The sequence below is a fragment of the Sulfitobacter sp. TBRI5 genome, assembly GCF_051013555.1.
GTDB lineage: Bacteria > Pseudomonadota > Alphaproteobacteria > Rhodobacterales > Rhodobacteraceae > JL08.
This window is the reverse complement of the sequence record NZ_CP112884.1, coordinates 3,131,582-3,244,809: the sequence shown is the minus strand read 5'-3', so window position 1 is coordinate 3,244,809 and position 113,228 is coordinate 3,131,582. Positions and strand designations below refer to the sequence as shown.

The following is a 113,228-nucleotide window of genomic DNA, read 5'->3' as shown; positions in this document are numbered from 1 at the left end:
CGGACACCTTGCGCAAAGAGTGACAACTTCGTCCCGCAGTGCCGTCGGTCGCCCAGCCTATCATGCTGCACATTGCGCGAACGGCCGGTTCGGTGAAGCTGCGATGCGGCAGAGCGACTCCCGGAGAACGGTCGAAGTCGTCCGGCGCCGTCATAGGCTATGTCCGCATAGCGCGTATTGCGCCAGTTCGAACCGGCCGCAGCAATCGTCGCGATGGGCTCACTGTGGTCATTCGCCGCAGTCAGCACCAATGACTGCGATGCGGTGTGGTTTCAACGGGTGGTCGCATGGTGAAAACTCTATTGGTGGCTACTTCATTGCCTTTGCTTCAAGTGCCCGCTCGGTGGTCCACATAGTTTCCGAACCTCCCCAATGCCCGCTTTTGACCTCATGGATGCGGACCGAAGTAAGTTGCTGCAAAGCTTTCCCAGCAACTTTTCCAAAGGCAGTCGCCGTTCCTGAAATAATTTGCGCTTTCTCTTCATCAGAAAAGACCCCTTCAAGTACGTGAATGTCGATCAATGGCATGGCCGATACCCCCTTTTTGCTATTGGTGAATTCACTACATGCTGAGAACTTTACCAAGCCCTCGACAAAATGTCAGCGTCGGCTCGGAACAGTTGCTCGCTGCGGAGCGCGCTGAGGTCTGCTTTGTCACAAATGATTGCTGGAGATGCTACAAGCGCAGAGGATCGATAATTTCATCCTCGCAAGCTGCGCCTGAAATTCTTCACATGTCGTCAGTTTACTGAGGTATTCAATTACCACCCACCTTACCCTAAGCACGGCTGGAGAGCGTTGTTTGGCGGAAGACCAAGACCCTTGGAAATGGTGCAAGAGCCAGCATGATGCTAGTCCGTCAAAGCTTTAGATCACTCGGGTTACAAAACAAGACATCACGGACGAGACGGCCGCACCGATGAGCTTTGCGCGTCTGTCTTCGATAGGGTGATCGGTGGATTTGATGAGCAAGAAATTGCAGCCCAGTTACATTGCTTGGTTGGAGACTATCGCTTGCCACTTTGGAGGTTTCGATCTTTCTCTCAATCCAATTGGGTGGGTCCATGCGTATGATTTTCAGGTAACCCAGATTCTCTGAACAATCTGAACTTGCCCATGCAGACCCCCTTTGAACGGCTTCGCCTTTGAAGACCAAGTAAACTGCTCCACCTTAAGGTCCTTGCTAAGTTGCCAGCCCCTCTTTGGTCTTTCCAAGATCGACCGATCTCCATAGTGCACCTTCTGGCCTATCTTGAGTAAATCCTGATGTTTCAGGGAACCTCAAGAAGACCAGAACATTCTTGTTGGAGGACAGTGCTAGTTTACAAAGCAAGAGGAGCAGCGAAGAAGGAGGCCGACTTAAGGTGTTCTGATCGCATTACCTGATAACGGTTTTACTTCTGGTTGACCCTTAGTATAGGAACGGATTATGGGCCGCTTCATGATGATAGTGCGCTGGTATCGTTAAAGATTTCCTTGAGCAGATTCGCTTCGCGAGTCCCCTTGTATTACGGTCGCGGCAGGTAACACCCTGTTTTGAATCGGGTAATCCGGTCGGTGGCCCACTGACTTCGGGCCAACCTACACACCCACTTTCTGGAACCCTTCTGGCATGTCCGAAATAACGATTATTGACCGACCTTGTGGTACCGGCAAAACCACCGATCTCATTCAGAGCCTTGCCGACAAAAACAAGTTTCTGATTGTCACGCCATACCTTGACGAAGTTCAGCGCATTGTCAGGGATGCCCCGCAGGGTGTTTGCATAGAAACCCCAAGCGATGACAAAATGTCCAAGCTGGAAAGCATACGCGAACTGTTGAGTAAGGGTGCGAATATCGCGACAACTCACGCGCTTTACGTCAATCTTGCGGAGGTCGCGAGGAACGGGCTTTTGGCAGGATACGAAATCATAATTGATGAAGTGCCCAACCCCATCGAAGTCACTGAAGGCGTTTCTGCGGCGGACTTTAAGGACGTCCTATTACGCGATGAATACGTCACAGTTGATGAAACAACAGGGCAAGTTCGCTTAACGATGAAATGGCAACTGTTGGTCAAAGGGGGAGCTACCGGGTTTTTTCGAAACGTCTATCAAGACGCATTGGCAAATCGACTCTTCACGGACGAAGAAGGCAACCTCTTTGTACTGGCCGTTCCAACCGATTTGCTGACTGCAGGAACCTCGCTCACCATCCTGACGTATCTGGCTGAGGGAAGCCTGATCAAAGCATATCTGGAAAGGTGCAAACTGACCTACACCTTGAACACTTGGGAGGGGGAAGCGGAGTGGAGAAAGAAGGCGCGCAGCCTGATTACCATTGAAGTCTTCAATGTGCCGTCTGACATCAAGCTAAGTCATGCGAAGCAAACAGCCCGAAAGCAATCGAATGATGGTCAGCGTATTTCTGATGCGATCAAGAAACTGTTCCAAAGGAAATGGAGTGGCGTCGCCAAGGAGAACACAGTTTTGACCTGTGCTGCGGTGAACTGGTTTGCAGATGGTTCCTTATCACGTCAAAAAGCGGGTCCTTGGGCATCCAGATCATTTGGAAAGTGGGCCCAAGAAGATGGTGTTTGGCAGGTCATGAACGGCATCAATTGGTTGGCCAATACAACACGCGGCAGCAATCGATACATACACTGCAGCCACGCTATTTATCTGTACGATCAGCATCCCAAACCTCAGATCAAAGCCTATCTTGGGCGATCTGATCAGGCGTTCTCGGACGCCTTCGCTCTGACAGAACTGGTGCAATGGCTATGGCGTACTCGGGTGCGTGCAGGTCTGCCAATCACTGTCGCTATTCCCTCGGAGCGCATGCGCTACCTGCTGACAAATTGGCTGCAAACTGGTGAAGTCAGTCGGAAAAGAGATTTCGTGCGCAAATGGCAAGCTGAACAAAGCAAATCGAGGCCGAAGAGGCTGTGAAGTAAGCCCTCAGGGGAACCCTTCACGGGCACCTCTGGGGGAACCTCAGAACGCTTTCAGATACCCGTCTGTCTTCAATCGCTCTGCAACCAGTTCCTGTTTCTTGGCAAGGTCTTGCATCATAAGGCCGTGGTCATACGAGGAGGAACTGGTCCTCTCCCCAGCCCAGCCCCCAAGGTCATTGGCATCCGGTACGGATACACCCGCCTGTCTGGCCTTCGTGAACCATGTATGCCGCAACGAATGGAACGTCAGCCGCCCGTCCGTATCAGCCCCCAGCACAGCCCGCCTTTGCCGCGTGTATTCTTGTGAAAGGGAAGACACTTTGTCTGTCGAAGGCCTGATAGGGTAGTCGTGGAACAGCCTGTCCTCTCCCACAGCCTTGGCATCCGCAAGACGCCTCAGCACGATATCTCGGGCAATCTCAGGAACGGGAATGGTTCGCGTGGCATTGTCGGTCTTGCCCCCTGCGATGTAATAGAACGCCCCGTCCTCCGAGACATTGTCGATGGTGACCTTCGCCAACTCCGTGGCACGGCATCCACTGACCAAGGCCAACCGGAAGATATCACCGAGGCGATTGCCCAAGGGGAAGGCCTTCATGATTGCTTCGGCTTCCTCGGCATTGTAGATATCGCGACTCGATACTTTCCTCCGCTTCTGCTTTCGCACACCCGTAGGGAGGTCAAAGGGGTTGCCCATACTTGCGTTTACGTGCCGATGTTCAACCGCCCATTTCCAGAGGGTGCGCAGGAACCCACACAGCTTCTCAATGGTCCCATAGGACAAACCAACAGGTGCCCTTGGGGAAGTCTTCTGGGGCAGGAAGTCATTGCGAAAGCGTGTGATCGCGTCAAGGTCCACATCTTCCAGAAACAGCGTTTCCTCTGTCTCCTGCATGAACTCGCAAAGATATTTCACAGCCACCCGCATGTCTTTCTGTGTGGTGGGCGCAAGGGTGGCATATCCAAAGCCGTTGTTCGGTCTTCTGTCGTGGAGATATCGGGTGACCGCATCAGCCATGCTCAAGGTGCCTGATAGGGCAACCTTCTGGAATGCCTTACGTCTGGCCTTAGGTGCCCGCCGTACTTCATCTTCGATCAGGTCATATACGTCAGGTTGGTAATCATCTGGGCCACCTTTGGCCTTCTGAACGCGCAAAGCTTCAGCCCAGCCTTCAGCCCGCTCCAAGTTGAACCTTCCAGACAACCCCGCACCCGACGCCGCATCCGCTGTCATGGTCCTGACCTCTGCGACACAGATATCACGCAGCTTCTTGGCCGTGGGTAAATGACGTTCACCGCCAAAGGGTCTGATGATCCAATTCCCGAACTTTTTCTTGGTCAGGGGGTCGATCATGCCCGCCAACGCCTTCGGAGTTTTCATCTTGAAACGATAAGCAGTGCCCGCGCCTCTGGGCTGGTCAATGTATCTCATGGTCTTCCGGTCCCTCATGCAAACGCCCTCACGGCGTCCCGCGTGGTGTAAAGTACACTACGCAGTAGGTTGACCACATCGGAAATTCCATTTAACTTCAACCACTTAGGGCAGCTGGCGGAGAGACAGGGATTCGAACCCTGGGAACCCTTACGAGCTCAACGGTTTTCGAAACCGTCCCGTTCGACCACTCCGGCACCTCTCCGCGGGGGTCTTGCAGGGGCGTGTAACTTGGACCGCGCAGCGTGGCAAGATCAGAATTCGCCTCATCCGCTGTCACGGGGATTTTCATTGCCTGCGGGATGAAATGGCTTAGGCTTGGCACCGACGCACAGCTCAACAGGACGTTTTCATGCCCCGCCCTCTTCTTATCCTTTCCAAAGCCCTGGTTCTGGGGCTGGTTCTGTCTCTGGGGTCGTTCTGGCCGGCGCAGGCCGCCGATCGTGCCCGGCTTGAGGCGTTTTTGACCGTGACAGGATTTGATGTCGCGCTGGAAAGCATCAAGCTTTCGGCGGCATCGGCGCCTGAAATGCTGGGGCTGGATACGGACGCGTTCGGTGATGTCTGGACCCGCCTTGCCGACGATATCTTTGAAACGGAAACCCTGCATGACATGGCGCTGGACATTCTGGAACAGACGCTCAGCGACGATTTACTGGCCCATGCGGCCGAATTTTATGCCTCGGATCTGGGGCAGCGGCTGGTGGTGGCGGAAAACGCATCGCACATGATGGAGGACGATACCGCCAAATCCGCGCAGGGCGAGGCGATCGTGGCGCAGCTGGTTGCGGACGGGTCTGACCGGCTTAACAGCCTGAACCGGATGAATGCGGCCATTGATACGGCGGGCCACGGGGTGCGGGCGTTGCAGGAAATCCAGTTGCGGTTTCTGATGGCGGCAGCGGCGGCGGGCGTGATCGAACTGCGCATCGACATAGAAGACCTGCGCGGCATGATGCGCGAGCAGGAGGGTGAACTGCGCCGTGCCATGCAAAAATCCGGCCTGTCGGGGGCGGCCTATACCTACCGCGATTTTTCCGATGCCGAAGTTCTTGCCTATGCCAAGGCGTTGGAACATCCCGATATGAAACTGGTCTATGAATTGATGAACGCCGTGCAGTACGAGATTATGGCGAACCGGTTCGAAAAACTGGCCGCACGTATGGCCGATCTGCATCCGGGAACCGAATTGTGAACGTGATCTGGTCCCGTATTTGTGCCGCGAGCGCGGTCCTGTTGATCTCTGCCTCTTGCCTGATGGCACAGGGCACCGCGCGCGTCACGTTGTTGATGGACGCATTGAAGATGGCAGAGATGATGCAGATCGTGCGCACCGAGGGGCTTGATTACGCGCGCGATCTGAATGCCGACATGCTGGACGGGCAGGGCAGCGGGTTCTGGGCCAGCCAGGTCGACAGGATTTACGATATCCACCGCATGAGCGAAACCACCCGCGCCGGGCTGGCGAACGCGCTGCAGGGCAGCGATCTGGATGCAACGCTGGCATTTTTCCAGACACCTGCCGGTGAACGCATCGTGGCCCTTGAAAACGCCGCGCGCGGCGCGATGGGGGATGATGACATCGAAGAAATCGCGCGCCAGAATTATCGCGACCTGGCGCAAGACGGCGGCAACCGACTGGATCTGATCCGCGCCTTTGTCACTGCAAACGATCTGCTGGAGCGGAATGTCAGCGGCGCCCTGACTTCAAACTACCAGTTTTTCCGCGGTTTGAGCGACGGCAACGCCTTTGACATGAGCGAAGACGAAATGATTGCCGAAGTCTGGGCGCAAGAGGAAGAGATACGTGCCGACACGGAAGAGTGGCTGATGGGATATCTTTTGATGGCCTATCAACCGCTGAGCGATGAGGAATTGGAAGCCTATATCGCGTTTTCGCGCACCGATGCAGGACAAGCGCTGAACCGCGGGCTGTTTGACGGTTTCAACGCCATGTACACCGATATTTCCTATGCGCTCGGACGGGCTGTCGCGCTGGAACTGGCCGCCAGCGAATTATAATTACAACATCTGTGCCAGAAGGCTCGCCTCGTGGGCGCGGGCTTCGGGGCGGGCCAGCTTGCGGGGCAGGCGCGGTGCCAGATCGGGAAACAGCGCAAGCACTTCGGCGGCCTGTTCCAAGGCGGCATCGCTGCGCGCCGTGTCGCCGACATAATAGCTTTCACTGTCGCAACCCTGGGTGCGCACAATCTCATGATCGTCAAACATGATGTGCACGTAAGTGACAAACCCCATTGGGCTGCGTTTGACACTGCACCCGTTCACAAGGTGTTTGGCCGCGACAAGTACGGTATCGCATCCCATGTAAAGTTGCGCATGCGCGCCTGTGATCAGCATGCGATGGTTGGGCGAAATCAGCAGATCGCGCGATGCCCCCAACGTGCCCTTGCAGATCCGAACAGGTGCCATGGCCCCCATGCCCGGAACGCTGCGGCGCCCGACCCAGCGCACCGGTTGCGCCCCGTGATGCAGGGTATCGACAAGATCGCCCGCGACCAGAACGCCAACCCTGCGCACCCCTGTTGGCGTATCAATCAGGGTTGCGCTGGTGAAGCAGGCAAATTCACTGTAGCTGCGCGCCCCGTTGCCACCGATATTGTCCTCTTGCGTAAAGACATATTGCTGCCCGGGCACCATGGGCTGTGTGGTGATAAAGGCTGTGGTTGTGTTGTTGCCGGAATTCTGGTCGCCAATGGTTATGGAAAACCCTTCGAACCCGTTGTTGTCGGTCAGCACATAATTAACCACGACATGGCTGCCTGCGGGATACAGAACACCGTCAATCGTAATGTCGCTGGCCAGCGGTTGCGACGGGTCCGAACCGGTTGTTTCGTGAAGCAGCGCATCGTCATCGTCGATCACGGTTTGCAACGGCGTGGCTGACGGATCAAGTGTCATCGTGAAGGGCGGCGATCCCTGAGCGCGCGCGCCTTGTTCATCCGGCGGCGTGATATTGGCACCTGTGGTCAGGAAATCGGACAGTTGATAGACATATTGCAGCGTAAAAAGAGCCATTGGTACCTCGCACTCACGAAACAGTTTGCCTATCTGCGATTTGCGGCGGTTTGATGGCATTTCAAATGGAAAGACCGAAACCGGCGCGATATTGCCAAAGTCCCGCGAAATCCGGGATCAGGGCAGGCGACGTGGCAGGATCAGCGCGGTGGCATTCTTCCTCTTGACTTGGTCCCGTCTTCCCCTCATAAGCCCGCATCTCGGCGGGAAAGGTCCCGATCCGGGTTTATTTTTCAATGACGCCCCAAGGGCGCGCTGTTCGAGGTGGCCAAACGGCCGAAAACACCCGCAAGGGGACCACAGAACGCGGCAAAAGCGAAGGAAAGACGCATGTTTGCGGTCCTCAAGACCGGCGGCAAGCAGTACAAGGTTCAATCGGGCGATACGCTTCGTGTTGAAAAACTGGCTGCAAACGCTGGCGAAACAGTACAATTCAACGAAATTCTGATTCTGGGCGGTGACAAGCCGGTCGTTGGCGCGCCATTGGTGGCAGATGCCGGCGTACAGGCCGAAGTGGTCGACCAGATCAAGGGCGACAAGCTGATCCATTTCGTCAAGCGCCGCCGCAAGCACGGTTCGCAGCGCACCAAGGGCCATCGCCAAAAGCTGACCCTGATCCGCGTGACCGAAATTCTGGCCAAAGGTGCAGACAAATCCGGCGTGAAAGCCGCGATCGGCGCAGGTTCGGTATCCGCTGTTGCGGTTGCTGCCGCTGCCCCGAAGAAATCTGCGAAAAAGGCCGACACAAAGGCGAAAGCCGAGACAAAGGCCGAGGCACCCAAAAAGGCTGCGGCCCCGAAAGCCGCTGCAAAATCCGCCGCTGCTGACGATCTCAAGCAACTGTCCGGTGTTGGCCCCGCGCTCGAGAAAAAGCTGCATTCCGCAGGCGTGACCACATTTGCCCAGGTGGCAGCGTGGACAGAGGCGGATGTCGCTGCTATGGACGAGCAACTGTCGTTCAAAGGCCGGATCGAGCGTGAAGGCTGGATCGAACAGGCCAAAGAACTGGCTAAAGGCTAAGGAGAAACCAAATGGCACATAAAAAAGCAGGCGGTTCATCCCGTAACGGTCGCGACTCTGCGGGTCGTCGTCTTGGTGTAAAGCTTTACGGTGGCCAGTCGGCTATTTCCGGCAACATCATCGTGCGTCAGCGCGGCACCAAATTCTGGCCGGGCGAGGGCGTTGGCATGGGCAAGGATCATACGATCTTTGCAACTGTTGACGGCGCAGTGACCTTTCACAAGGGCCTGAAAAACCGCACATTCATTTCGGTCATGCCGGTGGCAGAGGCCGCTGAATAAGCCGTACCGAAGTGGTTTGACATTTCAGGGGATCGGCGAAACCGCCGGTCCCCTTTCTTATTTGACGGAATTGATTTCATGGGCGTTGCCGCCGCCAGTTTCCTTGTTTTTGCCGCCAGTCAGGTCGGCACGCCGGGTCCGGCCAATATGGCCCTGCTGGCAACAGGCGCGCGCTATGGGTTTCGCGCCGCACTGCCTTTCGTGGCCGGTGTCGCGCTCGGCAAACAACTGGTAATCTGGCCCGTCGGTTTTGGGCTGATGGAACTGTCTGCCCGCGCACCATGGGTGTTTGAAACGCTGAAATGGGTTTCCGCCGCCTATATCCTTTGGCTAGCATGGAAAGTGGCCAACCTGCGCCTTGGGCCGCAGGGCACGCGCAGCACCGCACCGGGATTTCTGGCAGGGCTGATCGTTCATCCATTGAACCCCAAGGCATGGGGCATGATCATCGCGGGCTTTACCGGATTTGTCGCCATCGGCACACCGCCCTTGCAGGCCACGGCCACCATCGCGGCCATTTTGCTGGCCTGCCAGATGGTGCTGCACCCGATCTGGGCCTTTGCCGGTGATCGCATCGCCGCCACCGTTGCGGGGACGGCGGCGGAAACCTACCTGATGTGGACACTGGCGGCGCTAACCGCCGCCTCTGTCCTCTTTGTGTTGTTCGCAGGAGGAGCAAACGCATGAAACTGGATCCGATCCTGAACCAGCCTTTGGTCGAAACCGACCGGTTTGATCTGCGCCCGCTGCGCAAATCCGATATGGGCCTGATCGAGCTTTACGCCAGCGATGACCGCGTGGCGCGCATGACCACGTCGATCCCGCATCCGCTGCCACCGGGCGCGACCGAAGCGTTTGTGGCGCGGGCCCTGTCCACAACCCGGACAGAAGATGTGTGGGCCATGGACGGCACAAAATCGGACGGCCCCGATCTAATGGGTGTGATCGGTCTGGAACGTCTTGATCGCGACCAGTCCGAGGTCGGATACTGGGTGGCACCGGCATTCTGGAACACCGGTCTGGCCTCGGATGCCGTACAGGCGCTGGTCGATGCCAATCCGATGGACAACAAAACCATGTTCGCATCCGTGTTTCAGGACAATCCTGCCTCGGCGCGCGTGCTGATCCACTGCGGGTTCGAATATCTGGGCGACGCGGAAACCTTTTGCGTAGCCCGTGATACAACCATGCCCACATGGACCTATAGTCGAAAACTGTGATTGGCTGCGTCTGCCCTTTGCACTAGGAGAACATTATGAAGTTTCTTGATCTCGCAAAGGTCTATATCCGCTCTGGCGGCGGGGGCGGCGGCTGTGTCAGCTTTCGCAGCGAAAAATTCATCGAATATGGCGGCCCCGATGGCGGCGACGGCGGCAATGGCGGTTCGGTCTGGGCCGAAGCGGTCGACGGGCTGAACACCCTGATCGATTTCCGCTATCAGCAGCATTTCTTTGCCAAATCAGGCCAGCCCGGCATGGGCCGCCAGCGCACCGGCAAAAGCGGCGATGACATTGTTCTGCGCGTGCCGGTCGGCACCGAAATTCTGGACGAAGATCAGGAAACCGTGGTTGCCGACCTGACCGAAGTGGGCCAGCGCGTCCAACTGGCGCGCGGCGGCAATGGCGGCTTTGGCAACCTGCATTTCAAATCCTCGACCAATCAGGCTCCACGCCGTGCAAATCCGGGGCAGGAGGGCGTGGAACGCACCTTGTGGCTGCGCCTCAAACTGATTGCCGATGTCGGATTGCTGGGGCTGCCAAATGCCGGAAAATCAACCTTTCTGGCCGCCACATCCAACGCGCGCCCCAAGATTGCCGATTATCCGTTTACCACGCTGCACCCCAATCTGGGCGTGGTCGGCGTGGACAATGTGGAATTTGTGGTGGCCGACATCCCCGGACTGATCGCAGGCGCGCACGAAGGGCGCGGCATCGGCGACCGGTTTCTGGGCCATGTCGAACGCTGTGCCGTGCTGCTGCATCTGGTTGACGGCACATCAGACAGCATCGCGCAGGATTACCAGATCATCATCGACGAACTGGAAGCCTATGGCGGGCATCTGGCCGACAAACCGCGGATCACCGTCCTGAACAAGATCGACGCGCTGGATGAAGAAGAACGCGCAACTGCCTGTCAGGAATTGGAAAAGGCAAGCGGCGGCCCTGTCATGCTGATGTCGGGCGTTGCGCGCGAAGGCCTTACCGAGGTGCTGCGCGCCCTGCGCACCAAGATCGACGAAGACAGGTTGCGCCACCGCGCGCCCGCACAGCAGGAAGAGACATGGCAACCCTGACGCAGGCCAGACGGGTTGTTGTCAAAATCGGGTCCGCGCTTTTGGTGGACCGGACCAGCGGCAATTTGCGCCACGACTGGTTGCAGGCACTGGCACAGGATGTTGTCTGGCTGAAATCTCTCGGGATCGATGTGATCCTTGTCTCGTCCGGCTCGATCGCTTTGGGGCGGGGGGTGCTGGGTCTTCCGGGCACTGATCTGACGCTGGAACAATCTCAGGCCGCTGCCGCTGTCGGGCAAATCCGGCTGGCCCGCGCCTACGAAGAGGCACTGGCCCCCCATGATATCACCACCGGTCAGGTGCTGGTCACGCTGGAAGACAGCACAAACCGGCGCCGCTACCTCAACAGCCGCGCCACGCTGGAACAGCTGATCGCGCTTGGCGTGGTCGCCATCGTCAACGAAAACGATACTATCGCAACCGACGAAATCCGCTATGGCGACAATGACCGGCTGGCGGCACAGGTGGCCGTGACCGTGGGCGCGGATCAGTTGATCCTGCTTTCGGATGTCGACGGATTCTACAGCGCGAACCCCGCGCAAGACAGCAGCGCGCACCGCTATGACACCATAGACGACATAACCCACGACATCGAAGCGATGGCGGGCGATGCGGGGTCGGGCCTTTCAAAGGGCGGAATGAAAACCAAACTGATGGCCGCCAAGATGGCCACGGCAGGGGGCTGCACCATGGCGATCACCCATGGCGGCCCGCTCAATCCGCTGCGCGCCCTTGAAAACGGTGCCCCCGCGACCTGGTTTACCGCCAAACTGAACCCGCAGGATGCGCGCAAACGCTGGATCGGTGCCATGAAACCCAAAGGCGAGATCATCGTCGATGCGGGCGCGGCCCGGGCACTGAAAAGCGGCAAAAGCCTGTTGCCCGCCGGGGTTGCACAGGTCAACGGCACATTCGGGCGCGGCGATCCGGTTGCCATTCTGGATGCGGACAATCACAGACTTTCTCAGGGGCTTAGTCGATATACCTCAACCGAAGCCAAAGCCATAAAAGGCTGCCAGACCAGCGGGATCGAGGCGATTTTAGGCTATCCGGGCCGCGCCGCTTTGATCCATCGCGACGATATGGCAATCTGACCGCTTCATTTGTCCGGAAATACTCGTTCCCCCGCCAGCCAACAGGACACGACATGAAAGATATTGAAAACATTCCCGCCCTGATGGCCGAAATTGGCCAGCGCGCCAAGGCCGCCGCGGCCGAACTTGCCTTTGCCAGTGCCGAACGCAAACACGCCGCGCTGATTTCCGCGGCCGAACATGTCTGGGCAAGCCGCGCCGACATTCTGGTGGCCAACGAAAAAGATATGGCGTTCGGGCGCGACAAGGGCCTGTCGCCCGCGATGCTGGATCGTTTGCAACTGAACAAGGATCGTATTCGGGCCATCGTCGATGGGTTGCGCGCCGTGGCCGAACAGGCGGATCCGGTGGGGGCGGTGATCGACGAATGGGATCGCCCCAACGGGCTGCATATCCAGCGTGTGCGCACGCCATTGGGGGTGATCGGCGTGATCTATGAAAGCCGCCCGAACGTGACGGCGGATGCCGGTGCGCTGTGTCTTAAATCGGGCAATGCGGTGATCCTGCGCGGCGGGTCGGAAAGTTTTCACTCTTCGGGCGCGATCCATGCCTGTCTGGTGCAGGGGCTGCGCGATGCAAACCTGCCCGAAGCGGCTATTCAGCTGGTGCCCACCCGCGACCGTGCGGCGGTGTCCGAGTTGCTGACCATGACCGACACGGTTGATGTGATCGTGCCCCGCGGCGGCAAGGGGCTGGTCGGTCTGGTCCAGCGCGAGGCGCGCGTGCCGGTCTTTGCCCATCTTGAAGGCATCGTTCATATTTACATCGATGAACATGCCGATCCGCAAAAGGCGCTGGATGTCGTGCTGAACGCGAAAACACGCCGGACGGGCATTTGCGGCGCGGCCGAATGTCTTTTGATCCATCAGGCCGTGATCGACACCATCGGGCAGGGGGTGATCCGCGCCCTGATCGACAACGGGGTCGAGGTGCGCGCCGCCGGTGATCTGGCCCGGATCAAAGGCACCGTGCCCGCGACAGAGGCCGATTGGGGCCACGAATATCTGGACATGATCATCGCGGCGAAACCCGTTCAGGATGTCGATGATGCGATTGCGCATATTCGCCGGTTCGGGTCCGATCACACCGATTGCATCCTGACCGAGGATACAAGAACCCGCGACCGTTTTTTCGAGCGTCTGGACAGTGCGATCCTGATCCACAATGCCTCGACCCAGTTCGCAGACGGTGGCGAATTCGGCATGGGGGCCGAAATCGGGATCGCAACCGGCAAGATGCATGCGCGCGGGCCGGTGGGCGCCGAACAGTTGACCAGTTTCAAATATCTTGTGACCGGTGACGGAACAGTGCGCCCCTGATCACGTCAAAAGGCGATGTGCAGATCCGTATCATCGCGCGCCGAAGACAGAACGCGCCCCGCCTCTTGCGCCAGAACCGGCAGCAGCCCGAATTGCACCTGCGCAGGCGACAGGGCCGGGCGAATATCATAATCGGTCAGGCTGGCCCATAGGGTCGCATCATATTTGAGGCTTTGCGTGCACCCCGTAACACGCCATGTTGTATCGAGGCTTTTGAACGAAATAGTCCCGCCATGGGGCATTGCGGTCTCAAGACACTGAAAGGCCAGAAACGCCAGGCGCACCAGAACGCGCGGTTGCGGGGTTTCTAGACGCCATTCACAGTCAAACCGGCTTGCCGCCGACAGATCGGACAGGATCGACATGACTTCGGCGCGGCCCATCATCTGATCACCGGCGGCCCCGAATGCCACGCAAAAAAAACGGATGCGGGCGGCGGCGTTGCCGACGCTGTCCGTGATCAGGTTCAGTTCTGCGGCGCTGTCGCGCGGGGCCATCTGCAACAGTTCGATGCCGTTGCCGATCGCGCCGATCGGGCTGATCAGATCGTGGCAGATGCGTGACCCTACCAAAGACGACAGATCGCGATTAGGATGTACTGATAACATGAAATGCCCTGTGGATTGCTGAATGTCTGATTTGAATGCCGCACTGGCTCCCGGAATGCTGGTTCAACATCCCGACCGGCCGGATTGGGGCACAGGACAGGTCCAGTCCAATATCGGCGGCAAGATCACCGTCAACTTTCGTGAACAGGGAAAGGTTGTTATCGATAGTGCCCGCATTGGCCTGATGCCCGTGTTTGATCCCGGTTAATATCCCAATCAATCCTTAACACAACCTTAAGTTGAAATCTACTTACAAACGGCATTGCGGGTTCCGGTTGCCTCATGCCGATGGCTTTTGTATGCACGGCCACGCACTGCGACAGACCGGAAGGAATATGTGTCCGTTATGATCCGTCCCGCCGCCCCCCGGTTTACGGTCAAACTTGCCACGGATCAGGCCGAGGTCGAAGCAGCGCAACGCCTGCGATACGAGGTTTTCGTGCAGGAACTGGGTGCTGGCGGTGCGCTGGTGGATCATCAGGCGCGGCTGGAACGCGACAGGTTCGATCCCTACTTTGATCACCTGATCCTGCGCGATGACAGTGCCGGACGCATCGTCGGGGTCTATCGCCTGTTGCGCGACGATCAGGCCGCACGGGCAGGGCAGTTCTATTCCGAGGACGAATACGACCTGCAGGTTCTGAAAGACAGCAAGCGCAAACTGCTGGAACTGGGGCGGTCCTGCGTTCACAAGGACTATCGCGGCGGCATGGCGCTGATGCATCTTTGGAACGGTCTGGCCGATTATGTTGCCGATCACGGCATCGAAATCCTGTTCGGGGTAGCCAGCTTTCACGGCACCGATGTCAGCGCGCTGGCCCTGCCATTGTCCGCGCTCTACCAGACACACCTTGCGCCGCCCGATCTGCGGGTCAGGGCGCGCGCACCGCATTTTCAGACGATGGACCTGATCCCGAAACATCTGATCGACCGGCGGCGCGCGATGATCGAAACCCCCGCCCTGATCAAGGCCTATCTGCGTCTGGGCGGCTATGTGGGCGAGGGCGCGTTTGTCGATCATTCCTTTAATACAACCGATGTGTGTCTGGTCATGGATACCGCGCGGATGAATTCCAAACACGGGGCGCGCTATAAACGCGGGCTGCAGGGTTAGCGGATGGCAGGCCCGACCTGGCACAGCGACACGCCGGCAGATGCGTACAGGATCACCGTTGCGGGCTGGGTGCGGGTGTGCCTGCGCGGCCTGTGTCTGGGGTGTGTGGTGTTCGGTGGCCTGCTGATCCTGCTGCTGGTGCGGATGATCGAACGTCCGATCTGTGGCCTTGGGCGGCCGGTGACGCCCCACATCACCCAAACCGTGTGCCGCATGACTTTTGTGATCCTTGGCATGAAGCGGCACGTTTTTGGCACGCCGATGCGCGAACGCGGCGCCGTCGTGGCCAATCATGTCTCATGGCTGGATATCTTTGCCCTGAATTCGGTCAAACGGTTCTATTTCGTGTCCAAATCAGAAGTCGCACGCTGGCCTGGCATCGGCTGGCTGGCCCGCGCGACAGGCACCGTGTTCATCGACCGCGACCCAAAACGCGCCAAGGGACAGACACAGCAATTTCAGGACCGCTTGCTTGCCGGACACAAGCTGCTGTTTTTCCCCGAAGGCACCTCGACCGACGGGCAGCAGGTGCTGGCGTTCAAGACAACGCTGTTTGAGGCGTTCATGACGCCCGAATTGCGCGACAAACTGCATATCCAGCCCGTTACGCTGCACTATACCGCACCGCAGGGGCAGGCGGCCAATTTTTATGGCTGGTGGGGCGATATGGACTTTGGCAGCCATATGCTGAAAACGCTTGCCGCATACCCGCAAGGCAGTGTCGAACTGATCTATCATGATCCGGTGCGGGTGAACGCCCATGCCAACCGCAAGGCGTTGGCCGCGGAGCTGGAACGGCGGGTGCGGGCAGGGCACAGGCGCCTTTGACATGCGCGCAGCCAACTGGGTCCCGTGTACGCCTTTTGCCCTTGCGCACAGGGTAAACCTGTCTTATACGCGCGCCATTCAAACCCGCAGGCGGGGTTTGGGCCTTCGGGGGAGACATCCCCGAACGTCCGCCGGTTGAAGCAAACGCTTTGAACCCCCGCTGAGGATAAAACCGGAAAGGTAAACGAACATGGCTCTTCCTGAGTTCACCATGCGCCAATTGCTTGAAGCAGGCGTACATTTTGGCCACCAAACGCAGCGCTGGAACCCCCGTATGGGTCCGTTCATCTATGGCGACCGCAACGGCATCCACATCATGGACCTGACGCAAACTGTTCCGATGCTGGATCAGGCACTGACCGCAATCCGTGACACGGTTGCCAAGGGCGGACGCATCCTGTTTGTCGGCACCAAACGTCAGGCGGCCACGCCGATCGCCGAAGCTGCTGAAAAATGCGCGCAATACTACATGAACCACCGCTGGCTGGGCGGCACGCTGACCAACTGGCAGACTGTTTCCAAATCGATCCAGCGCCTGAAGCACATCGACGAGGCAATGGAAGGCGGCGTTGAGGGCCTGACCAAGAAAGAGCGTCTGGGCATGGAGCGCGATCAGGGCAAATTGCAGGCGTCACTGGGCGGCATCCGCGAAATGGGCGGCACCCCGGACCTGTTGTTCGTCATCGACGTGAAAAAAGAAGCGCTGGCCATCGCCGAAGCCAACAAACTGGGCATTCCCGTTGTGGCCGTGGTGGATACCAACTGTTCGCCCGATGGTGTCGATTACATCATTCCGGGCAATGACGATGCGGCCCGCGCCATCGCGCTTTATTGCGACCTGGCATCGCGCGCTGCCCTTGACGGCATGTCGGCCCAACTGGGCGCGGCAGGCGTTGATCTGGGCGCCATGGAAGAAACCGTGGAAGAAGCAATTGCCGGCGATGCAGCACCTGCCGAGCAAGAGGCAGCTGCCGAAGCCGAAGACACACCCGCCGCAAGCTAAGCGCGCCGGAACCGTCACCGAAATGACATGTGGGGCAGGGATACCTGCCCCCGAACCGATTTTGATTTGAGGAGAGCCGGAATGGCAATCACAGCATCTATGGTCAAGGAACTGCGCGACAGCACTGGCGCAGGCATGATGGACGCAAAAAAGGCACTGACAGAAACCGATGGCGACATGGAAGCCGCCGTTGACTGGCTGCGCACCAAAGGTCTGGCGAAAGCCGCCAAGAAATCCGGCCGTACCGCCGCCGAAGGTCTTGTGGCCGTCATGGTGAAAGACGGGCGCGGCGTTGCCGTCGAAATAAACTCGGAAACCGATTTTGTTGCGAAGAACGCCGATTTCCAGAAAATGGTCGGATCCATCGCTACTGCGGCGCTGGACGCGGAAGATCTGGACGCGTTGAAGGCGGCCGATCTGGGTGGCAAATCGGTCGAGGCAACGATCACAGACAAGATCGCAACGATCGGTGAAAACATGGCCCTGCGCCGCATGGCGTCCGTAAAGGGCGACACGGTTGTGTCTTATGTTCACAACGCCGCGACCGCAGGCATGGGCAAAATCGGTGTTCTGGTCGCAATGACCGGCGGCGACGAAGCCTTTGGCAAACAGGTTGCGATGCACATCGCCGCCGCCAACCCCGCGTCCCTGTCCCAAGCGGATCTGGACCCGGCTGTCGTTGAAAAAGAAAAATCCGTGCAGATGGATATTGCCCGCGAAAGCGGCAAGCCCGAAGCCGTGATTGAAAAAATGATCGTTGGCCGGATGGCCAAGTTTCTGGCCGAAGTCACCCTGCTGGGTCAGGCCTTTGTGATCAATCCCGACCTGACAGTCGAAGCGGCCGCCAAAGAAGCCGGCGCAACCATCACGGGCTTTGTCCGTCTGGAAGTGGGCGAAGGTATCGAAGTCGAAAAAGAAGACTTTGCCGCCGAAGTTGCAAAAGTCGGCCAAAGCTGAGACATCAGACCTAGATCATCGACAAAAAAGCGGAGCCCTCGCAAGAGAGGCTCCGCTTTTCATTTTGATCGCCCGCCTTTGGGGATGGACGGAATAGGCGTATCAAAATCCGGCCTGAGAATGGAAAAATACAAACCCAGGCCGGGGTTCCGGTAAACCGGCCGGTCAGAAGAGCCTTGGTATCGCAAGGGTCCTGGCCGATGTCCCAGAGGCATAAAAAGCCACCACTCACGGAACATGTTCAGAATGTGCCTTTACGCTACGTCAGGAAAGTAAGGGTTTCCTTACCTTTTTGTAAAAGTTATGTAAATCAACCCTCTAGGACGAACATTTGATTATGGAATGCCGCCTTGAGAACAGCCTGAGCCGTGGTTTCGACCGAAAGTGACTCGCGGGCGAGTCGCAGATGCTTTTCCACCGTGGCGGTTGTCAGCCCCATCAGCATCGCAATATCCTGAGTCGTTTTTCCGTCACCCACCCATTCCAGCGCCTCGCGTTGCCGTTTGGTCAGCGCGCGGTTGGGCGCGGTATAGGGCAGGGTCAGGATTTTCAGATGCGCGATATTGTTCATCAGGTGAATATCACGGCCATGTTCGGCCCACACGTCGTCCACATCCTGCTGGCTTAGGCCCTTGCGCGCCGTTAACGCGATTGCCCCTTTGGATCGGGCAGAAACCGCCTTGAAACTGATGGTATATCCCGCCGTCACATCCATCGAATGGTTGAACTGAAACACCTTGCGTTCCGCATCGGTCATTGTTTTTGTATCGATCATATCGGCCAGCATTTTCCAGCTGCCAACCCCTTCATGATCCAGCGCCCACCGCACCATCGGTGCATGGAAATACAGCCCCTGACCCAGAAACACATCCGTATAGGCCGCAGAATGGTTCGTGAGGATCACGAAATCTTCGGGGTCGCCCAAAGACGTGTTGGTGCGATAACGCGTAAATCCGTAAATCAGCCGGTCAAACCCGTATTCCGCCATTTTTTCGGTATGGGCTGTCCACAACTCTTCCAGGCTTTTTGTATTGCTCAGATAATACAGGTATTCCCGCATCATGAGGCGGCCCCCAGATGGTTCAGCATCGCATCAATGGCCATGATATAGCCGAACGCACCAAACCCGCAGATCTGGCCCACGGCGACAGGCGCAATATAGGATGTGTGGCGGAAGGGTTCGCGGGCATGAATGTTGGACAGATGGATTTCGACGACGGGCAGGGCGGCGGAACTGATCGCATCCATCAACGCCACCGATGTATGCGTGAACGCGCCCGCATTCAGAATGATCCCGTCATGTGTGCCACGCGCATTCTGGATCGTGTCGACCAGAATGCCTTCGTGATTGGATTGGGTAAAATCCAGCTGCGTCTTGGTTCCGTTCACATGCGCTTCGCACATCGCTTCGATATCGGCCAGCGTTGTGGCACCGTAGACTTCGGGCTGGCGCAGACCCAGCATGTTCAAATTCGGTCCGTTCAAAACAAGAAGCGATGGCATAACAAGAATTCCTTTTGTGTGATACTTAGCCGTGCGGGGGCAATCCTGTCCAGCACTGCGCGTTTCAACCTGCCGTTGGACACTAGGGTGAGTGTATTGCACAACATCCGGTAAGCCATTGTAATAGATGCAGGAACGTCAGAGTGCCAAATCTGATACAACCTTTATTTACATAATACTGATTATAGGTCTTTTGAATACTGAGATACGGCCACACCAAACCGGCATTCCTTGGGCAGATCAACAGCAGCCACATGCACCGCCCCATTGACCAGCGGCGCGTTTTTTCCGACCCTGACCCGAAATCGGTATCACGGTACACAGTCTCATGACAAACAGCCCTGTCTCAACATTCGACGCACGCACAAGGATCACCGGATGAAAACCCAGGTTGTGATCATCGGTGGCGGCCCTTCCGGTCTTCTGCTGTCACAATTGCTGCATGTAAACGGCATTCACAGCGTCATTCTGGAACGCAAGACCAAAGACTATGTTCTGGGCCGGATCCGCGCCGGGGTGCTGGAACAAGGCTTGGTGGATCTGATGCAGCGCGCCGGCGTCTCAGACCGCCTGATGGCCGAAGGTGATTTTCATGACGGTACGGTAATTGCTTTTGAGGATCAGACCTTTCGCGTCGATTTCACCAGACACACCGGCAAACCGGTCGTTGTTTATGGCCAGACCGAACTGACACGCGATCTGTACGACGCCCGAGAAAAAGCCGGCGCTGATATCATCTATAATGTTGAAAACGTTGAAATTCATGATGCGGACGGCGATACGCCTTCAGTTACATATCAGACCAAAGGCAATTCGCACCGTATCGCCTGTGATTTCATTGCCGGTTGTGACGGTTTTCACGGCGTCAGCCGTCGCACGATCCCCCAGAACGTCCGGAACGAGTTCGAGAAAGTCTATCCGTTCGGATGGCTGGGTGTCCTCTCGCAAACGCCACCGGTACACCCCGAACTGATCTATTCCAATTCCCGGCGCGGGTTCGCGCTGTGTTCGATGCGCAATGCAAACCTGAGCCGATATTACATCCAGTGTCCGATCACTGACGCGGTCGGGGACTGGTCAGACACGGCGTTCTGGACCGAACTGAAACGCCGCCTGCCCGCTCCCTTTGCCGACACGCTTGTGACCGGCCCATCGATCGAGAAATCAATCGCGTCATTGCGGTCTTTTGTAACAGAACCAATGTCTTGGGGGCGATTGTTCTTGTGCGGTGATGCGGCCCACATTGTACCTCCAACGGGCGCCAAGGGATTGAACACGGCCGCGTCCGATGTGCATTACCTTTATTCTGCATTGTGCGATCATTACCTGAACAACAGCAGCCATGGCATTGATACCTATTCGGAAAAGGCGCTTTCCCGTGTGTGGAAGGCTGAAAGGTTCAGCTGGTGGTTCAGCACTCTGATGCACCGCGACCCCAATCAGACGCCCTTTGATCTCAAGATGCAGCAGGCCGAACTGGCATTTCTGCGCGACGATGACATGGTGCAGGCTGTCATGGCGCAAAACTATGTCGGGCTGCCCTATTGAAAGAGGATAAGATGACATACCTTCCCACTGGATATCTGCCGCGCGACCCTGCCGCGCATCCCCCCGCGCTTTATCCCCCCTACAAAAGCAGCGTTGCGCGCGCACCGTCCCTAGCGCCGCTGTCTTTTCCGGCCTCGCCGTCGGAAATCAGCGGTCCGGTGTTCGGCCACAACCTGCTGGGGCCGCAGGACAACGATCTGATTCACAATTATGCGGCTGCGGGGGCCTCTGCAATCGGCCCGCGTATCATCGTTCATGGCCGCCTGAGCGACGAATACGACCGCCCGGTGCGCGGCGCACTGATCGAGGTGTGGCAAGCCAATGCCGGCGGGCGATATCGCCACAAGAACGAGGGATATCAGGCCCCGCTTGATCCCAATTTCGGCGGCTGCGGGCGCATGATCACCGACGATCAGGGGCATTACGCGTTCCGTACGGTGCAACCCGCCCCTTACCCCTGGCCCAACGGCCCCAACAGTTGGCGCCCCGCCCATATCCATTTTTCCGTGTTCGGCCACGGATTTGCCCAGCGACTGATCACCCAGATGTATTTTCAGGGCGATCCACTTATTCCGCTGTGCCCGATCGTGAACAGCCTGCCATCGCCCGACGCGGTTGATCGCCTGATTGCGCCGCTGGACATGGCGGCCACCGCCCCGATGGATGCGTTGTCTTACCGGTTCGACATCGTGTTGCGCGGCGCGCGCCAAACCCTGTTCGAAAACCAGCCCGAGGGGATGTAGAATGACAAAACCGCAAACACCATCGCAAACCGCAGGCCCCTATGTGCATATCGGGTGTATGCCGAATTTTGCAGGCATCACAGGCGTTTACGGCGTGGACCTCGGGCAGGATATGATCACGGGCAAGGCGCAGGGCCAGCGTATCAGCGTGACCGGCACGGTATTCGACGGCATGGGCGCGCCCTTGCGGGATGCGTTGGTCGAAATCTGGCAGGCGGATGCCAATGGCAGGTTTGCCCCCGCCCCCGACGCCGATCCGCATTTTACGGGCTTCGGGCGCACGGCATGTGATCAGGATACGGGCCTGTTCCGGTTCGACACAGTGAAACCCGGTTCCGTGCCTTTCGGCGACGGGCGCGTGCAAGCGCCGCACATCACCTTCTGGATTGTCGCCCGCGGCATCAATATGGGGCTGCACACCCGCATGTATTTCGCGGACGAGGACAACACGAACGATCCTGTGCTTGGCCGGATTGATCCCTCGTCACGCGTCAAAACGCTGATCGCCACACAGGAAAACCCCGGTGAATATAAATTCAATATCCACCTGCAAGTTCCTGATGAAACAGTATTTTTCGACGTTTAGGCGATCAGGTTGCGCACCGCCTGCACAATGCCGTCGCGCGACGGCAGCGTGGCACCATAGGCCGGGCCGGTTGCGATAAAGCTGTCTTCGGCCGTCAGACGCGCGAATGACGGCACGCCTGCCTCGGCCAGAAAGGCACAGATGCCTTCGCTTTGCGATCCTGTACGTCGGCATTCATCCACCACCAGCACATGCTTGCAGCCTTTTACCGCGTTCAAAATCGCCTCTTGCGGCATCGGGGCCAGCCAGCGCAGATCAACGATACGCGTCTTTATTTTCTGTTTTTCCAGAACGGCTTGCGCCTGATGGCTCAGGTAACATCCGTTACCGTAGGTCACGATGGCAACATCCGTGCCCTGCCCGCTCACCGCCACCTCGCCCAGGGGCGCGCCCTCGCCCCGTTCCGGATAATCAAACATCCACTTGCCATCGCCGTCCGCATGCAGATCGCGCATCGGGTAAAGCGCGATCGGATCAATCATGACAACCACGCGCCGTTCCTCGCGCGCAAGCCGCACCGCTTCGCGGTACATCCGCACCGCATCGGCCCCGTTGCTGGGCACGCCGATCACGATACCGGGAATGTCGCGCAAAACGGCCAGCGAATTGTCATTGTGGAAATGCCCGCCGAACCCCTTTTGATAGCCCAGCCCCGCAATCCGCAGCACCATCGGGTTGGTGAACTGCCCGTTGGAGAAAAACGGCAAGGTTGCCGCTTCGCCGCGCAGCTGGTCTTCGGCGTTGTGCAGATAGGCCAGAAACTGGATTTCCGGCATCGGGGTGTACCCGTTCTGCGCCATGCCGATGCTCAGGCCCAATATGCTTTGTTCATCCAGAAGGCTGTCGATCATGCGCGCGGGGCCGAATTTGCCTTGCAGGCCCTTGGTTACGCCATAAACGCCGCCCTTTTTGCCAATATCTTCGCCGACCATGACGATATCGGGGTGCTCCAGCATCAAATCGGCCAGCGCCAGGTTGATCAGCTTGTTCATCGGGTGCTTGGCATCCAACGCGCGCATGTCCGCCGCGCCAAAGGTCTTGGCGCGCTGTTCTGCGGACGGGCCGTTGTGTTTTGGCAGCTTGCGCTTGGGTGGCAGGATCGATGCCATCACATCCCCCGCTGTTTTCAGCTTGGGGCGCGTTACGGCCTGTTCCGCTTCACGTTCAACACGATCCACAAGAGATTGATACAGATTGATTATATCATCTTTTGAGTGCCCCGCGTCCTGCATCAGGCGCGCTGCGGTATGGATTAAGGGATCGTTGCGTTCAGCCTGTTCGATTTCGGCCATCGGGCGGTATGCTGATTCCACGTCCGGCCCCGCATGGCCGTAAAGCCGCACACAGGACATATGCAGCATAACAGGTTTGCGGTTGCGCCGCGCCCAATCTGCCGCAGCGCGCGTTGTGGCATAGGTTTCGACCACATCCAGCCCGTTACACGCCATGTAACGCAGTCCGGGGCGGTGTTTCAGGCTTGCCTCGACCCATCCTCCCGGCGTTTTCGTCGAAATGCCGATGCCGTTATCTTCGCACAGAAACAGCAGCGGCAACGGGACGTTCTGATAAGCCGTCCAGCCGGCAGTGTTCAGCGCCCCCTGTGCCGTGGAATGATTAAGGGAAGCATCACCAAAGCTGCACAACACTATGGCATCATTGGGATATTCCGCATCTATCGGGGCACAGCGCCGCATCAGGCCGATGCTATAGGCCGCACCCACGGCCTTGGGCAGGTGGCTGGCGATGGTCGAGGTTTGCGGCGGGATCGACAGCGCCTTGGATCCCAGCACCTTGTGCCGCCCGCCGCTGATCGGATCATCCGAGGACGCGGTAAAGCTTAGCAGCATGTCCATGATCGGCGTCTGCCCCGGCACCTGCCCCGCCCGCGCGATCTGGAACGCACCATCACGATAGTGCAGAAACGCCGGATCGGTCGGGCGCAAGGCATGGGCCACCGCCGCGTTGCCTTCGTGGCCGGACGATCCGATGGTGTAAAACCCTTGCCCCCTGGCCTGTAATTTGCGCGACACCCGATCCAGATGGCGCGATGTCACCTGAGCGGTGAAAATCGCCAGCAGATCATCCGCACCAAGATCGCCGATGCCTCCGGCGGGCGTTGGCACATCCCCCGACGCCAGACGCGCCAGAAACGCCTCATGCACGATCTCGGCACGATCCATGGTGATATTCCCGCTTTTCGGCCTAGAAAAACGCCTGAAGGCCGGTTTGTGCCCGCCCAAGGATCAGCGCATGCACGTCATGCGCGCCCTCATAGGTGTTCACGGTTTCCAGGTTCATCATGTGACGGATCACATGGAAGTCCAGACTGATCCCGTTGCCACCATGCATATCGCGGGAATGTCGCGCGATTTCAAGCGCTTTGCCGCAATTGTTACGCTTGATGATCGAAATCATCTCGGGCGCGGCGCGGGCCTCGTCCATCAGGCGGCCAACGCGCAGCGCGGCCTGCAAGCCCAATGCGATTTCCGTCTGCATATCGGCCAGTTTCTTTTGAAACAGCTGTGTCTGCGCCAGCGGGCGTCCAAACTGGTGCCGGTCCAGCCCGTATTGACGCGCCCCGTGCCAGCAGGTTTCTGCAGCGCCCATGACACCCCAGGCAATACCATAGCGCGCCCGGTTCAAACATCCAAAAGGCCCCTTAAGCCCCTGAACATGCGGCAATAACGCGTCCTCGCCAACTTCGACATTGTCCAGAACAATCTCGCCGGTGATCGAGGCGCGCAAGCTCATCTTGCCCTGGATTTTCGGCGCGCTCAGCCCTTTCATACCTTTTTCCAGCACAAAGCCGCGGATCTTTCCGTCATGCGCTTCGGATTTGGCCCAGATCACGAACACATCGGCAATCGGACTGTTGGAAATCCACATTTTCGATCCGGTCAGGCGATACCCGCCATCAGTCTTGATCGCGCGGGTTTTCATTCCCGCCGGATCGCTGCCCGCATCCGGTTCTGTCAGACCGAAACAGCCGATCCATTCGCCGCTGGCCAGTTTGGGCAGGTATTTCAGACGCTGTTCTTCGGATCCGTAGGCGTAAATCGGGTACATCACCAGACTGGATTGCACCGACATCATCGACCGGTACCCGCTGTCCACACGCTCGACCTCGCGCGCGACAAGCCCATAGCTGACATATCCGGCACCCAACCCGCCATAGGCTTCGGGAATGGTGGTGCCCAGCAGGCCCATTTCACCCATTTCAGCGAAAATCGCCGGGTCTGTGCTTTCCTCCGCATAGGCCTTCGTCACGCGCGGTTGCAGTTTTTCCTGCGCATAGGCGTGCGCGCTGTCCGCGATCATCCGTTCTTCTTCTGACAATTGATCGTTCAGGTAAAACGGATCGGCCCAGTCAAACGATCCAAGATCGGGGGCATCGGTTGCTTTGAGCTTTGGCGCGATGTTCATGATGTGTCCTTTGCAAGCGGAACGTTATGAGTTTTATGCGTAAAGATTTGCCATTTGCGCCGTCATACGGCAAAGAGCAGGCAAAATACAGTTACAATTCCGCCTGATAACATGAGGAAATGGAATACATGATAGGCCCGCGCCGTTTTTTGCCCTCGATCGCGTCCCTGCGCGCGCTGGAAGCGCTGGACAGGCTGGGCAGCGCATCGGCTGTGGCCGACGAACTGGCGCTGACCCAAAGCGCGGTCAGCCGGCAATTGCAGACCCTGGAAAAGCAGCTGGGCACGACGCTGATCATTCGCGAAAAGAAACGGATGATGCTGACCGGCGAAGCGCAGAAATACGCCGCCGATCTGCGTCAGGCACTGGGACAGATCGCACAGGCGTCGCTACAGGTGCAGACGCGCGCCACCGGCGGGCAATTGACGCTTGGCATTCTGCCGACGTTCGGAATGCGCTGGCTGGTGCCCCGCCTGCCCGATTTTGCCCAGCGTCACCCCGACATTACCCTGAACATGTCGACGCGGCTGGTTCCGTTCAACTTTGCCGAACAATCCCTTGATGCAGCGATACATTTCGGCGATTCCGGCTGGCCCGGAACGCACGGTCTGCGGCTTAAGACCGAACAGGTGATACCGGTCTGTGCGCCATCCGTTCTGAAAACCGGGCCGCTGCATCATGCCCGCGATATCGCATCGCTGCCCCTGCTGCACATCGAAACGCGCCCGCGGGCCTGGGCGCAATGGCTGGAAAGCCACGGAGTGACGGATGCGCACAGTCTGGGCGGTACGATGTATGACCAGTTTTCGACCATCACACAGGCCGCCCTGCACGGGCTGGGCGTGGCGCTGCTGCCGGATTACCTTGTGGAGCAGGACATTGCGGCGGGCCGTCTGGTTGTGGCCCATGGCGGGCCCCTGCGATCGCTGGGGGCATATTATCTGGTCTGGCCAATCAACAAGGATCGCGATCCCGCGTTGCGGGCGTTTCGTGATTGGCTGGAAGGCCAGGCCGAGGATGAAGACACCCTGCCGCGCTGATTCCTACCCCAGCGCGTACCCTGCACCGCGCACCGTACGCACCGGATCCTGCCCGCCATGCTGGGTCAGCACCTTGCGCAAGCGCCCGATGTGAACATCGACGGTGCGGGTATCAACATAGATGTCACGTCCCCAGACCCGGTCCAGCAGTTGTTCACGGCTCCAGACGCGGCCGGGCTTTTCCATGAACGTGCTGAGCAGGCGAAATTCGGTCGGGCCCAGCTTGATCTGGTCGCCGCCACGGCTGACCTTGTGGCTTTCCGCATCAAGTACGATATCTTCGAATTCCAGTCGCTGGCCAACGGTCGACGGGCGCACGCGTCGCAATTGCGTGCGCACGCGGGCCATCAATTCAACCACCGAGTAGGGTTTGACCACGTAATCATCCGCGCCGGTTTCAAGCCCGCGCACCTTGTCCACCTCTTCGGAACGGGCCGACAGCATGATGATCGGGATGCTGCGGGTTTCGGGGCGCATTTTCAGCCGGCGGCACACCTCGATCCCCGAAAGGCTGGGCATCATCCAATCCAGCACGATGATATCGGGAAGGTTTTCGTCCACTAGAAGCAGTGCTTCTTCGCCGTTTTCGGCGCTGACCACCCGAAAACCTTCAGCCTCAAGGTTGTAGGCCAGCACTTCACGCTGCGCGTGTTCGTCTTCAACAAGTAGAATACAGGGCTGATCAACGGCCATGGTCCCGATCCTTATCCTTCCAGTTCAATCGATGTTCTGTCTGCCTTCTGGCGGTCGTCTTCGGGTTTTTCACCGGTGACCAGATAGACAACCTGTTCCGCAATTGAAGTTACATGATCGCCCATCCGTTCGATGTTCTTGGCGATGAAATGCAGATGCATGCAGGCGGTGATGTTGCGCGGATCTTCCATCATGAACGTCAGGAATTCGCGAAACAGGGCATTGTACATCTGGTCCACGTCACGATCACGCCCGATAACATCAAGCGCCAGTTCCGCATCCCGGTGAATATACGCATCGAGCGCGTCCTTTAGCATCACACCGACCTCTTTGGCCATGCGACGCAACGCACCGGCACTGTCGTCAACCGGTGCCATCTGGGCCAGAACACCAGTGCGCTTGGCCATGTTTTTTGCATAATCGCCAATGCGTTCCAGGTTGGCGCTGATCTTGATCACGGACAGGATCAGGCGCAAATCCACCGCCGTGGGGGCGCGCAGCGCGATGACGCGGGCCGCTTCCTCGTTGATCAGTTCCTCCAGTGCGTCAATCGCCTTGTCCGCGGCGCGGACCTGTTCGGCCAGTTCCTCGTCGCGGTTTTCAAGCGAATTCGCGCCGTCCAGAATGGCGGATTCGACCAGACCGCCCATTTTCATGATCTGCGCCTGAATGGCCTCAAGATCGCGGTCAAAGGCCGATGCGATATGTTGTTCCTGCATGGTCATGCTCCCTTAGCCGATCCGGCCGGTGATGTAGGATTCTGTGCGCGGATCTTCGGGATTGGTGAAAATCTGCCCTGTTTCGCCGTATTCCACCAGATTGCCCAGATGGAAAAAGGCCGTTTTCTGACTGACCCGCGCGGCTTGCTGCATCGAATGGGTCACGATGACGACCGAGAAATTCTGGCGCAATTCGTCGATCAGTTCCTCGACCTGCGCCGTGGCAATCGGATCCAGCGCCGAACACGGTTCGTCCATCAGCAAAACCTGCGGTTCGGTGGCCACCGCACGCGCGATGCACAACCGCTGCTGCTGCCCGCCCGAAAGGCCGGTGCCGGGCGCATGCAGGCGGTCTTTGACCTCGTCCCAGATCGCGCCGCGGCGCAGGGATTTTTCCACAATCTCGTCGAGATCGGATTTCGACCGCGCCAACCCGTGAATGCGCGGGCCATATGCGACATTGTCATAAATCGATTTCGGAAACGGGTTGGGTTTCTGAAACACCATGCCGACCATCGCACGCAACTGCACCGGATCGACTTTCCTGTCGTAAATATCCTCGCCTTCGATCAGAATATCGCCGGTCACGCGGCAGATATCAATTGTGTCGTTCATCCGATTGATACAACGCAGAAAAGTTGATTTCCCACACCCTGACGGCCCGATGAACGCTGTGACGGTTTTATCTTCAATATCAACGCTCACATCCTTGATGGCGTGGGTATCACCGTAATAGACATTCACGTCCTTGGCCTGAATTTTGACGTTATGTGTGTCCAAGGTTCTCTCCGCAATTCTCATATCATTCATTGTATCAGATCCTCTCTACCAGCGTCGCTCAAAACGACGGCGCAGAATAACCGCGACTGTGTTCATGGTGACAAGGAACAGCAGCAGAATGATGATACCCCCCCACGCCCGTTCGTAAAACGCGGGGTCCGCACGTTTGGCCCATTCGTAAATCTGCGCCGGCATCGCCGAATTCGGCGACATCAACCCTTCCGCAATCGTATCCGGTGCGTTGGATGCGATAAACCCGATCATCCCGATCAACAGCAAAGGTGCCGTTTCGCCCAGTGCCTGCGCCAACCCGATGATGGTGCCGGTCAGAATGCCCGGTGCGGCCAGTGGCAACACATGGTGGAACACCGATTGCATTTTTGACGCCCCGACGCCAAGTGCGGCATCCCGTATGGACGGGGGCACGGATTTCAGCGACGCGCGCGTGGAAATGATGATCGTCGGCAATGTCATCAATGTCAGGACAAGCCCGCCCACCAGCGGGGCCGATTGCGGCAGGTGCATATAGTTGATGAACACCGCCAGACCCAGAATCCCGAACACGATCGACGGCACCGCCGCCAGGTTCGAAATGTTGACTTCGATTATGTCGGTCAGCAGGTTCTTGGGCGCAAATTCCTCGAGATAGATCGACGCGGCCACCCCGATGGGCAGAGCCAGCGCAAGAACCACCAGCATCATGAAGAACGACCCGATCATCGAAACCCCCATGCCTGCGGCCTCGGGGCGCTGGTCGGACGCATCCGCTCCGGTGATGAAGGCCAGATTGAACCGTTTGTTCAACGAACCGGCGGCAACCAATTGATCCACAAAATCAAGCTGTTCCGCCGATATGTTCTTGTCATTGGCGATGCTGTCGCGGCTGACGCGGTCTTTCATGTATCCGTCAACGCGGCTTGAGGCCAGAAATTCGAACGAAATGGTCTGGCCGATGTTGTCGGGGTTCGCCAGAACGTAATCCCGCAACTGCGCGGCAGCCCCTTTTGACAAAAGTCCGGCCATTTCCTTTTTCTTCAGGGGCGTTTCAATGCCAAGGTTGTCAATTTTTGCCTCAAACGCCGCCTGAATCAGCGGGGCATAGCCAAATGTCGACACTTTGGCGATCTCTTCCAGATCGCGGTTACCGTTCTTGTCCAGTTTGTCTTCCAGCAGTTCGACATCCAGTTCAACAAAGGTTTGCTGGAACGCGCCGGTGCCGCGCGACACGATGGTCGCAACCAGAATGATCAGCATCAGCAACCCGAACCCGATCGCCGCCAGACCGTAAGCGCGAAACCGCGCCTCGGCCGCATTGCGCTTGCGGGTGCGTTCATCCAGTTGCAGCAGTGATCCGTGTTTGTACGGCGCGGCGGCGCCCATGGGCGTGATATCGGTCATTCGTACTGCTCCCGGTATTTGCGCACGATATAAAGCGCCAGAACATTCAACCCCAGCGTCAGAACGAACAGGGTCAGACCCAGGGCAAAGGCCACCAGGGTTTCAGGGCTGGCAAAATCGCCATCGCCCGTCAGCTGGCTGACGATGCGTGTTGTAATGGTGGTCATGGATTCCAGCGGGTTGATCGAAAATTTGGCAATCGCCCCCGCCCCCAGAACCACGATCATGGTTTCCCCGATGGCACGGCTGGCCGCCAGAAGTATCGCACCCACAATCCCCGGCAAAGCAGCAGGCAGAACCACCTGCCGGATCGTTTCCGACCGCGTTGCGCCCAGCCCCAGCGACCCGTCGCGCATGGATTGGGGCACCGCGTTGATAATGTCATCAGACAGCGATGATACAAACGGGATCAGCATGATGCCCATCACCAGCCCCGCCGTCAGCACCGATGTTGCGCCGGTCATCCATTCGACGCCCAGAACACCATCTTCGCCGCGGCCAAAAAACCGCACCAGCATCGGGCCAACGGTCAGCAAGGCGAACAGGCCGTAAACGATTGTCGGGATGCCGGCCAGAATTTCCAGCAGCGGCTTGGCAAAGGCGCGCGTCTTGGGCCCGGCATATTCAGACAGGTACACCGCCGAAAACAGCCCGATCGGCACCGCAACCGCCAGCGCGATGATCGAAATATACAGCGTTCCCCACAACAGCGGCAGGATCGACAGATCGCTGTCGCCCCTGAAATTGGGTGCCCAAGTGCCGCCAAAAAAGAAATCACGCCACGAATGCAGCCCGAAAAAGTTCATCGTTTCAAACAGCATCGACAAAACGATGCCAACGGTTGTCAGGATCGCCAGCGAAGCCGCCAGCATCAGCAGCCACAAAACAGCGCGTTCCACCACGTTGCGCGCGCGAAAATCCTTGTTTGTCGGCCGAAGTGACAGAACCAGCCCGCCAATCGCCAGGCCCAGAACCACAATCATCCGCCACGTCTGTCCGGTCGTGGACATTTTGCGATAGGCTTGCGCCGCTTTCAGAACCGGCGCTTCCACATCCGATCCCAGCGCCACGCCCACTTCGGCCAGTCGTGCGCGGATGTCTGTTGCATCTACATTCAGATCGCTTGCGGCGTCTTCGGTCATTGCGCCCTGCGCAACGGCAAAATCAATGCCGTCCGCCACGCGTTGCACATCCGACATCACCAGACCAAGAGAGGACCCTTCGGATATCGCGCTGTCGGGGATCATCTGGGAAACGCGACTGTCAATCAGCATGGGCTGTGCCAGCATCCACACCGCTAGGATCAGCAACGCGGGAATGGCGGTGAACAGTGCAACGTTTGAACCGTAATAGGATGGAAGGGAGTGCAGCCTGCGTGCATCGCCACCCGCGGATGACAGTGCGCGACTGCGCCCCAGAACATACCCGATTGCCGTCAACGCAAGCACAACAAGAACAAGAAAACCGGTGTCGTTCATGACGCGCTCCGTTTTGGTCGGGAAAAGTATTCAACACTTGCGGGGCCACCCGGTAGGTGGCCCCCAGTTGTTTCAGGCGATCAGCTGTTGGTGCCGATAACCGCTTCGTCAGCCACGTTGGTCTGTGTCTTGCCCAATTCGGGGTCGGCAACCAGACCGTATTCAGCCAGCGGGCCGTCAGGGCCGGCGATCTCATCCGCGACGAAGAATTCCGCGAATTCTTTCAGGCCGGGAATGACACCGATATGCGCTTTCTTGACGTAGAAGAACAGCGGGCGGGACACTGGATATTCACCTGTCGCGATCGAGTCGACCGAAGGTACGATGCCCGACATGGTTGCCACTTGCAGCTTGTCTGTGTTGTTTTCATAAAACGCCAGACCGAACACGCCGATACCGTCTTTGTTGCTTTCGATGCGGGCCAGAGTTTCGGTGTAATCACCATCGATATCGACCGAACGGCCATCGGTGCGCAGACCGATACAGGCTTTCTCGGCAGCCTTTTTCTTGGCTTTGTCGCTGTCGCCTTCGGCAACGGCAAGGAACGCCTCGAAATCGCCGGTCTCTTCACAGCCGGCCAAAATCACTTTTTCCTCGAACACTTCGCGCGTGCCGTGCTTGGTGCCCGGAACATAAGCCTGAATGGGCTGCGCGGGGAAATCGGGGTTAACCTCGTTCCACATTGTGTACGGGTTGGCAACGATCTGTCCGTCAACGACAACATTTTCCGAGATTGCGCGATACCAGTCGACCGGCGTGAATTCAAAGGAGTTGCCGTCGATATCCGAGGCGAACACGATGCCGTCATAGCCAATGCGCACTTCGATAATGTCGGTCACACCATTTGCGGCGCACACTTCCAGTTCGGACGATTTGATCTGGCGCGATGCGTTTGCAATGTCGATGGTGTTTTCGCCAACACCTTCGCAAAACCGTTTCAGGCCTGCCGATGATCCACCCGATTCAACGACCGGTGTCGGAAAATCAAAGTTTTCACCGAATGCTTCGGCCACGATCGACGCGTAAGGCAGAACAGTCGAAGAACCGGCAACCTGTACCTGATCGCGTGCAGCAGCAGTGGTTGCGGATACGGCGGCGATGGTCAACGCGGACGCCGTCAGTTTGAAGTAAGACATTTCAGTCTCCTGTATTGGAATGATCACCCCCATGATGATCTTGCGGCCCGTCTATCGGGCTTGCACGGAGGTTTTGTGATAGTTTTGTAACGTCTGTGTGACACTTGCCGGATTCGGCAGGAATTATTGCGCTGACGTCGGGGTAATTTCCTGCGAAATCGGCAATATCACCGTGAAAACAGACCCTTGCCCCAGATCGCTTTCAACGCGCAAACGCCCGCGATGACGGTTTATGATGTGTTTTACGATGGCCAGACCCAACCCCGTGCCACCTAGCTGGCGGCTTCTGTGACTGTCTGCGCGATAGAATCGCTCTGTCAGGCGCGGCAGATGCACCGGATCGATGCCCGGCCCCTTGTCGATCACCTGAATACGCACTCCGGGCGCGCGTAATGTCGGGTCACGTTCCGACTGGACCATTCGAACCGTCACAACGCCACCGCTGCCACCGTATTTCAATGCGTTTTCGATCAGATTGGTGAACACCTGGTTCAACTGGTCCGAATCGCCGGTGATGACGACCGGATCGTCCGGCGCCTCAAGCGTGATCTCAACCTTGCCCTCGTCCGCAAGCGGCTTCAGCGACCGGATCACAGACCCGATCAGATCACCGATATTCACCTGCCCCTTGGGACGCACACGTTCGTCGCCCTCGACCCGGCTAAGCGACAGCAAATCCCCGACCAGACGGTTCATCCGCCCTGCTTCTCCGGCCATGATCTTCAGGAACCGTTCGCGCGCGGCAGGATCATCGCGCGCCGATCCCAGCAGGGTTTCGATGAACCCCATTAACGCGGTCAGCGGTGTGCGCAGTTCATGGCTGACATTGGCAACAAAATCGCGCCGCATCTGGCTGGCGCTTTCCAGATGGCTGATATCTTCGAAACTGACCAACACGCCTGCGGTGTCCGGATCAATCTGCGCATCCACGAAACGGCATGTGACCCTGTAAGTAATATCCTGCGCGCCATCGTTGGTCAGATATCGCGCGCTACGGGGCTGGCGATCACGCAAAGTGCTTTCAATCGCATCCAGCGTGGCGGGCTGGCGCAGCATGGTCACATAGTTGCGCCCGTCAATCTGCTGACCCAACAGCGTGCGCGCCAGCGCGTTTGACGCCGCGATCCGTTCGTCCCGATCCACCATCAGGGCCGGCAGCGGCATGGAATCGAGCAAGGCGCGCAGATCACCAAGGTACATCCTGCCCGCCCCCCTGACCGGTCAGGCCAGATCGCGCGTGGCGGCCACGGCGTCGGTGAACACAGCCATCAGCGCGTCGGGGTCTTCCAATCCGACAGACACACGAAAGAACCCTTCGGACAGGCCAAGCGCCGCACGCTCGTCAACGCTTAGGGCGCGGTGCGAAGACGATGCCGGATGCGACAGCGTTGTTCCCACATCGCCCAGAGTCGGCGCGAAGCTCAAACCGTCGGCGGCGCGGGTAAACGCATTGGCCGCGGCCCGCCCGCCGTCCAGTTCAAAGCTGACCATGTTGCAGGTTTGCGCGCCCAGCAATTCACGCGCCCGCGCGGCATCGGGATGATCCGCACGCCCCGGATAGATCACCCGTTTCACCCCCTTCAGGGTGGCCAGATGATCCGCCAGCCGGATCGCCGTATCCTGCGCGCGGTCATAGCGCAGATCAAAGCTCAGCATGCCGCGTTCGCACAGCCAGCAATCAAACGGGCTGGCCGACAGGCCGGTTGTCACGGCAAAGACCCGCATTTTCTGCGAAAGGTCCGGATCACGGGCCGACACATAACCCAGCATCACATCGGAATGGCCCGCCAGCAGCTTGGTCAGCGAATGAATGACGATATCGGCCCCGTAGTCATAGGGTCGGAAACTGCGCGGGGTGGTGAACGTATTGTCGACCGCCAGCAGAATGCCGTGCGCCTTGGCCAGATCCGCGATGCCTTTCACGTCTGCCACCCGCAAGGTCGGGTTGGAGACGACTTCGATCAGGATCATTTTCGTTTGCGGTGTGATTGCCGCCTTGATCGCGGCCACGTCACCGGGATCAGCCAGCGATGTGGTTATTCCCAGACGCGGCAGATCTTCTTTCATCAGGCGCAAGGAGCGCCCGTAAAGCTGGTTGCCGCCAATCACATGATCCCCCGCGCTCAGCAGCCCCATCAGCGCGGCTGTCACCGCCGCCATACCGGACCCTGTGACGGTACCGCCGCTTTGCCCTTCCATCGCATCCAGCCGCGCCGCGACGACATCGGCGTTCGGGTGGCCTTCGCGCGAATATGTATAGCCGTGCAGGTGCCCTTCATATTGGGCATCCAGCTGATCCGGCGTTTCGCTGGCGTAAACCACCGAAGGCGAAAGCGGCGTGACCACAGGGCGGCTGGCGCTGGCGGGCAACGGGACGGGGCGGATCAGCGATCCTTTTTCGTTTCTCATGTTGTTCAGTCTGCCTGCGTCAGGCCGGCGCGATACCGGCGCATGTTGTCCTGATAATGCACGGCACTGTCCGTCAGGCCGGCAATCGCGGTCTGATCCAGCTGGCGCATCACCTTGCCGGGCGATCCCATTACCAGCGATCCGTCGGGAATGTCCTTGCCTTCGGTGATCAGCGCGCCCGCCCCGATCAGGCAATTGTTCCCGATCGTGGCACCGTTCAGGATGATCGCACCCATTCCGATCAATGTGTTGTCGCCAATGGTACACCCGTGCAGCATCACCTTGTGGCCAATCGTGCAATTGGTACCGATCATCAACGGAAAGCCCATATCGGTATGAAACACACAGTTTTCCTGCACATTGCTGCCCTGCCCCACGGTGATCTGTTCATTGTCGCCGCGCAGCGTGCTGCCAAACCAGACAGAGGCACCGGCGTGCAATACAACCCGTCCGATCAGGTTGGCATCCGGCGCCACCCATGTATCTTCGTGCAGGTTCGGCACGTGACCGTCCAGTTGATATAGTGTCATGATAGGTCCTCGAATTGGGCTTGAAGGGCGCGGACGTGATCCGTCAGCCCGGGTTGTTGACTGCGGCGCAGCCGCGTGGCGGTCACGATGGATTTCAAACGTTCTTCCGTTGCATCCAGATCATCGTTGATCAGTACAAAATCATAGCCATCCCAATGGCTGATCTCATCCCAGCTTTTCTGCATACGCCGCGCGATGGTGTCGGCATCATCCTGCCCGCGCGCTTCCAGCCGGCGGCGCAGTTCGGTGATCGAAGGGGGCAGCAGAAAGATCGAAAGGGTGTTCTGACCCAGCGCGGAATTGCGGATTTGCTGCGCACCCTGCCAGTCAATATCGAACAGAACATCCTGACCAGCCCCGATGGCCTTTTCCACCGGCGCAAGCAGAGAGCCATAAAAGTTGCCGAACACATGCGCATGTTCCAGCATCTTGCCGTCGGCCACTGCGCTTTTGAACATGTTTTCCGACACGAAATGATAATCTGTCCCGTCCTCTTCCCCCGGACGCGCCTGACGGGTAGTGGCGGACACCGAAAAACAGATACTGGGATCCCAGTCGCGTAACCGGCGCGCTAACGTTGATTTGCCCGCGCCCGACGGCGACGACAAAATGATCAGCAGCCCGCGGCGGGGCATTTTCGGTTCAACATTCATATCTATTCCACGTTCTGTACTTGCTCTCGCATCTGGTCAATCACCGCCTTCAGGTCCAGTCCGATCTTTGTCAGATCGCTTGATTGCGCCTTGGAACACAATGTATTGGCCTCGCGGTTGAATTCCTGCATCAGGAAATCCAGCTTGCGCCCGACCGACCCGCCGGCCCCAAGCAGATCACGCGCCGCGCCGACATGGGCAAACAGCCGGTCGATTTCCTCGGTCACGTCGCTTTTGACGGCAAGGATCGCCAGTTCCTGTGCCACGCGGTCCGCATCGGCGCCTTCGGAATTGTCCAGAACCCGCGCCAGATTGGCACGCAGGGTTTGCGCCACGTCGCCCTTGCGCACTTCCGCGCGCTCTGCCGCCGCAGCGGTCAGGGTTTCGATCTGGCTCAGCTGCTCTTGCAAGACCTGTTCCAGCGCCTGGCCCTCCGCGCGGCGCATATCCACAAAGGCGGACACCAGTGCCGCAAAATCTTTCTGCAACTGCGTGGACAGGGCAGAGGTATCATCCGGCGTTGCGGCCGCGTCCATCACGCCGCGCAGCGCCACGATATCGGATGCCTTGGACGGCGCAAGGGACAGACCCCGCTCCATCGCCTGTGCTTCGACTTCGGCCATGGCGATAAGAACCGCGTTCAGCTGGTCCGTATTCAGCGATGCTGCCGCATTCGCGTCGTCCCGCTGCACCCGCAAGGACAGGCTGACATTGCCACGGATAACCGATTTGGCAAGCTGTGCGCGCAATGCTGTCTCCAGCCCTTCGATCCAGTCCGGCACCCGCAGGCGCAGATCCAGCCCCTTGGCATTGACGCTGCGCAAATCCCAAACCCATCTGTAAGGGGCCAGTTCCCCCTGCGCCGATGCAAAGCCCGTCATCGAAGTAATCACGTTGCGGTTCCCCGTCTGAAATCTCTGCCTTGCACCTACGGCAATCTGCATGGTCTGGGCAAGGGTTGTTGCCCACCAATTGTCTTTCACTCGCCGTGGATAATTAACCAGTAAGTGATTTTTTGCCCCACCACGGGAAGCTTTGCCGATATTAAGACTTCAGTAATCTTTGTGTAGATAGGGTTAATGGAACCAGCGCCTGTCCCCCGGCACAGGCGACACCAAAGCCCGAAAAATATGTCGCAGACAAAGCGGCAGAAAGGGCAAACCCATGGACCAGCAAAACCATGTCACTTTCACCCGACCACAAGGCCCGCAAAAGCTGCGCAAGGGCAATCTTGTCGTGATGGACCGGTTTCAATCCGACAACCGCTTTTCCGCCATCCAGCAGGCCATCGCCTATTGGGAGGCGCTGCGCAGCGACAACGGGTTGCCGAAACGTTCGGATATCGATCCGCGCGGCATCGAAAATATTCTGGAATATGCCTTTGTTCTGGAAAGGATCGCACCCGGCCTTGCACGGATGCGGGTGGCCGGATCACACCTGTCCGACCTGATGGGAATGGAGGTGCGCGGCATGCCGATCACGGCGTTTTTCACCCCTGCCGGGCGCACGGCGCTGGAACGGACAATAGAATCCGTTTTTGACGATCCCGCCATTGTCGATCTGGCGCTGACGGGCGAACGCGGCATCGGGCGTCCACCGCTCGACGCCCGTATGGTGCTACTGCCGATGGAAAGCGATCTGGGCGAAGTCAGCCGTATTTTCGGCTGTCTTGTCGCCAAGGGCGACATTGGCCGCAAAACCCGCCGCTTTGACGTGCGCGCGACACAGAAACGGAGTCTGGGGCAGCCCACTTTTGCCACGCCCGCGTTCAATTACGGCCAGACCCGAAAAGACCCGGCGCATTCCATCCCCGGTTTTGCCGAAGCCAGCGCGCCCCTTGCCGGCGCGAAACCGACAAAGGTGCCCTATCTGCGCGTTGTCTCGCGCGACGACTAAAGGCCGCGCGGACGGTTCAGATGGCTTCGCGCGACTGACGTTTCGTCCGGAACGCCGAAAGCGCCTCGGCGACCAGAAACGCAAGTTCCAGAGACTGGCTGGCATTCAGGCGGGGATCACAGGCGGTGTGATAGCGATCTGACAGGTCTTCTTCGCTGACAGCACGCACGCCACCGGTGCATTCGGTCACATCCTGCCCTGTCATTTCAAAATGCACCCCACCGGGGATCGTGCCTTCGGCACCGTGCACATCAAAGAACTCGCGCACTTCGCGCAGCACGGATTCAAACGGACGTGTCTTGTACCCGGTCGACGATTTGATCGTGTTGCCATGCATCGGATCGCAGGTCCAAAGCACGTTGGCGCCTTCTTCCTGAACTGTCTTGATCAGACGTGGCAGATGATCCCCGACATTGCCCGCCCCAAAGCGCGCGATCAGGGTCAACCGGCCTGCTTCGTTGGCGGGGTTCAGCTTGGCCATCAGCGCCTTGAGATCTTCGGATGTCATCGAAGGCCCACATTTCAGCCCGATCGGGTTCATCACACCGCGACAGAACTCCACATGTGCGCCATCGGGTTGGCGGGTACGATCACCGATCCAGATCAGGTGGCCCGACCCGGCCAGCCATTTGCCGGATGTCGAATCAAGCCGCGTCAGCGCCTCCTCGTATTCCAGCAGCAAGCCTTCGTGGCTGGTGTAGAATTCAACCGACTGCAACGTGTGGGCCGATTCCTGCGTTACCCCCGCAGCCGCCATGAAATCCAGCGTATCGCTGATCCGGTTGGCCAGTTCACGGTAGCGCGCCGCCTTTTCGCCTTCGGTAAAGCCCAGCGTCCACGCATGTACCTGATGCACATCCGCATAACCCCCCGTTGAAAAGGCGCGCAACAGGTTCAGCGTTGCCGCAGCCTGTGTGTAGGCCTGCAACATTTTGGACGGATCAGGGACACGCGCGGTTTCGGTAAAGGCCAGTTCGTTGATGATATCGCCACGGTAACTGGGCAGTTCCACGCCTTCCATCACTTCTGTCGGGGCGCTGCGCGGTTTGGCGAACTGGCCCGCGATGCGGCCCACCTTGATCACCGGCACCTTGGCGCCATAGGTCAGAACCATCGCCATTTGCAGCATTACCTTGAACGTATCGCGGATGCCGTTCGCGCTGAACTGGTCAAAGCTTTCGGCGCAATCCCCGCCCTGAAGCAGAAATGCATCGCCCCGCGATGCAGCCGCCAGATGCGATTTCAGGCGCCGCGCCTCTCCGGCAAACACAAGGGGCGGATATTTCGACAATTGCGCCTCGACTGCATTCAGCGCCGCGCTGTCCAGATAGTCCGGCATCTGGATCCGTGGCTTGTTGCGCCAGTCCGATTTCTGCCATTCACCCATTGCATTTCTCCGGTCTTTCGTGTGTTGAAGGGTTTCTATACAAAACCCCAAGCCAACTGACCATATCACAAATGCGGCCTCTTGACGTCGGCTTTGCACTCTGGGCAAGGTCTTCGGCAGCGGCAATATGTGTCGTAAACCGCCAATTCAGACCGTGACAAAGGACCTGCGGAATGAAAGACCCTCGTCAGGTTTCTTCAAAAGAGCCGACCCAGATCAAACCGCGGCGCTTTGTATTCGTCCTGCTCGAGAATTTTTCGCTCTTGTCGTTCAGCTGTGCCGTAGACAGCCTGCGGATCGCAAATCGCATGGCCGGGCGTACGCTTTATGAATGGAAACTGGTCGCCGAAGGCGGCAACACCGTGCGGTGTTCGGCCGGAACCGAATTCAAGGTCGATGACGATCTGGCGGACATGGCCCGCGAAGATACGGTTATTCTGTGCGGCGGCGTGGATGTTCAGCATGCCACCACAAAAAAGCTGCTGAACTGGGTGCGGCGCGAAGCCCGCAAGGGCATCGTTATCGGCGGCGTCTGTACGGCGGCCTATTCGCTGGCCCGCGCCGGTCTGCTGGACGGAAAACGCGCCACGATCCACTGGGAAAACCAGGACAGTTTTTCCGAAGAATTCGAAGACGTGAACCTGACGAAATCGGTCTTTGTGGTCGATGGCAACCGCCTGACAACGGCTGGCGGCACATCGTCGATCGATCTGATGCTGAAACTGATCGCGGATGATCATGGCGAAGAACTGGCCAATGCGGCCGCAGACCAGATGATCTATTCCTCGATCCGCACCGATCAGGACACCCAGCGCCTGTCCGTGCCCACACGCATCGGCGTGCGCCACCCCAAACTCAGCCAGGTCATCCAGATGATGGAGTCCAATATCGAAGAACCGATCAGCCCCTCTATCCTGGCGAAAGAGGTCGGCATGTCGACGCGGCAGCTTGAGCGGCTGTTCCGGCGCTATCTGAACCGATCACCCAAACGATATTATATGGAACTGCGCCTGCAAAAGGCGCGCAACCTGCTGATGCAGACCGATATGAGCGTGATCAACGTGGCACTGGCATGCGGCTTTGCCTCGCCCTCGCATTTTTCGAAATGCTACCGCGCCCACTATGATACAACGCCTTACCGCGAACGTGGCAGCCACGCCGCGCGCCTGTCGATCTGACGCGCAACTTCCGTTCTTATTGCCAGAAATACGGGACTCCTGCGGTCGGATCAGCCACGCGGCTTCGGTTTGCGCCCTATTGCGGCGTCATCCGGTACACCGCCCCCTGCCCGACCGAAATAAACCAGATCGATCCGTCCGGAGCTTCCACCACATCGCGCACACGTTCGGTCTCGGGGCCACTGATCTGTTCGACCTCTTGCACATTTTCCCCGTCCAGTCGCGCGATGTAATCGAATTTCAGGCTGCCGATCAGCATGTCGCCACGCCATTGCGGCCACAAGGCACCGGAATAGATCGCCATGCCCGAAGGCGCCATGGACGGATCCCAGTAAAAGGCCGGTTGTTCCATCCCCTCGCGGGCCGTGCCCTCGCCGATCTTGGCACCTGAATAATGCCGGCCATAGGAAATGACAGGCCAGCCGAAATTGGCGCCCTTCCGGATCCTGTTCACCTCATCCCCACCTTGCGCACCATGTTCGGCGACCCACAATGTTCCGCCCAGATCCAGTGCGGCCCCTTGCGGATTGCGGTGGCCAAAGGAATAGATCTCGGGTCTGACATCCGCCTGTCCGACAAACGGATTGTCCGCCGGCACCGACCCGTCGCGATTGATCCGGATCACGCTGCCATTGTGCACCGAAAGGTCCTGCGCGCTCGGGCGGTCGCCCCGGTCTCCGATGGTCAGAAACAGGGTGCCATCCAAGGCTTCCGTGATCCGGCTGCCGAAATGGCGCCCGCCGCCTGATCCTTCTGACATCACAAACAGATCGCGCACATCGCTCAGGGCGGTTCCATCCGCGCTTAACGTACCAACCGCCAGCGCCGTGCCGGCCCCGCCTTTCAGACTTTTCGAATAGCTGAGGAACACCGCGCGGGTCTGCGCGAAATCACGCGGTATCATGACATCCAGCAATCCGCCTTGTCCCGATGCAGCCACATCCGGCACCCCCGACACCTTTGTGGCAGTTCCGTTGTCTACATACAAAAGCGCGCCGTCGCGCTCTGTCACCAGAAATGCAGTGCTGCCCTGTTGCGGCAGATGCGCAATTGCCCACGGTTCGTCCAATCCGGTCAGCATCGGCGTCACCCTGACCGCACCGGCACTGGTTTCAAACGTTTGCGCTGATGCAAACGCGGTGCCAAACAGCAGGATCGCACAAGTCAGAACGAAACGCATTCCAAAGCCTCCGGGTTTTCAGATGTTGCGAACAATAACCTAATTCAACCTGACGCCCAATCACGTCGGCGTCAGCAACAATCATATCGTCGGCCACGCTTTGTACTTTTCTTTTTCAAAGGCTGCGCATAACTTGCCCGATGAACGTAAAGTTCCAACATGGGAGAAATCATATGAAAAAACTGCTTATGGCCTCTGCGGCTACTGCATTGATGGCTGGCACCGCCTTTGCGGGCGGCCACGGCAAAGAAGTGAAACTGGGCATTCTGATCGGCTTTACCGGCCCGATTGAATCGCTGACCGGCCCGATGGCCGCTGGCGCTGAAATGGCCATGAAGGAAGTGACAGACAGCGGCAAGCTGCTGGATTCGGCTGTTGTTACGCCGATGCGCGCAGATACCGGCTGTATCGATAACGGCCTGTCCACATCGAACGCCGAACGTCTGATCGCCGATGGTATCCACGGTCTGATCGGCGGCGATTGTTCCGGTGTCACCGGCGCGATCCTGCAAAACGTTGCGATTCCGAATGGCATGGTGATGATTTCACCGTCCGCCACATCGCCGGGTCTGTCCACAGTTGAAGACAACGATCTGTTCTTTCGCACCGCCCCGTCGGATGCGCGTGAAGGTCAGGTGATGGCCGACGTGCTGACCGACCGTGGTATCAAATCCATCGCGCTGACCTATACCAACAACGACTATGGCAAGGGTCTGGCCGATGCGATCGTCACCTCGTTCGAAGCGGTCGGTGGTGAAGTGACCATTTCCGCCGCACACGAAGACGGCAAGGCGGACTATTCTGCCGAAGTCGGCGCGCTGGCCTCGGCCGGTGGCGACATTCTGGTGGTTGCTGGATATCTGGATCAGGGTGGTCTGGGCATCATCAACGCAGCGCTTGATTCCGGTGCCTATGATACATTTGGTTTGCCCGGCGGCATGATCGGTGAATCGCTGCCCAACAATGTCGGCCCTGCCCTGAACGGATCGTTCGGCCAGATTGCCGGATCGGGCGGCGACGGTATCGAAAAGCTGACGGCGATGGCCGGTGACGCATTCGACGCCACATCACCCTACACGCCGGAATCCTATGACGCAGCCGCGTTGTTCATGCTGGCCATGCAAGCCGCAGATTCGACAGACCCTGCGGTTTACGGCGCCAAAATTCTGGACGTCGCCAACGCACCGGGTGAAAAAATCTATCCCGGTGAACTGGGCAAGGCGCTGGATATCCTGCGCGAAGGCGGCGAAGTCGATTATGTCGGCGCCTCGGCGGTTGAGCTGATTGGCCCGGGCGAAAGCGCCGGTTCCTATCGCGAAATCGAAGTCAAGGATGGCAAAAACGAAACCGTCGCGTTCCGTTAATCTGTCAGAGATTGCAAAAACAGACAGCCCGGAGCATCGTCTTCCGGGCTGTTTCAATAGAAGACAGCCGCATGAAAGCGGCGTGGGGGTGACATGATTGTCGTAGAAGACGTGCACAAGCACTTTGGCGGCTTTCACGCGGTGGATGGCGCAACGCTGTCCATTGCTGAGGGATCGATTACCGGATTGATCGGGCCGAACGGTGCAGGGAAAACAACCCTTTTCAATGTGATCGCGGGCGTTCTTAAACCGACGTCTGGGCGCGTGTTCATGGCTGGCGAAGATATCACCGGCCTGCCACCGCATGATCTGTTTCACAAGGGATTGCTGCGCACCTTCCAGATCGCCCATGAATTCAGTTCAATGACCGTGCGCGAGAACCTGATGATGGTGCCGGGCGGGCAATCGGGTGAAACGCTGTGGAACACATGGTTCGGCGCGGCGCGGATCGCGCAGGAGGAAAGCACCCTGCTGGCCAAGGCCGACGAAGTGCTGGAATTCCTGACCATCGACCATCTGAAAGACGAACGCGCCGGCAACCTGTCGGGCGGGCAGAAAAAGCTGCTGGAACTGGGCCGCACCATGATGGTGGATGCCCGCATCGTGTTTCTGGACGAAGTCGGAGCAGGCGTGAACCGCACCCTGTTGAACACCATCGGCGATGCCATTCTGCGCCTGAACAAGGAACGCGGTTATACTTTTGTGGTGATCGAACATGACATGGATTTCATCGGCCGTCTGTGTGATCCGGTGATCTGCATGGCCGAAGGCAAGGTGCTGGCCGAAGGCACACTGGACCAGATCAAGGCCAATGAACAGGTGATCGAGGCCTATCTGGGCACGGGCCTGAAAAACAAGGACAAGGTGGGCGCATGAGCGGGAACCCCTATCAGGAAGATCGCGGCAACAAGGATGCCTCGATCACCAACCCGAAAGGTCAGGGCACAGCCGAAAACACGCGCAAAAAGGGCAAGGCCACGCCTGCCCCCGGCGGCCCGTTCCTGATCGGTGAAAACATGACAGGCGGTTACGGCAAGGGCCCCGATATCCTGCATGATTGCACTATAGCGGTGAATCCCGGTGAAATCGCGGTGATCGTCGGCCCCAACGGTGCGGGCAAGTCCACCGCGATGAAGGCCGTGTTCGGCATGCTGAATGTACGCAGCGGTCATGTCCGGCTGGACGGCGAAGACATCACCGCCCTTTCCCCGCAGGACCGGGTGATCAAGGGCATGGGCTTTGTGCCGCAAACCTCGAACATCTTCACCTCTCTCACGGTCGAGGAAAATCTGGAAATGGGCGCGTTCATCCGCAAGGACGATTTCCGCGAAACCCTGCACCAGATTTACGATCTGTTCCCGATCCTGAAGGACAAACGCAATCAGGCCGCGGGCGAATTGTCGGGCGGGCAACGCCAGCAGGTCGCGGTGGGCCGCGCGCTGATGACCAAACCCAAGGTGCTGATGCTGGATGAACCGACAGCGGGCGTGTCGCCCATCGTGATGGACGAATTGTTTGACCGTATCATTGATGTGGCCCGCACCGGCATTCCGATCCTGATGGTCGAACAGAACGCGCGGCAAGCACTTGAAATCGCTGATCGCGGCTATGTTCTGGTGCAGGGGCGCAACGGCTATTCCGGTACCGGCAAGGAACTTCTGGCTGATCCCGAAGTCCGCAAATCGTTTCTGGGGGGCTGAGCCATGGATTTTCTCAACGCGTTCATCGCTCTCTCGAATTTCGTCCTCGTCCCCGCAATTGCCTATGGCAGCCAGCTTGCACTGGGCGCGCTGGGCGTCACGCTGATCTATTCGATCCTGCGGTTTTCCAATTTTGCGCATGGCGACACGATGGCGTTCGGCGCGATGATCACCATCCTGTTCACCTGGTGGTTCCAGTCGATGGGGATCAGCCTGGGGCCGTTGCCAACCGCCCTTCTTGCCCTGCCCTTTGGCATTCTGGGCTGTATGGCGCTGCTGCTGATCACCGATCGCGCCGTCTACCGGTTTTATCGCGATCAAAAGGCAAAACCCGTGATCCTTGTGATCGTGTCGATGGGTGTGATGTTCATCATGAACGGCATCGTGCGCTTTGTCATCGGGCCGGATGATCAGCGCTTTGCCGATGGCGAACGTTTCATTGTTTCGGCACGGACATTCAAGGAATGGTCCGGTCTGGAAGAGGGTCTGGCCATCCGCACCTCGCAAGGCATCACCGTCATCACGGCTGTGATCGTGGTGGCGCTGCTGTTCTGGTTCCTCAACCGCACCCGCACCGGCAAGTCGATGCGCGCCTATTCCGACAACGAAGATCTTGCCCTGTTGTCGGGCATCAACCCCGAACGGGTGGTGATGTACACATGGCTGATCGTCGCCGCGCTGGCCACGGTTGCGGGTGTGCTGTACGGGCTGGATAAATCGTTCAAGCCCTTCACCTATTTCCAGTTGCTGCTGCCGATCTTTGCCAGCGCCATTGTCGGCGGTCTGGGCAATCCGATAGGGGCCATCGCCGGCGGTTTCGTGATCGCGTTTTCCGAAATCACCATCACCTATGCGTGGAAAAAGGTGCTGGGCTACATGATGCCCGAAGGCCTTGAACCCAGCGGCCTCGTGCAGCTTCTGTCGACCGATTACAAATTTGCGGTGTCCTTCGTGATCTTGCTGATCGTGCTGCTGTTCCGCCCCACCGGCCTGTTCAAAGGAAAAGCGCTATGAACGAGACCGTCAAAAACACCGGCCTGTTTGTCATTGTCGCGGGTCTGATCGCCATCACCGGCTTCACCCAAAGCTGGAATGCGGCGCTGCTGATCCTGAACATGGGTCTGATTTCGGCCATCATGGCGCTGGGCGTGAACCTGCAATGGGGCTTTGCCGGCCTCTTCAACATCGGGATCATGGGCTTTGTCGCGCTGGGCGGTCTGGCGGCGGTGCTGGTGGCGATGCCGCCCACCACCGATGCCTGGGCTGCGGGCGGGCTCGGCATTCTGGTCGCCCTTGCAATGGGGGCCGGTACCGTTGTCGCCGCCGCCATTGCAATGAACCGCATGGCCCCCGGGCGCAACCGCACCCTTGCCGTGCTGGCAATCATCATCATCGGGTTTTTCATCTACCGCGCTCTGCTTGATCCTTCTGTAGAAGCGGTCGAGGCCGTGACCCCCGCCGCCACCGGCTATCTGGGTGGTCTTGGCCTGCCAGTCATTCTGGCCTGGCCCGTCGGCGGGGTACTGGCAGCCGGTGTCGCCTGGGTGATCGGAAAGACGGCACTGGGCTTGCGCTCGGATTATCTGGCCATCGCAACCCTCGGCATTGCCGAGATCATTCTGGCAGTCCTGAAAAACGAAGACTGGCTGTCGCGCGGCGTCAAAAACGTGGTGGGCCTGCCCCGCCCCGTGCCCTTCGAAATCGATCTGCAGAACAACGCGGGCTTTGTTGAACGGGCCGCGGGCATGGGCCTTGATCCTGTCACCGCCTCGACACTTTATGTCAAACTGGCCTATGCGGGCCTCTTCGCGCTGGTTCTGATCATTCTGTTGTGGATGGCCCAGCGGGCACTGCATTCGCCCTGGGGCCGCATGATGCGCGCCATCCGCGACAACGAGGTCGCCGCCGAAGCCATGGGCAAGGACGTCACCGCCCGCCATCTGCAGATCTTCATTCTGGGCAGCGCCATCTGCGGCATCGCCGGAGCAATGATGACCACACTTGATGGCCAACTGACACCGGGCACCTATCAGCCCCTGCGCTTTACCTTTCTGATCTGGGTGATGGTCATCGTTGGTGGCTCGGGCAACAATTTCGGGGCTGTGCTGGGCGGCTTCCTGATCTGGTTCCTGTGGGTTCAGGTTGAACCGATGGGCATCTGGTTCATCGAAACCGTCACGTCCGGCCTTAGCGATACCAGCCCGATCAAGGCCCACCTGATGGAAAGTGCCGCCCATATGCGCCTGCTGACCATGGGTGTCATCCTGTTGCTGGTCCTGCGGTTCAGCCCGCGCGGCCTGATCCCGGAAAAATAGGGCAAACGGCGGGGAAAAATGGCGCGCAACTGCCGCTTCATTTGTCCCCAAATACTCGAAGCCCGCCCTATCGCCCCTTGAAGAGACCACCCAGAATGCCGCGCACGATGCGCCGGCCCGTTGTGCCCTTCAACTCCTTGATCACCGCCTGGGTCATCGCGCTGGTCAGGCTGTCATCGCCTTGTGTGCGCCGTGACGTGGACCGGGGCACGCGTTTTCCCTCATAGCGGCGCGCGGTATTGAATTCGCGCAGTTTCGGCTCTTGCTGCTCGGCCTCGGCTTCGGCCTGCTCCGCTTCTGCGGCGGCCGCTTCGGCGCGCTTGGCCAGCATTTCATAGGCGGACTCGCGGTCCTCTACGGTCCGGTATTTTGCGTCCAGATCGGACGCGGCAATCATCGCCTGCCGCTCGGCGCTCTCCAGCGGTCCGACCTGCGACGAAGGCGGGCGGATCAGGGTGCGCTGCACGATGCCGGGTACCCCCTTTTTCATCAGCATTGATGTCACCGCCTCGCCGACACCAACCTCGCGAATGGCCTCTTCGGTGGAAAACGCCGGATTGTCGCGATAGGTTTGCGCCGCCAGCGCAAGGTTCTTGCGATCCTTGGCGGTAAAGGCGCGCAAGGCATGCTGCACACGGTTGCCCAACTGGCCCAGAATATCCTCGGGCACATCAGCCGGGTTTTGCGAGATGAAATACAGACCAACGCCTTTGGACCGGATCAGCCGCGCAACCTGTTCCACCTTGTCGACCAGCGCCTTGGGCGCGCCGTCAAACAAGAGATGTGCCTCGTCGAAGAAAAACACCAGCTTGGGTTTGTCCGGATCGCCGACTTCGGGCAGTTCCTCGAACAGTTCCGACATCAGCCATAACAGGAACGTGGCATAAAGCCCCGGCGACGCCATCAGTTTGTCCGCCGCCAGAATGTTGATCATGCCACGTCCGTCTGCGTCGGTGCGCATCATATCGGCCAGATCCAGCGCCGGTTCCCCGAACAGTTGCGCGCCGCCCTGGTTTTCCAGAACCAGCAACTGGCGCTGGATGGCCCCGACCGAGGCCACCGAGATATTGCCATAGCGCAGCGAAAGGTCGTTTTTCTGCTCGCCAACCCACACCAGCAAGGCCTGCAAATCCTTCAGGTCCAGCAGCGGCAACCCCTGTTCGTCAGACAGGCGGAAGGCGATGTTCAGAATACCTTCCTGCGCTTCGGTCAGGTCCAGCAGGCGTGCCAGCAGCAGCGGGCCCATTTCCGCGACGGTGGTGCGCACCGGATGCCCCTGCTCACCCAGCAAGTCCCAGAATGTGACGGGAAAGCCAGTGTAGGCAAAATCGTCAAACCCGATCTTGGCGGCGCGTTCGCTAAAGGGCGTGTGCAGTTTGCCGGTGGCCGATCCGGGTCTGGCAAGGCCGGATAGATCGCCTTTGACATCCGACAGGAACACCGGAACGCCGGCAGCCGAAAACCCTTCGGCCAGAATTTGCAGTGTGATCGTTTTGCCGGTGCCCGTGGCCCCCGCGATCATGCCGTGCCGGTTGGCATATCCCAGATTAAGGTTCTGTCGTTCGCCGTAATCCGGCCCGCCGCCACCGATAAAAATGCCTGTATCCACCCGTCAAAACCCCCTTGGTATCCTGTCATCGCGCCCCGACCATACAAACTTAACCTTTGAGGGCCATAGTCATTTTTGCTTCCGGCCCGGTGTCCTCCCGGTGTTCGGGGGCAAATTCCTCCCTGTTGGACTGGCCGTGCCTTCGGGTACGGCCTTTTTTCATCGATTTCCGTCCGGAATCCGGTCAGTTCGGGGGAAAAGCTCGGGTTTACTGTTGACCGATGCCAAAGGCTTTCATAACGTACGCTCAATAATAAGTCGGCCAGTCCGACGGGGAGCACTAATTGAAAAGAGGGCTGGTTTCAGCCCTCTTTTCTTGTCTGCAACTCTTGGATAAAAGCGCGGCCCGCCAGACTGTCATCGGGGCGGTCGCGGGCATTGGATCAGGCGCTTTCGGTCAGCCATAAGTTCAGCGCATCGCTGTAATCCCCGATGTCACCGAATGTTTTCTGCACCCAATCCGGATTGTAATAGGTATCCAGATAGCGATCTCCGCTGTCGCACATCAATGACACGATGGACCCTGTCTGGCCCTTTTCCATCATCGATTTTGCAACCGACAATGCGCCCCACAGGTTCGTTCCCGTCGATGCGCCCGGTTTGCGGCCAATCAGTTTGTCCAGCCATAGCATTGTCGCCACGCTGGCCGCGTCCGGCACTTTCATCATGTCGTCGATCACATCACGCTGAAACGATTTTTCAACCTTCGGCCGCCCGATCCCTTCGATCCGGCTTGACCAGTTCTGTGTCAGATCGGGGTCATTTTTAACAAAGCTTTCGTAAAAAACCGAATTTTCAGGATCAACGACCAGCAATTGCGTTTCAAACCTTTTGTAGCGGATATAGCGCCCCAGCGTTGCCGATGTTCCGCCTGTTCCCGCGCTCATCACAACGGTGTGCGGGATCGGATGGGGTTCATGTTGCATCTGGGCAAAGATGCTGTCTGCAATATTGTTGTTGCCCCGCCAGTCCGTCGCGCGTTCGGCAAAGGTGAACTGGTCAAAGAAATAGCCGCCGGTTTCCGATGCCAGTGCCACGGCAGCCGCGTGCATTTGCGGCGCAGAGTCGACGAAATGGCATTTCCCGCCATAGAATGTGATCTTGTCGATCTTGCTTTGGGCTGTGCTGCGCGGCATGACGGCAAAGAACGGCAGCCCCAGAATCTGTGCAAAATAGGCTTCGGATACGGCGGTGCTGCCGGATGATGCCTCGATCACCGGTGTGTGTTGCGTCAGCTTGCCATTGCAAAGCGCATACAGAAACAAGGACCGCGCCAGACGGTGTTTAAGGCTGCCGGTTGGATGCGTGCTTTCGTCCTTCAGATAGATATCGATGTCGCGCAGGCCCGGGATCGGCAGTTTGAACAGATGTGTGTCTGCCGATCGTTGAAAATCGGCCTCAATCTTGGTGATCGCTTCGGAAATCCAGCGCCGCATTGCTCAAGTCCTTGTCTTGCCTGATTGCCGGCACCTCTTACCATATCGGGCGCGCAAGTACACAAAGCCAAAGGGTCTGTCCGCAGCAGTCAATGCCACCGCCGCTTCACAAAAATGTTGGCGACAAATCGCCCCTGACCCCCCTGCCGCCTTTGATAAGGCACTGACAACCGGTCGGGGCCATGCTAAGCCGCATCAAATCAGTCAAGACAAGGATGTTGAGCAGATGCACACATATCTAAAAACCCTTCCGGTCGCTTTCATTCTGGCGCTGAGCGCACCCGCGTTCGCCCAGGACACCACGACAGCGGAACCTGCGGCCGAAGCCGAAACAGCCCCTGCCGAAAACGCCGAAGGAACCGCGCAAGACAACGTGGAAAATGCGCTTTCGATGGGCGAAAATGTCGATGGCACCCCGACATTGGGCCAGCCTTATACAGCCAAGACAATCGGCGCGTGGGAAATGCGCTGCATCAAGACCGAAGACGAAACAGACCCATGCCAGATGTATCAGTTGCTGGATGACGGTCAGGGATCGCCGGTTGCAGAATTTTCGATGTTCCGCCTGCCCGAAGGCGGTCAGGCGCTGGCCGGAGCAACTGTCATCGTGCCTCTGGAAACCGCTCTGGCCCAGCAGCTGACAATTTCTGTCGATGGGGTCAAGGGCAAACGCTATCCTTATGCGTTCTGCAACGCTGTTGGCTGCTATTCCCGCATCGGCCTGACGCAGGAAGATATCGATGCGTTCAAACGTGGAAGCGAGGCCAAATTGACGATCATTCCGGCCCTTGCGCCCGATCAGCCCGTCATTGTGACCCTGTCGCTGCAAGGTTTCACCGCCAGCTATGACGAGGTATCGGTCATCAATCCTTGAACGGATACAGGTAAGTTTTTGCTTTTGCCGCCGTCCCAAAGCGCTTGGGGCGGCGGTTTTGCGTTCAGACCCGGCGCAAGGCCAGAACCGCATTCATACCGCCGAACGCAAACGCATTTGACAGTGCCACATCCACTTTGGCTTCGCGCGCGGTGTTGGGCACCACATCCAGCGCGCATTCTGGGTCCGGCTCTTCATAGCCGATGGTCGGGGCCACGATCCCGTCGCGTAGCGCCATGATGCAGGCCAGCAGTTCCACCGCGCCGGTGCCGCCGATCAGATGACCGTGCATCGATTTCGTCGAACTGATCATCAGATTGTCGGCATAAGGCCCGAACACATCCGCCACAGCCGCACATTCGGTTTTGTCATTGGCCGCCGTGCCGGTGCCGTGGGCATTGATATACCCCACCTCGTCGCGGTTGATCCCTGCATCCTGCAAAGCGCCCGATATGGCGCGCGCCGCACCCTGTTTGGATGGCATCACGATATCGGCAGCGTCCGATGACATGGCAAAACCGGCAACCTCGCACAGAATCTCTGCGCCGCGCGCCTTGGCATGTTCATATTCCTCGAACACGAAAACCCCGGCGCCTTCGCCCTGCACCATGCCATTTCGATTGGCTGAAAACGGGCGGCAGGCATCTTTCGACATGACGCGCAGCCCTTCCCATGCCTTGACCCCGCCAAAGCACAACATCGATTCAGATCCGCCCGTGACCATAACCGGTGACATGCCATATCGCACCATCTGAAAGGCCTGCGCCATCGCGTGGTTGGACGACGCGCAGGCCGTGGAAACCGTAAAGGACGGCCCCTTGAGGTTATATTCCATCGACACGTGGCTAGCGGCGGCATTGTTCATCAGTTTGGGCACAACAAACGGATGCACGCGGTTCTTACCATCTTCGTAAACGCTTCGGTAATTGTCGTCCCACGTGCTGACACCGCCGCCTGCGGTGCCCAGAACCACACCCGATTTGGCGGCCAACTCACCGGTGAACACCAGCCCCGATTGCGCCACCGCCTCTTTCGCGGCGCATAGGGTGAATTGCGTGAACCGGTCATAAAGCGACATCTGTTGCCGGTTGAACAGCCCTTCGGTTTCAAAGCCGCGCACCTGCCCGCCGATCTGGATCGAAAGACGGTCGACATCACGCATCTTTAGCGGGCCAATCCCGCACTGGCCGTCGCGCATGGCAGCCAAGGTTTCCGGCACAGAGTGACCAAGCGCATTGATTGTGCCTGCACCGGTGATCACGACACGTTTCATGTCGCCGCTTTCAAGCCTGGCTTGGTCACGATTGCTCTGCCACCAGTTTTTCGACACCGCGGATAATCGCCGCCACTGTCGAAATGTCAAAATCGCTGGCTTTGGGTTCGTTGGCGTTGAACGGAACGTTGATGTCGAACGCTTCTTCCAGAGCAAAGATACTTTCGACCAGTCCCAGTGAATCGATCCCCAACTCTTCCAGCGTGCTGTCGGGCGTCACATCGGACGGCTCCAGCACGGCCTGTTCGGCGATGATGGCGATGACTTTCTCCGAAATACTCATACACAGGTCCTTTGTATGGGTGCCCCTTGTGACTTAGTCACTGGAACCGGACTTGAAAACCGCTTTCTTAAGCGCCGCAACGTCAGAAAACAGCCGCGGCAACCGGCGGAAACCCTTGTAGGATTCCATGTGGTTTTCCATCTTGATCGCCGGATAGCCCAGCATCACCCGGCCCGCAGGCACGTTTGACATCAGTTTGGTGCCCCCGCCCGTGATCACGTTATCCCCGACAAAAATATTGTCGGACACACCGCTTTGTCCGGCCAGAACCACGTTGTTTCCAATGCGCGCGGACCCGGCAAGCCCGACCTGTCCGCAGATCAGGCAATCGCGCCCGATCTCGTCATTATGGCCGATCTGCACCAGATTATCGATCTTGGTGCGGTCGCCGATGGTGGTGTCTCGGATGGTGCCGCGATCAATGCAGGTATTGGATCCGATTTCAACGTCGTCACCGATCCGGACCGACCCCAGAGAATGGATGCGTGCCCAGCTTTGGGGTTTGCGCTCTGCATCCGCGCCCAGTTTTTCGCGCGCCACCTCAACGTCCGAGCGTTCAGGCGTGACAAAGGAAAAGCCGTCGCCGCCGATACGTGCACCGGGTTGGGCAACAAACCGGTCCCCGATCACAACGCGCGCTGCGATGCTTACGGATTCGCGCAGAAACGCGTCATTGCCCAACACCGCATCGGCCCCGATATAGCAGTGCGGCCCGATCACAGCACCCGTGCCCACTTTTGCACCCGGCCCGATCACACTGAACGCGCCAAGGCACAGATCGTCGGCCACGTGCGCCGCCGGATCAACAAACGCTGTCGGATGTATCCCCTGCCCGAACCCCTGCCCGCGGTCCAGCATGCGTGTCAGGCCCGACATGGCAAAGCGCGGTCTAGGCGCGACAATCGCCGCCTTCAGCCCAAGCGCCTGCCAATCGGCCCCGTCCCAAAGCATTGCTGCCCGGGCCTGACCCTTTGCCAATCCGGACGCGTATTTTTCGTTGGTCGCCAGCGCCAGTTCATCCGGTCCGGCATCGGCCGGTTCCGCAGCCCCGGTAATGCGCAAATCCGTTGCGCCAAAGGCCTGCGCGCCCAAGGCATCCGCAATTTCCTGAACAGTGTACTGCATCTTTTGGCCCTCACATTTGGGCCAGTGATTACCCCTGAACGCCCCGCAGCGCCACCCCTGCTGATTGCAGCGCATCCCAGATTTTCGCATCACGGCCATAGATGTCGCGGCGGTACTGGATGGCGCCCTTGGCGTCGGAAAATGCGGTGCGATAGATAATGTGCACGGGCACGGGCTGAACCAGATCAACCTGTGTTTCCTTGCCGGTGCTCAATTGTCTCTTGAAAAAGCCCTCGGGGTCATCCGTCTGCTTGGCCAGCAACGTGTAGGCAAAATCAAACGGGTCGGCCAGCCGGATACAGCCATGCGAATAGGCCCGAACCTCGCGACCGAACAGGTTTTTCGCGGGGGTGTCGTGCAGATAGATGTTGTAGGGGTTGGGGAACATGAACTTGACCAGCCCCAGCGCATTGCTTTGGCTGGGCGGCTGGCGCATCGCAAACGGAAAGCTGCGCGCGGTGAACTGGGAAAAGTCCGTCGCCTCGCGGTTGATCCTGCGGCCCCGGCTGTCGGTGATTTCGATATGCCCCACCGCATTCGGGTTCTGCTGCAGTTGCGGCAGGTATTCCTTGGTCACGATCGAACGGGGCACATACCAGCTGGGGTTGATCACCATAAATTCCATCACATCGGAAAACTCGGGGCTGCGGCGGTCACTGGTATTTTTCCCAATCACGGAACGGGTTTCGAATGTCAGCTTGCCGCTGTCGTAGATCTTGGCGGAAAAATCCGTGAGGTTGACCGCTATGTGACGTTCGCCGCGATCCCGCGGCAACCAGCGTTCCCGCTCCATTGCGACAATCACGGACTGAAGCCGGTCCTGCATGGATCGGTTGATTTCGGCAAGTGTATCACCGCCGGCCACCCCATCAGGCGTCAGGCCATGGGCCGTCTGAAAGGCCAGCACGGCAGTCTGAATTTCAAGATCAAAGCTGCGCGTTGTTGTCCGCTCCAGATAGCCCTTGGCGATCAGACGGTTGCGCAGGGCCACGACGGCATAGCCGGTTTGCCCGAATTCCAGCTTTTTACCCGGCACCGTGGGGCCCCAGCCACCACGCGCCAGTTCCCGTTCAAGCCTCAGCTTTTCCTTCATCAAAGCAAGGTATTCGGGCGTTCTTGGCGGCAGGTCGCGCAGATAGTCACGCGGATCGGCGGTTGCAAATTCCGGCAGGAATGTTGCGCGGTCCTGATAGGGAACTGTGCGCACCAGGCCCGGATCAATTGAAGACGGCACGACCACCCCGGTCTGAATGTCACGGGCATAGGCCAGAAACCGTTTGCTGAATTCCACTTCCAAGAGCCCCATGTCACGGGCGCTGCGGGCGGATTTGGTCTGCGCCATCAATCCTTCGATGTCATAGCGTGCGTCGGGCAATCCATGTTCGGCGGCATGGGCCAGCGCCTGCATCAGTTCCCCGCGCCGTGCGCGATCCTGTTCGCTGTTGCCTGTCCAGATCGGTGCATAACCGTTGGACTGGTAAAACGCTGCAATGTCCTTGTCGCGCGATGCGGCCTCGGCGACAGCCTGTTTGAATGCTGTAACCTGCGCCGCCACCGGGCGGGCCATACCCATCAAGGCCACAAGGGACACAATGCAAAACGAAAACAGGGAAACTCGGACCAGTCGGTGTACCAGATGCATTGCTATCCTCTTGTTTCAAACGCGATGTCCCTTCATGTCACGCAAGGCGGGCAGGCATGTCCATTCACATTTGCGCGGGGTCAAAAAGCAAGTTGACGCTGGTGCAACCTTGCATCGTATTCGCGAGAGGGATCTGAACGACCAATCAGATTTGCGCAAGAACCCGCCGAAATGCCGCAATTACGTCAAATCGAAACAATCCGTGCTTGGTTCACGAATCTTCGTATGCAATAACGTCGATGCATCTGGGGATAGATGGATGCCCGTGTAACATCACGGGCGGGCAGGAACAAAAACATGTGCGGGACACAGCAGTAACATGACAGATTCTATATCGACGGGTCTTACCCGGCGTGCCCTTCTGGGTGCGTTCGCGGCGACTGCCGTCACGGCAGCACCCACATTTTCGAACGCAGCAGGTTTCTTGCGCGGATCAGGCGATATCCGCCGCATCCGGATGTATTCGGGCCGCACCGGTGAACGCATCGACATGATCTATTGGGTCGAAGGCAAGTACATCAAGGACGCTGTGAACGAAGTGAACTACTTCATGCGCGACTGGCGTACAGACGGCGTAAAGACAATGGACCTGCGCACCATTGATATCATGGCCGCCGCCCATAACATGATGGACATCAACGAACCCTATATGCTGCTTTCGGGCTATCGCAGCCCGCAAACCAATGCGATGTTGCGTTCGCGGTCCCGCGGTGTTGCCAAGAACTCCCTTCACATGAAGGGCCAGGCCGCAGATTTGCGCCTCAACTCGCGCTCGACCGGACAGATGGCCAAGGCCGCAGCGGCCTGCCGCGCCGGGGGTGTAGGACGATATTCAGGGTCCAACTTTGTCCATATGGATTGCGGACCCGTCAGAACCTGGGGCGGATAACCCAAGGACAAACCTCAAAGAATTCAGACGCCTTCGGGCGTCTTTTTTTTCGTGAAAGTTTTGTAAATCGGGCCATATGCCCTTTGCTCTTGAAATCCCTATGGTAGATTTATGTTCATTGCTGTCATCCCATGGCATCAAGTTCTATTTCAAGAAAGGAACAAACAATGCGATCCCTGACCCTTATTTCCTGTGGCGCGGCACTGGCCTTTGCCGCAACAACCGCATCTGCTGAAACATTCGAAAAATACGGCGAAGTCGAAGGCTGGAAGGTTTTCGTGGACGTTGAAAAGAATTCCTGCCTGATCGAAAAAATCGACGATCTGGAAAACGTGGTCCAGATGGGCCTGACCGCAGATAAATCGGCCGCCTATGTCGGTGTGTTCACCAAAGGTGAAACCACTGTCAAAAAGGATGAAAAGGAAGCCGTTGCCATTGCAATCGGGGAAAACGTGTATCTTGGCGAAGCCACCGGGATGCGCGGCAACATTACCAAAGGCTATTCGGGCGGCTACGTTCTGGCCGATGACCCGCAATTCATCGAAGACATCGCTCGCCAGTATGAAATGGTGGTTTTTCCGGAAAAGGAATTCGCCTTTGTCGTCGATCTGACCGGCACACTCAAAGCCATCGAAATGGTCAAAACCTGCATCGACGAGCGCTGATCGGCGCCACTTGAAGAATGGGCCGGTGCTGCACATTGATCAGCACCGGCCCTTTTTTGGTCAACGGGTACGCCCGTCAGATTTCGGCAACCAGTCCTGCCGCTTCGATACCGGCCATGGCCGCTTCGGCGTCTTTGTCGCTGGTGTCGCCGGTCACGCCGACCGCGCCCAGCACGTCGCCCTTGGCATTGCGTACCAGCACCCCGCCAGGAACAGGAATAACCTTGCCGCCATAAACGCCGTTGGCCGCCGTCATGAAATAATGCTGGCTTTCGGCGCGGGCCATTTGTGCCGTGCCGGCCATACCCAGCATCACAGTGCCGTAGGCCTTGCCCTGCGCGATGTCAAACCGGCCGGGGCTGGCGCCGTCTTCGCGTTCAAACGCCTTGACGTGCCCGCCTGCGTCCAGCACCACAACGCTCATCGGCTTGAGGCCCATTTCGCGGCTTTTTTCCAGTGTCTTGCGCACGATGGTGCGTGCTTTTCTCAAACTGATCTCGGCCATATCCGGTTCATCCCTTTATGAAAGTGCTTTGAATTGAAGGCGGCGCGCATGCAGCACCGGTTCGGTGTAACCAGACGGTTGCACGCGTCCCTTGAACACCAGATCACAGGCCGCCTGAAACGCGATTCCGTCAAAATCCGGTGCCATCGGGCGATAGCCGGGATCGCCTGCGTTCTGTTCATCGACCACAGCCGCCATCTTTTGCATCGCGCCCATCACCTCTTCCTGGCTGACCACCTCGTGATGCAGCCAGTTCGCGATATGCTGAGCTGAAATACGGCAGGTGGCGCGGTCTTCCATCAGGCCGACATTGTTCATGTCCGGCACCTTGGAACAACCAACGCCCTGATCGATCCAGCGGACCACATAGCCCAGAATACCCTGTGCATTGTTTTCAACTTCGCGGATGCGCTGGTCATCGCTCCACTTGCGATAGGCCGCCAGCGGAATGTCCAGAACCGTATCGACATAAGCGCGACGCCCGCCCGCACGGATTTTATCCTGCACCGCAAACACATCGACCTTGTGATAATGCAGCGCGTGCAATGTGGCGGCTGTCGGGCTGGGCACCCAGGCGCAATTCGCACCCGCCTTGGGGTGTTCGATCTTCTGTTCCAGCATCGCTGCCATCATGTCGGGCATGGCCCACATACCCTTGCCGATCTGCGCGCGCCCCTGCAAACCACAGGCCAGCCCGATATCCACGTTCTGGTTTTCATAGGCCGTGATCCACGCCTTGCGCTTGATGAAATCCTTGCGGCTGAATGGCCCCGCCTCCATCGAGGTGTGGATTTCATCGCCGGTGCGGTCCAGAAAGCCGGTGTTGATAAACGCCACCCGCGATTTGGCTGCCCGAATACATTCCTTGAGGTTGACCGAAGTGCGCCGTTCTTCGTCCATGATGCCCAGTTTCACGGTGTGGCGCGGCAGGCCCAACGCATCTTCGACCCGTGAAAACGTACGGTCGGCAAAGGCAACCTCGTCCGGGCCGTGCATCTTGGGTTTCACCACGTAAACAGATCCGCGCAACGAATTGCCCCCGTCGCGCTGCAAATCATGCATGGCGATCAGGGTGGTGATCATGGCATCCATCAGCCCTTCGAACACTTCGTTGCCATCCTTGTCCAGAATGGCGGGGTTGGTCATCAGGTGGCCGACATTGCGCACCAGCATCAGCGCCCTGCCCTTGACCGTCACGTCCGATCCGTCCGGCGCGGTATAGGTACGGTCGGGGTTCAGCCTGCGTTCAATGGTGCGTCCGCCTTTTTCAACGTCCGTGCTCAGATCGCCCTTCATCAGGCCCAGCCAGTTCCCATAGGCCAGCACCTTGTCTTCGGCATCCACACAGGCCACCGAATCCTCGCAATCCATGATCGCGGACACAGCGCTTTCCAGTACCACATCGGCCAGTCCGGCCTGATCACGGCTGCCAATCGGGTGGGTGCGGTCAAACACCAGTTCCGCATGCAGGCCATGATTGACCAGCAGCACGGCATCGGGCGCCTTGGGATGGCCGCGATAGCCGACAAATTTTGCAGGGTCGACCAAGGGCTGATCATCCACCAGCAACGCCCCGTCACTGATATGATAGCGGCGCGCATCCGCATGGCTGCCCCCGTCAATCGGAAACGCTTCGTCCAGAAACACACGGGCGCGGGCCACAACGCGCGCACCGCGCCCCTTGTCATACCCGCCCTTGGGCGGCGCACTGCCCATCGCATCGGTGCCGTAAAACCCGTCATAAAGGCTGCCCCAGCGGGCATTGGCCGCGTTTAACGCATAGCGGGCATTGGTGATCGGCACCACCAGTTGCGGCCCCGGCACGTTGGCAATTTCAGAATCCACATTGCTGGTATCGATTTCGAAATCATCGCCTTCCGGAAGAAGATAGCCGATCTCGCCTAAAAAGGCACAGTAGGCATCGTGATCATGGGGCTGGTTGCGGCGTTTGATGTGCCATGCATCGATCTGGGATTGCAATTCTTCGCGCCGCGCCAGAAACGCGCTGTTTTCCGGACCAAGATCATGAAGCAATGCGGAAAACGCCGACCAGAACGCATCCGCTTCAATCCCGGTACCCGGCAAGGCGTGATAGTTGATGAATGTTTCCAGTTCCTGTGCAACCTGCAACCCGTGCACTACGTTCCGTTTGACCATACTAAACCCTTTTCTGAAGTGTCGCGCGCACGCTATGCAGTTGCATCAAAAGAGGCAAGCAGACGCAGGCCCATTCAGCCGACAAAAGGGGTTAACCCGTGAAAATTGTTGTGAAATGGCGGACCCAAGATCCGCCATATCTAGTTCCAAGCATTTCCTTAAAATGCTTTAAATCAGTTGGTTAAGGCAGTTATAGATCTTGATTGTTCCAGTACTGTCCCCCATATTCCCACTATCGATGGGGGACGAAATGGCGGACGCAGAAAAAGCAATCGAACACAATGCGCCTAACAAGCGGTCGGAAAAGGCATTGTCAGCCGCTTTTGTGCGCACTGTCACCACCCCTGGTAAATACTTCGATGGTCACGGCCTGCTACTCAAGGTCGATAAATCCGGCGCAAAACGTTGGGTGCAACGCATCGTCATTCGCGGCAAGCGGACCGAGATTGGGATGGGGAGCGCGTCACTGGTCACTTTGGCAGAGGCGCGGGAAACGGCATTGCAGAACCGCAAGCTTGCGCGGGCGGGCGGCGACCCCCTGCAAGCCAAACGCACTTCAGAAGCTTTGCTGACGTTTGAGGAGGCATCCCGCAAAGTTCACAAGATCCATGAACCGACATGGCGCAACAAAAAACACGCGGCCCAATTCATATCGACGCTGGAAACCTACACCTTTCCCCGCATTGGTAAATTGAAGGTGTCAGAAGTCACCACAGCGGACGTGCTGGCGGTCCTGCAACCGATATGGCTGGAAAAGCCTGAAACGGCTCGTCGCGTCAAGCAACGCATCGGGACGGTTATGAAATGGGCCATTGCAAATGGCTGGCGGCAAGACGACCCCGCAATTTCTGTTGCCAGCGCGTTACCTAAACAAGATAGAACGCCAGCACACCGCAAGGCGCTGCCTTACGACAAGGTGCCGGAATTTCTGGAAACGCTCAAAGCGTCAGATGCGTTGGACGCAACCAAGTTGGCGCTGGAGCTGTTAATCCTGACCGCATCACGGTCCGGCGAAGTGCGCTTGGCGGATTGGTCGGAATTTGACCTTGAGCAAGGTATCTGGACACGCCCAGCACAGCGCATGAAATCCAAGAAGGAACACCGCGTCCCCCTCTCCGGCCGCGCATTAGAATTGCTGTCAGAGGCGCGCAAGTTGGGGACGGGTGAGGGTCTGGTTTTTCCCGGCACAGTGCATGGCAAACCGTTGTCCGACATGACGCTTTCCAAGCTGACTAAATCGTTGGGCTATGACGTAGACGTGCATGGGTTCCGCACGTCATTCAAGACATGGGCGCAGGAACGCACCAACACACTCCGCGATGTGTCCGAAGCAGCGTTGGCGCAAGTTGTGCAGAACAAGGCCGAGGCGGCTTATGCGCGGTCCGACTTTTTCGACAAGCGGAAAAAGGTAATGAACGGGTGGGATGCCTATGTGCACGAGAGTAGCGCGAACATCGTCACTCTAAGCCTGTAACTTGTGCAAAACTCTTTCCGGAACCGAAGAAGAAGCTTGATAATAGAGCCAATTCTGGGTGAGCAATCCACAAATTATTGGGACCGTCCAATGCTGTGCGTAGAATTTTGTCTTATCTCTGAGTCCACACACTATCCACAAAAACATACATTTTGCGCTAAGGAACCGTTGGGGATAAATTGAACCAATCGGGAACATCCGCAAGATGTTGCCGCAAGGGAATCAACTGTGGTAAAATGTAACTGTCGGGAACAAAGCGATAAGCCCGATGGGTTGCCCTGACCGCGCCAACGGTCAAAGCAACCGGAACAGGATAGAAAGTCAGTCCCTATTCCCGTTCATCCATCGCAAAATTAGGGCCAAGTTGCAATGAAAATTGCGCAAGGGTCATTGAGACGAGGGATATTTATGTCTTCAGAGTACTTACGCCGCCGTGCCGTTGAAACGGCAACAGGTCTAAGCCGCAGCAGTATCTATGCCATGATGGATGCAGGAGAGTTCCCCCGCCCCATCCGCATTGGCAAGCGTGCGGTCGCGTGGCCTTCAACCGCCATTGAGGCTTGGTTGGCAAGCCGTCCTGTTTCAAAAGGTGCTGCCGGATAAAACAACACCCGAACCATGAAACAGAGGGTCCGGGCGCTGGATAGTCTAAGCAGCTAACTCATACCGCTCTGCCCCTCAAAAATCAATGAGGCAGAAATGCATATTCACGTCACCATATTGGGCGGCGATTGCCCCCGCACGTTTGAACTAAAGGGCCGTCTGGGCTGGGCTATGGCACAACTTGCCAAAGCTGGCGCACGAGGCGCCACGCCGATTGAACACCCCGCGCCGCGTTGGTCAGCCTATGTCCACGAACTGCGCGGCATGGGTATTCCGATCAATACAGAGATGATTGTCCACGGCGGCGCATATTCTGGTCACCATGCCCGCTACACGCTTGCGTGTGATGCGTCCGTGTCCGTGTTGCAGGAAAGGAGCGCAGCATGAACAGCACGTCCTCACAGATCGACCCGCGCATCATGCGCAAAGCCTGTCACGAAACCTCCGACACCTACGGGGCAATAGTCGCCGTATCGGACCATAAACACCGCGTGATTGTCTGCGGGGATGGCATCCAATGGATAACCCAGCGCCGCAAATCAGGTGGCGCAGAGCGGCCTTGGCGGGGCTTGGGCTACTTCCGGACCCGCAAAGCTCTCATCCGAGCGTGCGCCTTGCTAGAATGTGAGATTGAACCCTCTGAAATGTCATTGTTGGCGGAACTGCCGGACACGATAGGCCGGACAGCATGAAAGGCGATAAAAAACGGTGCCAGCCGCCATCACAAGCCGTACGGCGCATCATGCGCAAACATGGCCTGCCCGAACCCAGCGCCCGTTCCTATGCGCTCCTGGCATATGGGGAGGCGTCATTGGATGGCCACTAAGCCCTACAAGAAACATAAACGAGGGGCTGGGCGTCACGTCCAGCTTCCCGAATGGCTGCAATCCTCTAAAGCGTGGGCGACACTGAAGCCGGGGCCAAGGGCACTCTATGTGGAACTGAAACGACGCTACAATGGTGTGAACAACGGGCGTATCCATCTCAGCCACCGTGATGCGGCCAAGGCGCTGAACGCTCACCGCAATACGGTCGGGTCATGGTTTGAGGAACTTCAGAAACGCGGCTTTATCCGCATGACGCAGGGGCCGCATCTTGGCCCGTCCGGTATTGGCAAAGCGTCCATGTGGGCATTGGATGAAGAAGCAACGCCAGATATGAAACCTGCCCTCAAGCGCTTCATGTCATGGACCTAAAAACGAAAGCCCCGCACAAAAAACAGGACACCCTGTCACAATGATTGTGACGGTGCGCTGTTTTAACAGTGGGAAACAGGCAAAACTGTCCCAAAAATTGTGACGCATTTCGCCAAAAAACGCAAATCCGCGTCACAAAAAACAGGACATATATACATATAGCCATGGGCAGGGCTTCGGGTCGAAGGAATACGTCTCGGTATTAGCCTCGCACTGTGGTCAATCCAAATTGACGTTGGCGGTCAAAACCGGACGTTCGTGCAAAATGCAGCGAATGACCGCATCGAGCCCTGAGCAGACAAATGGATTGCCGCAAATCTCGCTCCTCGGCACCGTTCAATGCACACTATCTACAGCAGGAGGTGCAGATATTTCCAAACTTTGCCTGCCCATCAATATTCAAATCGGATCAACATAATCCGCCGTCAGTCGACGTGTAATGGCACAATCGAGTCAGTGTGAGGCAAGCCCAACTTCCCGCGAATCTCCTCATAGTCAACCGCACTACGCACTATCTCGCTGGCTAGTTGATTACTCTCGTAGACAGCGTCAGGAATGGACTTCGTGTCTGATAACTGGCTTTCACGTCCGAACTCAGCAACTGTCATCATTCGTTTTACGTCGTCGAACCGGCCTCTGGCGCCAAAAAAAGGAAGAAGCTGATCGTTCACGATCGACAGCCCGTTCTGCGATAGTAAGTCTTCGAAGCCTATGACAAGCTTAGGCAAATCCGAAGCGAGATAGTGATCTATTAGCACATACCAATTTTCAAGTTCAGAAATAACAATTCCTGACATCCTCTCAGGCTTTCGAAGCTTTCTGACTTTCTTCCACCTCCGAATTCCGCGGAGATCGTTTGTGCTTCGGATGAGTTGTGAGACGACACATTTAGCTGGATCACGTACTACGAGGCACAAACGCTCGGTCAAGTATCCGTCTCGACGCAAGCTGAGTTCCTCAGAAATCCAATGAATTTTTTGCGCGATTGGCTGTTCCGAGCTTTTTTCGAATGGTGTGATCTTCTCCGCAGAGAAACGATCACGAATAGGTGTGTCGAGTGAATTACCTCTGCAGCCCAAGGTTGGTTGCCCGCTCGCCGCTTCTAGAAATGCCCTGACCATATGATTTCCGCTGCGCGGATAAGACATAAGAAGTGCAACCATGACGAACAAGCCTTCCTCTTTAGCTCAATAGCACCAAATGTCGCTCTGACATCTAAGGTTGTAATAGGCCCCACCAAAAACCTCAGCCTTATACTCTGCGTGTATAGGGAAATTAGGCACAAAGTATCAATACCGCGGGTTGTTGCCAATCCATTAAGCCTTGATTCAAGGAAGCGAATTGAACAGCATCTATGTCCGCGTCTTGATTGTCGATCTTTGTTGCAGCGAAGGAACCAATGGTCATCCTCATAGACCGTGATGGTCGGGAAGGTTCTATCGAATACCGAATAAAAACCGCCGCGCGACGGATGGGCGTTGCCTACCAGACTATTTCAGATGACAGACTGCTTCGCTGGCAGATGACAGCATATTTCCGGCAACGGCGCGCTGAGTTGCTAGCTCAAACGCAGGGCGACTGAAGGAGCAGAACCAAACGAAATTGCAGCAGAATGGGCCACCCATAAGGCCGCATAGCGGACCTTCGCTACGCGGCAGGCTATGACCGAGTTGCGGACTTTTCTGCCATTCGAGTCGATCAAGGCATCTGGCGCTTTCGACCCAGAGCCGACCTTGATCGTGCGCATAGATTGCTGCGGGGGCAAGGAGCGAAGGCGCTGCCAAGATGAGAACGTACAAAAAATGACACCAAAAGCGACCAAGAGAGGCGCGCGCCTTAGGCGGTCCAAGAGGCTACTCGAGTTCTCTTTTTCAGTCACTTGTCAGGTTCCCTGGCTGGTCCAATTTCATACGCGCTGCCGCCACCCTACCGGGTATCAAATCGGCCTTCCAAGCGTCCCAATCACCCCCGGCGCCCATATAGCCGGAATAGACCTTTGCGATGAGATTTGGATCAGCGGAAATCTCTTGCCACGAAAGCATTGATAGCTGGGGATGCTTCTGACGCAAACGCTCCAGAAGAACAGCGGCGCCCCAATCCGCCAAACCTGGTTGCTCCGCAAGATACACGTAGAGCCAGTGAAAGTCCGCAAGGGGACTGCTTTGCAGTTCGAGATACCCATTTTGAAGCGCCCAAGGGATAACCTCATCTAGAGTATGTCCCTTAAGGCGAAATGGCCCAACTGAAAAATCAAACCGGTAGACAAGTGATGGGGCCAAGAACGCAGCGACATCTTGCCCATTTTCGATCAGACGGCGGAGCGCAGGTTGTTGGGCATAGAAATCACTTTCTGCCTGGCGAACTGCCAATAAGACTTCAGATGATACAGATGGCGTCACGATTGAGAAATCGACCTTCGCGAGGGCGTTCACGCGACTAACAAGGAATAAAGTTGTCCCCAACGCTCCGACAAGAATGCCTAGCAGGCCACCTATAAAAAGCTTTGCCAAAGTGCAGCCCTTTCGCTTGAGTTGAACACAAAGCCGTAGTGCCGGAGGCATGTGTGACAGATAAAAAGCGGCTTAAGACCCCGCTCCTCATAGTTTGGACAATTTTGCGCTTTGAGCAATCTGCTATCTGCCGGCACTGTCCAGTCTAGGTTTCGTCTTTTCTCCACCAGCCCATGATTGGAGGCACGCCAACTAGAACGGAATGACGGCATCAAAGGTTGTGGAAACGGCACAGCCGACATTCAAAAGTTGTGCAGCATTATGCACTTTGGGCTCAAGGCAATCATTCGACTGTTCTTCTCTGATGGCCGGTTCGTCGCGTTAAGCAGCCGCTCACAACCGGAAATTCGAAGTTTTGGTTCTAAACGACTGCTTTCACCAGGACCGGACGTTCGCTGCGGTTGCGACGTATGTCTCACATGCGGGACGAAGCAGTCGTCGAACTTGGTAACAGTGAAGCTAAGCATAGCTGGCCCCTTACACCGCGCGCCCGTGCACTTTGAACGAGCCAAACATCTCGGCGCATTGTTCATCAGCTCAACCAGGCGCATGGGGTTAGCGTCACTTTCCATCCTTACCCCTCACCTCTATGTGTGTCATTGCCCAAAATGGCCTTACCACCACCCTCGACATTCACATGCTGCACCGTGACGGTTTGCTTGCCACCGTTTCGATGCTTTTGCAGAGCTTCCATTTGCGCGGCAAACGTTCGGGCCAGCTTGTTTACGATCCGCTCATGCACTTCTAGCTGTTGGAAGGTATCGACGCCTGCCATCTGCCGCGCATGGTGGCAATGTGCACGGCAGTCATCTGCGTGGCCAGCATAGCCTCGATCCTATATTCCGGGGTAATCTCCGCCACAATGGCAACGGCAAATGATTTGTCCTTCAGATTGTGTATTGATTTTCCAGATACGTTTACCCAGTGCATAAGCAGCGCTTCGGCAAACTCGCTGGACGAGCCGCCGAACAACGTGCTGACTTGGCCGTCGGCTCTTTGAATAACATTAACACTGCCATCATCGTTCATCTCAAATTCTGGCAGCTTTTGCTTCCCCCGCCGCACCGGTTTGACAAGCGGTGCGCCCTGTTTAGCACCTGTTTTTTCAAGGTTGGATTTTCCGTTCGCCATGCTGCCAGGAATCATCGAGCTGTTGAGAGTACCTTGCATGAAGATGGGTAATATAACACCCCAAGCACTGGGTACTTTCTGGAGATGAAGTTGCGCTGGAACCAAAACGACGCACTCTCGTTCCTAACTGAACAGCGAGACAGCGGGCCAAAGATGATTGATTGGGCCACAAAGAATTGGCAGGATGCACCGGAAGGCATGCCACTTGGGGAATGTCGGTTCAAATATTTGCCCGGACACTTTCAATGAATATTTTCCCAATCCGAACCGTTCTGTTGTGCGCCCTGCTTGGTACGTTATCGGCCTGTGCTGCATCCAATCAATCCCGGGATATGCCGCTTGCAGAAGTTGGGACATATGGTCCGATAACGGATGGCGACATTACAATTCCAGCCGTCGATCCGGTGTATTTGGAAGAACCGAACCGGCGTGTTGAGGTGTCGTATTACGGCAATGAAGAGCCCGGCACAATCGTGGTCGATCCTTTTGCTAAGTTCCTTTATTTTATTGAAGAACCGGGTGTGGCGACACGGTATCCCGTTGCCGTGGGTCGCGAGGGGCGCGGTTTTCGGGGTCGGGCCACGATCCAACGCAGCGAGGCGTGGCCGGGCTGGACACCGACGGCAAACATGCTGCGCACCGAACCCGAAGTCTATGGCGCCTTTGCAAGAGGCATCCCCGGTGGCGTCGCCAGCCCGCTTGGTGCGCGCGCGCTGTATCTTTATCGCGGTGGGCGCGATACCAAATACCGCATTCACGGAACCAATGACCTGCAGTCAATCGGAAACGCAAGTTCTGGCGGGTGCATCCGATTGTTCAATCAGGATGTGATTCACCTTGCTGAACGAACACCTATCGGCACCAAAGTGGTGGTGCGAACCTATGATGAATCCGTCTTGGCCGAAGGAGAAGTGATGGCCAACCGGGGCGTCGAGCTGCCACCGACCATTGTGGACCCAGACGTGATCTATGCAGCGGTCGAGGCCGAAAAACTGCGCAGGGCGCAGCAAGTGGAATAGGCTTTCGAACGACGCATTGGCCTTTTGGGGATCGAGGTGGCGCGTGGCAGGTTCTGTTTCCCGTCAGCCAAGTTCGCAAAACGTCCGGTCAAACCCTTGAGCGACAACATTGACATCCTCCATCGACAGGTAAATCGGCGGGACCAATCCTACCAGCCCCCGGAAACACTTCGGGCATTCCGTCCAACAGGGCAAGAACTCTGAGGGTTTCACCGAAGCGGGCGTTCCCATTGGTCTAAAGGGCAGAAATCCAAACCGGCCATTCGCCGCGCCTGCGACAAATGGCTGACATGCGGACTTTTCAGACACTCGCGGCAGTAACACGAATGACCGCTTCCCCGTCAGAGATACTATGTCGAACCTGCGCCACCCACGCGATTTTCTATAGGTTGCTTAGAAATACCGGACAAGCCGCTGAGGCCCAGCCAATCACGTGACCTTTTGACGATTGCTTCTCGACCGGTGATATCGATGGCACCCTCCCTCACCGCGTCATCGAGATCGCGCCAGCCCATCCAGACGCGGGTCATGGTGCGTAAATCTGTCTCGACGAAAACATCAATCTCACGCCCTGGATCGACATAGCACAGGTCGACATCATCGCTTTCAAAAACGAGCCAATGATCTGTCAATCCGTCCGGCGCGTCCGAAAAGATGAATTGCACGGTGAACGGGTCAGGTAGAAAGCTTGCGGGCTTTACGTTGCGCCGCATGTCCCACATCAAAAATCGAACGTCGATGTCCTTGAGGGACGGCTCTTCGTCGATCCATTCCTGGCCCCAGATCGCCATCGCACGAACCACGCTCGACAATGCTTTTCCGGCCTCTGTAAGCCGGTAGTCGCCTGACTTTCCCCGCGTTCCTGCACGGTGTTCGACAAGGCCGCATTCTTGCAGGTCACGCAGCCGTCGCGCCAGTAAAGATCGAGAGGCAAGCGGCAGGCCCCGTGCGATATCGTTGAAGCTGTTCGATCCGTCGAGAAGCTCGCGGATTACGAGCATCGTCCATTTGTTGCCGAGCATTTCGCTGGCCATCGCAAGCGGACAATACTGACCGTAGCCTTTTTCAGAGCTCATCTACGTTACCTCCGTCTATACTTACATACTCATGGCGCGTCTCACGAACCAGTCCAATCCGTGGACTGGTTTTTCGCGCCACCGACCTGCAACGTGATTATCGAATCCACGCAGAACCACGGAGGAAAAGATGGGCACAGAATTTCAAACCCTGAATGGGGAACGAATGAGCATTGGCGAAGAAGCGATCAACGATCTCGAAACGGCAATGAGGGGCCGACTCCTTCGCAAGGATCACCCTGACTACGACAATGCCCGGCGCATCTGGAACGGAATGATCGATAAGCAACCTGCCCTGATCGCCGAGTGCACTGGCACCGCAGATATTATCACCGCCGTCCAGTTTGCGGCTGAACATGGACTGCTGACTTCGGTGCGTGGCGGCGGACATAATATCGCCGGAAGCGCGGTTTGCGACAATGGACTCATGATCGACCTTTCGGGGTTGCGGGCCGTTCGCGTCGATCCTGAGGGGCGGCGGGCATTCGTTCAGCCCGGGGCATTGCTGGGTGATGTGGATCACGAAACCCAGGCCTTCGGTCTGGCCGTGCCGACCGGGATCAATTCTACGACCGGAATCGCCGGTCTGGCTCTGGGGGGTGGCTACGGGTGGCTGTCGCGCAAGTACGGGCACACCGTCGACAATATCGTCTCGGTGCGGATCGTGACCGCCGACGGCGGTTTGAAAAGGGCATCCGCAGATGAAAACGCAGACCTATTCTGGGCAATCCGGGGTGGCAGTGGCAATTTTGGCATCGTGACGGAATTCGAATTCGAACTTCATCCAGTCGAGACGTCGATGATGACGGGTCCGGTCGTTCATTCGCTTGAGGACGCAGCATCCGCCCTGAAAATGTATCGCGACATCGCGGCCAGATTGCCCGACGAAGCGACCTGCTGGTTCGTGCTTCGAAAGGCACCGCCACTCCCGTTTCTTGCGCCCGAGCATCATGGCAAGACTGTCCTGCTGATGCCCATGGCCTTTGCCGGTTTGCTTAGCGAGAGCGAGGAGGCACTGGCTCCGCTGCGGTCAATCGGTAACCCCATCGCCGATGGCGTTTCACTGCATCCCTACACCGGATGGCAATCGGCCTTCGATCCCCTGCTTACTGAGGGCGCCAGAAACTATTGGAAGTCGCACGACTTCACGGAACTAACTGACGATGTGGTCGACCTGATGGTCGAGGCGGCGAGTGATCTGCCGACCGACGAGTGCGAGATATTCGTCGCACAGTTGGGCGGGGCAGCAGGTCGTGTAGATGAGGACGCGATGGCTTACGCGCACCGGAAAACGCGCTATGCGATGAACATTCACGCCCGATGGACCAATGAAAATCAAGATGCGGTCTGCAAGACGTGGGCGCGCGCGTTGTTCGACAAGGCCACACCGCTCGCTGAAGGCAGTGTCTATATCAATTTCGTTCCTGAAGCCGGAGAAGAGCGGAGCAAAGGCGCGTTTGGCGCCAATCAGGCGCGGCTTGAGAGCATCAAGGCAAAGGTCGATCCAGCCAATCTGTTCCGCGCCAATGTCATGATCCAGCCTGATCCGTGAATTTTGCAGGCAGAAGGTATCGAAATTGAGGGGGGATGCGCCCGGCACATGGGCCGACGGCGCGCCCCATTTCTGTAATGAGAAGCAGTCATTCGCGCAAACCGCAGCATCGGTGACTCTGGGCTCAAGGCAGTCATTCGCCGCGGAGCGCACCAAGGTCCGCTTTGCCGAATTCATCAATTTTCGGTCTTGTAAATCCAGAGCCTAGTATGCGGGTGCTGGCGTTACGCATGGCGCAGGAAACTTATGCCGGTGTCGGGTTGTTTGGGCGCATGATTCCGAAGCGAGAGTATCCGCAAGCCCGATTTCTTTGACGCAGGTGGCGACTCACCCAATCGCTAAGTTTTGTTGTAGTTTTTGGATATGGGAGAAGGTCGCGTCAATCCACCATTGTATTTTTAAATTCTATAACTACTGTAGGTTTAGGTAGTAACGTTTGCTGCGCACGAGTTTCCTGGGTTGGGGGCAGAGCACTGGTTTACCCTACCGTATGTCCGGCCACTGAATTTAGCGAACGTTGCTACCCCCATCATTCAGACAAATCTTATGCGGCGAACTGAGCAACTTGATCCAAAATCGTCTTTGCTAGGTTTTGCAGTCGCCAGCGCCTAAAATCATAGCGTCTTTGGAGACGAAGCGGCCCGCCACTTCAAAATGAAATTCGGGAGTTGCGGCGGACCGTTCTTGTTTGCTGAGGTGTGGGCCTTCAGCATCAAAACTCTTATCTTTACAATGCGCCTAAATAGTGGCGCAGCATCATGTTTGTTGGAAAATTCTCTTGCAGCCAGAGTGAAGGCAAAAAATTCACGCCATTCAAAACTCAATTGGCGGACATTACGGGGGACAGAGTAACGCCACAAAACGCTAAATCATTGTATATAAACATAAAAATACAGATACATGGCGGACCCAAGAGGATTCGAACCTCTGGCCTCTGCCTTCGGAGGGCAGCGCTCTATCCAGCTGAGCTATGGGTCCATGTCGCGGGGTATAGCGTTGCCCCGCACAGCCTGCAATCTTAAAAACCTGTCAGGGCTGTCGCGCGTGAAAGACCTTGCTGCGCACCACGCAGGTGGATGATGCCATTCCTGCCATTTTGGCCATCGCTTCGGGCAGAGTCACGTTCATTTCCGCATCCTGTTCGATATGCGTCGGATCGACGACCGTCACCACGGATTTCGACACGGCAATAATATCGCCCATGCCGCTGTCGGATATATCGCTGAAAACCCCCTGCCAGACGTTTTCGTCCAGCTTTGTCCAGGTAAACTGAATGTCTGCGCCTTGCAGCGCGACCGGATCAAACGGTTCGGGAAAGATGATCGGCCCGACATGGCCGCCAGCCATGTTGGCCTGCAACTGAGTAACCATTTGCGGCGGGCATCCGGTCTGGTCCACAAACTCGACAGCGCTGGCCCATGTGCCGCTTTGCGGCTGGATATCAGCCTGGACAGTCAGGGGAGCAAGCAGGATGAAAGTTGCGGCAAAGATCAGACGTGGCATTGAAAGTGTTCCTTTTCCACCCCGCCTATCACGCCTAGGCAAAAAGATCATGCGCCAGTTCCAGCGCATCCACCAGAACATCGACTTCGGCTGTGGTGTTATAAAGCCCGAAAGACGCGCGGCATGTGGCGGTGACACCCAGATGATCCATCAACGGACCGACACAGTGATGGCCCGCCCGCACAGCAACGCCCCTTTTGTCCAGCACGGTTGAAATATCGTGTGCATGTGCGGCCCCGTCCAATGTAAAGCTGAAAATCGCAGCCTTATCAACAGATTGCCCCTGAACCTGCAACCAGTTCAAACCGTCCAGACGGGTGCGCGCGTAATCACGCAGGGCGTTTTCATGGGCCAGAATATTGTCCATCCCCAGCCCCATCATGTATTCCAGCGCCACGCCAAAGCCGATGGTCTGCACGATACCGGGTGTGCCCGCCTCGAACTTCATCGGGGGATCGTTATAGGTCACCTCTTCCTTGCTGACCTCGCGGATCATGTCGCCGCCGCCGATAAAGGGGCGCATTTCCGCCATCCGTTCCGATTTGATGAAAATCGCGCCCGATCCCGACGGGCCATATAGCTTGTGCCCGGTAATCGCGTAGAAATCGCAATCCAGATCCTGCACATCCACCGGCATGTGCACCGCCGCCTGTGACCCGTCCACCAGAACCGGAACGCCCTTTGCATGGGCCGCCGCCGTGATGGTTTTCACATCAACCTTGGTGCCCAGCACATTGGAAAGCTGCGTGATTGCAATCAGTTTGGTGCGCGGTGTAATGGCATCGATCACTGCCTGCGGGTCCAGATCGCCGTTGATATCGGTATCGACCCATTTGATTACCACACCCTGACGCTCGCGCAGGAAATGCCATGGCACGATATTCGCGTGGTGTTCCATCACGCTCAGAATAATCTCATCGCCCGCCTGCATCCGCGGCATGGCCCAGCCATAAGCCACCAGATTGATGCCTTCGGTGGTGCCGGAATTGAACACGATCTCGTCTTCCGATCCGGCGTTCAGAAAGGTCGCAACAATGCCACGGACCCGTTCATACTGGTCGGTCGCAAGGTTCGAAAGGTAATGCAAGCCACGGTGAACATTGGAATATTCATGCGAATAGGCGTGTGTTACCGCATCAATCACCACCTGCGGTTTTTGCGCTGACGCGCCATTGTCCAGATAGACCAGCGGTTTGTCGTTCACAGTGCGTGACAGGATCGGAAAATCGGAGCGGATTTTTTCTACATCATACATAGGCAACAGATCCCAATAGTGTGGCCCCGATCAGGGACAAGAAGAAAGACAGGCCAAGCGCAAGGCCCAGCATTGCGGCCACCAACACCCCTGCCGCGCGCGGCAAAGAGTTGAGATGATGCGCCGTGTTGATAAAATTCACGAGTATCCAGATGCCCCACAGCGCGGCAGCCATCACCACAAAGGCAGCCAGAACCGGGGCAAGGATCAGCAGGACCAGCGTGATCACCTGCAAGGCGACACGCAGCGCCTGCAACCAGATCATCAGAACCAGAATATCACCCAGTTCGCCGGTTCCGCCCAGAGCACGCCCCGTCCAGTAAAGCGCGTGCACCGTCAGAACCAGACCACCTGCAACGATGAACAGGAACACAACCGGGCTTTGAAACGCACCAGGCAAGGGCGATGGTGTGGGCACCAGAATATTTGTCACCATGTAGACAATCGTGTTCAGCACCGCGACCAGCAACAGGGCCAGCCACAACACATCGCGCGGCAATTGAAAGGCCATCACCCGCTCTGCGGCCTGCGCAGGGGCGCGCAATGTTTCAATCGCCAGATCGCGCCAGTATGGAACCGTCAGCGTCATGCCCGCTCTGCCTGCCACAATCCGGCCAGCCAGAACCACAGGAAACAGCCCAGCCAGACCAGACCGATGATCTGTTCCTGTGTCCCCATTCCGATAAAACCGCGCATCAAACCGTGCAACAGCATCAGGGGACTGGTCGCAAGAAAGGCCCAGAACAATGCGATACGGGCACTGTAATAGCTGCCTTTACCGCCCACCAGTCTGGCCAGTACATGACTGAACCATGCCAGAACATAAAGCAGCAAGGGTGCCACAATAATCCATGCCATCAACGAACCGGCCAGCAACCCGTTCAGTTCGACATCTTCCAGATGCGCCCTGCGTGCCAGATACGGCCACTGCGCGATAAAGGTGATAACACAGGCCGCCATGACAAAGATCAGCGCGCGATCTTCGCGCTGTCCCATGTCCAGCAGGCGCTGCACCACTTTGCGCGGGCCGCGATACGTCGCTGCGATATCGCGGCTGACAGGCATCAGCTTCGACGGGCCAGCCACGCTTCAAGGCGCGCCAGAACATCTTCGGCCAATGCCTCGTTTTCGATCTCTTCGACCGCTTCTGCCAGAAAGGCCAGCGTCAGCAGATCGGTGGCCTGCTTTTCGTCCACCCCGCGCGAGCGCAGATAAAACAACGCATCCTCGTCAATTGCGCCCGATGTACTGCCATGCGAACACACAACATCATCGGCATAGATCTCAAGCTCGGGTTTGGCCAGAAACTGGCTGTCGCCATCCAGCAGCAAGGATTGGCTGATCTGGTAGCCGTCGGTTTTCTGGGCATGCTGTTTCACCAGAATCTTGCCCTGAAACACACCTGTCGCGCCGTTGCGCAGCACCTTTTTGAACACCTGACGGCTTTCGCAATTCACTGCGTCATGGGTGATGAACACCGTATCATCGTGATGGAAATCACCATCGCCAACGCAGGCACCGGCCACATGGGCCACCGCATCATCACCGGTCAGTTCGATCACGCATTCATTGCGTGTCAGAACGCCGTTTGCCGTCAGCGTAAAGGATTTGAACGTGCTGTTTTCGCCCAGACGCGCGAACATGTGCGTCGCCGCGCGCCGGTCGTGATCGCGCCCCTGCGCGCGCACATGGTGAAAGCCGGCGCCATCGGCAATGTCGATTTCCATCACCTTGTTGAACCGCGCCGCGGCTGGCCCGTTTTCAAGCACCGTGACATCGGCGCCTTTTTCCAGCTTGATCACATGGTGCAGAATGGCATCCGACGTGGTCGACACATGATGATAGATCAGGCTGATCGGGCGCGAAACACGCCCCGTTACATGGATCAGAACACCGTCTGTCGCAAAGGCCGTATTCAGCGCCGCCAGCGGGCGGTGCACCGGTGTCTGGCCGTTGGTTTCCAATACACCGTAAAGATCCTTGGCCCAGTGGATATCCTTGTCCGCAACGGCGGCAAGGCGTTCGATACTGACACCTTCCAGCGTCAGATCATCCGATGCGTCGGCATCAAAAACGCCGTCCACAAACACGATCTTCAACCGGTCGATATCGCCGAACACCGGCTTTTCTTCGGGATCGAGTGCCGCGGCATCCGGCGCGTCCACCGCTGTCAGCGTATCGGGGCGGGTGAATTTCCAGTATTCATCGCGCCGCGATGGCAGCCCCATGGTTTGAACACGCGACAATGCGGCTGTGCGCGCCGTCATGCTCCATCCGCCCTGTGGCATCGCAAGCGCGTTCACTCGCGCCTCGGTCGTGGTCTGTTTCAATTCCGGCAGGCCCATTACGCCACCTCTGCCAGAATATCCGTGTAGCCGTTGTTTTCGACTTCAAGCGCCAGTTCAGGTCCACCGGTTTTCACGATGCGGCCATCGGCCATGATATGAACGACATCGGGTTTGATGTGATCCAGCAAACGCTGGTAATGGGTGATCACCAGAAATCCGCGCCCCGCATCGCGCAGCGCGTTGACACCGGATGCCACCAGTTTCATCGCATCGACGTCCAGACCGGAATCCGTTTCGTCAAGAATGCACATTTTCGGTTCCAGCATTGCCATCTGCAGGATTTCATTGCGTTTCTTTTCCCCGCCGGAAAAGCCGACATTAACCGGGCGTTTCAGCATATCCGCATCAATCTGAAGTTCCTTGGCCTTGGCACGGATCACCTTGAGGAATTCTGCTGCGCTCATATCGTCCTGCCCGCGCGCCTTGCGCTGGGCATTAACGGCCGTGCGCAGGAACGTCATGTTGCCCACACCGGGAATTTCAACAGGGTACTGGAACGCCAGAAACAGCCCCGCCGCCGCGCGCTCTTCCGGTTCCATATCCAGAATATCGGCCCCGTCCAACGTGGCCGACCCGGCTGTCACCTCGTAGCCGTCCTTGCCCGAAAGAACATAAGACAGAGTGGATTTGCCCGACCCGTTCGGCCCCATGATGGCATGCACCTTGCCCGCATCCACCGTCAGGTTCACACCTTTCAGGATTTGCTTGTCTTCTTCTTCAAGTTGCACGTGCAGGTCTTTGATTTCTAACATGTCTTGCCTCGTCTTATTTCGGTTTTGGCCATAGCGGCCTCAGAAGGGTTTCGTGTAAAACGCAAGGATATCTGTCATATCCCTGCGTGGAAAATCGGTTGGCTCCAACTCGAACCGGGCCATGCGATCGCAACATTCGACCGGTTTGATCCAGCGTTCAACCTTGGCGTATTGCTTGCGGTCCACATAGTCATCAAACAGAACCGTCACCGGTTTTTCCGTCCGCAACCAGGTGGTGATCAGACAGGCCGCACGAAAGCGCCCGTCCACCAACACCAAATCAGGTGCTTCGAATTCCGGAAGGTCCCACACGGAATTGGGGTACCGGTGAAACCGCCGCCACGCGCCGCCTTCAACTGGGCTGCCCCATTTTTCTGTCTTGCCGATATTAGCATGGTACAGAACGACAGGAGATGCCGGGCTGGATGCATCCAGGTATGCTTGGATTTTGGCACACCATTTCTTGTCGGACTCTACAGAAAACACCTTTTTGTTAGGCATTTCCGATGCCATAATAGTGGAACCGCCCGTACCGTATTCAAGGATTACCGATGCCGCCTCATAGTGGGTGCGCACCCAATCCGACACCGCCTGCGGAAAGGTTAGCACTGGCCTGTCGGTCGCGTCGGGTTTCATGTCAGCCGTCCACATTTTCAGGGCTGCGGGCACGCCGCACAATCCCGACCAGGCGCACAATGATGGCGCTCCAAACAACCAGCAGGACCGCACCAACAACAAGCTCGTATTTTTCGGCCTGCGCGGCCACGATCCAGCCTGTCGCAACAAGGTTCTGCACAATTTCGTCATGGGCCATCATCACCGCAAATACCGCAAACAGCCCGATTACCAGAAACGTCAATTCCTGTGTCTCGGGGTGCAACCGTGATGGATGTCCAAGCCGAATGCGATCTGCCGGCTTCAACGACGGATCATTGTGCGACATTACCCAACGCTGCCTTCCAGCGAAATCGCAACCAGCTGCTGCGCTTCCATAGCAAATTCCATCGGCAGCGCCTGCAACACGTCCTTGCAAAACCCGTTCACCACCAGCGCCACGGCCTCTTCCTCGTCCATGCCACGGCTGCGGCAGTAAAACAGCTGATCATCATCCACCTTGGATGTGGTCGCCTCGTGCTCCACGCGGGACGAATTGTTCTTCACCTCGATATAGGGCACCGTGTGCGCGCCACAATTTCCGCCGATCAGCAGGCTGTCGCACTGCGTATAGTTCCGGCTGTCCTTGGCTTTGGGGTGCATCGACACCAATCCGCGATAAGTGTTCTGCGCGTGGCCCGCGCTGATCCCCTTGGACACGATCCGGCTTTTGGTGTTCTTGCCCAGATGGATCATCTTGGTGCCGGTGTCGGCCTGCTGGTAATTGTTGGCAATGGCAATCGAATAGAACTCGCCCTGGCTGTCATCGCCTCGCAGGATGCAGGACGGATATTTCCACGTCACCGCAGACCCGGTTTCCACCTGCGTCCACATCACCTTGGCGCGGTCGCCACGGCAATCGGCGCGTTTGGTCACGAAGTTATAGATCCCGCCCTTGCCGTTCTCGTCGCCGGGATACCAGTTCTGCACCGTGGAGTATTTCACCTCGGCGTCTTCCTCGATGATGATTTCCACCACGGCGGCGTGCAGTTGCGAAATATCGCGCTGCGGTGCGGTACATCCTTCCAGATAAGACACATAGCTGCCCTTGTCGGCGATGATCAGCGTGCGTTCGAACTGGCCGGTGTTTTCCGCATTGATCCGGAAATAGGTGCTCAGCTCCATCGGGCAGCGCACGCCCGGCGGCACATAGACAAACGATCCGTCCGAAAACACGGCGCTGTTCAGCGTTGCGTAGAAATTGTCCGACACCGGCACCACCGATCCCAGATATTTGCGCACCAGTTCGGGATGGTCCTTGATCGCTTCGGAAATCGAACAGAAAATCACACCCGCTTTTTTCAACTCATCCTGAAAGGTCGTACCCAGCGATACGGAATCAAACACCGCGTCAACCGCCACCTTGCGGCCCTCGGCGGGCATGTCCTCGGCACCCTCGACACCGGCAAGGATCATCTGCTCTTTCAGCGGAATGCCCAGCTTTTCATAGGTCGCAAGCAATTTCGGATCGACCTCGTCCAGAGACTTGGGTTTGACTTCAAAACTTTTGGGGCGCGCGTAATAATACTGGTCCTGAAAGTCGATTTCAGGATAATCGACCATCGCCCAATCGGGCTCTTCCTTGGTCAGCCAGCGTTCATAAGCTTCAAGCCGCCAATCGGTCATCCACTGCGGTTCGCCGTTCTTTTCGGAAATCAGCCGCACGATATCGGGCGTCAGTCCTTTGGGCGCGTATTCCATTTCGACATCGGTCGACCAGCCGTATTTGTACTTGCCGCCAACCTCGCGCACCGCATCGACGGTGTCCTGATCCACACCTTCCTTGACGGTTGTGTTGTCCAGTGCTGCCATAATCGATACTCCCGCTTCGGTCACGCCGCCCGGCGCGCATGTTTGTGTCTTTTGTCCAGCCAGGTTTCTGCAAACCTGACAACATCGTCTTCCTGCGTCTCAAGCCCCAGCGACACCCGGATCGCACTGCCCGCAACCTCGTCGCCGTACCCCATCGCCCGCAGCACACGGCTGGCCCGCACCTTGCCGCTGGAACAGGCCGAACCTGCCGAAACGGCAAATCCGGACAGGTCCATCTGCATCACCTGCGTCTCGCCTTTCCAGCCGGGGGCCGCGAAGCAAGAGGTGTTGGGCAAACGTCCCACGGCTTTCCCGACAAAAATAGTCTTATTTACGCCAGCCTCAAGAGCCTTTTCTAGAATATTTCTAAACTGGCCGATTTTTTCCCACCGCCCCGCCGCCACATCCGCAACCGCAGCCGTTGCCGCCGCGCCAAATCCGGCAATGCCGATGGTGTTTTCCGTCCCGGACCGGCGGCCCATTTCCTGCCCGCCGCCCTTGATCTGGGCTGCAATATCCAGCCCGCGCCGCAACACCAGCGCGCCGACGCCTTTGGGTCCGCCCAGTTTATGCGCCGAGACAATCGCCATATCGACGCCCAGTTCGTCAAACCGCAGCGGCACCTTGCCAAACGCCTGCGTCAGATCGCATACGGCCAGTCCTACCGGTATGTCCTGCAGAATGCCGGTCTCCGAATTGGCCAGTTGCAGCGCGGTCTGCGCCGCATCCGCAACATCCGCTTTTCCCTTTGCGTCAACCGGCAGATCCGGCTTAACCCACGCCAGCACCGCCTCGTGCTCAATTTCGCCGCCATGCAGTCCGCGCCCGGCACAGGCCAGCGCCGCCGCCTCGGTCGCGCTCGACGTGAACACGATATCCGCATCCCCCGCCCCCAAGGCCTGGGCAATCTGTCCGCGCGCGTTTTCGATCAGGGCTTTCGCCGCCCGCCCCTCAGCATGAACCGAATACGGATTGCCCACCACATCCATCGCCGCACACATCGCCGCCCGCGCCTCGGCGCGCAGCGGCGTTGTCGCATTGTGATCCAGATAGGTGCGCTTCATCGCTTCATTTGTCCAAAAATACTCAAAACCCCGTCGCCCTAATCATCCACAATCGCAAACAGGTTCGGCACCGCCGGACAGGGCGCCAGTTCGTTTTCAATCACGTCCGACAGCCGGGTCTGGTGCAAAAACACATAGACCTGCGCGCTCAATCCTTCCCACAACCTGTTGGTCAGCGACTGTGCGCGGCTGCCCGACAGCGCGCCTGATACCCCTGCCCCCTTGTGCATCGCGTCAACCGTTTCATCCACGGCCGAAAGCACGTCCACAACGCGTATTTCCGATGGAAGTCTCGCCAGCCGATAGCCCCCGCCGGGTCCGCGCACCGATGCCACCAGCCCGGCGCGCCGCAACTTGACGAACAACTGCTCAAGATAGGGCAGCGAAATGTCCTGTCGTTCCGAGATCTCGCCCAGCGTCACCAGCTTGTCGCCCGATGTCAGCGCCAGATCGGCCAGCGCCACCATTGCATAACGCCCTTTGGTCGATAGTTTCATGTTTAACGCCCTCTGGCCTGCAAAAGCCGTCTGAATTCTTGACCTTCCGCGCCGTAGCGCTTAAGTCCCGCAAGCTACCGCATCGCTGCGGTCGAATAGATTAGAACAGTTCTAAGGTGCCTTAGCGATTTCGTCAAGAATTCAGCGCGCCTTGGTGTCATGAACAAGGACGCACATGCCCGAGGTTATTTTTCCCGGACCCGAAGGCCGCCTCGAAGGCCGCTATCACCCGCAAAAAGAAAAAGACGCGCCCATCGCGATCATCCTGCACCCGCACCCGCAATTCGGCGGCACGATGAATCACAAGGTTGTCTACAACCTGCACTACGCGTTTTACAACATGGGTTTTACCGTATTGCGGTTCAATTTCCGCGGTGTCGGTCGCAGCCAGGGCGAATATGATCAGGGCATCGGAGAGTTGAGCGATGCGGCCTCGGCCCTCGATTACCTGCAGTCGATGAACAACAATTCCAAACATTGCTGGGTCGCAGGCTTCAGCTTTGGTGCGTGGATCGGAATGCAGCTTTTGATGCGCCGTCCTGAAATCACCGGCTTTATCAGCGTGTCACCCCCGGCCAACATGTATGACTTTTCCTTTCTGGCGCCCTGCCCGTCTTCGGGTCTGATCATCAATGGCAGTGCGGATCGCGTCGCCCCGCCCGCCGATACCGTGTCTCTGGTCAACAAGCTGCATGAACAAAAGGGCATCACGATCACCCATCAGGAAATCGAAGGGGCCGGCCATTTCTTTGAACCGCCGCACATGGATACGTTGATTTCCAACACAACCGATTACGTGAAACGCCGCCTGACCGAGACATCGCGCTGATATGTCCCTGACCAATGATATTGCCGACGAACTGGCGTTGCAGACGATGGAAATTCTGCACGCCACCGGCAAGGATGATGTGATCGCCGAACTGTCCGCGGCGCTTGGCGGCTTTTCCCAGACTCTGGAAGAGGCGTACATGACGGCCATCCGCGTGCGCCGCGCCGAAGAACGCGCCCGCATGATCCTGTCCAAACGCCGGAAAGAAGCGGGCCTGCCGTCAGATGACTGACCGGCTGGACCGACAGTTCGCGTTTCTGAACGAAGCTGACAAACTGAAATCGGTTCTGCGCGGAACCACCCTGAATGACGGATCGCGCCCGGAAAATTCGGGCGAACACAGCTGGCACATTGCCCTTTACGCCTTGGTTCTGGCCGAACATTCCGATCGTCCCGTCAACGTAAACCGCGTTATCAAAATGTTGCTGGTGCATGACATTGTGGAAATCGATGCGGGCGACAACCCCATTCACGGCGATCATGATCCGCTGGAAATGGAAGTGATCGAACAACAGGCCGCCGAACGTATATTCGGGCTTCTTCCGCCTGATCAGCGCGACAGTTTTCGCGCCTTGTGGGAAGAATTTGAAGCGGCCGAAAGCGATGATGCCATTTTCGCCAAAAGCATTGATCGCATTCAGCCCGTGAACAGCAACCTGCAAAGCGGCGGCGGCACATGGCGCGATTACAACGTGACGGCCGATCAACTGCAAACCCGTGTCGGGGCCAAGGTTCAGCGCGGCGCGCCGCGGCTTTGGGCGTGGCTGCAACCGCGACTGGCAGGCTTCTTTGAACCCTCGTCGCACTGACACCGCGACATCTCGTCACCGGTATACATTGGTATACAGTCTTTCCAGCCCGCAAGAAGTGCGCTAGACCGCGCGCAAGTGATTCAACCTACAGCAAAGGGACCGCACCCATGACCAAGATCAAGGTGGACAATCCCGTCGTCGAACTCGACGGCGACGAAATGACCCGCATCATCTGGGATTTCATCAAGAAGAAACTGATCCTGCCTTATCTCGATATCGATCTGAAATATTACGATCTGGGCATTCAGGCACGCGATGAAACCGATGACCAGATCACCGTTGATTCCGCCCATGCCATCCAGAAATACGGCGTTGGCGTCAAATGTGCGACCATCACGCCGGACGAGGCGCGGGTAGAAGAATTCGGCCTGAAACAGATGTGGCGCAGCCCCAACGGCACAATCCGCAACATTCTGGGCGGCGTGATTTTCCGCCAGCCGATCATCTGCCAGAACGTGCCCCGCCTTGTGCCCGGCTGGACCAAACCGATTGTTGTCGGCCGTCATGCCTTTGGCGATCAGTACCGCGCCACCGATTTCAAATTTCCCGGCAAGGGCAAGCTGACGATCAAATTCGTCGGCGATGATGGCAGCGAAATTGAACGCGAAGTGTTCGATGCGCCCGATTCCGGTGTTGTCATGGCGATGTACAATCTGGACAAATCAATCATCGATTTCGCCCGCGCGTCCATGAACTATGGCCTGTCGCTGGGCTGGCCGGTGTACCTGTCGACCAAGAACACCATTCTCAAGCAATATGATGGCCGGTTCCTGGAGCTGTTCCAGAAGGTCTATGAGGAAGAATTCGAAGACAAGTTCAAAAAGGCGGGCATCACCTATGAACACCGTCTGATCGACGACATGGTCGCCTGCGCGATGAAATGGAACGGCGGTTATGTCTGGGCCTGCAAAAACTACGATGGCGACGTCCAGTCCGACACCGTGGCCCAAGGCTTTGGTTCGCTGGGCCTGATGACCTCGGTGCTGATGACACCCGATGGCAAAACCGTCGAGGCCGAAGCCGCCCACGGCACCGTGACGCGCCATTACCGCCAGCACCAGAAAGGCGAGGAAACATCGACCAACTCGATCGCGTCGATCTATGCCTGGACCGGCGGATTGAAGCACCGCGCCAAACTGGATGGCAACGACACATTGATGAACTTTGCCACCACGCTGGAAAAGGTCGTTGTCGACACCGTAGAAAGCGGCGACATGACCAAGGATCTGGCGCTGCTGGTCGGACCCGATCAGAAATGGCTGACCACAATGGGGTTCCTTGAAAAGGTAGATGAAAACCTGAACAAGGCCCTGGCCGGATAAATCCGGATAAAAAAACGGGGCCAGCAATGGCCCCGCTCAGGTATCAACTGGAAAAGCCGTCCCACACCCCGGGGGCGGCTTTTTCAATTAATGGGTTCGGTTATGCATCCGGTGGTGCAGCTTCTCGATGATGCCGCTTGCCGTCTTTTCAAACGCGCAAGGGACAAACGCATGCACCAACGCGGCGCCGGCCGCTGCAAACAATGCGCCGGAAAATTTCAGCGCAAACAGCATATGCTGAAAAAATGATTCATCTACGCTTTGCGGGTGATCCAAAAATATCCGGTTAAACATGTCGCGCTCCGATCCGTGAGTGGTGCCGACAAACTAGAAAAAACAGCTTGAACATATGTCCCAAATATCAGTTTATTCTGCTTTATCTTGTGATAATTTCCCGCGATAAGGCAATTTGTGATGACATTTGATGAAATAGATCGCCGCATACTGCAAGAACTGCAACGCGACACCACGCAATCGCTTGATACGCTGGGCGAACGGGTGCACCTGTCGCGCAACGCCTGCTGGCGCCGGATCAAGGCGCTGGAGGATGCGGGCGTCATTGAAAAGCGCGTCGCCTTGCTGTCACCGGAAAAACTGGGGCTGGGGCTAATGGTGTTCCTGCAAATCCGCACCAATTCACACGAACCCAACTGGCTGCGCACGTTTTCGGCAGCGACCCAGTCCATGCCCGAAATTCTGGGCGTCTACCGCATGACCGGCGATCTAGATTATTTGATCCGCGCGCGGGTTGCGGATATGGCGGGGTATGACCGGCTGTACCAGAACCTGATCCGGCGCGTCCCCCTGTCGGATGTGTCGGCCAGTTTCGTAATGGAACAGATCAAGGACACCACCGAATTACCGCTTTAGGGAGGCATCATGCCCGTTCACTATCTTTATCTGTTCATCGCGGTGATTGCCGAAACAATCGGGACAACCGCGTTGCAGGCCAGCGCCCAGTTTTCGCGGTTCTGGCCTTCGGTCATTGTGGTGATCGCCTATGCGCTGTCCTTCTATCTGATGGCGGTGACGCTGAAATACATGCCTGTGGGCATCGTCTATGCGATCTGGTCGGGTCTGGGCATCGTGTCCATTGCGCTGATTGCCTTTATCGTCTTTGGCCAGCGGCTTGACCTGCCTGCAATACTGGGTCTGTCGATGATTATCGGCGGGATTGTCGTGATCCATGTGTTTTCGGGCACCACCACGCACTAGCGCTGGCGCGCCACGTCACAGGGCCATTCCGCTTTTTCCCCTAGCCTTCTGCACCGCAGCGATGTATGCGCGCGACAACTCCGAAAAAAGGTAGAGACAATGGACCTGCGAAATATCGCAATCATCGCGCACGTTGACCATGGCAAGACCACGCTGGTGGATGAATTGCTGAAACAATCCGGTGCGTTCCGCGAAAACCAATCGGTGGCCGAACGCGCCATGGACAGCAACGATCTGGAACGCGAACGCGGTATCACCATTCTGGCCAAAGCCACGTCTTTGGAATGGAAAGGCATGCGCATCAATATCGTCGACACACCCGGCCACGCCGATTTTGGCGGCGAGGTCGAACGCATCCTGTCGATGGTGGATGGCGTTGTGTTACTGGTGGATGCCGCCGAAGGTCCGATGCCGCAAACCAAATTCGTGACCTCCAAGGCGCTGGCACTGGGCCTGCGCCCGATTGTGGTTCTGAATAAGGTCGACAAACCCGATGCCGAACCCGATCGCGCGCTGGACGAATGTTTTGACCTGTTCGCCAATCTGGGTGCTGATGACGACCAGCTTGATTTCCCGTCCATGTATGCCTCGGGCCGCTCAGGCTGGGCAGATATGGAACTGGACGGTCCCCGCAAGAATCTGGATGCGCTGTTTGATCTGATCGTGAAACATGTCCCCGCGCCCAAACAGATCGAACGAATGGATGAACCGTTCACCATGCTGGCAACAACCCTGGGATCGGACCCGTTTATCGGCCGTATCCTGACGGGCCGCGTGGAATCCGGCACGCTCAAGGCGGGTGAAACCGTCAAGGCGCTGTCACGCGACGGCACGTTGATCGAAAACTTCCGCGCGACAAAAATTCTTGCCTTCCGCGGTCTGGGCCAGCAGGCGATTGATCGCGCCGAAGCTGGCGATATCGTGTCCATCGCGGGCATGTCCAAGGCCACCGTGGCCGACAGCATTGTCGCGCCTTCGGTCACCACCGCCCTGCCCGCGCAACCGATTGATCCGCCCACCATCACGGTGACCTTTGGTATCAACGATTCGCCGCTCGCGGGCCGTGACGGCAAGAAGGTACAAAGCCGCGTGATCCGCGACCGCCTTATGAAAGAGGCCGAATCCAACGTTGCCATCAAGATCAGCGACACACCGGGCGGCGAAGCCTTTGAAGTCGCCGGACGCGGCGAATTGCAAATGGGCGTTCTGATCGAAAACATGCGTCGTGAAGGGTTTGAACTGTCCATTTCGCGCCCGCAGGTTCTGTTTCAGACCAGCGAAAGCGGCGAACGTCTTGAACCCATCGAAGAAGTCACCATTGACGTGGATGATGAATATTCCGGTGCGGTGATCGAAAAGATCACCGGTACCCGCAAGGGCGAACTGACCGAAATGAAACCGGCCGGTGCGGGCAAAACCCGCATCATCGCCATGGTGCCGTCTCGCGGGCTGATCGGGTATCACGGCGAATTCCTGACAGATACGCGCGGCACCGGCGTGCTGAACCGTGTCTTTCACGGCTGGGCGCCACACAAGGGGCCAATACCGGGCCGCCGGGCCGGTGTTCTGATTTCCATGGAAAGCGGTCAGTCGGTCGCCTATGCCCTGTGGAACCTTGAAGATCGCGGGCGCATGTTCATCGGCGCGCAGGCCGACATCTACGAAGGCATGATCATCGGGGAACACAGCCGTGAAAACGATCTGGAAGTGAACCCGCTGAAAGGCAAGAAACTGACCAACGTGCGGGCATCGGGCACGGACGAGGCCGTGCGCCTTACCACCCCGATTACCATGTCGCTGGAACAGGCGATTGCCTATATCGACGACGATGAACTGGTTGAGGTCACGCCGAACGCGATCCGTCTGCGTAAACGCTTTCTGGATCCGCATGAACGCAAGCGGATGTCCAAAGCGGGCTGATCTATCTGGGGCGCGGCTTTGTTCGCGCCCTTATTCGCTGGTTTCCACGATCATCAATTCGCGTTCAGACGCGCCAAGCGCGTGGCTTAACGCGCGCTGGTACGTCACTGAATTATAACATTCTTCCGCTGCCTCGACAGACGGAAACCGCGCCACAACATTGCGCGGACGCGCCTGCCCTTCCAACTGAACGAACCGGCCGCCACGCGCAATGAACTTGCCGCCATGTTGGGCAATCGCCTCGGTCGCCAAAGCGGCGTATTTGCTATACGCCTCTTCATCGGTCACCGTCACATGTGCGATCCAGAGTGCTGGCATCTTATCCCTCCAATACAGCAGTTGCAGCCGCAATGGCCGCCTTGGCGTTGGCCGCATCGGGCCCACCGCCCTGCGCCATGTCAGCGCGCCCGCCGCCACCTTTTCCGCCCAACTCTGCCACGGCAGCCTTGACCAGATCAACGGCGGAAATGCGCGACACCAGATCATCGGTTACACCGGCAGCGACAGCCGCCTTGCCCCCCGCATCGGCGATCAGCAGAACCGCACCGCTGCCCAGCCGGGATTTGTGTTCATCAATCAGCGCCGGAAGATCCTTGCCCGTGACCCCCGAAAGCACCTGAGAAATGAACTCTATCCCATTGACTTCATTTGGCTCTGTACCAGCCACAGCTCCACCGCCAGCCATTGCCAGCTCGCGGCGCAGTTGTGCCACTTCGTTGGCCAGTGCCTTGCGTTCGTCCAGTAAGGCGCGCACCCGCGCAGGCACATCTTCGGCCTGCGCTTTCAATTCCTGCGCCAGCGCGTTGACCCGGCGGTCTTGCGCGCTCAGATGGCGCAACGCATCCGCGCCGGTCAGGGCTTCGATCCGGCGCACGCCCGCACTTGATGCGCTGTCGCCCAGCAAGGCAAAGACCCCGATGTCGCCCGTCTGGCGCACATGGGTGCCGCCGCACAATTCCAGCGAATAGGTCTGCCCGTCGCTGCCCTTGCCCGACCCGTCCTGCCGGCCCATCGAAACAACCCGTACTTCGTCGCCGTATTTTTCACCAAACAATGCCTGCGCCCCCAGTCCGCGCGCGTCATCCGGGGTCATGATCCGCGTTTCCACGGGCGCGTTCTGACGGATATAGGCATTCACGTCCTCTTCGACCTTGGCCAGTTCGTCGGCTGTCAGGGCTGCATTGTGGCTGAAATCAAACCGCAAACGATCCGCCGCGTTCAGCGATCCGCGCTGCGATACGTGATCGCCCAGCGTTTCGCGCAGCGCCTCGTGCAGAAGGTGGGTGGCCGAATGGTTCGCGCGGATGGCGGTGCGGCGGGCATGATCGACAATCAGCATCGCCGCCTGTCCCTGTGCCATTTCGCCTTCGATCACCTTGCCGAAATGTACAAAAACCCCGGCCGTCTTGCGCGTGTCGGTCACTTCGGCCACGCCGGTATCGGTTCTGATCAGGCCGGTATCCCCGACCTGCCCGCCGCTTTCGGCATAAAACGGCGTCTGGTTCAGCGCAATCTGCACCGCCCCCCCTTTGCCAACCTTTTTCGCAATGGCCCCGTCAACCACCAGCGCCACAATCTGGCCTTCGGCAGTTTCGGTGTCGTAGCCCAGAAAATCGGTCGTGCCATGTTCGTCGGCCACATCGAACCAGATCGTCGCATCCGTCGCCTCGCCCGAGCCGGACCATGCGGCCCGCGCCTTGGCCTTTTGTTCGGCCATGGCAGCATCAAATCCGTCCGTGTCCACCGCGCGCCCCTTTTCACGCAGCGCATCCTGCGTCAGGTCCAGCGGAAACCCGTAAGTGTCATAGAGCTTGAACGCCGCCGCGCCGGGCAGGTTCTGTCCTTCGGGCAGATCACCCAGTTCCTCATCCAGCAGCTTCAGCCCGCGATCCAGCGTCGTCTTGAACCGGGTTTCTTCCAGCTTCAGCGTTTCGGTGATCAGCGCCTGCGCCTGCCCCAGTTCGGGATAGGCCGCCCCCATCTTACGCACCAGCGCGGGTACCAGTTGATACATGATCGGGTCTTTCGCACCCAGCAGATGCGCATGGCGCATGGCGCGCCGCATGATCCGGCGCAACACGTAGCCACGCCCGTCATTGGACGGCATCACCCCGTCCGCAATCAGAAACGAGGTTGAGCGAAGATGATCCGCAATCACGCGGTGATGCGTACGCCCGGGCCCGTCAGGATCGGTGCTGGACGCATCTGCGCTGGCCTCGATCAGGCTGCGCATAAGATCGGTGGCATAATTGTCGTTTGTGCCCTGCAACAGCGCCGCAACCCGTTCGATGCCCATGCCGGTATCGATCGACTGGTTGGGCAGATCGGTGCGCGATCCGTCGGCAAACTGTTCATATTGCATGAAGACAAGGTTCCAGATCTCGACAAACCGGTCGCCGTCTTCTTCCGGGCTGCCCGGCGGGCCGCCCCAGATGTGATCCCCGTGATCATAAAAGATTTCCGAACACGGGCCGCAGGGACCAGTCGGGCCCATCATCCAGAAATTGTCATCCGTGGCGATACGGATGATCTTGTCATCGCTCAATCCGCCGACCTTTTTCCACAGGTCTGCCGCCTCGTCATCCGTGTGATAGACGGTGACGGTCAGCTTGTCCTTGGGGATGCCCAGTTCCTTTGTCACCATCTCCCACGCATAGGGGATCGCTTCGGATTTGAAATAATCGCCAAAGCTGAAATTTCCCAGCATTTCAAAGAACGTGTGATGGCGCGCCGTATAGCCGACATTGTCCAGATCGTTGTGTTTGCCGCCGGCGCGTACACATTTCTGTGCTGTCGTCGCGCGGGTGTAATCGCGGTGTTCCAGCCCGGTGAACAGGTTCTTGAATTGCACCATGCCGGAATTTGCGAACATCAGCGTCGGATCATTGCGCGGAACCAGCGGGCTGCTGTCGACCACCTTGTGCCCCTGTCTTTGAAAATAGGACAGAAATGTCGATCTGATATCGTTAACGGTTTGCATGGACGGCACCCCTTTTGGGCGAAGAATTTCGGTTTCCGTCAAATAACCGCCCACCTGCGTGCTGTCCACAGGTCACTGACCCAAGACGCAAAAACAGGGCACACTGTCCGCGCGCCCTGTTTTGATGTGTTTTCTGTGCGGGCGCGAATATGCGCCGCAACGCGTTTGATCTTCAGGCTTCCAGTATGTCCTCGTCCACCGCGTCCGCCCCTTCGGGCATGTCGAAATCAAGCCCGTGCGACGCCCGGATCTTGTCTTCGATCGCGAACGCGATCTTGGGGTTGTCGCGCAGGAACTGTTTTGCGTTCTCACGCCCCTGTCCGATCCGCTCATCGCCATAGCTGAACCACGAACCCGATTTATCAACCACGCCGGCCGCCACGCCAAGATCCAGCAATTCGCCGTTCTTGGAAATGCCTTCGCCATACATGATGTCGAATTCGACCTGTTTGAACGGCGCGGCCACCTTGTTTTTCACGACTTTGACGCGCGTGGCGTTGCCCACAACCTCGTCCCGGTCCTTGACCGCGCCAATGCGGCGGATATCCAGACGGACCGAGGAATAGAACTTGAGCGCGTTGCCCCCCGATGTGGTTTCGGGGCTGCCGAACATCACGCCGATTTTCATCCGGATCTGGTTGATGAAAATCACCATGCAGTTGCTGCGGCTGATCGATCCGGTCAGTTTGCGCATGGCCTGGCTCATCAGACGGGCCTGCACGCCAACGCTGCTGTCGCCCATGTCGCCTTCCAGTTCCGATTTCGGCGTCAGCGCCGCAACCGAATCCACGACCACCATGTTCACCGCGCCCGATCGCACCAACGTGTCTGTGATTTCAAGCGCCTGTTCGCCGGTGTCGGGCTGCGAGATCAGCAATTCGTCGATATCCACGCCCAGTTTCTTGGCATATTGCGGATCAAGCGCATGTTCCGCATCGACAAAGGCGCAAACACCGCCCTTTTTTTGCTGTTCTGCCACGCAATGCAGTGTCAGCGTCGTCTTGCCCGAGCTTTCGGGCCCGTAAATCTCGATGATACGGCCCATCGGCAATCCACCGATTCCCAGCGCAATGTCCAAACCCAGAGAGCCGGTCGAACTGGCCTTGATGTCCTGTATCGCGCCTTCCGCGCCCAGTTTCATGATCGAGCCCTTGCCGAACTGCCGTTCGATCTGCGCCAGTGCGCTGTCCAGCGCTTTCTGCTTGTCCGCGTTTTTCTTGCTGTCCATTGTCAAAAGATCTGCCGTTGCCATAATTGTTCATTCCCTTACTGTCACACCCGCGCGCGGGCGGCAATGCTGTCGATGTTCGCCTCTTGTTCTTTATGGGACCAAAAAGAGAACATTTCAATCAAATTTTTCCTGCGCCTACTGTTTGCACCAAGAGTTAAAGAGTGGTTTACAAATGGCAGCACATCTGTGGGCAATCCAAGGGATAAACCTAAATGCTTGTTTTTTATAAGGAACGTCTGGTGTTTTTGTCGGTGCCGAAAACCGGAACCACCGCATATCAGACGGCGCTGGCCCCGCATGCCGACATTGTGGTGTCCGATCCACCGATTCTGAAACATGCGCCGGTCTATCGCTACAACCGTTTTTTTCGCCCCATGTTCGAAAAAGCCTGCAACGTCGAGATGGAATTGCTGGCGGTGATGCGCGAACCGGTCAGCTGGCTGGGCAGCTGGTACCGCTACCGCCAGCGCCCGTTCATGAAAGGCAACCCCAATGCAACCTTCGATCTGAGTTTTGACGACTTTGTCCAAGGCTATATCAAAGGGCGCAAACCCGCATACGCCGATGTCGGCAGTCAGGCGAAATTTCTGGAACCGCATCCCAGTGGCTGCCACGTCACCCATTTGTTCCGTTACGAAGATCAATCCGGCCTGCGCGCCTTTCTGGAAGACCGTCTTGATCTTTCGATCAGTCTGGGGGCGGAAAACGTATCGCCCAAATTGCCGCTGGATTTGTCGCCAGACACCCGCGCGGCCCTGCTGCGCAAATGCAGTCAGGAGTTCGATCTTTACAACAGCATCCCGGTGCGCGGCGACCCCGACGACATATGAACCGGCACCGCGCGGCCCATACACCGGACATCTAGTGCAACTGACGATGTACCGTTTCGGTCAGATCGTTCAAAGAAAACGGTTTCGGCAGAAAGACCGAGTTCGGGATGCGGGTCTGGTTTTCGCCGAATGAATCCTCGGCATATCCCAAAACAAACACCACCCTGACATCGGGCCGGTCCTGCAAGGCCTGCCGCACCCAGCTGGGCCCGTCCATGCCGGGCATCACCACATCGGTCACAAAAACATCCACGGCCACTCCGGGATCTTCCAGGGTTTTCAAAGCCGCCTCGGCGCAATCGGCCTCAAGCACGGTATAGCCGCGCAAACGCAGGGCGCGGCTGGCAAAGGCACGTACCGGCGCTTCGTCTTCGACCAGCAGAATCACGCCTTCGCCATGCTTGGGCTGTGTCGCCACCGCGACAACGGGCGCTGGCGCAGGTGCCATCGCTTCCACTTCGTAGACCGGGAACAACAGGGTAAAGGCGGTTCCCGACCCGACCACACTGTCCACAAAGATGAACCCGCCTGTCTGCTTTACGATCCCGTAGGCGGTTGACAGGCCAAGCCCGGTGCCCTCGCCCGTGCGCTTGGTGGTAAAGAACGGTTCGAATATTTTTTGCAACTTGTCCGCGGCGATCCCCGTTCCTTCGTCCGAAACCTTGACCGATACGTAAGAACCGACAGGAATATGGGCGCGCTCGCGTTCCACCATGTCTGGAAAGTGCACCCCTTCGGTTTCGATACGGATTTCACCGCCCGACGGCATCGCATCCCGTGCGTTTACCACAAGGTTCATCAGCACCTGTTCAAGCTGGCGCTTGTCGGCGCGGATGGATTGCAGAACCGGATCATGCGACAGCGTCAGAGTTATTTTTTCACCGACCAGCCGGTTCAGAAGATGGGTCAGGTCAGACAGGGTATCGCGCATATCCAGCACTTCGGGCCGCAAGGTCTGCTTGCGCGAAAACGCCAGCAACTGCCCGACAAGGGCAGCGGCCCGATTGGCATTCTGGTTGATCTGCACCAGATCGCTATATTCCGGACCCCCCTGATCATGCCGCAGCAACAACAGATCGCAATGCCCTGAAATCGCTGTTAAAAGGTTGTTGAAATCATGCGCCACACCGCCCGCCAGTTGCCCGATGGCCTGCATTTTCTGGCTTTGCACAAACTGCGCTTCCAGCGTTTTAAGCTCGGTTGCATCGCTTAGAACTGCGATCAGGGCGGTGCCTGTCGCCTCGACGCACCGGTTCAGCGTGACCTGAACGAACACCTCCCTGTCGCGCCGCGTAAGGCGCAAGAACTCGGATCGGGGGGTGGAATGCGCCTGCGCAGCTTCGGCAAGCCAGTCCGGGATCGCCCGCCCCAACCCTTCCATCACATCCGACAGCACGGTGTTTTCACCGATCTTGCCACCCAGAAGGGCCGTTGCCGTGGTGTTCGCCATCAGAATCTCGCCACCGGCCGCCACTTTGAGCAGGGGCACCGACAGATCCTGAAACATGGTCCAGTCCTGCGGATCGTGCTGAACCTGCATCGGCATCAGATACACTTCGCGCCGGCCGGCGCTGGCCGGCACTTCTGACACCAGCACATCCCTGGGGCCTTCTGCGGTCGTGATCCTGCTGGGCTGGCCGGATGTATAGGGCAGCGACACAAACAATCGGTCCAGCGATTTGACGCGGCTGCCGATCAGGTGGCGCGCGGCTTCGTTCATGAACAAAACGGCGTCGGTACGTCCGACTGTGATCAATGGGATGGACAGGCTGTCCGCCCCGCGCCCCGTATTCGGACGTTCAAGTATATCCTCGATCCGCCACAGAAACATGCCCTGCCCCACACCGTGCACAGCCAGCCGGTAATGTCCCTGACGCGTTACCAGATCTTCTTTGGCCGACCCGACAGTTTCCGCCTTGGATTGCAGGCGGAACAAAACCGCGCTGGGGTTTGCAAAAACCGTGCGCAACACGCTGGCAAGCGTTTGCGACCCTAGGCTGTCCATTCTTTCGCGCGCCGCCGCGTTGCGCGACCGGATCACACCATCCGTGTCTGTCACGAAACTGGGCGCAGCATCTTTGGCAATGAAATCGGTCAGGATGCGATAGGCGGTTGCCTGCGCGTTTCTGTGATACAGCGCCAAACCAAGCAGCAGCGCCGTGATCGCCGCCAGAGTGCCCCCGGCCCCGACCAGCGGCAACAAGACCGGCCTGGGTGCCAGAAGAACACCGCCTGCCATGATCACCAGCGCCGTGGCGAACAGGATACTGCATTGGCGCACTGCCTGATCCGCAACACGTTGCAAACGCGCAAACACACCATCCGTAACGGGCCGGGCGTGTTGTTCATCCGTCTGTGTCAGCACGCTGCGTCACTCCTGCCAGTTCGAATCGTGTCAGGGCATTACCGTCATCAACGGTTAATCCGCGCTTAACCGCTGCTTCGCGATCTCAACTTACTACCTTAAGTTGTTTAGATTTCAAATTACCCGCGCGTCAAGTGTGCGCTGTAAAATCCATCTCCGCCCTGGGACGGCAGAAATACCTGCTCAAAGGTGCACTTCCATTCCGGATTACGCGACAGGAACGCCTGAACACGGTCCTGGTTTTCAGACCGAAGGACGGAACAGGTGGCATAAGCCAGCGTTCCGTTCGGCGCCACAAGCGCCGCGGCATTTGAAAGAACATCGTCCTGCACACCATTCAGATCGTTCAGTTTTTCCGGCGTGAGGGTCCACTTTCCATCCGGCGAACGGCGCCACGCACCACTGCCCGAACAAGGCGCGTCGCAGAGCACAAGATCATAGGGGCCGTTCTGTGCCAGCTCATCGACTGTCAGCATACGCACGCCTGCTCCGGCCCGCACGGCGCGCAGCGGCAGGTCTTTCATCCGGCCCGGATCGATATCATAGGCAAAAAACCGGGCATTCACCCGCGCCGCCATCGCCAGTGTCTTGCCGCCGCCACCGGCACAGTAATCCAGAACGGTCTGATCATCGCGCAGGGGCAACGCAGCAACAACCGCCTGACTGGCCGCGTCCTGCAATTCAACGCAGCCGCTGGTATAGGCCGCCGATTTCCGGATTTTACGCGCCCCGTCGCACACGACCAGCGCAGTCTCGGCCAGCCCGTGCGGCTGAACGCTTATGCCCTCTTCGGCAAGCCGGTCTATCGCCTCGGCCACCGATCCCATCGCCAGATTCACCCGCAGCATGACCGGCGCGCGTTCTGCCAGATGCATCGCCGTGTCTTCGGCGGCGTCGCCCAGAGACTCTTTGAACGACCGGACCAGCCAGTCCGGCAGGTTCCAGCGCTCGGAGTCTGATTGCGGTTCCTGGCCAGCGGCGCGTTCCGCATCATCAAGGGCGGGCGCACCATACCCATCGCCGGTAAACACGGTTTCGGGGTCTGCACCGGACGCGCGGACCTGCCCGATCATAAGGCCACGCCCGCTCATCCCGCCGCCCAGGGCGGCAAATGACAGCTTGCGCCGGATCGCATCAAAAACATGATCACGGATAGCGGCACGATCCTTTGATCCGGCAAACCGGCTGCGTCTGGCCCAGGACGTCAAAGCCTGTTCGGCAGGAACTCCGTTCAGAATCTCATCCAGAATGGTGACGGCCGCGGCGACGCGCGCAGAGGGTGTCATTGCCCGGTTTTCACATTATATTTGGCGCACAACATATTGTTCATAAACACTTATCCTATGCGGTAATTCGGGCTTTCGCGGGTGATCTGCACATCATGTACATGGCTTTCCTTGAGGCCCGCACCGGTGATCCGCACAAAGGTGCAGTTGCTGCGCATTTCTTCGATGGTGGCGCAACCGGTATATCCCATCGCCGCCCGCAAGCCGCCAACCAGTTGATGGATCACTGCATTGGCGCTGCCTTTATAGGGAACCTGCCCCTCGATCCCTTCGGGCACCAGTTTGTCACTGGCGGCATCCTTTTGAAAATACCGGTCCGCCGATCCGCGCGCCATCGCGCCAAGCGACCCCATTCCACGATAACTTTTAAAGCTACGCCCTTGATATAGAATGACTTCTCCGGGGCTTTCATCGGTGCCCGCAATCATCGATCCGACCATTGCACAGGACGCACCCGCCGCGATCGCCTTGGCAAAATCACCGGAAAACTTGATGCCGCCATCGGCAATCACCGGAATATCACCTGCAGCCGCGGCGCAATCCATGATCGCCGTCAGTTGCGGCACGCCGACACCGGCCACCATCCGCGTCGTACAGATTGATCCCGGCCCGATGCCCACCTTGATCGCATCCGCCCCGGCACCGATCAGCGCGCGGGTCGCCTCGCCCGTGGCGACATTTCCGGCGACAACCTGCACTTCGTTCGACAGCATCTTGGCCCGCTCCACCGCGCGTGCAACGCCTTCGGAATGGCCATGCGCGGTGTCGATCACGATCATATCCACACCGGCATCAACCAGCGCCTGAGACCGTTCAAAGCCCGCATCCCCAACCGTGCTGGCCGCAGCCACCCGCAAGCGGCCCAGTTCGTCCTTGCACGCTGTCGGGTTCAACACCGCCTGTTCTGTGTCTTTCAGGGTCAGCAGCCCCGTGAGAACGCCCTTGCCGTTCGTGATCAGCAGTTTTTCGATCCGGCGCGCCTTCATCAGGCTGATCGCCTCTTCGCGGTCGGCGGGTTCGTTCAGAACCGCCAGATTGTCGGTGGTCATCATCACGCTGACGGGCGTGGCATCATCGCTGGCAAAGCGCATGTCCCGGTTGGTCACGATGCCGACCACGCGCCCGGCATCGTCCACTACGGGAAACCCCGTCACGCTATAGCGCTCTTGCAGCGCTTTTGCATCGGCCAGCGTCTGATCAGCCCGCAGGGTGATCGGATTGTAGACAATGCCGGATTCAAACCGTTTCACGCGCCGGATTTCACGGGCCTGCGCTTCGATATCCAGGTTGCGATGCACCACGCCCATGCCGCCCGCCTGTGCCATGGCAATGGCCATGCGGCCTTCTGTGACGGTGTCCATCGCGCTGCTCAGCAACGGAATGTTCAAGGCAATCGCCTGCGTCACCCGCGTGCTGGTATTGGCCCCTGCAGGCAGGACCGAAGACGCCCCCGGCACCAGCAGAACATCATCAAAGGTAAGGGCCTCGCGAATCTCCATCACAACTCTCCATGGATAGCTCGTTTGGCGGCCACCCTATGACACGGATCGCACCTGCGTAAAAGAGGCCATGTATATATCTTGGGGATGATCCACATCCGTGCCCCAAGGGATCGCCATTTCAGGCGAATTTTCAAAAAATGCCGCGACCAAACCTGATTTTGCCGCAAGCCGCCTTTCTCTTGGCGCAAGGTCGCCTATTGTCTGGCCAACACTGGCAAAAGGACGACCCCGCGCATGAGCGATCCTCTGGTAATTTTTACGCCTTCGGGCAAACGTGGCAAGTTTCCCGTGGGTACGCCCATTCTGACGGCGGCGCGGCAGTTGGGCGTCGATCTGGACTCCGTTTGTGGCGGGCGTGGCATCTGTTCCAAATGTCAGATCACGCCCAGCTATGGCGAATTTTCCAAACATGGCGTCACCGTCAAGAACAACGCGCTTTCGGAATGGAACAGCGTCGAGGAACGCTATAAATCCAAACGCGGCCTGATCGAAGGGCGCCGCCTTGGCTGTCAGGCCACGGTGCAGGGTGACGTCGTGATCGATGTGCCACCGGAAAGCCAGGTGCACAAACAGGTCGTGCGCAAACGTGCCGAAGCGCGCCAGATCACGATGAACCCGTCAACAAAGCTTTATTATGTCGAAGTGGCCGAACCGGACATGCACGATCCGTCGGGCGATATGGAACGCCTGACCGACGCGCTGAAATCCCAGTGGGGTCTGGAAAACGTACATGCCGATCTGCATATCCTGCAGGTGATGCAACCGATCCTGCGCAAGGGGCAATGGAACGTCACCTGTGCCGTGCATCTGGGCGATCATGAGAACGCGCCGCGCATCATGCACATCTGGCCCGGGTATTACGAAGGGTCGGTTTACGGCCTTGCCGTTGATCTGGGATCGACAACCATCGCCGCGCATCTGTGCGATCTGCAATCGGGCGAGGTTGTCGCCTCTTCCGGCATCATGAACCCGCAGATCCGCTTTGGCGAAGATTTGATGAGCCGCGTGTCTTATTCGATGATGAACCCCAAGGGCGCGCAGGAGATGACAACAGCGGTGCGCGAGGGCATGAATGCCCTGTTCACACAGGTTGCCGCTGAGGCGGAAATTGACAAGGCGCTGATCGTGGATGCGGTGTTTGTCTGCAACCCCGTCATGCACCATCTGTTTCTGGGGATTGATCCGTTCGAACTGGGTCAGGCGCCTTTCGCGCTGGCAACATCCAATTCATTGCGGCTGCGCGCCGACGATCTGGATCTGAACATCCATCCTTCCGCGCGGGTCTACCTGCTGCCGTGTATCGCGGGCCATGTGGGCGCCGATGCGGCGGCTGTTGCGCTATCCGAAGCGCCCGACAAATCCAAGGAACTGCTGTTGGTTGTCGATGTGGGCACCAACGCCGAAATCCTGCTGGGCAACACCGAAAAGGTTCTGGCCTGTTCCTCGCCCACCGGCCCCGCCTTTGAGGGCGCGCAGATCAGTTCCGGCCAGCGCGCCGCCCCCGGTGCGATCGAGCGGGTCGAGATTGACCCCGTGACCAAGGAACCCCGCTTTCGCGTGATCGGTTCTGATATCTGGTCCGACGAAGACGGTTTCGAAGAAGCAATCGCAACGACCGGCGTCACCGGCATCTGCGGATCGGGCATTATCGAACTGGTCGCCGAAATGCGGATGGCAGGTGTTGTCGATGCCCCCGGCCTGATCGGATCGCCGGAACAAACTGGCACATCGCGCTGCTTTCTGGACGGGCGCACCTATTCCTATCTGGTCTATGACGCCACAGCCAAGGGCGGGCCGAAGATCACCGTAACAAACCGCGATATCCGCGAAATCCAGATGGCCAAGGCGGCGCTGTATTCCGGCGCGCGCCTGTTGATGGACAAATTCGGTGTCGACAAGGTGGATCGCGTGGTTCTGGCGGGCGCGTTCGGCGCCCATATCAGCCCCAAACACGCGATGGTGCTGGGCATGATCCCCGATGCGCCCCTGGACAAGGTCACATCGGCCGGCAACGCCGCCGGAACAGGCGCGCGGATCGCGCTTCTGAACACTGGTGCCCGCGCCGAAATCGAAGAAACCGTGCGCAATATTCACAAGATCGAAACCGCGATCGAACCCCGCTTTCAAGAGCATTTCGTGAACGCCAGCGCCATTCCGAATTCGGTGGAACCGTTTCCGATCCTGAATTCGATTGTCACCTTGCCCAATGCCACCTTCAACACGGGCGGCGGCGGAGCGGATGACGGGGCGACAGGCGGGCGGCGCAAACGGCGGCGGGGATAAACAGGGACAAAAAAGGCGGAACAAGTCTGGACTTCGGCGCGCGAAATGCCACGTTTGGCGTGTACCCGCGCCGCCTGTGCAGCGCCCCGATGTAGCAAAGGATATCCCGATGATCCGATTGTTCCGCTTTGCGCTGCTTGGCACGTGCCTTGCTGCCCTGCCTGCCTGTCTTGATGCCACGACACAGGACAACAGCGTGCCCTATTACCAACAGATCGAAGAACGTTCGAAATACGGCGAACGATAGGTCTATTTATAGGCGTCCAGCGCGCGGCATATCTGGGCATGCAAGGCGGCCGCCGCCTGCCCGATCGGTTTGTCCTTGGCCGTGATCACAGCCAGTTCGTGATCAATACGCGGGGCAAAGGGGCGCCATGTGACCCCGTCGTTCAACTTCGCCTTGCCATTGATCGGATCAATGATCGCAACATCATTGCCCGCAGCCACGATATTGCGCGCAATGGCAAAGAAATATCCGGACACCGTGCGCGTCACGGTCGTGCCGGTATCGGACAACATGCGTTCCAACTGCCGGTCAACCGTATGATCCCCTGTTACCCCGACGACAGATCGCCCCTGAAGCGCGCGCGGTGAAACAACATCAACTGCACTCAGCGGGTCGTTCCCCGACATGACGCACACGCATTCCAAGAGGTACACATCCGCGTTCAGCCCCGCGACCGGAACAGGCAGGTCAATCAGCCCGATATCGATCTGGCGCGCCCCGACCCATGATGCGATCTGACGCGAACTGTGGACCCGCACTTCGATCCCGACGCCGGGGTTGTGTTTTTGATAATCCGCAACCAGCGCAGGCAGGAAATTGATCGCCAGCGCCCCGTTCGTTGCGATGCTGACCGTGCCCGTGGTGCCCGAACGGATTTCTTCGGCCCGTTGTGTCACACGCGAAATCGCCCGCAACCCTTGCGCCACTTCGCTGTGCAGCAACATTGCCTCGCCTGTGGGCGCAAAATATCCCCGCTCGCGATGAAACAGGCGAAAGCCCAGATCCGCCTCAAGATTGGACAGCGCGATACTGACGGCAGGCTGTGTCAGATTAAGCCGCTCAGCCGCGCGCGATACCGATCCTGCTTCCAGCAGGGCATCAAAGACTTCCAGATGTCTCAGTTTAAGTTGCACAAAGCACCCTGCCCATGGCTGATTCATTCATTTGTATAAGTAAATCGAAACTAAAGATAACAGATATTAAATTGATTTAATCAAGGGCGTTTCCTAGCGTCAAGAGACCGCGCGACCGGATTGATCTTTGCTGTTTTGCAACGGCCTGACCATCTGCGGGTGCGACTGCTTGGGGATGCCGTCAAAGATGACCACGTCGGAAACGCCTTTGTTGAAGAATTTCAAGGACACGTCCTACTGGCTGGACGGTCTGCCCCCTGCGCCATCGCTGCCCGATGTTCCGCTGGCCAGCGCCGATGTTGTGATCGTCGGGTCCGGTTACACGGGTCTGAATGCCGCGATCCAGACCGCGCGCGCCGGGCGCAGCACATTGGTGCTGGATGCCCAAGACCCCGGTTGGGGCTGCAGTACCCGCAATGGCGGCCAGATCAGCACTAGTATCAAGCCGTCGCTGGAAAAACTGACAAAGCGCTATGGGCCTGACCGCGCCCGCGCCATCCGCAAGGAAGGCGAAAACGCGCTGGAATGGATCGGCGATTTCATCGGCAGCGAAAACATCGATTGCCATTTTCGCCGCTGCGGGCGCTATCACGCGGCCCACACCCCGGCCCATTTCGAAGAAATCGCCCGCAACGCAGAAGACCTGCGCAAACATGAAGGCATTGAAACCCACGTGGTGCCGCGACAGGACCAGCGCAGCGAACTGGGATCGGATGTCTATTTCGGCGGCGTTGTCTTTGAACGGCACGCAGCGCTTGATCCCGCGCGTTATCACAGGGGTTTGCTGGATATTGCCGTCCGTGCCGGCGCGCATGTCACCGGCCACTGCGCCGTGAGCGACATTGCAAAGGACACAGGCGGATTTGTACTGACCACGTCCAAAGGCACCATCAAGGCGCGCGACGTGATCATTGCCACCAACGGCTACACCACCAGCCTGATGCCGTGGCTGCAACGCCGCATCATCCCGATTGGCAGCTACATCATCGCAACCGAACCCCTGCCCGGCGATCTGATGGACCGTCTTTTCCCGACCGACCGCATCGCCAGCGACACCTGCAAGGTGATCTATTATTATCGCCCCTCGCCGGATCGCACACGCATCCTGTTTGGCGGGCGGGTGTCGGCCACCGAAACCAACAACGCGGTCAGCGGCCCGAAACTTTACGCCGATATGTGTCGCATCTTTCCCGAACTGGCCGCCTACCGCGTCACCCATTCATGGTCGGGCAAGGTCGCGTATACCTTTGACGAACTGGCCCACACCGGCGTGCATGACGGGGTTCACTACGCGATGGGCTATTGCGGATCGGGGGTGTCGATGGCGAGCTATCTGGGCATGCGTCTGGGGCAAAAGGTACTGGGCCTGCCCGAAGGGCGCACCGCAATCGACAACCTGCCCAATCCCACCCGACCGTTCTATCGCGGCAATCCGTGGTTTCTGCCCGCGACTGTGGCATGGTACCGTCGCAAGGACCGCGCCGAGTATCAGAAAGCGGCGGCATCCAATCAGAAATGACACCCCGGCGGCCTTTGCCAAAGCCGTCGGGCACGCAACCTGGCAACACCCAAACGCCAAAGAATATGGCGGATATCAACAAGGAGGATAATTATGAAGCTTTCAACTGGTCTGACGCTGGCGGCGTCCTTAATCGCCGTTCCGGCCCTTGCCCAAGACAAAACCGTCACCATCGCATCCTGGGGCGGTTCCTATCAGGAAGCACAAAGCAAGGCGCTGTTCGGCCCCGCATCCGAAGCCACCGGCATTGTGGTCAAGGAAGAAACCTATGGCGGGATGTCCGATGTCCGCCTGCAGGTGACATCCGGTGCTGTCACACTTGATATTGTGGCCAGCGGATCGGGGTCTGCCGCGCGCGCCGGGGCCGAAGGATTGCTGGAAGAGCTGGATTATTCGATCATCGACGTTTCGGATTTCTATACGACGCTCTATTCCAAGCACTGCGTCGGCGGTGATGTGTTTTCCACCGTTTATGCCTGGAACACCGACACTTACGGTGATGCCGGCCCGCAAAGCTGGGCCGATTTTTTCGATGTTGAAAAGTTCCCGGGCAAGCGCGCCTACCGTGCCAAGGTTGCCGGCGCACTTGAACCGGCATTGATGGCTGATGGTGTCGCCATGGAAGACGTCTATTCCGTGCTGGATTCAGAAGAAGGCATCGAACGCGCGCTGAACAAGATCCGCGAACTGAAACCCAATATCGATGTGTTCTGGACGTCGGGCGCGCAGCACGCGCAGTTGATGAAAGACGGCGAAGTCGACATGACAACCGGCTGGAACGGTCGCTTTGACAACGCCGCCAAGGACGGCGCGCAGGTGAAATACAGCTACAATCAGGCCTTGCTTGATTACGACTGTTTCGCGATCCCGCTGGGCGCACCGAACAAGGACACCGCGATGATGTTCCTGGCCGAAATTTCCAAGCCCGAATATCAGGCCAACCTGCCGCTTTACATAACCTACGGCCCCACAAACAAAGCGGCCTATGATCTGGGCAAGATCGATGCCGAAATGGTCGCCATGCTGCCTTCATCGCCTGACAACGCGGCGCTTCAACTGCCGGTCTCGCTGGATTGGTACGCGAAATGGGAAACCATCGCGGATGAAATGTATCAGGAAATGCTGACAGAATAATCCGCATCCCTTGACACCTTTTGCCATGGGCCGCCCGTGCGGCCCGTGGCCCCCTGACCAAAAGGACGAGATATTGGCCCAAACACCAAACGCAGCCCTTCCCATCACCGTGCGTCATGTCACCAAGACCTACGGCAAGGTCCATGCGCTGGATGATGTGTCTCTGGATGTCAAAAGCGGAGAGTTTCTGACCCTGCTGGGCCCGTCCGGATCGGGCAAGACCACGCTGCTGATGGTGCTGGCGGGCTTTACCCGCCCCGACCGTGGCAGCCTGAAATTCGGCGACACCGAAGTCATCCGTCTGGCACCGCATCTGCGCGATGTGGGCATGGTGTTCCAGAACTATGCCCTGTTTCCCCATATGACTGTCGCCGGCAATGTCGGCTATCCGCTGCGCCTGCGCAAAACGCCAAAGGCCGAACTGGATCAACGGGTCGAAAAGGCGCTGGAAACCGTGCAGTTGGGCGGCTTTGGCACCCGTAACATCGATCAGCTTTCCGGTGGCCAGAAACAGCGCGTCGCGCTGGCCCGTTCGATTGTATTTGAACCGCGCATTCTGCTGATGGACGAACCGCTGTCCGCGCTTGACAAGAAACTGCGCGACCGGATGCAGATCGAACTACGCCACCTGCACGAAAAACTGGGAATGACCACCGTCTATGTCACCCACGACCAGCGCGAGGCGCTGACCATGTCCGACCGGATTGCCGTGGTCAATCACGGACGCATAATGCAACTGGCCACCCCGCAGGATCTGTACGATCAGCCGGCCAACCGGTTTGTGGCGGATTTTATCGGCGATTCAACCTTTTTGCCGGTCACTCGAAACGGCAGCACTGTCACCCAAGGTGATACCGTTCTGAAAACAACCCGCCCGGTTCCCGAAACACCGACATTATCACTCATGCTGCGCCCCGAGCGGGTCCGGCTGGCGGCACAGACAGGCGGGGATGTGAACCTGTTCAAGGCATCCGTGTCCGAGGTGGTCTATCAGGGCGACAGCTATCTGATGTATGCAAATCTGGCGGACGGTACCGAAATCAGCCTGCGCGGCGCGATCCGCGATGGCACTGTGGATGGGTTGCCCGCCATTGGCGATCCCGTCACTCTGGCGCTTGATCCGGGCGATACCGTCATCATCGACGGCGCGGATGTATGACATGAGCGCAACCGATATCAACGCACACGGATTGCGCCGCGACGAAAAACTGGAACGGCTGAAACTGTTCGGTCTCAGTTCGCCCGCGCTGCTCTTGGTGATGGTCATTCTGGTCATTCCGGTCGGCTGGCTGTTCTATGTGTCCTTCATCGGCGCAAACGGGCAGTTTTCACTGGAAAACTACCAGCGCATGATCGACCGCAAATCCTACGCGCGCATTTTCATAACCACGTTCCAGATCAGCCTGCTGACGACGGGCCTGTGCGTTCTGATCGGCTATCCGCTGGCCTATTTCATGTCACAGCTGCCCACCCGCATCGCAAACCTGTGCCTGATAACGGTGCTTTTGCCGTTCTGGACATCGCTGCTGGTGCGCACCTATGCGTGGCTGGTGTTGTTGCAGAAAAGGGGTCTGGTCAACGATTGGGCCATCAGTCTTGGCCTGTGGGACGAACCGATCAAGATCGTCCACAACATGACCGGTACGCTGATCGGGATGGTACACATCATGCTGCCGTTTCTGATCCTTCCGGTCTACAGCGCCATGCGCGCCATCGACACCGACCTGCTCAAGGCCGCATCGAACCTTGGTGCCAGTCCGCGCCGCGCGTTCTGGAGCGTATTCTTTCCGCTCTCTACGCCGGGCCTGTTTGCCGGGGCGCTGATGGTGTTTGTTCTGTGTCTTGGCTTTTTCGTGACCCCTGCGGTTCTGGGCGGTGGCAAGGTGATCATGGTGTCGATGAAGATCGTCTCCAACATCGAACTGTTCGTGAACTGGGGCGCGGCCAGTGCCTTGGGCGCTGTGCTTCTTGTTCTGACCGGCGGCGTGCTCTGGATCGCGTCCCGCTTCCTGAACCTTGAAAAGATGACGGGGGGCGGTCACTGATGCTGAACTGGCTGAAAAAACCCGCGTCGGATACACAGGTCACCCACGGGCAGCGGCTTTGGCTTTATATTTTCGCCATTATCACGATGCTGTTGCTGGTCACGCCCACGCTGATCGTGATCCCGATGTCGTTTTCGGATTCGCAGTATCTGGAATTTCCACCGGAAACATGGTCGACCCGCTGGTATCGCCACTATTTCGCATCCGATGCGTGGATGCAGGCCACCTACACATCGCTGAAAGTGGCGTTTCTGACGATGCTTGTGGCCACACCGATCGGTGTAGTCGCCGCCTATGGCCTGCATGCCAGCAACATCCGCTTTATCCGCGTTGCCTTTGTTCTGCTGATAACGCCGATGATGGTGCCCGTGGTCCTGATCGCCATCGGGGCGTTTTATGCCTATGTGAAACTGAACCTGCTTTATACTGTCACCGGCCTTGTGCTGGCGCACACCATTCTGGCCCTGCCCCTTGTGCTGATCGTCACGGGATCGGCGCTGAAAAGCTATGACATGAATCAGGAACTGGCATCGCGCAGTCTGGGCGCGCCAAGGTGGAAGGCGTTTCTGACTGTCACCCTGCCCCAGATCCGATTTGCCGTGGTCACCTCGGCGCTGCTGTCCTTTCTGACCTCGTTTGACGAAGTGGTGATTGCCATGTTCATTTCCGGGGGCGACAACGCCACCCTGACACGCAACATGTTCAACGCGCTGCGCGATCAGATCGATCCGACAATCGCGTCCATTTCGACCCTGATGATTGTGGTAACATCCGTGATGATGGTGCTGGCGCAGGTGTTCGGACGCAGCAAGACCGGGCGGTAGCGCGTTCCAATCCTTTGCCTTACTCGGTTCCGGGCGGCGCCATGGTCTCAAGCTGGCGCTTCAGCACATCAACCATCCTTTGAACCTCATCTGGGTCAAGGCGGCCATGGTTTGTCAGAAATTGCGCGATATTTCTGTCTGAATATCGGCCAAGCAGCATGTCATCGCGCAGGATCAGGGTAGAGCGTGCCAATTCTTTCGCGTTGGTATGGCAGATTTTGCATTTTTGCTGAAAAACCCGCCCGGATTTCCAGATGCCGAACATATGCTCCATCAGAACCTCGGCTTCCACAACCGACAGGCCACCGTGACCCGCCGCCAGATAGTCCGAAACCGGTTTGCCGCTTTCTTTCCCGACAAGGGTGCCACTGGTCATCTTCGTGCTCTGGGAAACAAACTCGCCCGCATGGGGCGCGTGACATCCGGAACAGTTTTTCTCGTACACGCTATGGGGGTCGATCTCCTGTGCATGCGCCATGCCAACCCAACAGGTCAGTGCCAACATCCGGAATACAAAAAGCCATTTACGCACAACACACCATTCCATTTCGCCGATGGTCAGACCATCTGCGCCGCCCGACCCACAGCCTGCCATCCGCACAGCCCCTTTTTAGGCAGACCGGACCGCACGCGCATTGACTTCGGTTAATCAATTCGATGCCAACCTCTGGTCCGGTCCGCGCCGCCATTTTCACGACCCCAACCGAACAGAACCCCGAACTGCATGACATTTGAAGAAAACAGAGCACCTGTACCCGTCAGGGCGGTGTCATTTAGTGCCTTTGCTAACGTGTTCCCCAAAGTATCCAGCGGCTTTTCAGAAGTTTCTGCAATTAGCTCATCATGCCCTAAAGCTCTAACTACAATATCGATGTCGGGAAACAAATTGGCCAATTCGACCGATTTGTCCATCCATCGCGTAACTGCTGATGGAACTCCATCTTTGAACGACCAGACCTCCTGTTTTATACCCTCGAGATAGTAGCCCAAAAAGAGTTTATTGCCGTCCACTAGGAGTTCCGAACGCGCATCCGGAGCACTTTCATTTCCTAACCTGGAGCCAATGTATTCTGATAGACGCGAGACGCCTAGGTGAGCAGAGTCGATCCCGTCAACAGTACCCCACTCAACCGCAAAAAACTCCACGCCAGCATTTATAGCAGAGCCTCGATCCAGTTCATTATCACCTAGATAGAGTGCTTCCTGATTTGATACAGCAAAGTGATCAAGGATCTTATACACACCTTGCGCTGATGGCTTGTGCTCCTGAATGTCATGATAAGCAATGACCATATCCACTGAGATATCAAAGTAAGTTAGAAGCGTTTTTACATAATTAGAGGGGGCGTTGGTGAATACGGCGATTTTAATGCCTGATGAGCGTGCGGTATTAAGAAGCCCGAGTACATCATGGTGCGGGCTACAACTCTTCAGATGATTACGTATTTCTCGCCATTTACCTGCTTGCCTTAAAGGCTCCAGAGCTTTGGTATCAAGAAGCGCCCGGCCCTGCAGCAGTTGCTGGGTGATATCGGGACGGGCCGCATCGACATGGTGGTGGTCTACAAGATCGATCGCCTCACACGATCCCTGGCCGATTTTGCAAAACTGGTGGACCAGCTGGACGCCGCCGGGTGTTCCTTTGTCTCCGTCACCCAGGCCTTCAACACCTCATCCTCCATGGGGCGGCTCACCTTGAATGTGCTGTTGTCCTTTGCCCAGTTCGAACGGGAAGTGACCGCGGAACGTATTCGCGACAAGATTGCCGCCTCCAAGAAGAAAGGTCTCTGGATGGGGGGTGTGCCACCGCTGGGCTACGACCCGCATCCCGAAAGGACCCGCCGGGAACTGGTCCTGAATGAAGGCGAGGCGGTCACGGTGCGACGGCTGTTTGCCCTCTATCAGGAACTGGGTTGCCTCAACGCGGTGACGCGACAGGCGGACGTGGAAGGCCTGCGCTCCAAACACCACGCCTTCAAAACCAGTCGGGAACAGGGCAACCGCCCCTTCAGTCGCGGCCAGATCTATCACGTTCTGCGCAATCCGACCTATCTTGGGCGCATACGGCACAAGGACAGGTCGTTCCCCGGCCTGCATGCCGCCACCATCGACCAGGCCCTTTGGGACCGGGTGCAGGCAAAGCTGGAAGCCACGGCGATGCGCAAGCGCGGGAGCAAAACAGCCAATGGCTCCCACCCCCATGCCCTGAATGTCGAAGCGCCGCTGCTCGGCAAGCTCCGCGACGAGACCGGCGACATCCTGACACCGTCGCACACGAAGAAAGGCAATCGTCGTCATCGCTACTATGTCTCAAACCGACTGGTCTCGGGAAAGCCGGACCCTGCAGGCTGGCGATTGCCGGCCAAGGCATTTGAAGCCGCCGTGGCCTGCGCCATTCAGGACAGCCTGACACGCGCGGCCAGGAGACATGAGGTCATCGTTGCGAAGGATGTCGTCGTGCTGCAGGACGCCTCGGCGCGGGCACACAGTCTGGCGGCACGCATTGAACGCGAAGGCATACGCCAGGCGGCACCTCTGATCGACAGGGGCACGATCCGCAAGGACAGGCTCGGCATCACGCTGTGCGCGGCGGCGCTTTCGAATGCGCTGGAGCTGCAGGTGGATGAACTTGCCGGCGACGCGGGGCGGAGATGAAGATTATCGCGGGCAGCTTCCAGCCCGTACCGGACAAAACCATGATCCGCGCCCTGCGCAATGCGCATGCCTGGGTGAGACAATTGAAGGCAGGCGCCTCGATCCGGGAGGTCATGATGCAGGCCAACAAGTCCGACAGCTATGTCTCGCGCATCATGCTCCTGGCCTTCCTCGCTCCCCGGATCCAGAAAGCCATCATCGACGGCACCCAGCCGGTATCTCTGACCCTGGAAACCCTGATCAGATCGCGCATGCCACGGGACTGGAACGCTCAGGAGATCCTGTTCGGGTTTGACGCAAAATCCTGACCCCGAACGCCCCTGCAACCCCGTTCCCTGTTCCGTCCCTGAAAATCCCTGTTCGCCCGCGAAAAGTCCCTGTTAAGGGTCAGAAAATTCCCTGTTCCATATCTTAGGGAATTCTCCAACTAACCCACTGTAATGCAAGTGATTTATTCACGCCAAAACCACTCAAACAGGCCGAAATCGAAAAAATTCCCTGTAAATTCCCTGTTAACAGGGAATTCCCCGCCAAACCCCACCGTCCAAATCAGCCAACTGAGACACGCACGCAAATGCCGGCGAAAATCAGTAGAAATCCCGTCTCAGCACGACTCAAATCCCGCAAAATCGCGGGAAAATCGGACAGAATTTTGAGAGATTATCACATAATTACAATGGGTTATGTGGGTGGCGGTGCTGTCAGACCAATTCGAACTCGTCTCTGCAAGGACAGTAAGGCTTATCCTTATGCCGCACCGAGACCGCGCCACTCAGCCAGAGCGGCGGCGCGGTTGAGTTTGAAATTCGTTCGACTTGAGAGGCTGCGTTCCTGATTAAAATGGTTGTAGACGGAAGCGTGGACGGAGGCGAATTTCTGCAAACTTCGCATCCGTCTGAACCGAAGCATGGCTCGCTCTCGTCGTCGAAACGGCAGGTGTGAATTCTCCACTCGGTTATTCAGCCAGCGGCCTGTTTCCTGCCTGTCTGCGGCGCCGATCTCTTTCAGCGCAGCACCGTAAGATCCCAGCCCGTCCGTCACGATCACCTCTGGGCGACCATGCTTCCGCACTGCTTTCTTTAAGAATTTCAAGGCGGCCTTCTTGTCACGCTTCTTCGTCACGAAGCTCTCCAGCACCTCGCCTTCGTGATCGACGGCGCGCCATAAGTAATGCCGTTCGCCGTTGATCTTCACGAACATCTCGTCAAGATACCAACGCCACTTGCTCGATTTCACGCCAGCAACCCGCCGTTTTCGGATCTCCGCCGCGAACATTGGACCGAACCGATGCCACCAGTATCTCACCGCTTCATGACTGACATCGATGCCGCGCTCGTGCAGGAGATCCTCGACATTTCGAAGGGACAGAGGAAACCGCACGTACAGCATTACCGCCAGGCGGATTATCTCACGGCTCGTTTTGAAGTACCGAATTGGATCAGGTTTGGTCATCCGACGAGGCTACGAAACCGCCCTGCCCGTCTCAAGCTAGTTTTCTTTGACAGTACCCCCGCATGGGGTACTACGATTACGCCCCCATCAGCGAGACGTTCGAAATGCGCATTCCAAGCGCATCAGGGGCAGCAGAAGACGACCTCGAAGAAAAACCAACCTTAACCAAACCCAACAAGGAGACATCTTATGGACAGACGTAAATTTCTAGCATCAGCGGGGATCGGCACAGCGGCGGCCGCCCTGGCCTCGCCGGCCATTGCACAGGACAAACGCCAATGGAAAATGGTCACTGCTTGGCCAAAGAACCTGCCTGGGCCCGGAGTGGCCGCGCAAACACTGGCGGATCGTATCACCACATTGTCTGGCGGGCGGATCGAAGTGAAGCTTTTCCCCGCCGGCGAACTGGTTCCGGGGCGCGGCGTATTTGACGCTGTCAGCGAAGGCACGGCCGAACTTTACCATGCGGTTCCCGCATATTGGGGGTCTAAATCCAAGGGCATCCTGCTATTTGGGTCGCAGCCTTTCGGCCTGCGCGCGGATGAGCAGTTCGGCTGGCTTTATCACGGCGGTGGTCAGGCGCTTTATGACGAGATGTATGGCCGTTTCGGTATCAAGCCGTTCCTGTGCGGTAACTCCGGCCCACAATGGGGTGGTTGGTTCCGCGACGAGATCAATTCGGCCGAAGACCTGAAAGGCATGAAGTTCCGTACCACCGGGCTGGCCTCGGAAATGGCATCAAAACTGGGAATGGCCGCAGAAGCCATGTCAGGCCCGGCGATGTTCCAAGCCTTGCAAACTGGTGCGCTGGATGCGGGTGAATTCATCGGGCCTTGGACGGATAGTGCGCTTGGTTATCATCAGGTCGCCAAGAACTACTATTGGCCCGGTGTCGGAGAGCCGTCCTCTGCCGAGGAATGCGGTATCAACGCGGCAGCCTTTGCAGAACTGCCCGATGATCTGAAGCAGGTTGTCAGCCTCGCCTGCGAAAGCCTCTACAACCCGGTTTGGACCGAATACACAACCAAACACGCAGCGGCGCTACGAACACTTGTCGCTGATGAAGGCGTACAGGTAAAAATGTTCCCCGAGGACGTGATCAACGCCATGGGCACTGCCGCCGCCGAGGTGATCGACGAGTTGCGTCAGGACGAGGACGAGTTGGTTAAGCGGATTGCGGAAAGCTTTGTTGCTTACCGCGACTCTGTGGGTAGCTATATGGTCTATGCTGACAACGGCCAGATGAACGCACGTGCTGCGGTTATGGGCTACTAAGACGACCTGCCTGCGCGAAGCACCTTTCGCGCAGGCATCATTTCGCTTTGGGAGGGGCCGATGGAAAAACTGGCAAACTCGATCGACGCCTTCAACACAGGCTTCGCCAACTTGGTTAGATGGCTTGCGCTGTTCATGGTGCTGGTGCAATTCACAATCGTCGTCGGGCGCTATGCTTTTGGTGTGAACTATATCGCCGCTCAGGAAAGCGTGCTTTATATGCATGCGACCCTATTCATGCTGGGCGCGGGTTACACGTTATTGGTCGACAAACACGTCCGCGTGGATGTGTTCTATGCCAAGGCCAGCCCGCTAACCCAAAGACGCATTGATATTTTTGGCCACCTCTTCCTGCTTTTGCCCTCCATGGCCGCGCTGCTTTACTGGTCTTGGCCGTCGGTGCGCAACTCCTGGAAAATCCTCGAAGGCCCTCTTTCCGTCGGCGGCATTGAAGCCGTGTTCCTGATGAAATCCCTGATCCCGGCCTTCTGCATCCTTGTCATGCTTCAGTCCGTATCGCTGTTGATCCGGCTCATTCTGCAAAGGCCATCGTAATGACCGAATATCTGGACCTTTTCATGTTCGCAGCCTTGATGGGCGCGATCCTGCTGGGCTTTCCTGTGTCCTTTTCCATCGCAGGTATTGCGGTAATGTTTGCCTATATCGGCTGGTATACGGACCATATGGACATCACCCTGCTGGGCGCCATGGGCCAACGTGTTTTTGGCCTTTTGTCCAACAACGTGCTGATCGCCATTCCGCTGTTTGTCCTCATGGGGGCCATTCTGGAGAAAAGCCGCATCGCGGAAGAACTGCTTGACACTATGGGGCGCCTTTTTGGCCAGCTCCGCGGTGGTTTGGGGATTTCCGTGGTACTTGTGGGCGCGCTTCTGGCGGCCTCAACCGGTATCGTCGGAGCGACGGTTGTTGCCATGGGGCTGATCGCCCTGCCAGCCATGTTACGTGCAGGATATGACCCGCGTGTCGCCTCGGGCATCGTATGTACAGCGGGCACGCTGGGGCAGATTATCCCGCCTTCAACGCTGTTGATCATACTTGCCGACGTCATGTCAAACTCGTTCCAGCAGGCCCAGTACGAACAGGGTAAATTCTCGGTCGAGGCGCTGTCCGTTGGCCAGTTGTTTGCCGCCGCTGTTGTCCCCGGCCTGCTGCTGGTCAGCCTTTATCTGATCTATATCCTCTTGCGGGGCTGGATCCGGCCACAAGACATGCCGCCGGCCCCGGCAGATCTGGCAAAACCCGATCGTGCCGAAGTCATCCGCGCCGTTGTGCCACCGATCCTGCTGATCTTTGCGGTTTTGGGTGCAATTCTGGGTGGTGTCGCCACCCCGACCGAAGCTGCCTCGGTCGGCGCTGTGGGGGCGGTTCTGATGACTGGACACAAGATGGCCATAAACCCCAAACTAATTATGTTTGGAACGGCCGCCCTTATCTCGCTTGGTATCCTTGCGGGGGCCTTCCCCGTCCGCTTTCAACGCGATGACCTTAGCAACGGAACCTTTGCATTGGGCGTCTTCTACGCGGGTCTGGCCGTCGTCGGCATGGTTGCCGTCATTCTCGCCCTGCGCTCGGCTCTCAAAGAAAAAATCGTGCATGAGGCGATCAATTCGACCCTGACCATGACCTCGATGATTTTCGCCACAATTCTTGCGGCCGGCATCTTCAGCCTTGTTTTCATCGGCTTGGGTGGAGAAGAGCGTGTCGTGGGCATCCTGAGCAATATGCCCGGCGGCGCCACCGGTGCGTTAGTTTTCTGCATGATCTTCATCTTCTTTCTGGGGTTCTTTCTGGATTTTGTTGAAATCTCGGTCATTGTTCTGCCGCTAGTCACACCGATACTCATACTGCTCGGTCATGATCCAATCTGGCTGGGCGTGCTGATTGCCATCAACCTGCAAACCAGTTTCCTCACCCCACCATTCGGCTTTTCACTGTTTTATCTAAGGGGGGCCGCTCCAAAAGAAGTCACGACAGGCCACATATACGCAGGCGTCGTGCCTTTTATCGGGATTCAGGCGATTGGCGTGATTTTGATCTGGATGCTTCCGTTTTTGGCAACATGGTTACCGTCGGTACTGTTCTGACGGTGTTGTCAGACAAATG

General features: G+C 57.8%; 112 protein-coding genes and 2 tRNA genes (1 of these 114 cut by a window edge). 56 read left to right on the top strand and 58 right to left on the bottom strand.

Annotated elements, in window-relative coordinates; all coding sequences use genetic code 11:
* Positions 1-23, top strand: the 3' portion of a protein-coding gene (locus OLX72_RS16295) for a LysR family transcriptional regulator (protein ID WP_433989103.1). 874 nt of this gene lie to the left of the window's left edge; only the last 23 of its 897 coding nucleotides appear in the window; the start codon falls outside the window, past its left edge; it ends in the stop codon at positions 21-23.
* Positions 24-309: 286 nt separating this feature from the next.
* Here the strand turns inward: OLX72_RS16295 and OLX72_RS16290 are convergent, their stop codons facing one another.
* Entirely contained in the window at positions 310-528 is a 219-nt protein-coding gene (locus OLX72_RS16290) for a tautomerase family protein (protein ID WP_433989102.1), read from the bottom strand.
* Between the two features lie 1,084 nt (positions 529-1,612).
* On the opposite strand from OLX72_RS16290, the gene OLX72_RS16285 reads away from it, so the two are divergent.
* The gene (locus tag OLX72_RS16285) at positions 1,613-2,932 is read left to right on the top strand and encodes a hypothetical protein (protein WP_433989101.1); all 1,320 of its coding nucleotides are present in this window, start codon (positions 1,613-1,615) and stop codon (positions 2,930-2,932) included.
* A gap of 45 nt (positions 2,933-2,977) precedes the next feature.
* Here the strand turns inward: OLX72_RS16285 and OLX72_RS16280 are convergent, their stop codons facing one another.
* Both OLX72_RS16280 and OLX72_RS16275 read right to left on the bottom strand, forming a co-directional pair.
* The gene (locus OLX72_RS16280; protein WP_433989100.1) at positions 2,978-4,369 is read right to left on the bottom strand and encodes a tyrosine-type recombinase/integrase; all 1,392 of its coding nucleotides are present in this window, start codon (positions 4,367-4,369) and stop codon (positions 2,978-2,980) included.
* Positions 4,370-4,484: 115 nt separating this feature from the next.
* A tRNA-Ser gene (locus OLX72_RS16275) sits at positions 4,485-4,574 on the bottom strand.
* A gap of 147 nt (positions 4,575-4,721) precedes the next feature.
* Between OLX72_RS16275 and OLX72_RS16270 the strand changes: the two genes are divergently transcribed.
* Positions 4,722-5,564, top strand: a complete 843-nt coding sequence (locus tag OLX72_RS16270) for a DUF2059 domain-containing protein (protein WP_433989099.1) — start codon at positions 4,722-4,724, stop codon at positions 5,562-5,564.
* Positions 5,561-6,391, top strand: coding sequence for a DUF2059 domain-containing protein (locus tag OLX72_RS16265; protein WP_254684764.1), 831 nt, complete (start codon positions 5,561-5,563; stop codon positions 6,389-6,391). Before OLX72_RS16270 ends, OLX72_RS16265 begins: the two co-directional genes overlap by 4 nt.
* Here OLX72_RS16265 and OLX72_RS16260 read toward each other — a convergent pair whose 3' ends face one another.
* On the bottom strand, positions 6,392-7,405 hold the full coding sequence (locus OLX72_RS16260) for a Hint domain-containing protein (RefSeq protein ID WP_433989098.1): 1,014 nt from the start codon (positions 7,403-7,405) through the stop codon (positions 6,392-6,394). It abuts the gene before it with no gap.
* A gap of 330 nt (positions 7,406-7,735) precedes the next feature.
* Here OLX72_RS16260 and OLX72_RS16255 point away from each other — a divergent pair, with 330 nt between their 5' ends.
* The 7 genes from OLX72_RS16255 (at position 7,736) to OLX72_RS16225 (ending at position 13,412) form a co-directional block, all read left to right on the top strand.
* The gene (locus tag OLX72_RS16255) at positions 7,736-8,425 is read left to right on the top strand and encodes a 50S ribosomal protein L21 (RefSeq protein ID WP_433989097.1); all 690 of its coding nucleotides are present in this window, start codon (positions 7,736-7,738) and stop codon (positions 8,423-8,425) included.
* 11 nt (positions 8,426-8,436) lie between these two features.
* Positions 8,437-8,706: a 50S ribosomal protein L27 gene (gene rpmA, locus OLX72_RS16250; RefSeq protein ID WP_114870145.1), complete on the top strand. Its 270-nt coding sequence runs from the start codon at positions 8,437-8,439 to the stop codon at positions 8,704-8,706.
* 78 nt (positions 8,707-8,784) lie between these two features.
* The gene (locus OLX72_RS16245; RefSeq protein ID WP_114870146.1) at positions 8,785-9,393 is read left to right on the top strand and encodes a LysE family translocator; all 609 of its coding nucleotides are present in this window, start codon (positions 8,785-8,787) and stop codon (positions 9,391-9,393) included.
* Complete coding sequence (locus OLX72_RS16240; RefSeq protein ID WP_114870147.1) at positions 9,390-9,926, top strand: GNAT family N-acetyltransferase; 537 nt, start codon at positions 9,390-9,392, stop codon at positions 9,924-9,926. Before OLX72_RS16245 ends, OLX72_RS16240 begins: the two co-directional genes overlap by 4 nt.
* Before the next feature lie 35 nt (positions 9,927-9,961).
* A complete protein-coding gene (obgE, locus tag OLX72_RS16235; protein WP_114870148.1) occupies positions 9,962-10,999 on the top strand; it encodes a GTPase ObgE in 1,038 nt (345 codons plus the stop codon).
* Positions 10,987-12,093, top strand: a complete 1,107-nt coding sequence (gene proB / locus OLX72_RS16230) for a glutamate 5-kinase (protein WP_114870149.1) — start codon at positions 10,987-10,989, stop codon at positions 12,091-12,093. Before obgE ends, proB begins: the two co-directional genes overlap by 13 nt.
* A gap of 53 nt (positions 12,094-12,146) precedes the next feature.
* Complete coding sequence (locus OLX72_RS16225; RefSeq protein ID WP_433989096.1) at positions 12,147-13,412, top strand: glutamate-5-semialdehyde dehydrogenase; 1,266 nt, start codon at positions 12,147-12,149, stop codon at positions 13,410-13,412.
* Positions 13,413-13,417: 5 nt separating this feature from the next.
* On the opposite strand, the gene OLX72_RS16220 is transcribed toward OLX72_RS16225, so the two are convergent.
* Positions 13,418-14,020, bottom strand: coding sequence for a histidine phosphotransferase family protein (locus OLX72_RS16220; RefSeq protein WP_433989095.1), 603 nt, complete (start codon positions 14,018-14,020; stop codon positions 13,418-13,420).
* A gap of 22 nt (positions 14,021-14,042) precedes the next feature.
* Here OLX72_RS16220 and OLX72_RS16215 point away from each other — a divergent pair, with 22 nt between their 5' ends.
* The 5 genes from OLX72_RS16215 (at position 14,043) to tsf (ending at position 17,922) form a co-directional block, all read left to right on the top strand.
* Positions 14,043-14,228, top strand: coding sequence for a DUF3553 domain-containing protein (locus OLX72_RS16215; RefSeq protein ID WP_114870152.1), 186 nt, complete (start codon positions 14,043-14,045; stop codon positions 14,226-14,228).
* A gap of 138 nt (positions 14,229-14,366) precedes the next feature.
* Complete coding sequence (locus OLX72_RS16210; protein ID WP_433989094.1) at positions 14,367-15,134, top strand: GNAT family N-acetyltransferase; 768 nt, start codon at positions 14,367-14,369, stop codon at positions 15,132-15,134.
* 3 nt (positions 15,135-15,137) lie between these two features.
* Positions 15,138-15,962 (top strand): lysophospholipid acyltransferase family protein, encoded by an 825-nt coding sequence (locus tag OLX72_RS16205; protein WP_114870153.1) that lies wholly within the window; start codon positions 15,138-15,140, stop codon positions 15,960-15,962.
* 190 nt (positions 15,963-16,152) lie between these two features.
* On the top strand, positions 16,153-16,965 hold the full coding sequence (rpsB, locus tag OLX72_RS16200; RefSeq protein WP_114870154.1) for a 30S ribosomal protein S2: 813 nt from the start codon (positions 16,153-16,155) through the stop codon (positions 16,963-16,965).
* A gap of 81 nt (positions 16,966-17,046) precedes the next feature.
* A complete protein-coding gene (gene tsf / locus OLX72_RS16195; protein WP_114870155.1) occupies positions 17,047-17,922 on the top strand; it encodes a translation elongation factor Ts in 876 nt (291 codons plus the stop codon).
* A gap of 310 nt (positions 17,923-18,232) precedes the next feature.
* Here tsf and OLX72_RS16190 read toward each other — a convergent pair whose 3' ends face one another.
* Both OLX72_RS16190 and aroQ read right to left on the bottom strand, forming a co-directional pair.
* On the bottom strand, positions 18,233-18,982 hold the full coding sequence (locus OLX72_RS16190) for a LuxR family transcriptional regulator (RefSeq protein ID WP_114872250.1): 750 nt from the start codon (positions 18,980-18,982) through the stop codon (positions 18,233-18,235).
* Entirely contained in the window at positions 18,982-19,425 is a 444-nt protein-coding gene (aroQ, locus tag OLX72_RS16185) for a type II 3-dehydroquinate dehydratase (RefSeq protein WP_114870156.1), read from the bottom strand. Before aroQ ends, OLX72_RS16190 begins: the two co-directional genes overlap by 1 nt.
* 378 nt (positions 19,426-19,803) lie before the next feature.
* Here aroQ and pobA point away from each other — a divergent pair, with 378 nt between their 5' ends.
* The 3 genes from pobA to pcaG are packed head-to-tail and all read left to right on the top strand — an operon-like array spanning position 19,804 to position 22,302.
* Positions 19,804-20,973 carry a 4-hydroxybenzoate 3-monooxygenase gene (gene pobA / locus OLX72_RS16180; protein WP_433989093.1) on the top strand — a complete coding sequence of 390 codons (1,170 nt, stop codon included), beginning with the start codon at positions 19,804-19,806 and terminating at the stop codon, positions 20,971-20,973.
* 11 nt (positions 20,974-20,984) lie between these two features.
* Positions 20,985-21,716, top strand: a complete 732-nt coding sequence (gene pcaH, locus OLX72_RS16175) for a protocatechuate 3,4-dioxygenase subunit beta (protein ID WP_114870158.1) — start codon at positions 20,985-20,987, stop codon at positions 21,714-21,716.
* A 1-nt stretch (position 21,717) separates the two neighbouring features.
* Entirely contained in the window at positions 21,718-22,302 is a 585-nt protein-coding gene (gene pcaG, locus OLX72_RS16170) for a protocatechuate 3,4-dioxygenase subunit alpha (protein ID WP_433989092.1), read from the top strand.
* On the opposite strand, the gene OLX72_RS16165 is transcribed toward pcaG, so the two are convergent.
* Both OLX72_RS16165 and OLX72_RS16160 read right to left on the bottom strand, forming a co-directional pair.
* Entirely contained in the window at positions 22,299-24,482 is a 2,184-nt protein-coding gene (locus OLX72_RS16165) for a dehydrogenase E1 component subunit alpha/beta (RefSeq protein WP_433989091.1), read from the bottom strand. The two genes, pcaG and OLX72_RS16165, sit on opposite strands and share 4 nt — an antisense overlap.
* Before the next feature lie 22 nt (positions 24,483-24,504).
* Positions 24,505-25,725, bottom strand: a complete 1,221-nt coding sequence (locus OLX72_RS16160; protein ID WP_114870161.1) for an acyl-CoA dehydrogenase — start codon at positions 25,723-25,725, stop codon at positions 24,505-24,507.
* 128 nt (positions 25,726-25,853) lie between these two features.
* On the opposite strand from OLX72_RS16160, the gene OLX72_RS16155 reads away from it, so the two are divergent.
* On the top strand, positions 25,854-26,765 hold the full coding sequence (locus OLX72_RS16155; protein WP_114872251.1) for a LysR substrate-binding domain-containing protein: 912 nt from the start codon (positions 25,854-25,856) through the stop codon (positions 26,763-26,765).
* 3 nt (positions 26,766-26,768) lie between these two features.
* On the opposite strand, the gene phoB is transcribed toward OLX72_RS16155, so the two are convergent.
* The 11 genes from phoB to OLX72_RS16100 form a co-directional block, all read right to left on the bottom strand.
* Positions 26,769-27,458 carry a phosphate regulon transcriptional regulator PhoB gene (phoB, locus tag OLX72_RS16150; protein ID WP_114870162.1) on the bottom strand — a complete coding sequence of 230 codons (690 nt, stop codon included), beginning with the start codon at positions 27,456-27,458 and terminating at the stop codon, positions 26,769-26,771.
* Positions 27,459-27,469: 11 nt separating this feature from the next.
* Positions 27,470-28,177 (bottom strand): phosphate signaling complex protein PhoU, encoded by a 708-nt coding sequence (gene phoU, locus OLX72_RS16145; RefSeq protein ID WP_114872252.1) that lies wholly within the window; start codon positions 28,175-28,177, stop codon positions 27,470-27,472.
* A gap of 12 nt (positions 28,178-28,189) precedes the next feature.
* Positions 28,190-28,987, bottom strand: coding sequence for a phosphate ABC transporter ATP-binding protein PstB (gene pstB, locus OLX72_RS16140; RefSeq protein WP_114870163.1), 798 nt, complete (start codon positions 28,985-28,987; stop codon positions 28,190-28,192).
* Between the two features lie 15 nt (positions 28,988-29,002).
* Positions 29,003-30,355 (bottom strand): phosphate ABC transporter permease PstA, encoded by a 1,353-nt coding sequence (gene pstA / locus OLX72_RS16135; protein ID WP_433989090.1) that lies wholly within the window; start codon positions 30,353-30,355, stop codon positions 29,003-29,005.
* Positions 30,352-31,833, bottom strand: coding sequence for a phosphate ABC transporter permease subunit PstC (gene pstC / locus OLX72_RS16130; RefSeq protein ID WP_114870165.1), 1,482 nt, complete (start codon positions 31,831-31,833; stop codon positions 30,352-30,354). The genes pstA and pstC overlap by 4 nt, the downstream gene beginning before the upstream one ends.
* Before the next feature lie 80 nt (positions 31,834-31,913).
* Positions 31,914-32,969 (bottom strand): substrate-binding domain-containing protein, encoded by a 1,056-nt coding sequence (locus OLX72_RS16125; protein ID WP_114872253.1) that lies wholly within the window; start codon positions 32,967-32,969, stop codon positions 31,914-31,916.
* A 123-nt stretch (positions 32,970-33,092) separates the two neighbouring features.
* On the bottom strand, positions 33,093-34,169 hold the full coding sequence (locus OLX72_RS16120) for an ATP-binding protein (RefSeq protein WP_114870166.1): 1,077 nt from the start codon (positions 34,167-34,169) through the stop codon (positions 33,093-33,095).
* 21 nt (positions 34,170-34,190) lie between these two features.
* Complete coding sequence (locus tag OLX72_RS16115; protein WP_433989089.1) at positions 34,191-35,378, bottom strand: trans-sulfuration enzyme family protein; 1,188 nt, start codon at positions 35,376-35,378, stop codon at positions 34,191-34,193.
* A 5-nt stretch (positions 35,379-35,383) separates the two neighbouring features.
* On the bottom strand, positions 35,384-35,908 hold the full coding sequence (locus OLX72_RS16110; RefSeq protein ID WP_114870168.1) for a gamma carbonic anhydrase family protein: 525 nt from the start codon (positions 35,906-35,908) through the stop codon (positions 35,384-35,386).
* A complete protein-coding gene (gmk, locus tag OLX72_RS16105; RefSeq protein ID WP_254684765.1) occupies positions 35,905-36,561 on the bottom strand; it encodes a guanylate kinase in 657 nt (218 codons plus the stop codon). Before gmk ends, OLX72_RS16110 begins: the two co-directional genes overlap by 4 nt.
* A 2-nt stretch (positions 36,562-36,563) precedes the next feature.
* Positions 36,564-37,454, bottom strand: coding sequence for a YicC/YloC family endoribonuclease (locus OLX72_RS16100; RefSeq protein WP_114872255.1), 891 nt, complete (start codon positions 37,452-37,454; stop codon positions 36,564-36,566).
* 271 nt (positions 37,455-37,725) lie between these two features.
* Between OLX72_RS16100 and OLX72_RS16095 the strand changes: the two genes are divergently transcribed.
* Positions 37,726-38,457 (top strand): PAS domain-containing protein, encoded by a 732-nt coding sequence (locus tag OLX72_RS16095; protein WP_254684766.1) that lies wholly within the window; start codon positions 37,726-37,728, stop codon positions 38,455-38,457.
* A 16-nt stretch (positions 38,458-38,473) separates the two neighbouring features.
* Here the strand turns inward: OLX72_RS16095 and OLX72_RS16090 are convergent, their stop codons facing one another.
* Positions 38,474-39,844, bottom strand: a complete 1,371-nt coding sequence (locus tag OLX72_RS16090) for a class II 3-deoxy-7-phosphoheptulonate synthase (protein ID WP_114870169.1) — start codon at positions 39,842-39,844, stop codon at positions 38,474-38,476.
* A gap of 173 nt (positions 39,845-40,017) precedes the next feature.
* On the opposite strand from OLX72_RS16090, the gene OLX72_RS16085 reads away from it, so the two are divergent.
* Positions 40,018-41,022 (top strand): GlxA family transcriptional regulator, encoded by a 1,005-nt coding sequence (locus tag OLX72_RS16085; protein WP_114870170.1) that lies wholly within the window; start codon positions 40,018-40,020, stop codon positions 41,020-41,022.
* A gap of 76 nt (positions 41,023-41,098) precedes the next feature.
* Here the strand turns inward: OLX72_RS16085 and OLX72_RS16080 are convergent, their stop codons facing one another.
* Positions 41,099-42,202 (bottom strand): PQQ-dependent sugar dehydrogenase, encoded by a 1,104-nt coding sequence (locus OLX72_RS16080; RefSeq protein WP_433989088.1) that lies wholly within the window; start codon positions 42,200-42,202, stop codon positions 41,099-41,101.
* A 173-nt stretch (positions 42,203-42,375) separates the two neighbouring features.
* On the opposite strand from OLX72_RS16080, the gene OLX72_RS16075 reads away from it, so the two are divergent.
* The 5 genes from OLX72_RS16075 (at position 42,376) to OLX72_RS16055 (ending at position 47,581) form a co-directional block, all read left to right on the top strand.
* Entirely contained in the window at positions 42,376-43,566 is a 1,191-nt protein-coding gene (locus OLX72_RS16075) for an ABC transporter substrate-binding protein (protein WP_114870172.1), read from the top strand.
* Between the two features lie 93 nt (positions 43,567-43,659).
* Positions 43,660-44,442, top strand: coding sequence for an ABC transporter ATP-binding protein (locus OLX72_RS16070; protein WP_114870173.1), 783 nt, complete (start codon positions 43,660-43,662; stop codon positions 44,440-44,442).
* Positions 44,439-45,266 (top strand): ABC transporter ATP-binding protein, encoded by an 828-nt coding sequence (locus OLX72_RS16065; protein WP_114870174.1) that lies wholly within the window; start codon positions 44,439-44,441, stop codon positions 45,264-45,266. Before OLX72_RS16070 ends, OLX72_RS16065 begins: the two co-directional genes overlap by 4 nt.
* Positions 45,267-45,269: 3 nt before the next feature.
* Complete coding sequence (locus tag OLX72_RS16060; protein ID WP_114870175.1) at positions 45,270-46,280, top strand: branched-chain amino acid ABC transporter permease; 1,011 nt, start codon at positions 45,270-45,272, stop codon at positions 46,278-46,280.
* A complete protein-coding gene (locus tag OLX72_RS16055; protein ID WP_114870176.1) occupies positions 46,277-47,581 on the top strand; it encodes a branched-chain amino acid ABC transporter permease in 1,305 nt (434 codons plus the stop codon). The genes OLX72_RS16060 and OLX72_RS16055 overlap by 4 nt, the downstream gene beginning before the upstream one ends.
* Before the next feature lie 67 nt (positions 47,582-47,648).
* Here the strand turns inward: OLX72_RS16055 and OLX72_RS16050 are convergent, their stop codons facing one another.
* Together OLX72_RS16050 and OLX72_RS16045 are read right to left on the bottom strand one after the other, a co-directional pair.
* Positions 47,649-49,190 carry a helicase HerA-like domain-containing protein gene (locus OLX72_RS16050; protein ID WP_114870177.1) on the bottom strand — a complete coding sequence of 514 codons (1,542 nt, stop codon included), beginning with the start codon at positions 49,188-49,190 and terminating at the stop codon, positions 47,649-47,651.
* A 383-nt stretch (positions 49,191-49,573) separates the two neighbouring features.
* Entirely contained in the window at positions 49,574-50,626 is a 1,053-nt protein-coding gene (locus tag OLX72_RS16045) for a PLP-dependent cysteine synthase family protein (RefSeq protein ID WP_433989087.1), read from the bottom strand.
* Positions 50,627-50,852: 226 nt separating this feature from the next.
* On the opposite strand from OLX72_RS16045, the gene OLX72_RS16040 reads away from it, so the two are divergent.
* A complete protein-coding gene (locus OLX72_RS16040; RefSeq protein WP_433989086.1) occupies positions 50,853-51,500 on the top strand; it encodes an invasion associated locus B family protein in 648 nt (215 codons plus the stop codon).
* Between the two features lie 64 nt (positions 51,501-51,564).
* Here the strand turns inward: OLX72_RS16040 and OLX72_RS16035 are convergent, their stop codons facing one another.
* From OLX72_RS16035 to OLX72_RS16020, 4 genes are read right to left on the bottom strand one after another with little or no spacing between them, the layout of a single operon-like run.
* Complete coding sequence (locus tag OLX72_RS16035) at positions 51,565-52,773, bottom strand: beta-ketoacyl-[acyl-carrier-protein] synthase family protein (protein ID WP_114870180.1); 1,209 nt, start codon at positions 52,771-52,773, stop codon at positions 51,565-51,567.
* Positions 52,774-52,798: 25 nt separating this feature from the next.
* Positions 52,799-53,056: an acyl carrier protein gene (locus tag OLX72_RS16030; RefSeq protein WP_114870181.1), complete on the bottom strand. Its 258-nt coding sequence runs from the start codon at positions 53,054-53,056 to the stop codon at positions 52,799-52,801.
* Positions 53,057-53,089: 33 nt separating this feature from the next.
* The gene (gene lpxD / locus OLX72_RS16025) at positions 53,090-54,181 is read right to left on the bottom strand and encodes a UDP-3-O-(3-hydroxymyristoyl)glucosamine N-acyltransferase (protein ID WP_114870182.1); all 1,092 of its coding nucleotides are present in this window, start codon (positions 54,179-54,181) and stop codon (positions 53,090-53,092) included.
* A gap of 28 nt (positions 54,182-54,209) precedes the next feature.
* Positions 54,210-55,823, bottom strand: a complete 1,614-nt coding sequence (locus OLX72_RS16020) for a L,D-transpeptidase family protein (protein ID WP_433989085.1) — start codon at positions 55,821-55,823, stop codon at positions 54,210-54,212.
* A gap of 319 nt (positions 55,824-56,142) precedes the next feature.
* Between OLX72_RS16020 and OLX72_RS16015 the strand changes: the two genes are divergently transcribed.
* Both OLX72_RS16015 and OLX72_RS16010 read left to right on the top strand, forming a co-directional pair.
* Entirely contained in the window at positions 56,143-56,712 is a 570-nt protein-coding gene (locus tag OLX72_RS16015; protein WP_433989084.1) for a YcbK family protein, read from the top strand.
* A 167-nt stretch (positions 56,713-56,879) separates the two neighbouring features.
* On the top strand, positions 56,880-57,377 hold the full coding sequence (locus OLX72_RS16010; RefSeq protein WP_433989083.1) for a hypothetical protein: 498 nt from the start codon (positions 56,880-56,882) through the stop codon (positions 57,375-57,377).
* Positions 57,378-57,453: 76 nt separating this feature from the next.
* On the opposite strand, the gene OLX72_RS16005 is transcribed toward OLX72_RS16010, so the two are convergent.
* The gene (locus OLX72_RS16005) at positions 57,454-57,882 is read right to left on the bottom strand and encodes a GlcG/HbpS family heme-binding protein (protein WP_114870186.1); all 429 of its coding nucleotides are present in this window, start codon (positions 57,880-57,882) and stop codon (positions 57,454-57,456) included.
* A 15-nt stretch (positions 57,883-57,897) separates the two neighbouring features.
* Positions 57,898-60,039 carry a malate synthase G gene (locus OLX72_RS16000; RefSeq protein WP_433989082.1) on the bottom strand — a complete coding sequence of 714 codons (2,142 nt, stop codon included), beginning with the start codon at positions 60,037-60,039 and terminating at the stop codon, positions 57,898-57,900.
* Positions 60,040-60,289: 250 nt separating this feature from the next.
* Between OLX72_RS16000 and OLX72_RS15995 the strand changes: the two genes are divergently transcribed.
* The 4 genes from OLX72_RS15995 to OLX72_RS15980 all read left to right on the top strand — a co-directional run bounded on the left by OLX72_RS15995 (position 60,290) and on the right by OLX72_RS15980 (position 63,312).
* A complete protein-coding gene (locus tag OLX72_RS15995) occupies positions 60,290-61,513 on the top strand; it encodes a tyrosine-type recombinase/integrase (protein WP_433989081.1) in 1,224 nt (407 codons plus the stop codon).
* Positions 61,514-61,882: 369 nt separating this feature from the next.
* On the top strand, positions 61,883-62,116 hold the full coding sequence (locus tag OLX72_RS15990) for a helix-turn-helix transcriptional regulator (protein WP_433989080.1): 234 nt from the start codon (positions 61,883-61,885) through the stop codon (positions 62,114-62,116).
* Between the two features lie 96 nt (positions 62,117-62,212).
* The gene (locus OLX72_RS15985) at positions 62,213-62,503 is read left to right on the top strand and encodes a winged helix domain-containing protein (protein WP_433989079.1); all 291 of its coding nucleotides are present in this window, start codon (positions 62,213-62,215) and stop codon (positions 62,501-62,503) included.
* Positions 62,504-63,051: 548 nt separating this feature from the next.
* Positions 63,052-63,312: a hypothetical protein gene (locus OLX72_RS15980; RefSeq protein WP_433989078.1), complete on the top strand. Its 261-nt coding sequence runs from the start codon at positions 63,052-63,054 to the stop codon at positions 63,310-63,312.
* Positions 63,313-63,737: 425 nt separating this feature from the next.
* Here OLX72_RS15980 and OLX72_RS15975 read toward each other — a convergent pair whose 3' ends face one another.
* The 4 genes from OLX72_RS15975 to OLX72_RS15960 form a co-directional block, all read right to left on the bottom strand.
* Positions 63,738-64,475, bottom strand: a complete 738-nt coding sequence (locus OLX72_RS15975) for a hypothetical protein (RefSeq protein ID WP_433989077.1) — start codon at positions 64,473-64,475, stop codon at positions 63,738-63,740.
* A 708-nt stretch (positions 64,476-65,183) separates the two neighbouring features.
* Positions 65,184-65,822, bottom strand: coding sequence for a hypothetical protein (locus tag OLX72_RS15970; RefSeq protein ID WP_162798057.1), 639 nt, complete (start codon positions 65,820-65,822; stop codon positions 65,184-65,186).
* A gap of 574 nt (positions 65,823-66,396) precedes the next feature.
* Positions 66,397-66,597 carry a hypothetical protein gene (locus OLX72_RS15965; RefSeq protein ID WP_162798036.1) on the bottom strand — a complete coding sequence of 67 codons (201 nt, stop codon included), beginning with the start codon at positions 66,595-66,597 and terminating at the stop codon, positions 66,397-66,399.
* A complete protein-coding gene (locus tag OLX72_RS15960) occupies positions 66,567-66,992 on the bottom strand; it encodes a hypothetical protein (protein WP_433989076.1) in 426 nt (141 codons plus the stop codon). Before OLX72_RS15960 ends, OLX72_RS15965 begins: the two co-directional genes overlap by 31 nt.
* A 206-nt stretch (positions 66,993-67,198) precedes the next feature.
* Here OLX72_RS15960 and OLX72_RS15955 point away from each other — a divergent pair, with 206 nt between their 5' ends.
* Positions 67,199-67,972 (top strand): L,D-transpeptidase, encoded by a 774-nt coding sequence (locus OLX72_RS15955; RefSeq protein ID WP_254684586.1) that lies wholly within the window; start codon positions 67,199-67,201, stop codon positions 67,970-67,972.
* A gap of 350 nt (positions 67,973-68,322) precedes the next feature.
* Here the strand turns inward: OLX72_RS15955 and OLX72_RS15950 are convergent, their stop codons facing one another.
* Positions 68,323-69,048, bottom strand: coding sequence for a winged helix-turn-helix transcriptional regulator (locus OLX72_RS15950; protein ID WP_114870425.1), 726 nt, complete (start codon positions 69,046-69,048; stop codon positions 68,323-68,325).
* A gap of 130 nt (positions 69,049-69,178) precedes the next feature.
* Here OLX72_RS15950 and OLX72_RS15945 point away from each other — a divergent pair, with 130 nt between their 5' ends.
* Positions 69,179-70,600, top strand: a complete 1,422-nt coding sequence (locus OLX72_RS15945) for an FAD-binding oxidoreductase (protein WP_114870424.1) — start codon at positions 69,179-69,181, stop codon at positions 70,598-70,600.
* 901 nt (positions 70,601-71,501) lie between these two features.
* Here the strand turns inward: OLX72_RS15945 and OLX72_RS15940 are convergent.
* The 12 genes from OLX72_RS15940 to OLX72_RS15885 form a co-directional block, all read right to left on the bottom strand.
* Positions 71,502-71,578: transfer RNA gene (locus tag OLX72_RS15940), tRNA-Arg, on the bottom strand.
* A gap of 51 nt (positions 71,579-71,629) precedes the next feature.
* A complete protein-coding gene (locus tag OLX72_RS15935) occupies positions 71,630-72,103 on the bottom strand; it encodes a hypothetical protein (RefSeq protein WP_433989075.1) in 474 nt (157 codons plus the stop codon).
* 34 nt (positions 72,104-72,137) lie between these two features.
* Positions 72,138-73,358, bottom strand: a complete 1,221-nt coding sequence (locus OLX72_RS15930; RefSeq protein WP_433989074.1) for a cysteine desulfurase — start codon at positions 73,356-73,358, stop codon at positions 72,138-72,140.
* Complete coding sequence (locus tag OLX72_RS15925; RefSeq protein WP_433989073.1) at positions 73,351-73,947, bottom strand: Yip1 family protein; 597 nt, start codon at positions 73,945-73,947, stop codon at positions 73,351-73,353. Before OLX72_RS15925 ends, OLX72_RS15930 begins: the two co-directional genes overlap by 8 nt.
* On the bottom strand, positions 73,944-74,423 hold the full coding sequence (locus tag OLX72_RS15920; protein WP_433989072.1) for a YIP1 family protein: 480 nt from the start codon (positions 74,421-74,423) through the stop codon (positions 73,944-73,946). Before OLX72_RS15920 ends, OLX72_RS15925 begins: the two co-directional genes overlap by 4 nt.
* A complete protein-coding gene (sufD, locus tag OLX72_RS15915; protein ID WP_433989071.1) occupies positions 74,423-75,703 on the bottom strand; it encodes a Fe-S cluster assembly protein SufD in 1,281 nt (426 codons plus the stop codon). Before sufD ends, OLX72_RS15920 begins: the two co-directional genes overlap by 1 nt.
* On the bottom strand, positions 75,703-76,458 hold the full coding sequence (sufC, locus tag OLX72_RS15910; protein WP_433989070.1) for a Fe-S cluster assembly ATPase SufC: 756 nt from the start codon (positions 76,456-76,458) through the stop codon (positions 75,703-75,705). Before sufC ends, sufD begins: the two co-directional genes overlap by 1 nt.
* Before the next feature lie 39 nt (positions 76,459-76,497).
* Entirely contained in the window at positions 76,498-77,094 is a 597-nt protein-coding gene (locus OLX72_RS15905; protein ID WP_433989069.1) for a hypothetical protein, read from the bottom strand.
* Between the two features lies 1 nt (position 77,095).
* Positions 77,096-77,401: a hypothetical protein gene (locus tag OLX72_RS15900; RefSeq protein WP_433989068.1), complete on the bottom strand. Its 306-nt coding sequence runs from the start codon at positions 77,399-77,401 to the stop codon at positions 77,096-77,098.
* A complete protein-coding gene (gene sufB / locus OLX72_RS15895) occupies positions 77,401-78,924 on the bottom strand; it encodes a Fe-S cluster assembly protein SufB (RefSeq protein WP_433989067.1) in 1,524 nt (507 codons plus the stop codon). The genes OLX72_RS15900 and sufB overlap by 1 nt, the downstream gene beginning before the upstream one ends.
* A gap of 20 nt (positions 78,925-78,944) precedes the next feature.
* Entirely contained in the window at positions 78,945-79,988 is a 1,044-nt protein-coding gene (locus tag OLX72_RS15890) for a cysteine desulfurase family protein (protein WP_433989066.1), read from the bottom strand.
* Between the two features lie 38 nt (positions 79,989-80,026).
* Positions 80,027-80,485, bottom strand: coding sequence for an Rrf2 family transcriptional regulator (locus tag OLX72_RS15885; protein ID WP_433989065.1), 459 nt, complete (start codon positions 80,483-80,485; stop codon positions 80,027-80,029).
* 175 nt (positions 80,486-80,660) lie between these two features.
* On the opposite strand from OLX72_RS15885, the gene OLX72_RS15880 reads away from it, so the two are divergent.
* The 4 genes from OLX72_RS15880 (at position 80,661) to OLX72_RS15865 (ending at position 83,448) form a co-directional block, all read left to right on the top strand.
* Positions 80,661-81,314, top strand: a complete 654-nt coding sequence (locus OLX72_RS15880) for an alpha/beta hydrolase (RefSeq protein WP_114870208.1) — start codon at positions 80,661-80,663, stop codon at positions 81,312-81,314.
* Between the two features lies 1 nt (position 81,315).
* On the top strand, positions 81,316-81,546 hold the full coding sequence (locus OLX72_RS15875; protein WP_114870209.1) for a hypothetical protein: 231 nt from the start codon (positions 81,316-81,318) through the stop codon (positions 81,544-81,546).
* A complete protein-coding gene (locus OLX72_RS15870; protein WP_433989064.1) occupies positions 81,539-82,123 on the top strand; it encodes an HD domain-containing protein in 585 nt (194 codons plus the stop codon). Before OLX72_RS15875 ends, OLX72_RS15870 begins: the two co-directional genes overlap by 8 nt.
* 110 nt (positions 82,124-82,233) lie before the next feature.
* A complete protein-coding gene (locus tag OLX72_RS15865) occupies positions 82,234-83,448 on the top strand; it encodes an NADP-dependent isocitrate dehydrogenase (RefSeq protein ID WP_114870211.1) in 1,215 nt (404 codons plus the stop codon).
* An 87-nt stretch (positions 83,449-83,535) separates the two neighbouring features.
* Here OLX72_RS15865 and OLX72_RS15860 read toward each other — a convergent pair whose 3' ends face one another.
* Entirely contained in the window at positions 83,536-83,724 is a 189-nt protein-coding gene (locus OLX72_RS15860) for a DUF6356 family protein (protein WP_368073739.1), read from the bottom strand.
* A 138-nt stretch (positions 83,725-83,862) separates the two neighbouring features.
* Here OLX72_RS15860 and OLX72_RS15855 point away from each other — a divergent pair, with 138 nt between their 5' ends.
* From OLX72_RS15855 to typA, 3 genes are all read left to right on the top strand, one after another.
* Positions 83,863-84,318, top strand: a complete 456-nt coding sequence (locus tag OLX72_RS15855) for an Lrp/AsnC family transcriptional regulator (RefSeq protein ID WP_433989063.1) — start codon at positions 83,863-83,865, stop codon at positions 84,316-84,318.
* A gap of 9 nt (positions 84,319-84,327) precedes the next feature.
* Positions 84,328-84,663 (top strand): DMT family transporter, encoded by a 336-nt coding sequence (locus OLX72_RS15850; RefSeq protein WP_114870214.1) that lies wholly within the window; start codon positions 84,328-84,330, stop codon positions 84,661-84,663.
* A 99-nt stretch (positions 84,664-84,762) separates the two neighbouring features.
* The gene (typA, locus tag OLX72_RS15845; protein ID WP_433989062.1) at positions 84,763-86,583 is read left to right on the top strand and encodes a translational GTPase TypA; all 1,821 of its coding nucleotides are present in this window, start codon (positions 84,763-84,765) and stop codon (positions 86,581-86,583) included.
* Positions 86,584-86,613: 30 nt separating this feature from the next.
* Here typA and OLX72_RS15840 read toward each other — a convergent pair whose 3' ends face one another.
* From OLX72_RS15840 to recA, 3 genes are all read right to left on the bottom strand, one after another.
* On the bottom strand, positions 86,614-86,901 hold the full coding sequence (locus OLX72_RS15840; RefSeq protein WP_433989061.1) for a DUF1330 domain-containing protein: 288 nt from the start codon (positions 86,899-86,901) through the stop codon (positions 86,614-86,616).
* A gap of 1 nt (position 86,902) precedes the next feature.
* Positions 86,903-89,563 carry an alanine--tRNA ligase gene (gene alaS / locus OLX72_RS15835; RefSeq protein ID WP_433989060.1) on the bottom strand — a complete coding sequence of 887 codons (2,661 nt, stop codon included), beginning with the start codon at positions 89,561-89,563 and terminating at the stop codon, positions 86,903-86,905.
* Between the two features lie 172 nt (positions 89,564-89,735).
* On the bottom strand, positions 89,736-90,815 hold the full coding sequence (gene recA / locus OLX72_RS15830; RefSeq protein WP_433989059.1) for a recombinase RecA: 1,080 nt from the start codon (positions 90,813-90,815) through the stop codon (positions 89,736-89,738).
* Between the two features lie 191 nt (positions 90,816-91,006).
* On the opposite strand from recA, the gene OLX72_RS15825 reads away from it, so the two are divergent.
* Positions 91,007-91,624, top strand: coding sequence for a gamma-glutamyl kinase (locus OLX72_RS15825; RefSeq protein WP_114870218.1), 618 nt, complete (start codon positions 91,007-91,009; stop codon positions 91,622-91,624).
* A 31-nt stretch (positions 91,625-91,655) separates the two neighbouring features.
* On the opposite strand, the gene OLX72_RS15820 is transcribed toward OLX72_RS15825, so the two are convergent.
* From OLX72_RS15820 to guaB, 3 genes are all read right to left on the bottom strand, one after another.
* Positions 91,656-93,863, bottom strand: a complete 2,208-nt coding sequence (locus OLX72_RS15820) for an ATP-binding protein (RefSeq protein WP_433990471.1) — start codon at positions 93,861-93,863, stop codon at positions 91,656-91,658.
* Positions 93,864-94,108: 245 nt separating this feature from the next.
* Positions 94,109-95,275: an RsmB/NOP family class I SAM-dependent RNA methyltransferase gene (locus OLX72_RS15815; protein ID WP_433989058.1), complete on the bottom strand. Its 1,167-nt coding sequence runs from the start codon at positions 95,273-95,275 to the stop codon at positions 94,109-94,111.
* 50 nt (positions 95,276-95,325) lie between these two features.
* Positions 95,326-96,774 carry an IMP dehydrogenase gene (gene guaB, locus OLX72_RS15810; RefSeq protein ID WP_114870220.1) on the bottom strand — a complete coding sequence of 483 codons (1,449 nt, stop codon included), beginning with the start codon at positions 96,772-96,774 and terminating at the stop codon, positions 95,326-95,328.
* Positions 96,775-97,011: 237 nt separating this feature from the next.
* On the opposite strand from guaB, the gene OLX72_RS15805 reads away from it, so the two are divergent.
* Positions 97,012-99,060 carry an ASKHA domain-containing protein gene (locus tag OLX72_RS15805; RefSeq protein WP_114870221.1) on the top strand — a complete coding sequence of 683 codons (2,049 nt, stop codon included), beginning with the start codon at positions 97,012-97,014 and terminating at the stop codon, positions 99,058-99,060.
* Positions 99,061-99,169: 109 nt separating this feature from the next.
* Complete coding sequence (locus OLX72_RS15800) at positions 99,170-99,307, top strand: hypothetical protein (RefSeq protein ID WP_162797993.1); 138 nt, start codon at positions 99,170-99,172, stop codon at positions 99,305-99,307.
* A 2-nt stretch (positions 99,308-99,309) separates the two neighbouring features.
* On the opposite strand, the gene OLX72_RS15795 is transcribed toward OLX72_RS15800, so the two are convergent.
* On the bottom strand, positions 99,310-100,200 hold the full coding sequence (locus OLX72_RS15795) for a LysR family transcriptional regulator (protein ID WP_433989057.1): 891 nt from the start codon (positions 100,198-100,200) through the stop codon (positions 99,310-99,312).
* Between the two features lie 187 nt (positions 100,201-100,387).
* Between OLX72_RS15795 and OLX72_RS15790 the strand changes: the two genes are divergently transcribed.
* The 5 genes from OLX72_RS15790 to OLX72_RS15770 all read left to right on the top strand — a co-directional run bounded on the left by OLX72_RS15790 (position 100,388) and on the right by OLX72_RS15770 (position 105,722).
* A complete protein-coding gene (locus OLX72_RS15790) occupies positions 100,388-101,719 on the top strand; it encodes an NAD(P)/FAD-dependent oxidoreductase (protein ID WP_433989056.1) in 1,332 nt (443 codons plus the stop codon).
* 93 nt (positions 101,720-101,812) lie between these two features.
* Positions 101,813-102,853, top strand: a complete 1,041-nt coding sequence (locus OLX72_RS15785) for an ABC transporter substrate-binding protein (RefSeq protein WP_433989055.1) — start codon at positions 101,813-101,815, stop codon at positions 102,851-102,853.
* 73 nt (positions 102,854-102,926) lie between these two features.
* Positions 102,927-104,012 (top strand): ABC transporter ATP-binding protein, encoded by a 1,086-nt coding sequence (locus OLX72_RS15780; protein ID WP_254684769.1) that lies wholly within the window; start codon positions 102,927-102,929, stop codon positions 104,010-104,012.
* Position 104,013: 1 nt separating this feature from the next.
* Positions 104,014-104,898: an ABC transporter permease gene (locus OLX72_RS15775; RefSeq protein WP_114872262.1), complete on the top strand. Its 885-nt coding sequence runs from the start codon at positions 104,014-104,016 to the stop codon at positions 104,896-104,898.
* Entirely contained in the window at positions 104,898-105,722 is an 825-nt protein-coding gene (locus OLX72_RS15770) for an ABC transporter permease (protein WP_114870225.1), read from the top strand. The genes OLX72_RS15775 and OLX72_RS15770 overlap by 1 nt, the downstream gene beginning before the upstream one ends.
* A 19-nt stretch (positions 105,723-105,741) precedes the next feature.
* Here the strand turns inward: OLX72_RS15770 and OLX72_RS15765 are convergent, their stop codons facing one another.
* Positions 105,742-106,317 carry a hypothetical protein gene (locus tag OLX72_RS15765; protein ID WP_114870226.1) on the bottom strand — a complete coding sequence of 192 codons (576 nt, stop codon included), beginning with the start codon at positions 106,315-106,317 and terminating at the stop codon, positions 105,742-105,744.
* Positions 106,318-106,367: 50 nt separating this feature from the next.
* A complete protein-coding gene (locus tag OLX72_RS15760; RefSeq protein ID WP_433990470.1) occupies positions 106,368-107,168 on the bottom strand; it encodes an HAD family hydrolase in 801 nt (266 codons plus the stop codon).
* A 45-nt stretch (positions 107,169-107,213) separates the two neighbouring features.
* Between OLX72_RS15760 and OLX72_RS15755 the strand changes: the two genes are divergently transcribed.
* Complete coding sequence (locus tag OLX72_RS15755) at positions 107,214-108,377, top strand: recombinase family protein (RefSeq protein ID WP_433990469.1); 1,164 nt, start codon at positions 107,214-107,216, stop codon at positions 108,375-108,377.
* Entirely contained in the window at positions 108,374-108,685 is a 312-nt protein-coding gene (locus tag OLX72_RS15750) for a hypothetical protein (RefSeq protein WP_433989054.1), read from the top strand. The genes OLX72_RS15755 and OLX72_RS15750 overlap by 4 nt, the downstream gene beginning before the upstream one ends.
* A 439-nt stretch (positions 108,686-109,124) precedes the next feature.
* On the opposite strand, the gene OLX72_RS15745 is transcribed toward OLX72_RS15750, so the two are convergent.
* Complete coding sequence (locus OLX72_RS15745) at positions 109,125-109,829, bottom strand: IS6 family transposase (protein ID WP_433989053.1); 705 nt, start codon at positions 109,827-109,829, stop codon at positions 109,125-109,127.
* Between the two features lie 189 nt (positions 109,830-110,018).
* On the opposite strand from OLX72_RS15745, the gene OLX72_RS15740 reads away from it, so the two are divergent.
* The 3 genes from OLX72_RS15740 to OLX72_RS15730 are packed head-to-tail and all read left to right on the top strand — an operon-like array spanning position 110,019 to position 113,209.
* Entirely contained in the window at positions 110,019-111,104 is a 1,086-nt protein-coding gene (locus OLX72_RS15740; protein ID WP_114870405.1) for a TRAP transporter substrate-binding protein, read from the top strand.
* A 60-nt stretch (positions 111,105-111,164) separates the two neighbouring features.
* Entirely contained in the window at positions 111,165-111,659 is a 495-nt protein-coding gene (locus tag OLX72_RS15735) for a TRAP transporter small permease subunit (RefSeq protein ID WP_114870406.1), read from the top strand.
* Entirely contained in the window at positions 111,659-113,209 is a 1,551-nt protein-coding gene (locus OLX72_RS15730; RefSeq protein WP_433989052.1) for a TRAP transporter large permease, read from the top strand. Before OLX72_RS15735 ends, OLX72_RS15730 begins: the two co-directional genes overlap by 1 nt.
* Positions 113,210-113,228: the final 19 nt, after the last annotated feature.

Bases quoted from the DNA above. Each gene is read 5' to 3' on its own strand.
- OLX72_RS15770 (WP_114870225.1), top strand. From the start codon at position 104,898: ATGCTGAACTGGCTGAAAAAACCCGCGTCGGATACACAGGTCACCCAC.
- pstC (WP_114870165.1), bottom strand. From the start codon at position 31,833: ATGAACGACACCGGTTTTCTTGTTCTTGTTGTGCTTGCGTTGACGGCA.
- OLX72_RS15765 (WP_114870226.1), bottom strand. From the start codon at position 106,317: ATGGCAGGCTGTGGGTCGGGCGGCGCAGATGGTCTGACCATCGGCGAA.
- OLX72_RS15840 (WP_433989061.1), bottom strand. From the start codon at position 86,901: ATGCCAGCACTCTGGATCGCACATGTGACGGTGACCGATGAAGAGGCG.
- OLX72_RS15900 (WP_433989068.1), bottom strand. From the start codon at position 77,401: ATGTCGCACAATGATCCGTCGTTGAAGCCGGCAGATCGCATTCGGCTT.
- OLX72_RS15995 (WP_433989081.1), top strand. From the start codon at position 60,290: ATGGCGGACGCAGAAAAAGCAATCGAACACAATGCGCCTAACAAGCGG.
- OLX72_RS15790 (WP_433989056.1), top strand. From the start codon at position 100,388: ATGACCACGTCGGAAACGCCTTTGTTGAAGAATTTCAAGGACACGTCC.
- OLX72_RS16245 (WP_114870146.1), top strand. From the start codon at position 8,785: ATGGGCGTTGCCGCCGCCAGTTTCCTTGTTTTTGCCGCCAGTCAGGTC.
- OLX72_RS16035 (WP_114870180.1), bottom strand. From the start codon at position 52,773: ATGAAACGTGTCGTGATCACCGGTGCAGGCACAATCAATGCGCTTGGT.
- obgE (WP_114870148.1), top strand. From the start codon at position 9,962: ATGAAGTTTCTTGATCTCGCAAAGGTCTATATCCGCTCTGGCGGCGGG.
- OLX72_RS16280 (WP_433989100.1), bottom strand. From the start codon at position 4,369: ATGAGATACATTGACCAGCCCAGAGGCGCGGGCACTGCTTATCGTTTC.
- OLX72_RS15800 (WP_162797993.1), top strand. From the start codon at position 99,170: ATGATCCGATTGTTCCGCTTTGCGCTGCTTGGCACGTGCCTTGCTGCC.
- proB (WP_114870149.1), top strand. From the start codon at position 10,987: ATGGCAACCCTGACGCAGGCCAGACGGGTTGTTGTCAAAATCGGGTCC.
- OLX72_RS15905 (WP_433989069.1), bottom strand. From the start codon at position 77,094: ATGAAACCCGACGCGACCGACAGGCCAGTGCTAACCTTTCCGCAGGCG.
- OLX72_RS16055 (WP_114870176.1), top strand. From the start codon at position 46,277: ATGAACGAGACCGTCAAAAACACCGGCCTGTTTGTCATTGTCGCGGGT.
- OLX72_RS16020 (WP_433989085.1), bottom strand. From the start codon at position 55,823: ATGCATCTGGTACACCGACTGGTCCGAGTTTCCCTGTTTTCGTTTTGC.
- OLX72_RS15960 (WP_433989076.1), bottom strand. From the start codon at position 66,992: ATGCAAGGTACTCTCAACAGCTCGATGATTCCTGGCAGCATGGCGAAC.
- OLX72_RS16190 (WP_114872250.1), bottom strand. From the start codon at position 18,982: ATGCGGGAATACCTGTATTATCTGAGCAATACAAAAAGCCTGGAAGAG.
- OLX72_RS15815 (WP_433989058.1), bottom strand. From the start codon at position 95,275: ATGACACCCTCTGCGCGCGTCGCCGCGGCCGTCACCATTCTGGATGAG.
- rpsB (WP_114870154.1), top strand. From the start codon at position 16,153: ATGGCTCTTCCTGAGTTCACCATGCGCCAATTGCTTGAAGCAGGCGTA.
- OLX72_RS15875 (WP_114870209.1), top strand. From the start codon at position 81,316: ATGTCCCTGACCAATGATATTGCCGACGAACTGGCGTTGCAGACGATG.
- OLX72_RS15785 (WP_433989055.1), top strand. From the start codon at position 101,813: ATGAAGCTTTCAACTGGTCTGACGCTGGCGGCGTCCTTAATCGCCGTT.
- OLX72_RS15930 (WP_433989074.1), bottom strand. From the start codon at position 73,358: ATGTATGATGTAGAAAAAATCCGCTCCGATTTTCCGATCCTGTCACGC.
- OLX72_RS15935 (WP_433989075.1), bottom strand. From the start codon at position 72,103: ATGCCACGTCTGATCTTTGCCGCAACTTTCATCCTGCTTGCTCCCCTG.
- OLX72_RS16080 (WP_433989088.1), bottom strand. From the start codon at position 42,202: ATGCGTTTCGTTCTGACTTGTGCGATCCTGCTGTTTGGCACCGCGTTT.
- OLX72_RS16285 (WP_433989101.1), top strand. From the start codon at position 1,613: ATGTCCGAAATAACGATTATTGACCGACCTTGTGGTACCGGCAAAACC.
- OLX72_RS15775 (WP_114872262.1), top strand. From the start codon at position 104,014: ATGAGCGCAACCGATATCAACGCACACGGATTGCGCCGCGACGAAAAA.
- OLX72_RS15955 (WP_254684586.1), top strand. From the start codon at position 67,199: ATGAATATTTTCCCAATCCGAACCGTTCTGTTGTGCGCCCTGCTTGGT.
- OLX72_RS16030 (WP_114870181.1), bottom strand. From the start codon at position 53,056: ATGAGTATTTCGGAGAAAGTCATCGCCATCATCGCCGAACAGGCCGTG.
- OLX72_RS15870 (WP_433989064.1), top strand. From the start codon at position 81,539: ATGACTGACCGGCTGGACCGACAGTTCGCGTTTCTGAACGAAGCTGAC.
- aroQ (WP_114870156.1), bottom strand. From the start codon at position 19,425: ATGCCATCGCTTCTTGTTTTGAACGGACCGAATTTGAACATGCTGGGT.
- OLX72_RS16155 (WP_114872251.1), top strand. From the start codon at position 25,854: ATGATAGGCCCGCGCCGTTTTTTGCCCTCGATCGCGTCCCTGCGCGCG.
- rpmA (WP_114870145.1), top strand. From the start codon at position 8,437: ATGGCACATAAAAAAGCAGGCGGTTCATCCCGTAACGGTCGCGACTCT.
- OLX72_RS15950 (WP_114870425.1), bottom strand. From the start codon at position 69,048: ATGAGCTCTGAAAAAGGCTACGGTCAGTATTGTCCGCTTGCGATGGCC.
- OLX72_RS16220 (WP_433989095.1), bottom strand. From the start codon at position 14,020: ATGTTATCAGTACATCCTAATCGCGATCTGTCGTCTTTGGTAGGGTCA.
- OLX72_RS16000 (WP_433989082.1), bottom strand. From the start codon at position 60,039: ATGGTCAAACGGAACGTAGTGCACGGGTTGCAGGTTGCACAGGAACTG.
- OLX72_RS16120 (WP_114870166.1), bottom strand. From the start codon at position 34,169: ATGTACCTTGGTGATCTGCGCGCCTTGCTCGATTCCATGCCGCTGCCG.
- OLX72_RS16075 (WP_114870172.1), top strand. From the start codon at position 42,376: ATGAAAAAACTGCTTATGGCCTCTGCGGCTACTGCATTGATGGCTGGC.
- OLX72_RS15735 (WP_114870406.1), top strand. From the start codon at position 111,165: ATGGAAAAACTGGCAAACTCGATCGACGCCTTCAACACAGGCTTCGCC.
- OLX72_RS15745 (WP_433989053.1), bottom strand. From the start codon at position 109,829: ATGACCAAACCTGATCCAATTCGGTACTTCAAAACGAGCCGTGAGATA.
- gmk (WP_254684765.1), bottom strand. From the start codon at position 36,561: ATGAATGTTGAACCGAAAATGCCCCGCCGCGGGCTGCTGATCATTTTG.
- OLX72_RS16095 (WP_254684766.1), top strand. From the start codon at position 37,726: ATGGACCAGCAAAACCATGTCACTTTCACCCGACCACAAGGCCCGCAA.
- OLX72_RS15865 (WP_114870211.1), top strand. From the start codon at position 82,234: ATGACCAAGATCAAGGTGGACAATCCCGTCGTCGAACTCGACGGCGAC.
- OLX72_RS15825 (WP_114870218.1), top strand. From the start codon at position 91,007: ATGCTTGTTTTTTATAAGGAACGTCTGGTGTTTTTGTCGGTGCCGAAA.
- OLX72_RS16215 (WP_114870152.1), top strand. From the start codon at position 14,043: ATGTCTGATTTGAATGCCGCACTGGCTCCCGGAATGCTGGTTCAACAT.
- recA (WP_433989059.1), bottom strand. From the start codon at position 90,815: ATGGCAACGGCAGATCTTTTGACAATGGACAGCAAGAAAAACGCGGAC.
- OLX72_RS16110 (WP_114870168.1), bottom strand. From the start codon at position 35,908: ATGACACTATATCAACTGGACGGTCACGTGCCGAACCTGCACGAAGAT.
- OLX72_RS16060 (WP_114870175.1), top strand. From the start codon at position 45,270: ATGGATTTTCTCAACGCGTTCATCGCTCTCTCGAATTTCGTCCTCGTC.
- pobA (WP_433989093.1), top strand. From the start codon at position 19,804: ATGAAAACCCAGGTTGTGATCATCGGTGGCGGCCCTTCCGGTCTTCTG.
- OLX72_RS16090 (WP_114870169.1), bottom strand. From the start codon at position 39,844: ATGGGTGAATGGCAGAAATCGGACTGGCGCAACAAGCCACGGATCCAG.
- OLX72_RS15855 (WP_433989063.1), top strand. From the start codon at position 83,863: ATGACATTTGATGAAATAGATCGCCGCATACTGCAAGAACTGCAACGC.
- tsf (WP_114870155.1), top strand. From the start codon at position 17,047: ATGGCAATCACAGCATCTATGGTCAAGGAACTGCGCGACAGCACTGGC.
- OLX72_RS16040 (WP_433989086.1), top strand. From the start codon at position 50,853: ATGCACACATATCTAAAAACCCTTCCGGTCGCTTTCATTCTGGCGCTG.
- OLX72_RS16240 (WP_114870147.1), top strand. From the start codon at position 9,390: ATGAAACTGGATCCGATCCTGAACCAGCCTTTGGTCGAAACCGACCGG.
- OLX72_RS16065 (WP_114870174.1), top strand. From the start codon at position 44,439: ATGAGCGGGAACCCCTATCAGGAAGATCGCGGCAACAAGGATGCCTCG.
- OLX72_RS15880 (WP_114870208.1), top strand. From the start codon at position 80,661: ATGCCCGAGGTTATTTTTCCCGGACCCGAAGGCCGCCTCGAAGGCCGC.
- sufC (WP_433989070.1), bottom strand. From the start codon at position 76,458: ATGTTAGAAATCAAAGACCTGCACGTGCAACTTGAAGAAGAAGACAAG.
- OLX72_RS16115 (WP_433989089.1), bottom strand. From the start codon at position 35,378: ATGAGAAACGAAAAAGGATCGCTGATCCGCCCCGTCCCGTTGCCCGCC.
- sufB (WP_433989067.1), bottom strand. From the start codon at position 78,924: ATGGCAGCACTGGACAACACAACCGTCAAGGAAGGTGTGGATCAGGAC.
- typA (WP_433989062.1), top strand. From the start codon at position 84,763: ATGGACCTGCGAAATATCGCAATCATCGCGCACGTTGACCATGGCAAG.
- OLX72_RS15740 (WP_114870405.1), top strand. From the start codon at position 110,019: ATGGACAGACGTAAATTTCTAGCATCAGCGGGGATCGGCACAGCGGCG.
- pcaH (WP_114870158.1), top strand. From the start codon at position 20,985: ATGACATACCTTCCCACTGGATATCTGCCGCGCGACCCTGCCGCGCAT.
- OLX72_RS15925 (WP_433989073.1), bottom strand. From the start codon at position 73,947: ATGACGCTGACGGTTCCATACTGGCGCGATCTGGCGATTGAAACATTG.
- OLX72_RS15750 (WP_433989054.1), top strand. From the start codon at position 108,374: ATGAAGATTATCGCGGGCAGCTTCCAGCCCGTACCGGACAAAACCATG.
- OLX72_RS15805 (WP_114870221.1), top strand. From the start codon at position 97,012: ATGAGCGATCCTCTGGTAATTTTTACGCCTTCGGGCAAACGTGGCAAG.
- alaS (WP_433989060.1), bottom strand. From the start codon at position 89,563: ATGCAAACCGTTAACGATATCAGATCGACATTTCTGTCCTATTTTCAA.
- OLX72_RS16205 (WP_114870153.1), top strand. From the start codon at position 15,138: ATGGCAGGCCCGACCTGGCACAGCGACACGCCGGCAGATGCGTACAGG.
- OLX72_RS16225 (WP_433989096.1), top strand. From the start codon at position 12,147: ATGAAAGATATTGAAAACATTCCCGCCCTGATGGCCGAAATTGGCCAG.
- phoB (WP_114870162.1), bottom strand. From the start codon at position 27,458: ATGGCCGTTGATCAGCCCTGTATTCTACTTGTTGAAGACGAACACGCG.
- OLX72_RS16165 (WP_433989091.1), bottom strand. From the start codon at position 24,482: ATGGATCGTGCCGAGATCGTGCATGAGGCGTTTCTGGCGCGTCTGGCG.
- OLX72_RS15730 (WP_433989052.1), top strand. From the start codon at position 111,659: ATGACCGAATATCTGGACCTTTTCATGTTCGCAGCCTTGATGGGCGCG.
- pcaG (WP_433989092.1), top strand. From the start codon at position 21,718: ATGACAAAACCGCAAACACCATCGCAAACCGCAGGCCCCTATGTGCAT.
- OLX72_RS15965 (WP_162798036.1), bottom strand. From the start codon at position 66,597: ATGGCAGGCGTCGATACCTTCCAACAGCTAGAAGTGCATGAGCGGATC.
- phoU (WP_114872252.1), bottom strand. From the start codon at position 28,177: ATGCAGGAACAACATATCGCATCGGCCTTTGACCGCGATCTTGAGGCC.
- OLX72_RS16255 (WP_433989097.1), top strand. From the start codon at position 7,736: ATGTTTGCGGTCCTCAAGACCGGCGGCAAGCAGTACAAGGTTCAATCG.
- OLX72_RS15990 (WP_433989080.1), top strand. From the start codon at position 61,883: ATGAAAATTGCGCAAGGGTCATTGAGACGAGGGATATTTATGTCTTCA.
- guaB (WP_114870220.1), bottom strand. From the start codon at position 96,774: ATGGAGATTCGCGAGGCCCTTACCTTTGATGATGTTCTGCTGGTGCCG.
- OLX72_RS15850 (WP_114870214.1), top strand. From the start codon at position 84,328: ATGCCCGTTCACTATCTTTATCTGTTCATCGCGGTGATTGCCGAAACA.
- OLX72_RS15975 (WP_433989077.1), bottom strand. From the start codon at position 64,475: ATGGTTGCACTTCTTATGTCTTATCCGCGCAGCGGAAATCATATGGTC.
- OLX72_RS16070 (WP_114870173.1), top strand. From the start codon at position 43,660: ATGATTGTCGTAGAAGACGTGCACAAGCACTTTGGCGGCTTTCACGCG.
- OLX72_RS16160 (WP_114870161.1), bottom strand. From the start codon at position 25,725: ATGAACATCGCGCCAAAGCTCAAAGCAACCGATGCCCCCGATCTTGGA.
- OLX72_RS15920 (WP_433989072.1), bottom strand. From the start codon at position 74,423: ATGCCTGTCAGCCGCGATATCGCAGCGACGTATCGCGGCCCGCGCAAA.
- OLX72_RS15890 (WP_433989066.1), bottom strand. From the start codon at position 79,988: ATGAAGCGCACCTATCTGGATCACAATGCGACAACGCCGCTGCGCGCC.
- OLX72_RS16015 (WP_433989084.1), top strand. From the start codon at position 56,143: ATGACAGATTCTATATCGACGGGTCTTACCCGGCGTGCCCTTCTGGGT.
- OLX72_RS15885 (WP_433989065.1), bottom strand. From the start codon at position 80,485: ATGAAACTATCGACCAAAGGGCGTTATGCAATGGTGGCGCTGGCCGAT.
- OLX72_RS16005 (WP_114870186.1), bottom strand. From the start codon at position 57,882: ATGGCCGAGATCAGTTTGAGAAAAGCACGCACCATCGTGCGCAAGACA.
- OLX72_RS16045 (WP_433989087.1), bottom strand. From the start codon at position 50,626: ATGCGGCGCTGGATTTCCGAAGCGATCACCAAGATTGAGGCCGATTTT.
- OLX72_RS16085 (WP_114870170.1), top strand. From the start codon at position 40,018: ATGAAAGACCCTCGTCAGGTTTCTTCAAAAGAGCCGACCCAGATCAAA.
- sufD (WP_433989071.1), bottom strand. From the start codon at position 75,703: ATGGGCCTGCCGGAATTGAAACAGACCACGACCGAGGCGCGAGTGAAC.
- OLX72_RS15945 (WP_114870424.1), top strand. From the start codon at position 69,179: ATGGGCACAGAATTTCAAACCCTGAATGGGGAACGAATGAGCATTGGC.
- OLX72_RS16270 (WP_433989099.1), top strand. From the start codon at position 4,722: ATGCCCCGCCCTCTTCTTATCCTTTCCAAAGCCCTGGTTCTGGGGCTG.
- pstB (WP_114870163.1), bottom strand. From the start codon at position 28,987: ATGAATGATATGAGAATTGCGGAGAGAACCTTGGACACACATAACGTC.
- pstA (WP_433989090.1), bottom strand. From the start codon at position 30,355: ATGACCGATATCACGCCCATGGGCGCCGCCGCGCCGTACAAACACGGA.
- lpxD (WP_114870182.1), bottom strand. From the start codon at position 54,181: ATGCAGTACACTGTTCAGGAAATTGCGGATGCCTTGGGCGCGCAGGCC.
- OLX72_RS15820 (WP_433990471.1), bottom strand. From the start codon at position 93,863: ATGGCAGGCGGTGTTCTTCTGGCACCCAGGCCGGTCTTGTTGCCGCTG.
- OLX72_RS16125 (WP_114872253.1), bottom strand. From the start codon at position 32,969: ATGTCTTACTTCAAACTGACGGCGTCCGCGTTGACCATCGCCGCCGTA.
- OLX72_RS16290 (WP_433989102.1), bottom strand. From the start codon at position 528: ATGCCATTGATCGACATTCACGTACTTGAAGGGGTCTTTTCTGATGAA.
- OLX72_RS16210 (WP_433989094.1), top strand. From the start codon at position 14,367: ATGATCCGTCCCGCCGCCCCCCGGTTTACGGTCAAACTTGCCACGGAT.
- OLX72_RS16010 (WP_433989083.1), top strand. From the start codon at position 56,880: ATGCGATCCCTGACCCTTATTTCCTGTGGCGCGGCACTGGCCTTTGCC.
- OLX72_RS15985 (WP_433989079.1), top strand. From the start codon at position 62,213: ATGCATATTCACGTCACCATATTGGGCGGCGATTGCCCCCGCACGTTT.
- OLX72_RS16260 (WP_433989098.1), bottom strand. From the start codon at position 7,405: ATGGCTCTTTTTACGCTGCAATATGTCTATCAACTGTCCGATTTCCTG.